This window comes from Ewingella sp. AOP9-I1-14, assembly GCF_052375995.1.
GTDB lineage: Bacteria > Pseudomonadota > Gammaproteobacteria > Enterobacterales > Enterobacteriaceae > Ewingella > Ewingella allii.
Map to the genome: position 1 here is coordinate 57,672 of NZ_JBQSVA010000006.1, position 112,047 is coordinate 169,718.

The following is a 112,047-nucleotide window of genomic DNA, read 5'->3' on the forward strand; positions in this document are numbered from 1 at the left end:
GGACGTTTTGGGATTTTGCCTGTGACAGGCTGGGGCAGTTACCGCAGATTCATACTTGATTTGAAGGCAGGAGGATCACCCCTTCTCCCAAAGCAGGAGAAGGGGTGAGAAGCATTAGGCCGATTTCTTAGCTTTCTGCTTGTGATGCTCAAGGATAGGCTTGAGGAAGCGCGCGGTGTGCGACTCTTTGCACTCCGCTACGGTTTCCGGCGTGCCGGAGACCAAAATCTCACCGCCGCCGCTGCCGCCTTCCGGGCCTAAATCGACAATCCAGTCCGCCGTTTTAATCACGTCCAGATTATGCTCGATAACCACGATGGTGTTGCCTTGGTCACGCAGCTGGTGCAATACCGCCAGCAACTGCTGAATATCCGCAAAGTGCAGACCGGTGGTCGGCTCATCCAGAATATACAGCGTCTGGCCGGTGCCGCGTTTCGACAGCTCACGCGCCAGTTTCACACGCTGGGCTTCACCGCCGGACAGCGTGGTCGCTGACTGGCCGAGGCAGATGTAAGTCAGGCCGACGTCCATCAGGGTTTGCAGCTTACGCGCCAGCGCAGGAACGGCGTCGAAGAAATCACGCGCTTCTTCGATAGTCATTTCCAGCACTTCGTGAATGCTCTTGCCCTTGTACTTAATTTCCAGCGTTTCGCGGTTATAGCGTTTGCCTTTGCACTGGTCGCACGGCACATAAATGTCCGGCAAGAAGTGCATTTCGACCTTAATCACGCCATCGCCCTGACAGGCTTCGCAGCGCCCGCCCTTGACGTTAAAGCTGAAACGCCCCGGATTGTAGCCGCGCGCGCGTGACTCAGGCACGCCGGCAAACAGCTCGCGAACCGGAGTGAAAATGCCGGTATAAGTGGCCGGGTTAGAGCGCGGAGTTCGGCCGATTGGGCTTTGGTCGATGTCGATCACTTTGTCGAAGTGCGCCAGACCGTCGATTTCACGATAAGGTGCCGCTTCGGCGATGGTCGCGCCGTTCAGCTCGCGCTGGGCCAGCGGGAACAGGGTGTCGTTAATCAGCGTCGATTTACCCGAGCCGGACACGCCGGTGATACAGGTAAACAGGCCCACCGGCAGCGTCAGGGTGACGTCTTTCAGGTTGTTGCCTTTGGCACCAGACAGCTTCAGCACTTTGGTGGGGTCGGCCGGGACGCGTTTCTCTGGCAGCGCGATTTCACGTTTGCCGCTGAGGAACTGGCCGGTCAGCGAGGCTTCCACCGCCATGATTTGATCCACCGAGCCTTCTGCCACCACTTCACCGCCGTGGACGCCAGCGCCCGGACCGATATCGATGACATAATCTGCGGCGCGGATCGCGTCTTCGTCGTGCTCGACCACAATCACCGTGTTTCCGAGGTCGCGCAGGTGGATCAGGGTTTCCAGCAGGCGTTCGTTATCGCGCTGATGCAGGCCGATTGACGGCTCATCCAGCACGTACATCACGCCCACCAGGCCAGCACCAATCTGGCTAGCCAGGCGGATACGCTGCGCCTCGCCGCCGGACAGGGTTTCTGCCGAGCGCGAGAGAGAGAGGTAGTTCAGCCCGACGTTGACCAAGAATTTCAGGCGGTCGCCAATCTCCTTCAACACTTTCTCAGCAATCTTGGCGCGCTGGCCGCTGAGTTTCATGTTTTGGAAGAATTCCATCGCATGACCAATGCTGAAATCAGAAATCTGCGGCAGCGTGGTCTCCTGCACAAACACGTGGCGCGCTTCTTCGCGCAGGCGGGTGCCTTTACAGGACGCACATGGGCGGTTGCTGATGTATTTGGATAACTCTTCGCGCACCGCGCTGGACTCCGTCTCTTTATAACGGCGCTCCATGTTGTGCAGCACGCCTTCAAACGGATGGCGACGAATCGAGGTGTCACCGCGATCGTTAATGTATTTAAACTCGATAGTGTCCTTGCCGGAGCCGTGCAGGATGGCGTGTTTTACGTCGCTGCTCAGCTCGCTATAAGGCGCTTCCACGTCGAATTTATAGTGCTCGCCCAAGGAGCGCAGCATCTGGAAGTAGTAGAAGTTGCGGCGATCCCAACCACGGATTGCGCCACCCGCCAGCGAAAGCTCTGGGTTTTGCACCACGCGTTCAGGGTCGAAGAACTGCTGTACGCCTAAGCCGTCACAGGTCTGGCAGGCACCGGCCGGGTTGTTGAACGAGAACATGCGCGGTTCCAGCTCGCTCATGCTGTAGCCACAAATCGGGCAAGCAAAGTTAGCGGAGAACAGCATCTCGTCGGCTTTCGGGTCATCCATGTCGGCGACCACGGCGGTACCGCCGGACAGCTCCAGCGCAGTTTCGAAAGATTCCGCCAGACGCTGGGCGATGTCTTCGCGCACTTTAAAGCGATCCACCACCACTTCAATGGTGTGCTTTTTCTGCAACTCCAGCTTCGGCGGATCGGACAGATCACAGACTTCGCCATCAATACGGGCGCGGATGTAACCCTGCGCCGCCAGATTTTCCAGCGTCTTGGTGTGCTCGCCTTTACGATCTTTGATGATGGTCGCCAGTAGCATCAGGCGCTGGCCTTCCGGCTGCGCCAGCACGTTGTCGACCATCTGGCTGACGGTCTGCGCTGACAGCGGCACATTGTGGTCCGGGCAGCGCGGCTCACCCACGCGGGCAAACAGCAGGCGCAGGTAGTCGTGGATTTCAGTGATGGTACCGACCGTCGAACGCGGGTTGTGCGACGTGGATTTCTGCTCAATCGAAATCGCCGGAGAAAGACCTTCGATATGGTCAACGTCCGGTTTTTCCATTAAGGATAAAAATTGGCGAGCATAGGCTGACAGCGACTCAACGTAACGACGCTGGCCTTCCGCATAGAGAGTATCAAACGCCAGTGAAGATTTGCCTGAACCCGATAAGCCGGTGACAACAATCAGTTTGTCGCGCGGGATAATCAGGTTGATATTCTTGAGATTATGGGTGCGTGCGCCCCGAACTTCGATCTTATCCATTCATCATTCCCGGATTAACGTGATAGCTCACCGTGCCGATGGCCGTCGCTCAATCTGTATCGCGGCGGTCAACGAATCGGGCACAGAGAAAGAACATAACGGGCAATTATGACACAAAATAAATCTCCTCGCACAAGAAAACCTGAATGTATATCCAGTATCCCATGTAACGATCGAGGGTTTCATAAACAAACTGGAATGAATCTTCCAAGGAATGACATCCTTGGTACGGACGCTACGTTTTATGGTTATAATGGCACAAAGTGAATTCCTCACCTTCAAACTGTGGTTTCAACCACGACATACATCATCAGGAGAATCCACATGGCCAGCAGAGGCGTAAACAAAGTCATTCTCGTCGGTAACTTGGGTCAAGACCCAGAAGTCCGCTACATGCCTAACGGCGGCGCCGTAGCCAATATCACTCTGGCGACATCTGAAAGCTGGCGCGACAAAGCGACCGGCGAGCAGAAAGAAAAAACTGAATGGCACCGCGTGGTGTTGTTCGGCAAGCTGGCTGAAGTGGCAGGCGAATACCTGAAAAAAGGCTCTCAGGTTTACATCGAGGGTGCACTGCAAACCCGTAAATGGACCGATCAGGCTGGCGTTGAAAAATACACCACCGAAGTGGTTGTTAACGTGGGCGGCACCATGCAGATGCTTGGCGGTCGTGCCGGCGGCGGCGCACCTGCAGGCGGCGGTCAGGCTTCTGGCGGCCAGAGCGGTTGGGGCCAGCCTCAGCAGCCACAAGGCGGCAACCAGTTCAGCGGCGGTCAGCAAGCTCGCCCAGCTGCGCAAAACAACGCGCCAGCCCAGAACAACGAACCACCAATGGATTTCGATGACGATATCCCGTTCTGATCCTTTGCCCTCAGCGGCAATATGACTCAGAAACTATGGTCCTTCAGCACTTGGGTCCATAAACAAAGAAGCCCCGAAAGGGGCTTTTTTGTTTTTTCGGCCATCCCCTCTATCCTTACCTTTTCACTCTTTAGCCCAGGAACAGCCCATGAATTCTACTCCTCGCTGGATTAACCCGCCGCAACAGTGGTCGGAGCAAGATGGCGTGCTGCGCGCCGTGACTGATGACACCACCGATTTTTGGAGCAATACCTGGTACGGCTTCAACCGTTTTAGCGGGCATGTTTATGGCTGGGACGTGGCAGAAGACTTCACCCTACAGGTGCGGGTGCGCAGTGATTTCACCACGCTGTACGATCAGGCGGGCATCATGGTGACTGCCGACGAGAGCCACTGGCTGAAGGCGGGCATCGAGTTCAACGACGGCCAACCGATGATTGGGAGCGTGCTGACCAATGAGAATTCTGATTGGGCGACGGGGATTTTTTCTGGCGATCCGCGAGATTTTTGGATGCGCGTCACCCTGACCGAAGGCTGCCTGCGGGTGCAATACTCCACGGATGGCCGGGTCTGGCCGCTGCTGCGTTTATGCCCATTCCCCGGCGCGAAAAGCATTCACGTTGGCCTGATGTGTTGTACGCCGCAGCGTGCCGGACTGGCAGTGGAATTCAGCGACATCAGCCTCACCAAAGCGTTGAAAAAAGAGCTGCACGACTTGTCGTAAATTCAGGTTGTAGACTTACAGCTCGAACTTCGCGCCTTGCACCACAATCTCTTCGAACTGCAAATGGTGCATGAATTCGCGCAGGATCAGCAGCGTGGCGGCGAAGTCATTGCCCTCGGGGATGCCTTCAAAGCTGGCCGGTCGGCCATTAATCACTAAGGCCAGACGATCAAAAGTGCGCTCCACGGCCTCCACCGACAGCGGCATCTGTTCATTTTCCGCCACCCCGGCCAGCCGCGCGATCGCACGAATGTCGTTATCACTGCTGCTCACTCGCGCCCCTGACGGGATGTCGTGGCGTACGCGCATCAGCTCGTCTTCCACCACCATAATGGCATTTTCCAGCTCGGCGGGCGTCGGCGGCGTATGGCGAAAATAGGCCAGCGATGTCAGCTCGGAACCCAGCGTTAGCGGCAAATGTAGGTCTTCGCGCCCGGCGGTGCGAACCGTGATGTCAGTCTGTTCAGGGCCAATATGCAGAAATACGCTAGATGTGGTCATCGCTCTTCATACTCCAATCGTTGATGATTCAACTTACTCCCGAACAGCAGGATTAGGCAATCCTTCCACAGTATCGGTCTATCGCTGATTTCTCTTCGCCACCTAACATGATTGTTCATTCACTGAGCGGCTTGGCCGCAGCGGAGTCATTCATGTCATCCCCAACGATAAAGCAGATCAACCAGATTTATATCAACGGCCAGTTTGTCACCCCGCACGGCAGCGAAGTGATGGACCTGATAAACCCGGTGACCGAGCAGATGGTCACGCAGGTGCGTCTGGCGGATGAAGTTGATACCCAGCGGGCGATTGCCGCCGCCAAAGCGGCTTATGTCAGCTACTCGCAGACCAGTAAAGCCCAGCGTATCCAATATTTGCAACAATTGCATGACGCCGTGCTGGCGCGGGCCGATGAGCTGGAAGCCGTGATGATCGCCGAATACGGCGGCGCAGGTTGGATGGCAAAAGGCACGGTAGCGCGCTCCTCCGGCGCTTTCCTGCAAACCATCAAGTTGTTGCAGGAGTATGATTTTGTTCGTTATGTCGGGCAGGCGAAAGTGGTAATGGAACCCATGGGCGTCGTCGGCCTGATCACGCCGTGGAACGCCAACTATGGCTTTATCACCAACAAAATGGCGACGGCTCTGGCGGCGGGAAGCACGGTGGTGATCAAGCCGAGCGAGCTGAGCGCGGCGCAGACGCAAATCATCACCGAATGCCTGCACGACGCCGGACTGCCGCCGGGCGTCTTCAATATCGTCACCGGGCGTGGCGACGTGGTCGGCGCAGAAATCACTCGCCACCCGGACATTGCCAAAATCTCCTTTACCGGTTCGACGCTGGTGGGTAAAACCATCGCGCGCGGCGCGGTGGACACCATGAAACGCGTCACGCTCGAGCTGGGCGGTAAGTCGGCCAACGTGATTCTGCAAGATGCCGATTTGGAAAAGGCGATTCCTTTGGCGTTGACCATTGGCACCATCAATAACGGGCAGGCCTGTCTGGCCGGGACTCGCCTGCTGGTGCCGCAGAGCCGTTTTGAAGAGGTGAAAGCGCAGATTAAACGCTCCATTGGTCAGCTTACCGTCGGCGACCCGGCCAAGAGCGATGTTTTCATCGGCCCATTAGTCACCGCCAAGCAGTATCAGCGCGTGCAAAACTACATTCGTCAGGGCGTGGCAGAAGGCGCAGTGCTGCTGTGCGGGGGCGAAGGGCGCCCAGAAGGGCTGGAGAGCGGCTATTTCGTCAAACCGACGGTGTTCGTCAACGTGACGCCTGAAATGACCATCGCCCGCGAAGAGATCTTTGGTCCGGTTATCTCAGTGCTGACCTACAATAACGTTGAAGAGGCCATCGCCATGGCTAATGACACGGTGTATGGCCTGCACGGCTACGTGAGTGGCCAGAACCTTGAGCAAGCGCGCTACGTGGCGTCGAAAATCGTCGCCGGGCGGGTGTTCATCAACGGTATGTACGACGTGCCCGATGCGCCGTTTGGCGGCTTCAAGCAGTCGGGCATGGGCCGAGAATTTGGCACCTATGGGCTAGAGGCGTATCTTGAGCCAAAGAGCATTGTTGATGACCAACCGCTAATAACGAGCAACGCATAATGAATCGACAGCCAGAGAGTCCGCCAACAAGCCGTTCACATCTCGAGGATTCGCCGACGCTGCACAAGCTGCGTCAGCGGGTAACGGCCTGCTATGCCGGTCTCGACGCCAGTGAAGTGACGCTGCAAACCGCGCTGCCCTGGCTGTCTTTCATTCGCTACGCCGAGCCGACCGACATGAAGAAGGGCATGCTGGAACCCGCGGTGTGCATGGTGTTACAGGGTGGAAAGCGCGTGCTGATCGGCCAGGAAGTGACGGATTACGGTGCGGGCAGCTACGTGCTGGCCGCCATCGATATGCTGATTGCCGGGCAAGTGGCGCGGGCGACGCAGGATGAGCCTTACCTTGGCGTACGCATTGACCTGAATATCCCGGAAATGGCCGACCTGCTGATCGACATGAAAGTCGCGCCGCCCACAGGGCAAGGCAGCAGCGTGGCGGCCTACGTGGCGCATTCTGACGAGCAGTTACAGGACGCTTTTTTACGGCTGATTAGCATGCTCGACAACCCGCAGGAGCTGCAGGCATTGGGCGGACTGGTGAAAAAGGAGATCTTCTACCGGCTGATCACTAACCCAAAATGCGATGCGTTTTACCACCACCTGCTTTCCTATTATCAGGGCAAAGGGGTGAGCGACGCGGTGATATGGATTAAACAGAACTTCACCAAACCGCTGCGCATGGAGGAGTTAGCCAAGCTGGTGGGCATGAGCGTCTCCAACCTGCATCATCGCTTCAAGGCGCTAACGGCCATGAGTCCGCTGCAATATCAAAAGCAAATTCGCCTGCTGGAAGCGCGACGTTTACTGTTGGCGGGGGACCTCGACGCCGCCACGGCGGCTTTTCAGGTCGGTTATGAAAGCCCTTCGCAATTTAACCGTGAGTATCGCCGCTCTTTTGGCGCGCCGCCGTTGCAGGACATTGAACAGCTCAGGCTGGTCAGCATGGTGCTGTAACACTTACTGATTCCTGGCCGCAAACTCCTTCACCATCCAGTCAATAAACACCCGCACTCTTGGCGACAGCTGGCGGTTGCGCGGGTAAAGCAGGGAAACTTGCATCGAACCAGGGGGGAACTGCGGCAAAATCTGCACCAACGCGCCGCTTTGCAAATCCTCGGTTAAACCATATTTTGGCACCTGAATAATCCCCAGCCCGCGTCTGGCCGCTTCTTTCATGCTCTCTGCGCCGGTCACCGAAAGCGTGGTGGGTAGGGTCACAGAATGCACTTTCCCCTCGACGTTGAACACCAGTGGCAATAAGCCGCCGGTGGCGGTCGAGCGATAGCCAATCATCTGATGTCCCTGAAGATCTTCCAGCGTTTTTGGCGTGCCGACGCGCTGCAAATAATCAGGGCTGGCGCAGGTTATCTCTTCAAGCTGCCCCAGCGATCGCGCCACCATATCGCTGTCTTTTAGCTCCCCGGCGCGGATCACGCAGTCGATGCCTTCGCGTACCAAATCCACCAAGCGATCCCCTTCGCTCAGCACCATTTCTATGTCGGGATAGCGCGCCAGAAACTCCGGCAGGCCCGGCAGGACGAAGTAGCGCGCCATGGTGCCGTGCACGTCTACCCGCAAAATCCCCTTGGGCCGTGCTCCGGCAAAAGCCATCTCGGCCTCCTCGACGTCAGCTAAAATCCGCAAACAGCGCTGATAATAAGCTTCACCATCCAGCGTCGCGCTGACGTGGCGAGTGGTGCGCTGCAACAGCCGGACATTCAGCCGCTGCTCCAGCTGTTTGATGGCGTCGGTGACGGTTGAACGTTTTAAATCCAGATCCTGCGCTGCCTGGGTAAAACTGCGCAGTTCTACCACGCGGGTGAACAGCCGCATGCTGTCGAGTTTATCCACCTTTGGCTCTCTTTATTGTTCGAATTATTCGGATAGTGTTAACGAATATTAGGTAATTATTCGAAAAGTTCAATGGACTACTCTCTGTTCAACGGTAAGCAACGCTGCTGACTAATTAATCAATGACGAGGAAGAGAACATGACAACCACAGCTCAAAACAAAGTGGCTTTAGTAACGGGCGCGTCACGGGGTATCGGCGCGGCGATTGCAGAACGTTTGGCGAAAGAGGGTTTCACCGTGATTGTGAACTACTCCCGTGGTGCTGAAACCGCTGACGCGTTGGTGCAGAGAATCGAACAGGCGGGTGGCCGCGCAGTGAGCGCACAGGCAGACGTGAGTGACTCTGCGGCTGTGGCAAAAATGTTTGCCAGCGCCGAGCAGGCTTTCGGCGGCATCGACGTGTTGGTCAATAACGCGGGCGTAATGCCGCTGTCGAGCATTGCTGATACTGACGATGCCACCTTCGACAGCCTGATTGATATCAACCTGAAAGGCACCTTCAACACCCTGCGCGAAGCGGCGAAAGGCATGCGTAACGGCGGCCGAATCATTAACTTCTCTTCAAGCGTGGTGGGCCTCTACCAGCCAACGTACGGCGTCTATGCTGCCACCAAGGCGGCGGTGGAAGCCATGAGCCGGGTGTTAACCAAAGAGCTGCGAGGGCGCCAAATCACCGTCAACTCGGTAGCTCCAGGCCCAACGGCCACTGACCTGTTCTTCAACGGTAAGTCAGAGCAACTGATTGAAACCATTTCAAAAGTGGCTCCTCTGGAACGCCTCGGCCAGCCAGAAGATATCGCCGCCGTGGTAGCCTTCTTGGCTGGTCCTGATGGTGCATGGATCAATGGCCAGACGTTGCGCGCTAATGGCGGCATCATCTAAATCCCCGTCATACTTCAAGTTGTGGGGGGGGGGGGTTGGCTGCGCTTGCTCACCCCGGTCACATGGATGACCGCACCGAGCTGTTCCGCCGTATTGGGTTGGAAGATTTGTTGAAGCCTGTGATGTAAGAGCGTTTATTGCAGAATTTTATCTGAAGGCAGATCTGATATTTAAATGATAAAGCCCGTCACTGCATAGTCAGCGGCGGGCTTTATTGCGTATACTCTTTGTAGATACATTGATGAAGGAATATACGATGCGAACACAAGCTACATTACAGAAATGGGGTAACAGCATTGCGCTCAGGCTGTCAGGAAATTTGAAGTCGATTCCACAGTTTGAAGAAGGGGATGTCGTAGACGTCGAAATTACGGAAGAGGGTTTGCATATTCGTAAAGCCGAGAAGAAAAACGTGACGGAAGCAGATTTACTGATGGGATTGAGTGCCTACACCGCCCATGCGGATGAATTGGTAGAACCTAAGGACAGGGAGTTAGATTTTTGATTTATATACCCAAACGCGGAGATATTTGCTGGCTGGATTTTGAGCCGACGAAAGGCAAAGAAATAGGGAAGTACCGTCCAGCCCTTATCCTCTCTCATGAAACTTACAGCACCGTCACTGGCTTGGTGATATGTACACCGATCAGCAGCAGTATTCGGGGAGCGCCGACGGAAGTATTGGTCAATAACCTTGAAACTCCTAGTGTTGTCGCCACCACGTTAATTCACACACTTGATTGGCGGCAGCGTAAGGCCAAGTTTATTGTCCGAGCTGAACCTCAGCTTTTTGATGATGTACTTGCCAGAATCATTCCGCTGATTGGTGGAGAAAGTCTATTGGCCTGATCCCTCAGGCCAACCCGATTTAACTCAATGCTTTATCCGTTTTACGCCATCCGCTGAACCAGTTAGGTTTGGCGAACATCACGAAATTCCCCAGCAGGATCATGCCGAGCCCAATCACTGCGTTAACGTGCCACTGATAGCCTTCGCCGAAAGTAGAGACAGTTAGCGCCACCAGTGGGAACAGCAGGGTGCTGTAAGCCGCTTGGCTGGCCCCGATACGCCCGACCAGGCTGAAATAGATGCCGAACGCCACTACCGAGCCGAACACGGCGAGGTAAATCAGTGAGCCGATATACTGCGGCGTCAGGTCGATGGCGAAGGATTCACCCTGCGACAGGGCCAGCGCGCCAATCACTGCGGTGCCATAAAACATCGCGTAAGTGTTGGTGGAGAACACGTCCAGCCCGCGATTTTTGTGGCGGGTGCTGATCATATTGCCCAGCGAGAAACCGTAGGTGCCGAGCAGGCTCAGGCCAATGCCTTTGAGTAATTCTGGCGCGATATGGGACGCGGAAAGGTCGTGCCAGAACAGGGTCACAATGCCCGCCAGACCGAGGATAGAAGCGGGGATCAGCGTTGGCGCGAGCTTTTGGCGGAAGAACAGCATGCCGTTAAAGGCATTGAACAGCACTGACATGGAGAAAATCACCGATTCCAGCCCGGTGCTGATATAGGCCGCAGCATGGTAGAAGCAGTAGAAGTTGAAGCTGAACACGCAGCAGCCCTGCACCATGCAAAACAGGTGGTCGCGCAGCGGCAGGCGGCGCAGGCGGCGGGTTGCCAGCATGACAATCAGCATCAGGATGGCGGCCAGCAGGAAACGATAAAAAATAGAAACTGACGCAGGAACATCACCTTGCTGAAGATAAATAGCAAACCACGTCGTGCCCCAGACCAAAATAATCGAAATATATAACAGCGCGTTCATGTTCAATCCCCGGTATAGAAAGGCGGAATTCTGCGGCATTTGCCGCGACCGCGCTTGCACCGGGCTGCTGGGGTTTGCATATTCTTGCGCTTTTTTTCAGGGTGAAAGCTCAAAAACTGGCCTCCGCACCCGCCAAACCGTTACACTTAGCGCTCTCATTTATTCCAACGGTGCGCACCATGGGCAAGGTTTATCAGGCGTTCGAAACGCTCAGGAAGCATCATGCTGTCCTGCACGACAGCGTGGAGTTAGGCTCTGGTATTAAGCTCGCCGCCTGGTCGAACAAGAATGACTGCGTCACGCAGGAGAATCCTGACCACCATACGCTGAGCCTCTACGTGGCGGATGGCTATGAAACCTACCATAAAACGCGCTCCGGCTGGCGGAACGGCGGTGGCCCGGATCGCTTTTGCATCATGCCCAAAAATAATGTGTCGAGTTGGGACGTGCGCGACGATCTCTCCTTCGTGCATCTGTATTGCAGTGATGAGCATCTGCTGCATTTGGTCGAGCAGACGTGGGAACGCACACCGGCGAGCATTCAATTGGAAGAGCGAACTTTTGCCGAAGACCCGCAAATCACGCTGCTCTATCGCCAGTTTTTGCTCAGTGGCCAGTGGCAGGAGCGTAGCAACCACCTGATGCTCAGCAGTGCCTCCACGCTGCTGATGGCCCATCTGGTGAAGAACTACACCCAGCTGCAATGGGCCTTGCCGACGGTGCGCGGCGGGCTGGCGCCTGCGGTGCTTAACCGGGTGAAAGAGTATATTCACGCTAATCTTTCCCAGTCACTGCTCTTGGCCGAGCTGGCGGCCTTGGCGGAGCTGAGCGAATTCCACTTTGCCCGCATGTTTAAACAGAGCATGGGCATGGCGCCCCATCAGTATGTGATGAATGCGCGGCTGATTCAGGGCGAAAACTTACTGCGCGGCAGCGCGCTGGACGTCACGGCGATTGCGCTGGAGTGCGGCTTCAGCTCGACCAGCCATTTTAGTAATCGTTTCAAAGCTATGCGCGGCATCACGCCGACCGAACTTCGCCAGCAAATCTTGCGCTAAAAAGTCCATTCCCTCCTTGTGTATTTCAGTGTTAGCTTATGATTTAGTGAAATTTAATGAGCCAACCCCATGCTGACTTCTGCCCCCGTTTTAGAAACTGAGCGCCTTGTCCTGCGCGGCCACCGCGTGGAAGATTTTGATGCCATTGCCGAGCAGTGGGCCAACCCCGACGTGGTGAAGTATATCGGCGGCACGCCGTCCAGCCGCGAGGCCAGTTGGAGCCGCTTATTGCGTTATCCGGGCCACTGGCAGATGCTGGGCTTTGGCTATTGGGCCGTTTGTCTGCGTGACGGCACCTATGTTGGCGAAGTCGGTATTGCGGATTATCAGCGCGATATCACCCCCTCGCTGGAGGGGTTAGCGGAAATGGGCTGGGTGATCTCCCCGGCTTTCCACGGCAAAGGCTATGCGCTGGAAGCCGCGCAGAAAGTGCTGGAGTGGGCCGACACCCACCTCGACCGCCAGCTCTGCTGTATCATCGATCCTGAACATATTGCTTCGATTCGCCTCGCCGAGAAGTGTGGCTTTGTGGCGGAAACCGACACCGAATATTACGGCAGCCCGACCCGCATTTTTAAACGTGCGGGGCCGCGTTTTTAACTCTTTTTATGGGTCACCTGATCCACATTGATGTTCACATTGTCTGCTGTCTATCAGGAGGTATCGTGTTGAAATTATTGGGTAAGGCATCATCTATCAATGTCCGCAAAGTGCTGTGGACCGGTCATGAGCTAGGGCTGGATTATTTACGCGAGGACTATGGCAGCGGATTTCAGTCCACCGAAACCCCTGAGTTCAAAGCATTAAATCCCAATGCCATGGTGCCGGTGCTGATCGACGGCGATTTTGTGCTGTGGGAATCCAACGTGATTTGCCGCTATCTGGCGGCGCGCGAAGGGCGTGAGGATCTGCTTTCGGCAGATATAAAAACCCGCGCCCTGGCCGAGCAGTGGATGGACTGGCAGGCGGGCGAGTTGAATAACTCTTGGCGCTACGCCTTCCCGGCGCTGGCGCGTAATAGCGCGCAGCATCAGGACCCGGCGTTAATTGAAGCCGGAGTGAGTAACTGGAATCGGCATATGCAGATTTTGGAAGCGCAGCTACAAAAAAGCGGTGACTACGTGCTGGGAGACAGCTTCACGCTGGCGGATATTCCGCTGGGCCTGTCGGTAAACCGCTGGGCGATGACCCCGATGGCCCGCCCGGCGCTACCTGCGGTGGAGGCTTACTACGAAAGATTGAACCAGCGCGAAGGTTTCCGGCTGTTTGGTCGCAACGGAATGCCGTAAGCGAAAAATTTGTCGCTAAAAGCCCGCAATAAAAAAATCCCGCGCAAAAATACAACGCGGGATTTTTATTTTCAGCGGTTTATCTGAAGGCTTATTTAAAATCAACCATCATCAGTTCGGAGATGGTTTGACCGTGCGTGGAGCTAACGCACTTATCGATATAGTTTTTAAATGGCATAGGTTTTGGCAGGCCCATGTCCATTACACGACGGTTATCGAATTTGACGTTTAATTCGGCGAAGCTGCCATATAATTTAATGGCGCGTAAAATAATCTTATCATTGCACGGGCCAAGAATATCTTTGAACTGCTTGCGAATACCAATGAAGTCTTGATAAGTCGTTTGTTTGTATTCATTAACGGCCGCTGGCGTATTGCTGGCTTTGGCGACACAAATATCTATTTCATGGAAAGGCGTGGACATATCGCCGGATGAAATATGATAGAAATCGTGCTGAATATCGCTATTCAGGCAGAGATTGACCAATACCATGGCGCAATAATCCACCGGGATAACGTCAATTCTATCGTCCAACGTACAGGGGAATTTCTTCAGTTTTAGCGCCATCAGGAACACCCAGAAAATACTGCTGGATGGGCGACAACCAAACTGAGTGTGGCCGACGATAATTGACGGGCGCGCCACGACGAAGGGCATATCCGGACACTCTTGGCGGATCAGATTTTCAATCGCACGCTTGGACGCCGTGTACTGCACCAGATCTTCGTTATGGGCGTTGTCGGGCATATCTTCATAGAAGATACTGTCTTTGTCTGGCATGGAGGCCATGGCGGTGCCGACGTGGACAAAGCGTTGCAGGCTTTTTACCTGTGCCATACGTTTAGCAAAAGCCAGTGAGCCATCAACGTTCACTTTCCACAGCACCGGATTATTACCAAAGGATGCAATGGCGGCGCAGTTGATCACGTGAGTAATGTCATCAAGGCGCGGATCGTTAATAAAACCTTCAGGTTCGCCGAGGTCGCCAATCAAAATAGAGTCTTCGGTGATAACGGAAAGCTGTTGTTCGGTTAAATCGAATTTTTGCAGATTACTAATAATACGTTTACGGCCAGCCAGATTATCGTCAGCCCTGACTAATAAAAGTAATTGAAGGTTATCCATAGCGACGTGACGAATAATATGTTCAACCACTGCGCCACCCACGAAACCTGATGCGCCGGTAATTAAAATATTTGGCATGACTGTTACCTATAACGAGAAAGTTCCGGCACAGTACCACTCTCATACTAAACGATATGTATACCAACGCGGGTGATAAATAAACGATAGTTAAACGAAGTGCGGGGGTAAATAATGGGGTTTATCATTCCCAATATATTTTTGATATTAATTTACACGCATTTTTACAGATGGAAATAATGAATGTTTATTAATGCTTAATAAATAGCAGGGTGGGGTAAATAAACAAACCCTTCCAGCTTATCTTTTCTGTCAGGTTCTTTGATGAGCGCATTGCCCTTAGCTGACATAAGCATCAGTTTGTGCAGGAAGTGTTCACTAAGATAAACTGACGGAAATCCCCCGTCGTAGTCAGGTGTTGTTTGCGGCGGAGTGTTACAGTATGCATTACGAAATGGGGGAAGTGAGCCGCAGGCCGCTCTCTCATCAAAGTTCACGAAGGGAATATTGCGCTGGTGATTCCCTCGCGCGAGTAAATAAGGTACAAGGCTGCATGAAAATCCCAAATAGAATCCAACCTCTGGTGGATGACGGCCTGATAGACGATGTGGTCCGTCGACTGAAAAGCGGCAAAGAAGCCGACGTTTACACTGTACTTTGCGGTGAAGAGATCCGTTGCGCCAAGGTTTACAAGGAAGCCACCCAGCGTAGTTTTAAGCAGGCGGTGCAGTATCAGGAAGGGCGTAAGGTTCGCAACAGCCGCAGTGCGCGTGCGATGCAAAAAGGCTCGAAGTTCGGTCGCAAGCAGCAGGAAGAAACCTGGCAGACCGCCGAAGTTGACGCGCTTTTCCGCCTCGCTAACGCCGGGGTGCGCGTGCCACAGCCTTACATCTGTCTCGACGGCGTGCTGCTGATGGAGCTGATCACCGATGCCGAAGGGCTGGTGGCGCCGCGCCTGAGTGACGTGATGCTTACGCCAGAAGAGGCGGTGGCTGACCACGACACCATGATCCGCAATATCGTGCGCATGCTCTGTGCCGGTATCGTTCACGGCGACTTGTCAGAGTTCAACGTGCTGATGGACGCCAACGGGCCGGTGATTATCGACTTACCGCAGGCCGTCGACGCCTCGGCCAACAACCACGCCGAATCTATGTTCGAGCGCGACGTGAATAACATGCGCAGCTACTACGGGCAGTTCGCGCCGCAGTTGCTGGAGACGCGCTTCGCCAAAGAGATTTGGGCGCTGTATGAAGACGGCAAACTGACGCCGGAAAGCGTGCTGACGGGACACTTTGTGGAAGACACTTCGAAAGCCGATGTGGATTCTCTGCTGGATGAAATTATCGCCGCAGAAGATGAATATTACGATCGCCAGCGTGCGCTGAAGGAACGTGATTTCAACGATTGATCTAGCAAGATTGCAATAAGAAGGGCGCAAGCAGAGAACCCACTTCGCGCCCGACGACATCGCTTTGACCAAGCTTAAAACAGTTCCCCGGTTATTCCCGCATCACCGAGTCCCGCCCGCAAAAACCGGCATTCTGTAGCAGGTGCTGGCCTTGGTCAGACAGAATAAATTCCGCCAGCGGCTTGGCCTTCTCCGTACAGGTCGCCAGCGCGTAGTTGGCCCGCACGTTGTAATCCGCCGGAATGTTAAACACCCGCAGTTTATCGTTTTCACGCAGCAATCTGGCATAGCTGGTGTAGCCGATGAACAGGTCAGTCTGCCCGCTGCAAATCAGCCATTCTGACGCCAATTTGCCTTCTGGTACTACGGCACTGTTGGGGCCGCCAACCAGTCTTAGCGCTTTATTACGCAACCCCTCGCCAGAACCCGGATGGCGGCGCTCAATCTCTTCGAACATCTGCAAGGTGTAATCCCCCGACGGGTCGCTCTGCGGCGTCGAGGTGGCGAGGCGAAAACGAGAGTCGAGAAGCACGGTCAGCCAGTTCAGGCCGTCCAGCTCTGGCATATCACGCGCCACCAGACAGAGGCTGTTGCCGCAGAAGGTATTCACTTCCAGCGCGCGGCCCTGCTGCTGGATGGCCAGCGGATGAGCAGTGTTGGCGGAGGCGAAGAGATCGGCTTTCTCCCCCTGCTCAATGCGCTGGCGCAATAGCCCGGCGGGTCCAAATTCGGTTTTTACTTTCGTGCCGGTGGCTTCGGTAAAGGCTTGCGTCAGCTGCTCCCACACCAGACGCAGACTGCCCGCCGCCAACACGTTGATTGAATTTGCCATCTCTTATTCTCCTTTATTATTTTATCGCCTCACCGTGACGGCATCAGGGGCGAGGCTGGCTCCCTTTCTGCTCGGCTTGACTGACATAGCTCGTACGGTAGAAACGCTGATAATAGTCATCTGCCTGTTTCTGCATATTGATGTCGGTAAACTTTTGTGGATAAAGCTTTTTCGCCATCCACAGTTCGCCAATCGCCAGCGCTTCGGGCATCGGGTAACCCCAGGCTTTGGCGTACTCAGGCATCAAATACACGCGATGGTTCTTCACGGCGTCGATGGCCTGCCATTTCGGATCGTTATTAATTTGATCCACCACTTCCGGATAGCGATCTTGCACGAAGATCACCTGCGGATCCCACGCGATCACCTGTTCCAGCGCCACCTGCTTGAAGCCTTTCACCGTCGCGGCGGCGACATTCATCGCACCGGCATGGGCCATCATCAGCCCGGTATATTTGCCCGAGCCGTAGGTGGTTAATTCAGGATTGGCCATGTAAGTGCGTATACGCCTATCGGCAGGAATGTCTTTCAAACGCTGGCTAACAATCTGACGCTGAGAAAAAGTATAGTCGATCAATGCCGCGGCCTGTTTTTGGCGGTTCACAACTTCGCCAATCAGTCGGATGCCTTGCTTAAGCCCGTTATCGTAAGCCTGATCCTCATTGTCGAGGGTCGGATTGAGTTTTCCCGCCTGATCCTTGGCATCTTCGCGCAGGGAAATCGCCACCACTGCGATGCCGGTATGGCTAATCTGGTCAATCATCTCCTGCGGCGCGTAGTTGGTGACGAACACCACCTGCGGGTGCAGCGCCACTAGGCTTTCCAGATTCACACTGGTCAGGTCGCCGACCTGCGCCTTGCTATCAAGTGACGGGGCCAGACGCTCATAGCCATCGCCCAGCTGTTTTTTCCAGTTATTGAGCACGCCGACGATGTCGTCCGTGGCATCAAGCTGCACCAGCAGGTTGAGCGTCTGGTGTTGCAACACGACGACGCGATACGACTTTATCGGGAATCGTCACCTGACGGCCTAACTGGTCGGTAATCTGGCGGGAAGCCCATGATGAAAGTGGTGCAAAGCTCAGCGCAAGGCCAAGCAGCAAAATTGAACGGAAAGCGCGCAAGTTATGATCCTCTGGTTCGTTGTGAAATGGATTATATAACGGAGCGGCTTAACAAAATATGACCAAAAGTGGGGAGATGAAACAGAAAGAGCAGAGCAACGGAAAGCAAAAAAAATCTAGCAACGCGCAGAGGGCCAGAGGCGCTATATTGGTAAGTCTTTCGACACTCATCGGAGAACCTATGTTAATCATTGCGTCGGTTGACCCTTCTACGACGGGATTTGATGCTCTCTGCGCCGAAAGTCAGCGCGAGGGGCAACGCATGCTGGTGCGCCTGCGCGACAACTGGCGCTCTGGCGCCAACCGTTTTGCCCTAAAGGGGGAGATGCTCAACGGGGCATTTTTATTGCAGCAGGGCAGCGATGAGCGCCAACTGGTGGGCATCTGCGGGCGCAATATCGACCCCTTTGCCAACTCGCCGCGCATTGGCCGGGTGCGCCATCTGTTTGTGACCCGCGAGCTAAGGCGGCAGGGCGTCGGCCAGTTGCTGATGACTCACCTGCTGGCCGATGCGCCAGACTACTTCGACCTGCTCAATACTCACGCCCCGGAGAGCGCCCACGCCTTCTACCGCAGTTTGGGGTTTGTGCCGGTGACGGATGACCCTAATGTGACCCATCGTTTGACGCTCTAACGGCAGATTGTCATATTTTGTTCATCAATCAGAGGGCATGCTGTGGCCAATTTTATTTTTGCTCAAGCAAAACGGGATGAAATTCAGGGACAACGATGATTAACCAAGACATGTCACCACGTCTGGCCAAGGCCAGCCAGATTGCCGCGCAGGCCGCCGAGCTGGCGCTAAACTACTTCAACCGCCGGGATGAGATTCAGGTCAGTAGCAAAAAAGTGCAGGATTTTGTCTCACAGGCCGATGTCGCCGTGGAGCAATTTATCCGCGCGCAGCTGGCCGAGCATTTCCCGCAAGATGCCATTATTGGCGAAGAGCTTGGCGGCACGCTGACCGACGCGGCCTGCTGGGTTATCGATCCAATCGACGGCACCTCGAATTTCCTGCGCGGTTCGCCGCTGTGGGGCGTGTCGCTGGGGCTGGTGGAAGGCAAGAAGCCGGTGATTGGCGTGGTGGCGCTGCCGGTGCTCAATGAACAGTTTGCGGCACAAAGCGGCAAAGGCATCTTCCTCAACGGCGAGCCTTTTACCCGCGACAACCGTTTTGGCGACGTGCAGATCCTCTCCCTCGGCGACAGTTCCGACGACCGCCTCGATGACGCCGCCAACTTCTACCAAGGGCTGCGCGCCGCCGATTGGTCGGTGCAGTGTTATCGCTGCACCACCGTGGGCATGGTGTTTGCCGCCAAAGGGGTGATTGACGGCCATCTACAGCGCCGCACCACCCTGTGGGATATCGCCGGAGGCGCGGTGCTGTGCCAAGAGGCCGGGCTGGAAACCGTGGTCAACTTCGGCGATGAAGGTATTCGCGGGTTGTCGGTCGCCAGCGGCACGGCCAGCTTGATGAGCACGGTCAGAGGCCTGTGGGATTTAAAACCTCGTGATTGACATATTGACTGCATCAATAGATATTGAATTTCCATTCAAATAATAAGAATTTTTATTCAATTCCGGAGTTGATATGTCTTCACCTTTATTGCCTGTTGAACAGCAGTTTTATGCCTATAACGAGCACGACTTAGAAAAGTTCGTCGCCTGTTTCAGTGAAACTTTCAAAGGGTTCCGTATGCCTGCCACCGAGCCTTCGACCGTCGGCAAGCAGCAGTTACGTGAGTTTTATGCTAATCACCGCTTTAATAACCCGAAGCTGCGGGCTGAATTAATATCCCGTTCGGTGCTGGGCAATAAGGTGTTTGACCACGAACGCATTCACGGCATTAATGAGCAGCCCATCGAAAGCGTCGCGGTGTTTGAAATTGAAAATGGCCTGATTGAAACCGCGTGGTTCTACTTCGCGTAACGGCTTCTAAACCCGATGAAAAAAGGCGACTTTCGCAAGTCGCCAATAGTTCAGACACAGAGGTTGTTGAGAAATACAGCCAAATAACACCAAGCGCATTGCAGTAAACTAGCCCTTCACCCCGCCCGCCGTTAATCCTCCCACCAGCCAGCGTTGTGCAATCAGGAACACCGCCGTGATAGGTATCGCAGACAGAATTGCCGCCGCGGCAAAGTCGCCCCACAGGTAGTTTTGCGGGTTGAGATATTGCTGCATGCCGACCGCCAGCGTGTAGCTATTGACGTCGCGCAGCAGCAGAGACGCCACCGGCACTTCGGTGATCGCGGCGATAAACGACAGAATAAACACCACCGCCAGAATCGGCACCGACAGCGGCAACAGCACCAGCCGGAAAGCCTGCCAAGGCGTCGCGCCGTCGAGCGAGGCGGCTTCTTCCAGTGAATTATCAATGGTTTCGAAGTAACCCTTAATGGTCCAGACGTGCAGCGCGATGCCGCCCATATAGGCGAAAATCACCCCGCCGTGGGTATTCAACCCGAGGAAAGGCACATACTGGCCGAGGCGGTCGAACAGGGCGTAGAGCGCCACCAGAGAGAGCACCGCCGGGAACATTTGGAAAATCAGCATGCCTTTCAGCAGCGTGCTTTTACCGCGAAAGCGCATGCGCGCGAAGGCATAGGCGCAGGTGGTGGAGAGCGCCACAATGCCGATCGCGGTGATCACCGCAATCTTGATGGAGTTCCACAACCACAGCATCACCGGGAAGGGCGGCGGCGTGACGCTGCCGTCGCTGTTGGTTACCGCCATACCCAGCGCCAGCTTCCAGTGATCCCAGGATATTTGCTCAGGAATGATGCTGCCGGTGGCGAAGTTGCCGGGCCGTAGCGAAATCGCAAATACCATCAGCAGCGGGAACAAGATCAGCGCCACAAAGCACAGCAGCAACACGTGAGTGACCAGCAGCCGGAGTTTTTGCGACTTAGGTTTAACCATGGGCATTTGTCTCTCTCCTTGTCGACTAGTCGAATTTCATGCGGGAAGCTTTCAGGTTGATCAAAGCCAGCGCGCCTACTAACAGGAAAATCAGCGTGGCAATCGCCGCCGCCAGTCCGAAATCTTGGCCTCCGCCGCCCTCAAAGGCGATGCGATAGGTGTAGCTGACCAGCAGGTCGGTATGCCCGGCCGGGGTAGTGGTGCCAATCATGTTCGGGCCGCCGTTGGTCAACAGCTGGATCAGCACGAAGTTGTTAAAGTTAAAGGCAAAGCTCGCCAGCATCAGCGGTGCCAGCGGCTTGATAAGCAACGGGAAAGTGATGCGGAAGAAGTTCTGCATCGGCGTCGCGCCGTCCATCGCCGAGGCTTCATACAGGTCATCAGGAATGGCCTTCAGCAGCCCCATGCACAAAATCATAATGTAGGGATAACCCAGCCACGTATTGACGATAATAATCATCGTCTTGGCGGTCAGCGGGTCACTAAACCACGCCGGCTTGATGCCAAACAGACTGCTGAGCATCAGGTTGATTTCACCGAAGCTTTGGTTAAACAACCCTTTGAAAATCAAGATGGAAATAAAAGCCGGCACGGCATACGGCAGAATAAACAGCAGCCGATAAATGGCCTTGCCTTTCAGCTCCTCCCACTGCACCACGCAGGCCAGCACCATGCCCACGGCGGTGGTGAAAATCACCGTCAGCAGCGAGAAGATAATGGTCCAGACGAAGATAGACAGGAACGGCTTCTGGATGCCGTCGTCGTGCAGTACGCGCAGGAAGTTGGCCCAGCCGATATTCACCGTAAAGCCGGGACTGAGCTTCTCCGCCTGCCACTCGCCCTGGGAATTCACTGCCTGATAGAAGCCAGTTTGCATATTCGGACGATACACCACGCCGCTCTGCACGTTGGTCAGCTGTTTGCCATCTTCAGCGCGCTGGTACAGAGGCTGGCTGCCGGAAAACTGGCGCAGCGAGCTCATCTTCAGGCTTTCGCCACTAGGCAGTTTGGCGGTCAATTGCCCCAGCGCCTGACGGTTTTGGGTGACGACGCGCAGCCCGGCTTTTTCCCCCTCGGGCATGGCCTGCGGAGAGAGCGTTAAGGTTTGCTGCGTCGCCGGATTAAAAGCAAAGGGGGCGGACACTAATATTTCGCCACTGTCAGGCGAGGTCAGGGCCAAGCGCCACTGGTCGGCGTCGGCGGGGAATAAGGCGAACGGGTAGGCTTTATCAGCCTGAAACTGGCGGTCCATTAATACCGACTGCGCCCGTTCAAAGGTCAGTTGGTTGGTGCTGCTGTAGTTGGTGAAGGCGATGAAAATGGTACAAACTAGCGGGAACAGCACGAACAGCGACATACCGGCGAGGCCGGGATAAATATAGCGCCACGAGTAGGCGCGGCGGTTGGCATAAATATATAAGCCGACGCTGGAAAGCAGCAGCGTTAGCATGGCAAACAGCATCTCGCCCTGCGCGTACATCAGGACAATCAGGTAGCCGGTAAACAGGGCGAGCAGACTGACCACCAGCCATTTCACGCCACTGCCGATGCGCCCTTTTTTTCTGGCTGACATTCCGCTTTCTTGCATAGCACATCCCTTGTTACGCCGGGGCGAAGCTTCACCCCGGCGGGTTACGACTCACTTTAGCTCAGGCGTCAGATTACTTGGTGACGCGGGTTTCAGCTTCTTTCAGCGCTTGCTCGACGGTTTGACGACCATTGATAGCATTGATGATCGCGCTGCGTTCGGCATACCAGAAGTTACTCATCTGCGGGATATTCGGCATGATTTCGCCGGTTTTCGAGTTCGCCATGGTGGCGGCAATGCGCGGATCTTGCTCCAGTTTTTCCTGATAGGACTTCAGCGCCACGGCGCCCAGCGGCTTGTCTTTATTCACTGCCGCCAAGCCGTCATCGGTCAGCAGGTAGTTTTCCAGAAACTCTTTGGCCAGCTCTTTATTCGGGCTAGCGGCATTAATACCCGCGGTTAATACCCCGACGAACGGCTTCGACGGTTTGCCGTGGAAGGTTGGCAGCAGCGTCACGCCGTAGTTGATTTTACTTTTATCGATGTTTGACCATGCCCAAGGGCCATCAATGGTCATCGCGGTCTGGCCCTTGTTAAACGCGGCTTCGGCGATGGAGTAATCAGTGTCGGCATTAATATTTTTGTTCTTCACCATGTCGATGATGAATTGCAGGCCAGCCTGCGAACCCGCGTTATTCACGCCGGTGTCTTTGATGTTGTATTTGCCGTTTTCGTATTTGTACGCGTAACCGCCGTCGGCGGCGATAATTGGCCATGTGAAGTAGGGTTCTTGCAGGTTCCACATGATGGCGCTTTTGCCTTTGGCGCGCAGCTCTTTGTCCAGCGCGGGGATCTCTTCCCAAGTCTTCGGCGCCTGCTTGATGATGTCTTTATTGTAAATAAGCGACAGCGCTTCCACCGAAACCGGGTAGCCGATCAGCTTGCCATTGAAGGTGACCGCGTCCCAGGTAAACGGGAAGAGTTTATCTTTGAACGCCTGATCCGGGCTGATTTCCGCCAGCAAGCCGGACTGGGCGTAGCCGCCAAATCGGTCATGGGCCCAAAAGATAATGTCCGGGCCGTCGCCGGTGGCAGCCACCTGCGGATACTTCTCTTCCAGTTTGTCTGGGTGTTCAACCAGCACTTTGATGCCGGTGTCCTTCTCAAACTTCTTACCTACTTCGGCCAGGCCGTTATAGCCCTTGTCTCCGTTGATCCAGATGACCAACTTGCCTTCTTCGATTTTGGCAAACGCGGAGGACGACATGAAAAGCGTTGCCAGGGCAGATACTGCGAGAGTTCGTGTGACTGTCTTATTCATCATCTAATCCTTTAACGAGCGTAGAGAGGCGATTTTTATTCCGTCTAAAGGTGACGTTAATGTCGTAAAAGTCGGTTTGAGGTAGCCAGATAAGCTTGCCGGACCAGTGTCGGCGATAACTCAACATAGCTTCATCATCCCCCTCTCTACGCCCCCCTCTCTGGTTGTGTGATCCACTTAACACTGCCGCGCATTCTGTGGGGTATAACTCAAAACTATGGGTGGCAATTTGCCATCAAGATCACGAATTTGATCTTTAGTGTGAACTTTCAGCCGTTTGCGCAATAGCCTCATCCTCCTTCCTCCTCCCCCACGAAAATCTTTGTTACGGATGATTACGAAAAGGTATCGTTCCCGCACTCTGCCTGACATTCAGTTTCCTTGCTTACGCGGCAAATAAATGATTGACCGCGCGGTGAGCAGGAGACTCCAGCAAGTCTGTTCAGGAGTCGGCTATGGCGGGCGTATCACTTCGTAACCTCTACAAAGCCTTTGGCGACACGGTCATCTCAAAAGACGTGAATATTGAGATTGCCGAAGGTGAGTTCGTGGTTTTTGTCGGGCCGTCTGGCTGTGGCAAATCTACGCTGTTACGCATGATTGCGGGCCTGGAAGATATTACCTCCGGCGACTTGCTGATTGGCGAGAAACGCATGAACGACGTGCCGCCCGCCGAGCGTGGCATCGGCATGGTGTTTCAGTCCTACGCGCTCTACCCGCACCTCTCCGTGGCCGAAAACATGTCCTTCGGCCTGAAGCTGGCGGGCACCAAAAAAGCCGAAATTACCCAGCGGGTGAATCAGGTTTCAGAAGTGCTGCAACTGGCTCACCTGCTGGATCGCCGCCCGAAGGCGCTCTCCGGCGGCCAGCGTCAACGCGTCGCCATTGGCCGCACGCTGGTGGCCGAGCCGACGGTTTTCCTGCTCGATGAGCCGCTGTCGAACCTCGATGCCGCGCTGCGCGTCCAGATGCGTATTGAGATCTCCCGTCTGCATAAGCGTTTGAAACGCACCATGATTTACGTCACTCACGATCAGGTCGAAGCCATGACATTGGCCGACAAAATCGTGGTGCTCGACGCCGGTCGCGTGGCGCAAATCGGCAAGCCTCTGGCCCTGTACCACTATCCGGCAAATCGCTTTGTGGCCGGGTTTATTGGCTCGCCAAAAATGAATTTCCTGCCGGTGAAAGTCACCGGCGTTGAAGCCGAACGTGTGCAGATTGAACTGCCAGACCGCCAGCGCGTATGGCTGCCGGTTGAGGGCCAAGAGGTCACGGTCGGCAGCAATCTGTCTCTGGGGATCCGTCCTGAACACCTCTTACCGAGCGATATCGCAGAAGTGACGCTGTCCGGCGTGGTGCAGGTGGTCGAGCAGCTCGGCAACGAAACCCAGATTCACATCCAGATCCCGGCTATCCGTCAAAACCTGGTGTACCGCCAGAACGACGTGGTGTTGGTAGAAGAAGGTGCAACATTCGCAATAGGCTTGCCGCCTCATCGCTGTCACTTGTTCCGCGAGAACGGGACTGCGTGCCGACGGCTACACCCAGAGCCCGGCGTTTAAAGCACGCGATCCCCCTACAGGAGAACAATGATGATGACTTTGCGTAAATACTCTCTGCCGCTGGCAGTCGCGGCGGGTATTTTTTCTACACAAGCGATGGCAGTTGACTTCACTGGTTATGCGCGTTCGGGCATTGGCTGGACCGGCAGCGGCGGCGAGCAGCAGTGTTTTAAAGCGACCGGTGCTGACAGCAAATACCGTTTGGGTAACGAATGTGAAACCTATGCCGAGTTACGTCTTGGACAGGAAGTGTGGAAGGAAGGGGATAAGAGCTTCTACTTCAACAGCAACATCGGTTACGCCGTAGACCAGAGAAATGACTCCGAATCGACCAGCCCTGCCGTGCGTGAAGCTAACGTGCTGGGTAAAAACCTGATTGACTGGCTGCCGGGTTCTACTATCTGGGCCGGTAAGCGTTTCTACCAACGTCATGACGTCCACATGATTGACTTCTACTACTGGGATATCTCTGGTCCTGGTGCAGGTATCGAAGACATTGACTTGGGCTTTGGTAAGTTGTCTCTGGCAGCCACCCGTAACACCGAAAGCGGTGGTTCTTACGGCTACATCGCTGACCAGCGTAACGAAGTTCCAACCTCTAACGACGTGTTCGACGTGCGCGTAGCTGGCCTGAACACCAACCCAGGCGGCGTATTAGAGCTGGGTGTTGACTACGGCCGTGCTAACCCGCGTGACGGTTTCTCTCTGGCTGACGACGCCACTAAAGACGGCGTAATGCTGACTGCTGAACACACGCAGAGCATCTACAACGGCTACAACAAATTCGTCCTGCAATACGCCACCGACTCCATGACCGATCCGGGTACTAACGGGGCGAGCGGCCACTCCAGCGGCGGCAGCGTAAACAACAACGGCAACATGTGGCGCGTGCTCGACCACGGTGCCATCGACTTCAACGATACTTGGGGTCTGATGTATGTCGCGATGTACCAAGATGTTGATCGCGATAACAATAACGGTACAACCTGGTACACCGTGGGTGTGCGCCCGATGTATAAATGGACGCCAATCATGAGTACCTTGCTGGAAGTGGGCTACGACAACGTCAAATCCCAACGTACCAGCCAGAACAACGGCCAATACAAAGTCACCCTGGCGCAACAATGGCAGGCTGGCGACAGCATCTGGTCACGTCCGGCAATTCGTGTCTTCGCCACCTACGCCGACTGGAACGAAAAATGGGGCTACGACACCGACCGCGGTCTGAACAACGGTCTGGCCATGAGCGACACCAGCACCAATACTTTCAGCCGTGGTAAGGACAGTGAAGTTACGTTCGGCGCACAAATGGAAATCTGGTGGTAAAACCTTCGTCATCCTTCGCGCTGTGGCCGCGTTGGCTGCCCGCGCTCACCCCAGTCACGTAGTTGTCTACGCTCCTGGGGATGAGCTTGGTTGCCGCCTTGCCACAACACGAATGATTTAGAAGGTTCGGTGGCAGGGTTGGGCCACAAAAAACAAGATGTGCTGGCTGGCGATCCTTTCGCCAGCCTTCATGGTGATTCAAAAGGAAATAACGATGAAAAAGAATCTGCTGTCACTGTGTCTGTCATTGAGCCTGTTGTCGATGACCCCCGCAGGTGTTTATGCTGCGCAAACTGACACAGCGGTTGCGCCGGTGATCTCCGCTCAGACCTTACAGAAATTGTCGTGGACGCCACTGGTTCCTCCGGTGACGCAGGATGTGACGCTGTCGGCTTCTGGCGCACAAATCAATCAGGGTAATATTCAGGGCGCGGTAGGGGCATTTGCTGTTCCAGCTGACCGTGGATCTCTGGAAATTACCGTCACCAGCATCGCGACCGGCAAAACGGTGTATGTGCCGAACGTCTTAGTGCTGGACGAACAAATGCGCCCGGCGGCCTATTATCCGTCGAGCTACTTCCCGTATGAAAAACCGGGCATTGTCTCCAGCGATCGTCTGGAAGGCACTTTGAAACTGACGCCAGCGCTGGGTCAGAAACAGATTTACCTGTTGGTTTACACCACCAAGCAGGACCTGGCGACCACTACCCAGATGACCAATCCGGCCAAGGCCTATGCCGCTGGCGTGGGTAACGCCATCCCGGATATTCCAGACCCGATTGCTCGCCACACGCCAACCGGCACGCTGAGCATTAAAGTTCGCGCCGAGCAGAAGTCGGGCAACATCATGATTGGTCAGATTCTCGATAACGTGAATACCAGCACCAGCTCTGCGGCTCCGGCTCCAACGCCGATTATCGTTGGTCAGCAAGCTGCGCCAGCACCGGTTCGCACCGAACCTGCTGCACCAGCCAAAGCGGCCGAGCCGATGCTGTCTGATTCAGAAGCCTACTTTAACAATGCGATTAAGAAAGCGGTGAAAGCCGGTGATGTGGATAAAGCACTGAAACTGCTGGACGAAGCCGAGCGTCTGGGTTCGAAAACCGCCCGTAAAACTTTTATCGACAGCGTTAAGCATTAATCCCCGCTGCGCTTCAGCTCCTCCGTTTTGGGGGAGCTGAACATCCTTTCTCTTCCTCCTGCCATTTTGTTACTCTGTTGTTAATTTAGACAGCGGAGCAGGGCCATGGCGCCAAAAAACTGGGTCGATTTATCGAAAGATAAAGAGAGCGGCATCGAAACCATTCAGGCGCATTTTGAAGGCCACGCCTACGATCCGCATTGGCACGACAGCTATTTAATTGGCGTAACGCGGCAGGGCGTGCAGCAGTTCAGCTGCCGTCGGCAAAAACACCAAAGCCTGCCCGGCAAGGTCTTTATGCTCGAACCCGGCGAGATCCACGACGGCGACGCGGTGGCACCCGACGGTTTCACCTATCACATGCTCTACCTCGACCCGCAGTGGCTCAGTCGCGAACTGGCCTCGCGTCGGGAGGATTTCATTCCCGGCGGCGACCCCAGTTTTGAGCGCACTCTGGCACAGGATGTGCAACTGGCCCAGGCGGTTTCCAGCGCCTTCGACGCCTTGCACAGCAACGATCTGCGCATTGTTCGCGAGTCGACGCTGGATAGCATGCTCAATGCGCTGGGTGGGCATCTGACCTGGCGGCTGAAGGCCGACGGCGAGGGAAACGATGTCTCTCTGGCCCATCGCGCACGGGACTTCCTTCACGCCCATATGCAGGAAGATATTGGGCTGGATCAACTGGCCGCCGCCCTCGGCGAAAGCCGTTTCATCGTCACTCGCGCCTTTAAAGCCGCTTTCGGCTTGCCGCCTCACGCCTACCTGATTCAACTAAAATTGACCCGCGCCCGCCACTGGCTCGCCGCCGGGCACTCGCCGGTAAGAGTCGCCACCGACCTCGGTTTCGCCGACCAAAGCCACCTCGGCCGCTGGTTCCGCCGCGCATATCAGCTGACGCCAGCGCGTTATAGGCGGCTGTGCACAAATCTTCCAGATTGAGTTTTTCTGGCGGGCTATGCTCCGGTTTTCACTGTGCAAAATCGGAGTTTGTTTCTATGAATGCCCCTGTATCTCCTTTATCCCCATCTTCTTCACTACCGGAACGCTGCGTGGTGGTAATCAATAGTGAACTGAGTGCCGGACATGCCGCCAATGCCGCGGCGGTGCTGGCGTTGACTCTCGGCCAGCGCCATCCGGGGCTGGTGGGGGAGCCGCTGATTGATGCCGATGCGCGAGTGCATCCGGGGCTCATTCCGATTGGGATTAGCGTGCTGGTGGCGGATAGCCAAACCCTGTCGCAGCTGCACCAAACACTGCTCAACGATGATGAGATGGACGGAGTGATTTTCCCGGTCGAAGGCCAGCAAACCACCGACTACGCGGCATTTCGTCAGGCGGTCACTCAGGTGCCGACGGATTCGCTGCAACTGCTGGGCATCGCGCTGGCAGGTAACAAGAAAGTGGTAAGAAAACTCACCGGCAAGCTCGGCTTATTGGGCTGATTCTGTGAATTCAGTCACGCCAGTGGTCATTCTTTCAAGCATAAAACTATTTTTTCATTAAAATGAAATGACGGTTCAATAATTGAAAGGGATGAAGAAATGAAAATTGCACTGATGATGGAAAACAGTCAGGCCGCGAAAAATGCGTCGGTCCTGAAAGAGCTGAAAACCGTGGCGGACGAGAAGTCTTACTCGGTTTACAACGTCGGCATGAGCGACGAGCAGGATCATCACCTGACCTATATTCATCTCGGTATCATGGCCAGCATCTTGCTGAATGCCAAAGCGGTGGACTTTGTGGTCACCGGCTGCGGCACCGGGCAGGGCGCGCTGATGTCACTGAATATCCACCCTGGCGTGGCCTGCGGTTACTGTATCGACCCAGCGGATGCCTACCTGTTTGCCCAAATCAATAACGGTAACGCGCTGTCTCTGCCTTTCGCCAAAGGCTATGGCTGGGGCGCCGAGCTGAACGTGCGCTTTATTTTCGAGAAAGCCTTCTCGGGTGAAAGAGGTCAGGGCTACCCGGCTGATCGCAAAGAGCCTCAGGTGCGTAACGCTGGGATTCTCAATCAGGTCAAAGCCGCCGTGGTGAAAGAGAACTATCTCGACACCCTGCGCGCCATTGATAAAGATCTGGTGAAAACGGCGGTAAGCGGCCCGCGCTTCCAGAAATGCCTGTTTGAAAATGGGCAGAACAAAGAGATTGAAGATTTCGTTAGAATCCTGCTGGCGTAATTCCCCAGCCATGCCTCGCAACGCGCGCGGGCATGGCTGTCATATTGCTGTCATATCCGCTCTTTACTCTCCTGCTATTCGAAAAAAAACTCAGGAGCTCTCCCTTGCGTAAGTCCCTCGTCGCATTACTGTTTTTAACCCTTTCCGGCGCTGCATTTACTTCTCAGGCCGCTGAAGAAGCTAAGCCGTTTGTCACCAGCAAAGAGGTTGATCTGAGTAAATATCTGCCAGCTCCTCCGGCGGATGACTCGGCGCAAACCAAGGCTGAAATCAAAGAGCTGTTGGCGATTCAGGCCAGCCGTACGCCGGAGCAGGAGAAGGCGGCGATTGCCGACGCGCAGGAAAACGTCTGGCGCTTCGCCGATGTGATGGGCCCTGAATTCACCGCTGAAAAATTGCCAAAAGTGGCCGCGCTGTTTGACCGTGTCGTCGCGACGGAAGACGTGGTGGATGACTCCGCCAAGAAGTTCTTCAACCGTTCGCGCCCGTACATGGTGGATGAGCAGATCCACCCGCTGCTGAAAAAATCTAAGTCTGGATCATGGCCGTCCGGTCACTCCACCGTCGGCTATCTGATGGCGACCGTGCTGGCCGATATGGTGCCGGAAAAGCGCAACGAGCTGTTCACCCGTGCCGCAGGCTATGCGGAGAACCGCCTGGTTGCCGGTTTCCATTACCGTTCTGATACCGTCATGAGCCGCACCGGTGCTGCGCTGATCGCCCAGAAAATGGCCGAGCAGCCAGAGTTCCAGACTGAATTCGACGCAGCAAAAACCGAACTTCGCGCGAGCATGGGGCTGAAGTAACTTCCCCGATTCGTCCATAAAAAGCCGCTCCGCCGCCTCGAAAACGGCCGAGCGGCTTTTTTATTATTTCACTTTCCCTCTTTCACCTCTCGCCATGTATCCCCCGGCCATACAGATACACTGTGGTACAAAGCCGACTTTTTAGACCGAAATAATAGGATACAATCTGTTCATCCCCTCCTGATGCTAATGGACCTTTCCGTGGATCATATTGACCATATTCTGATCGTGGATGATGACCGCGATATTCGTGACCTTATCGCCGATTACCTGCAAAAAGCCGGGTTGCGCACCAGCGTGGCGGCCAACGGCAAGCAGATGCGCGCCTTGCTGGAAACCCAGCCGGTGGACCTGATTGTGCTGGATATCATGATGCCCGGTGACGACGGTTTGGTGCTGTGCCGCGAGCTGAGCAGCGGCAAGCATCGCACCATTCCAGTCCTGATGCTGACGGCCCGCCATGAAGAAACTGATCGGATTTTGGGATTGGAAATGGGCGCGGACGACTATTTGGTGAAGCCTTTTGTCGCCCGCGAGCTGCTGGCGCGCATCAAGGCGATTTTGCGCCGGGCGCGCATGTTGCCGCCGAATCTGCAAGTGACCGAAGCAGGGCGGTTGCTCTCCTTTGGCGTGTGGGATTTAGACACGTCGGCGCGCCATTTGGTGGATGCCGACGGCACTATTGTGGCGCTCAGCGGCGCGGAATATCGGCTGCTGCGGGTCTTTCTCGACCATCCCCAGCGGGTGCTAAACCGCGACCAACTGTTGAATCTGACTCAAGGCCGCGACGCCGAGTTGTTCGAGCGCTCAATCGATTTGCTGGTCAGCCGCCTGCGTCTGCGGCTCAACGATGACGCCCGCGAGCCGGCCTACATCAAAACCATGCGCAGCGAAGGCTACGTTTTCTCCATGCCAGTGGTGATCAAAGAGGCCCGCGAATGACCTGGTGGCCGCGCTCTCTGCTTTCCCGTCTGCTGATTATCGTGCTGCTCGGCCTGCTGCTGGCGAACGCCCTGACGCTGAGCTTATTGATGTATGAGCGCATTAGCAGCGCCCGCTCGGTGATGCTGGGTAATCTCGAATATGACGTGGCGACCAGCGTCGCTATTCTCGACCGGCTGCCCGCCGCCGAGCGCCCGGCCTGGCTGAGCATGCTCGGGCGCGGAAACTACCACTATTTGCTCAGCGCCGGTCAGTCCGGCGAATACCCGACGACGTGGCGTTCGCAGGATACCGCCGAGTCGCTGGAGCAGGCGCTGGGAGCCAATTATCACCTGTCGATCAATGCTATTCCGGGCAAGCATGAGCAGCTACAGGCGCACCTCACCCTGAAAGACGGCCAGCCGCTGACCATCGACATCACGCCGCGCCCGACGCCCATCGCCAACTGGCTGCCCTTTGTACTCTGCGTGCAGCTGGCCTTGTTGCTGATTTGTTCGTGGTTCGCCGTGCGTCAGGCGGTGCGGCCACTGACCGTGTTCACCAAGGCGATAGAGTCCCTCGACCCAACTTCGCTGTCAGCCAGCACCATGGCGGAGAGCGGGCCTGCCGAAGTGCGCTACGCCGCGCGGGCTTTTAACGCCATGCAGGCCAGAATCAAAGGCTATCTGAAGGAGCGGGCGCAAATTCTGGCGGCCATTTCTCACGATTTGCAGACGCCGATAACCCGCATGAAATTGCGTGCCGAAATGGCCGACCAGCCCGAGCTGCGCGACAAGCTGCTGTTAGATCTCGAGGAGATGACCCATCTGGTGCGCGAAGGGATTGCCTATGCCCGCGCGTCAGAAAATCTTGAAGAGAAGTTCAGCCGAATCGACCTCAATGCCTTTATCGATAGTCTGGTGTGCGACTATCTCGACGTGGGGAAAAACGTCGCTTTCATCCCCGCCTGGCAGCCCGTGGCGCTGGTGACTCACCCGCAGGCGCTGCGGCGTATTCTGACCAACCTAATTGATAACGCGCTGAAGTTTGCCGGCAGCGCCGAGCTGCGGCTCAGTCTGAGTGAGAGTGGGACGGCGGAGATCGTCATTGCCGACAATGGGCCGGGGATCCCGCCGGAGGAGCTGGAGTCCGTGTTGCAACCTTTCTATCGGGTCGAAAGCTCGCGCAATCGCGATACCGGCGGCACCGGGTTGGGTTTGGCTATCGCCCAGCAGTTGGTCAATCAGTTGAAGGGCAAGCTACAATTGGCCAATCGCCAGCCACAGGGTTTGCAGGTCATAATGCATCTCTCCCTAACTGAATAATTGTTTTCTTATGTATCAGCGCCGCCCGGCGCTATACAGAAAAACAAATCTCGCGTTAATTGAAACAGCCCACATACATTTATCCGTTTAAATAAGTCATCCGCCGAGACAAGGTCCGGCGGAAATAAACTTAACTTAATCGATATATTATGAGGCTTATTATGAAACTCTTCCGCACCGTTATTCTGCCACTCTCTTTGCTTATTACCGCCGCTGCCGCCACGCCTGCCTATGCCGCAAAAGAAGTCAATAATACACAGGGCTTGGTGAAAATTGGCACCGTTTCTGACAGCAGCAGTAATGCGCTTTCATTATCTGAATTAAATGAAAACCTCTCCATGAAAGCCGATAAAGCCGGAGCCAGCGCGTATCGCATTATCGCCGCCGGGGGGAATAACAGTTATTACGGCGTGGCCGAAATATACCGTTAATTGTGTATCTCATTATTTATTACGTCATCCAGATACATAGACATAAGAATCCGCTACCAGACCGAAACATGCCAGATACATAACAACTTTACTCTTGTTACGTCGGGAAAATCATCCCGCCTATGTCCCTTGGTCTGATATTTCAGGAGAAAATGATGAAGCCGCTACACAAAACGTTTTTGGCCATGACCGTCGCCGGTCTGATGACCGGCTTTTCCGCCCACGCGGAGCAGGTTCACACCATTGTTCTGGTCCACGGCGCTTTCGCCGACGGCACCGCCAGCTGGGAGCAGGTGATCCCTGTTCTACAGTCGCGCCATTACGAAATTATCACCGCGCAAATCCCGCTGACCTCGCTGAAAGAGGATGTCGAAGTGACCGAACGCGCTATTGCCCGCGCCAAGGGCGACGTGATTCTGGTCGGCCACTCGTGGGGCGGCACGGTCATCACCCAGGCCGGTAATAACCCACGCGTCAAAGCCTTAGTGTACATCAATGCCTTCGCGCCGTCCGCCGGGCAGTCCACCGCCGATCTGGTGAAAAGCTTCCCGGCACCTCCGGGCAGCGCAAAAATAGTGAAAGGGGCTGACGGCTTCCTCAGCCTGCCAGCCAGCGCCATCGCCAGTGACTTTGCACAGGACGCCACGCCCGAGGCGCAGAACATCGTGGGCATAACTCAGGTGCCAATCCGCGCCTCAAGCTTTGATGAAAAAGTCACTAAAGCCGCGTGGGAAACCAAGCCCAGCTGGTTCTTGGTCGGCAGCAAAGATCGGATGATCAACCCCGACTTGGAGCGCGCGATGGCGAAGAAAATCCACGCCCGCGTGACCGAGCTGCCGGTAAGCCACGTCCCGATGCTGTATGACCCAAAAAACGTCGCCCGCACCATTTTCAAAGCGGTGAATATCACTTCGGGTAACTAGCCCGTCGTCAGGGAGTTCTCATGTCAATTCTGATTGCTTATCTGGGCGGAATGCTCACTTTATTAAGCCCGTGCACGCTGCCGGTGATCCCGCTGTTATTTGCCGGAGCGGGCAGCAATAAACGCCATTTCGCCGCCCTGCTAATCGGCATGGTGCTGACCTTCACGCTGGTGGCTTTGCTGGCAACGGTAAGCAGCGAGTGGGTAGTGCATGCCAGCAAATATGGCCGCTGGCTGGCGCTGGGGTTATTGGCTATCACGGCACTTTCGCTTATCTCTGAGCGTTTTGCCCAGAAGATTGCGCAGCCCGCGGTGCGCCTTGGCTCCCTGCTTGATAGCCGCAGCCGCCAGCAGCGGGGCGTGACCAGCGCTCTGCTGGCCGGTGGGGCAGTCGGGTTGTTATGGGCACCCTGCGCGGGGCCGATTCTGGGGGCCATTCTCAGTACCACCATGCTCAACGGAGCCTCCGGGCAGAGTGGATTACTGCTGCTGGCCTACGGCAGCGGCTGCGCGACGATGCTGGCCGTGCTGTGGTTTTGCGGCGACAAACTCTTGGCCAAGCTGCGAGCTAAAATGGCGATCACCGTACGTTTTCGCCAGATGGCCGGGGTGATGATGTTGGCGTCGGTAGTGTTTATCGCTTCGGGGGCTACCAGCTTGCTGGATACCAATAGCGCCGTCGGCCAGCAGTTAGAGCAGCATCTGCTGACACTTAAGCCTTCGCCGGCCAAGAGAGTCGTTCTGCAACCCGTTGATATTCAGGCGCCGTCCAGCCAGATGCCGTCTCTCAACGGCGCTATAACCTGGCTGAACTCCCCGGCACTCACGCCAGAGCAGTTAAAAGGCAAAGTGGTGCTGATCGACTTCTGGACCTTCGACTGTATTAACTGCCAGCACAGTATTCCCCACGTTCGCGAGTGGGCGGAGAAATATCAATCTCAAGGTCTGGTGGTGATTGGCATTCACACCCCGGAATATCCGTGGGAAAAGAATATCGATGCCGTAAAACAAGCGCTGAATAAATGGAATATTAAGTACCCGGTCGCCGTTGATAATAATTACGCCATCTGGAGTGCCTTCGGTAATCAATATTGGCCTGCGCATTATTATTTCGATGCCAAAGGGCAATTACGTTACGAGAACTTCGGGGAGGGTAATTATCAACAGCAAGAAAAAGTCATTAATGCGTTATTGGCCGAAGCTAAGGCTTAATTTAATAAGGAGGTAATTTCACATTAGATAATCTCGCTGTGTTAATGCTGTGTCTGACATCATTTATTTAATTTAACTCTCAACTTTCTGGAGCTTTATATGAAACGTATTGCTATGTCCGCTATTGCCTTATCTCTGATCTCTTTTAGCGCTGCCTCTTTAGCTGCTGAAGCCACGGGCCCTAATTTAGAGCGCTGTTTTGGTGTCGCAAAAGCGGCAGATAACGACTGCAAGGCCGGGGCGGGCACCACCTGCGCCGGGACTTCCAAAATCGATTACCAGAAAGACGCCTACAAGATGGTTCCGCAAGGCACCTGCACCTCCATCCAGACGCCAAAAGGCCACGGTTCACTGACCGAAGGCTAAGCCAAGAGGGCCACCACCATGACGACAATAACTCAACTGGGTGCCGGGCTTGGGCTGAAGCCGGAGCATTACCAGCAGGCGCTTAACAGTCCGGCGGACGTTTGGTTTGAAGTCCACAGTGAAAATTATCTCATGGCCGGTGGCCCGCGCAGGGAGTGGCTGGAGGCGATTCGCCAGCAGCACGCGATCTCCCTGCACGGCGTTTCGCTCTCTTTGGCCGCCGACGCCCCGCCGGACGCCGCGCTGCTCTCTCGCCTAAAAGTGCTGGTGGACGAGGTTAAACCGGCCTTGGTTTCCGAGCATTTGGCGTGGTCGCAGTGGGACGGCGCTTACTACCCGGACCTGCTGCCGGTGCCGCGCACCTCGCAGGTGATGCGCCGGTTAATCGACAATATTGACCGGGTGCAGGACGCGCTGGGCAGGCAGATTTCGCTGGAGAACCCGACGCACTATCTGCATATGCCGGAGCACGAGTGGGATGACATCGCGTTTCTGCATGAAGTGAGCTGTACCACGGGGTGCGGGCTGCTGCTGGACATCAACAATGTGTGGCTCAGCGCCCACAACCTGAGTTTTGATCCCGGTGCGTGGCTCGACGGTTTTCCGGCAGACAGTGTTACCGAGATTCATCTGGCCGGATTCAGCAGCGACGAAGGCGGCAGCAGCTTGCTGATCGACAGCCACGACAGCCCGGTGTCCGACGACGTTTGGGCGCTTTATCAACGACTTATTCAGCGCATCGGCGCGCGCCCCACGCTGATTGAACGTGACGACAAACTGCCCGAGTTCGCCGTGTTATTGCAGGAGCAGCAGCGAGCACGAGGCATTCTTCACACCTACGGAGGCTGGCGATGAACGACGAACTGGCCCGATACCATCAGGCTTTTATCCGCGCCCTGTATGACGAGAACAGCGCCGAGCTGGCGCATTTACAGCAGCAGCCGGGTTTCTCAGTCTATCGCAACAGCGTGCTGAAAGGCTGCATCGACGCGCTTCAGGCCAATTTCCCCAGCGTCGCCAGCCTGACCGGTGAGCATTTCTTCCGCGAGATGGCGCGGCAGTACGCGCTGGTGGAGCCGCCACGGGAAGGGATGCTGATTCGCTACGGCGAGTTTTTCCCGGCATTTATTGCCACCTACCGGCCCGCCGCCGAACTGGGCTATCTGGCTGACGTGGCGCGGCTCGACTGGATTTGGCTGGAGGTGTTTTGCGCCAAAAAGACAGCGGCCTTGGAGGTACAGGCATTGGCCGGGTTGTCGCCAAAGTGGGTTGGCGAAAGGGTTTTAACTCTTCGCAGCGCGGTGCGCTGGCATTGGCACCCGAGCCTGCCGGTCTTCACCCTGTGGCATTTCAACCGTTACCAAACTGCGCCGCCGGAGAACATCCAGTGGCGCGGCGAGGGCGCGCTACTGGTGATGCGCCAACAGAGCATCGAGGCCGAGCCGATAAGCCGTGGCGGCGCGGCATTCCTCACCGCCTGCCGCGATGGCGCGAGCCTGAACGCGGCGAGCGAACGGGCATTACTTACAGAGCCGGCATTAGACATTGGCCCTTTTTTCACGCGCTTACTGCATCTCGGCGTTTTTGCCGCGATGGCGCATTAATTCGTAGAGGTAATAATGAAAACGACGGACATATCTTTGAATACGCAGACTTCTGCTGAGCAGGGCTTGCGCGGATTGTGGAATGCCACGTGGCGCGGCGTGCAGCGTCTGGTTAGCGACAACCTGCTGCTGCTGGTCGCCCGAGTGGGTATCGCAGCGGTGTTCTTCCTTTCTGGGCGCACCAAAGTGACGGGTTTAATGACCCTTAAGCCTTCGACCTATGAGCTGTTTAAAACCGAATACGCCTTGCCGCTGATCCCCTATGACATTGCCGCGCATCTGGCGACCTTCGCCGAGCACACCTTCCCGGTGCTGCTGGTCCTTGGCCTACTCTCCCGCTTCGCCGCCAGCGGCCTGCTGTTTATGACACTGATTATTGAGATCTTTGTCTATCCCGACGCATGGCCAACCCACCTGATTTGGGGCGGATTGCTGCTGATGGTTGTCTCGCGCGGAGCAGGGAAGTGGTCGCTGGATCGGGCGTTAGGATTGGTGTGAGGCAGGAGTCAAAGCCAGTTTTGGGGCTGGCTTTGACTTAAACAATGACCAAGCTTACCAGGCGAGTTTCTCTTTGCTGGCTTTCTCGTTTTGGTCATACATCATTTTGATGGTGGTGTAGTTACACATATCCACAGGACCTTTGCAGTAATCTTTGATCACTTTATCCATGATCTTTTTGTCTTTCGCTTCAGTCAGCGCTTTGAAATCAGACAGGTTTTTCTTCTCCATCATGCGCAGCATAGAGTCCTGACACATATCCAACTGCCCGTCGCAATATTCCTTCTTCACTCTCGCCTGAATGTACTCAATGACCTCTTTCTTCTGCGCTTCTGAACCATCGAATTTCATCGGGTTCACGAAAGCGGCGCTAGCCATAAATGTGCATGTCATCAGAGCAAAGCCCAGAATTTTTTTCATCAGAATGTCCCTTTACGTTATACGAATCATTTAGCGCGCGAATGGTAACATTTTCTAATGGGTGGATCATTTATGTTACTTCTATAGGATAAGGTTTAAGAATCACCATCTGATGTACGGTATTTAGAGGGATCTATGCAAAAACAGACGACGACACTACTGCCGCCATTGGATCTTCTGACGCCTCCTCCAGCCGGTCACACTCAAGTTGATGATTCGGAGCAAGTAGTAATAGCCAGAATGATTGAATCTTTCTTGGCGGAGCATAATGTCGAAGCCCAAGTTTGTGGTTTTTCTCAAGGCCCGGTTTTCACCCTTTTCGAATTACATTTGGCTGCTGGCATTTCGGTCAATCGGGTTACGGTTTTACAGGATGATTTAACGCGTAGGCTTTCAGCAGAGAGCCTGCGAGTCCTGCGTTCTATTCCCGGTAAGCCATATATTGGAATAGAACTTCGCAATAAATACCGGCAGGCCGTGTATTTGCGGGAGGTTTTAGATAGTTCCGAGTTTATTGAAAATGCTGCACCTTTGGCTGTCGCCTTGGGCCAAAATAGTCTCGGCCAACCCGTGATTACCGACCTTACAACTATGCCGCATTTATTGATTGGAGGGATGACGGGGGCGGGGAAATCGGTATTTCTAGATAGTCTGATAATGAGTCTGTTATATAAGCATACGCTGGAGACGCTGCGCTTTATTTTGGTTGACTCGAAGATGCTGGATTTATCCTTCTATGAAGGAATTCCCCATTTGCTCACCAGCGTTATCAGCGATATGCGTTACGCCACTGATGCATTGCGTTGGTGTCATAGTGAGATGGATCGTCGCTACAAACTTATGGCAGCGCTTGGTGTTCGCAACCTCGCGGATTATAACCTGCGTATCGAGCATGCTGACGCTCTAGCTCGGCCCATTCCCGATCCCTACTGGCTACCACATAGTGATAAACCTCAGCCATACCTAGCTAAAGAGCCTTATATTGTCGTTGTCGTGGATAATTTTTCTGAGCTAACAGCAGCGAATGATGAATCTGCGAACGGTCTTCTCGACTCGTTGGTTCGCAAAGCCTCTATCGCCGGTATTCATCTCATTTTAGTGAATACATTGCCTTCGGCAGCGGTAATGGCGAGTTCGATTAAAGCGAATATACCTTCACGCATTGCGCTGACTGTAAGAAGCCGGGGCGATTCGAACAGTATATTAGATCAAGGCGGCGCAGAGCTTTTATTAGGTTCGGGTGATTTACTCTATATCCCTTTTAATACCTCAACACCTATGCGAATACATGGTGCATATGTGAGAGAACAAGATATACATGCTGTTGTTCAATATTGGAAAGCTTGTGGCAGGCCAGCATATATAAATGCTTTAGGAAGGGATAACTCAGGAACTGTTTTTGAAATAGATGGCGATGAGGAGCTTGATCCCTTATTCGATCAGGCTGTTGCATTTGTTATCGAACAAAGAAGGGCGTCTATTTCAGGTGTGCAGCGGCAATTTCGTATAGGTTATAACCGAGCTGCTCGAATAATAGAGCAAATGGAGATGCAGGGGATTGTTAGCACATCTGGACATAACGGTAACCGAGAAGTGTTAGCGCCACTGAGTGATAACTGATATATACACACAATACACACCAATAAATTGCCTTTAGTGTGTGTTATGTGTATGATTTTTTCATCAGGTCACGAAAGGGAGGAAGGGTGAAAAGTTCGGAACTGATAAAAAAGTTAGAAGCAAATGGTTGGACACTTGAACGCATCAATGGAAGTCACCACCAGTTCAAGCACCCTGATTTTGCAGTACTGATAACAGTTCCGCATCCTCGTAAAGACATAAAGCTCGGGACACTTAGGCAAATTATGAAGGATGCGAAACTTAAGTCATCGGGGAGGCGCTCGCAAGGGCGCTCCTTTTCGCACAGGAGAAATACGATGTTCTATGCAGCTTATATACATGCAGATCCAGACGGTTCAGCTAGCGGGTCATTTCCTGATGTGCCCGGTTGCTACTTCGCTGGAGATACGCTGGAAGAAGCGGCGCAGGATGCAAAGTCAGCGCTTGAGGCCCATTTTGAATTTTTGGCTGATGATGGCAAGGCCATACCAGAAAGCACTGGCTTAACCAATAAGGCAATGAGCGCCGATCCGGAGTTCAACGAAAACTATCAGGGCGGCGCTTGGATCTTCGTTGAAGTCGATGTGACTAAGTTCATGGGGAAAAGTGAGCGTATAAACGTGACGCTGCCTCACTTGCTCATCAACAGAATCGACAATTTCGTCAGTCAACATCCAGCGTATGCGAGTCGCAGTAACTTTTTGGCGAAAGCGGCGCTCAAAGCATTAAGTGAAACTAAGTAACTCTTCCTGATTCTTTAAAAGCCTCAGCAACCGCTGGGGCTTTTTAATTTAGAAATAAAAAGCCACCCGACAAGGTGGCTTAAATATTTGAATTTAAATCGAATTTGGTGGCCCCTACTGGACTTGAACCAGTGACCAAGCGATTATGAGTATCAACTGAATGCTAGTAAAAACAATTATTTATGTTATTAAACAATGATATGCATTGACAGTAATTGCCTCATTTTGCTGTGAAGCACCGATTGTATCGCCACTTTATCGCCAATGGTTTCTACATTTTATTGAGGTGATGCACTTCAGTTCGACCTTTAAGAAGCGGACATACTTAATACTGCTCTATGATCAATAGTCAGATAAAGGTGATATTAGGCAACATTCAATATTACAATTAACAAACCCAAATCGGGTATATGGTAAAAATTAAGCATGCTGGTTTGAAATTTTTGTTGGTGATTTAAATTTTTTAGAAAAGGCCACCGTTAGCAGGTGGCCTATGATTATTAAATAATGTAATTGTTATTATTATCAGTATTATACTTAATTTACGGCGAAAAGGTGTAGCATTTCAGATGCTTTTTCTTTAGGCATGAAATGTGAATAGTAATCTCTCAACATATCTGCTTCTCCATCATCTTCATCACCAACCAAAGCCCAATTTAGAGATTCTTTTTTGCTTAGTTTTTCAAAATCATGGATTAACATTATATCACGTAGGAAACCATAAATATTATTAAACGGAGAAAACTTTTTACTAACTTCTGCATAATTTTCAGGTATAGAATCAGCAATGATCTTAAAGTCATTAAAACCACAGTGCTCCAATTCATCAATGATGTCTTTCGTGGTGTCTCCCCCCCAGTCTTTCACGGGAGTTAATTTCAAACCGATTTTTGTGCTTATTTCCTGAACAAATTTATAGAGGTTTATTGAATTTATTTCCTGGGGGAATAATTGGTCTAAATCATTATCCTTAATTGATTCTTTGTACTCTTCAATAGAGTTTACTATTTCTGAAAAACCTTCGTCAGCTATTTCAAGCATGCCCGAAAAGAGGTTTATTTTTCTTTGTATCTGAAGTGGTAAATTAGCACCAAGCTTATAGTTTCTATCATGTGTTAGTTCAGCCCAAGCATGCTGTAACATTGTTCTAACCTGAATTTCACAGTTCAAACCGGAAATGAATTCATATTCTTCAAGTGCGTTTCTTTTTTCACCAATGTCACATACATAGTGTACAGATCTATATCCAATTTTATCTGATGAAAGCCGGCCTTCATTGTTCATGCTGTTTTTATCATCGATATGAAGAGTGGATTTTATAATGTCACTCACTTTGGCTATATCTGATTCAAGATAGAGTATAACTCTCACTCCTGATATATCCGTTAATTCTTCAATAGGGTTTTTGTATTGTTTACGACCGACCTTTTCCAAAATTCCTTCTTTACTTTTAGTTCTATAGCTTACTGAAAGGTATTCTATTTTATTTTGCTGCAAAAGATTTTCAATTATGAAGGCAATATGCTTGCCCAAAAGTTCAAACCTAGGTAGGTTGTTGTTTATCCATGAATCGAAATGACTTTCTTTCATCTTTATTTCCACCTTTATTTACAAATGTTAAATCTCTTGATGTTTATACTCTTTTTTCTTTAGCAGAGGCTAGCTCTAAACTTAGTTTACGGCAACATAAAAAGAACAAACTTTAATCTTTTTGTAAAAAAATATCGCTCAACATTTAATTGGTTTTTTGGTGTGACCTGCTTTATCACAATCTGGCAAACGTTCGTACCTCACTCTTAGCCGACTATGAAATTTAGACGTACATGTTTTAGAACGTTGTGACATCAGGAGTTCGTTAAAGGATTAAGCCTTAATGCTTCTTCAAGATGTTCCGGGGCAAAGTGAGAGTACCGCATGGTCATTTTAATATCAGTATGACCAAGCACTCTTTGCAGAACCAATATATTCCCACCATTCATCATAAAGTGGGAGGCGAAAGTGTGACGCAGGACGTGTGTCAGCTGACCGGTGGGCAACTCAATATCGGTACGTTCTAGTGCGGAGCGAAAAGCACCGTAGCATTTTTTGAACAACCTCCCTTTTTTAACTTCTGGAAAAGAGTCATGAAGTGCTTCACTGATTGGAATGGTTCTATTTTTTCGGCCTTTGGTCTTTATGTAGGTTACCTTGTATTTTGTGACCTGACTTTTATTCAGTTCCTCAGCCTCTGACCAGCGTGCGCCGGTTGATAGACATAATTTAACGATGCTAACGAGATCATTATTATTTTCTCTGCCGCATTCATCCAATAGCTGCCCGATCTGCTCTTTCGTGAGAAAGTCCATTCCACTTTCTTCTGTGCGGAAGGGGCGCAAGTTCTTAATCGGTTATCGCCTTTCCATTCTCCTAGGCGACCAAGCTCATTAAATACAGCCCATAAAATATGCCAGTTCAAGATTAATGGTTCGAGGCGCTACTTTCTTCACTCTATTGGACTGAGATTAATCCCTCGAAAGGCGTTTTTCGCGATAGCGTGAGAACATCTAGGCATCAAATTCCCTAGCTAAAGGTTGCCCCATGCATTCATAAGCGTGAGTCATGGCATCCTGACGCAGTTCGCCATCTTTTAAGGTTATGCCGTGAGCTGAATACCTGGCTCTTATCAGTTCCAGCAACGTTCGGTTAGCGAGTTTTTCATCGCCACTCAAAAAAGAAAATAAAAAGGCCACTCTGTTAAAAGTGGCCTAAATCACTGATTTATAATCTAAAATTTGGTGGCCCCTACTGGACTTGAACCAGTGACCAAGCGATTATGAGAACCATGCCCCCCCTATATAAAACAATGAGTTACCTTCTACATCAATCACTTAGGTGTTGAATATTGTTGAATATTACTGAGGGTTTGAGTCCTGAGGGGGCACAAAGGGGACAGATTCGAACTCTAAGGGATTTAGCCTAATAGCCTCTTCAAGATGATCGGGCGCGAAGTGAGCATAGCGCATTGTCATCTTAATATCTGTGTGCCCAAGTATCCGTTGAAGCACCAAAATGTTGCCACCGTTCATCATGAAGTGACTGGCGAAAGTGTGCCTTAACACATGGGATAATTGCCCATCTGGTAATTCTATTTCAGCTCGTTTTATGGCTGTTCTAAACGCTGAGTAGCATGATGCAAAAAGAGCGCCGCCAGCTTTGGGCAAAGATTCATATACTGCCTTGCTAATCGGCACTGACCTGTTGCGGTTGCCTTTAGTCTTTGTGTAGGTGATTCGATATTTTGTCACCTGAGCGCCGCGCAATGTTTCAGCTTCTTTCCATCTCGCGCCAGTTGCTAAACAAACGCGAGCTACATCATATAGGGATTCATTTCTGCTATTTTTGCATTCAAGAAGTAGCCTGCCGATCTGCTCTTGTGTCAGATAGGCCATCTCACTTTCTTCTGTTTTAAAGGCTCGCATTGTTGCAAGTGGGTTTTCAAACTTCCAATGGCCTAATCGTTTTAATTCATTGAAGAGGGCGCGAAAGTAAGATAGTTCTAAATTCACCGTTCTGGGGGTGACTTTATCCACTCTGGTGGTTCGAGAGAACTCGCCGGATAAGCGGCGCTTTCGATAGCTTGAAAATATCGTTGCATTGAATTCTTTTGCACTGGGCTTGCCCATACTTTCATAAGCGAATTCCATTGTGCTTTGACGTCGATCGCCATCATCTAACGTAATACCGTGTGCGTCATACCAAAGCGTAACCAGCTCAAGAAGGGTTCGGCGATCCTCTTTGCCATCTATCCATGGCTTATTATCTAGATTTTCGAGAGTGTGGTTTTGGTAGGCTAGCGCTTCCCCTTTTGTAGAAAAGGTTTTTCGAATGCGTTTGCTGGCCTTTCCCTTTGGCTTGCCTTCTGGATAAAAATCTAACAGCCACTTGCCGTCTGTTTGCTTTTTAATACTCATGGTTAACCGTTGCTACAAGTAATGACCACGCGCCCGATGATTTCAATATCGTTAATCGAACAATCAAATGCCATACCTACACCGCTAACTCTTACCTTTTGAATTGGTATGCGAGTTAAAGTGCGCACGCTGACCTTACCCTCAATATTTACAATCCACTGCCCGTCATAAACATCCGCAAATTTTCGGTCTGCAATGTGTTGCAGTTTTTCATCAATTACACAAATTGGGTCTGTTGGCAGAGGAACGCCCGGAAGAAACATCACTTTGTCGAACATTAGATAGCCCGATTCATAAAGCTGCCCGTCTACCAGTTTGGCGCGGGGGAACTTCATTACATCTAGCTTTCCATCGTCATATTTTTTGCCGGTGCCGAATGTCAACCATTCAAGAGTAACGCCGGTTTCTAGTGCGCACTGAGCCACTATATCTGCGGGGAATATGTTCCGTTTGTATCTTGCTGAAAGGCTGCTCGCAGCCATGGATAGGTGTTCGGCGAGTTGCAATTTTGTCATGAAGCCATACGCCTCAACCACTCGATCTAAAACAATTGTGCTGCTATCAGGAAATGTAAATTTTCGAGTATTTGTCATTTTTAGTTGATAATTCGTTTAACACGAATTAACCTTGGCTCTGTTGGTTAGATAAACACGAATATTGCTGAATATTGTTGAATATCGCTGAGTTCAATTAACAATGGAGTTTGCCTCATGCGCCCTAACATTACAATTACGATCCCTATTCCCTATATGCCTCTTGAAGAGTATTGCCGCGTCACTGGAATGACTATGGGCACGGCTCGCGACATGGTTAGAGACGGACGATTACCAATCAAACCGAAGTCAGATAAAGCCCGTGGCTTAGTTGAAGTGAACATGGCCGCGCTTACAGTTCGCGCTTTAAGCGAATGCAATATTGCGCTTCAAGCGTAAATCAGCTTAGTGATTCGGGAAAAGATAACCATGTTTGATTATCAGACCTCCATACATCCCTGCTTTGATACGGCGTGTCGCCGGTTCTCATTGGCGCACAATCTGACTGAGATTGCCGGTGTTGTGGGCATCACCGCCCAGGTTTTACGGAACAAGCTGAATCCAATGCAGCCACACCGCTTAACCATTGTGGAGCTGATCACCATCACGGATTACACCGATGATTCAACGCTACTTGACGGCTTGCTGGCTCAGCTTAAGTGTTTGCCAGCCGTGCCGGTGAACGAAGCGAAGCCAGACAACTTACCCACTCATGCACTGAGTGCAACGGCCGCAATCGGCGCTATCGCCGGTGAAGCCCTATCAACTGCGCCTATGACGCAGACACGTAGAAACGCCATTTTAGACCGAGCCAACCAGGCGATCCGCGATCTGTCTTTGCTCGTTGTGTCAGTTGAATCGCGTTTCCACACCGCCCCAGCATTAACCAGCGCAATGGATGTATTAGGTGCGTTTGGTGTGATGCCTGGTCTGAACTGAGGTGATCCGATGCAAGTATTCACACGATTTTTAGTAAAGCAGTCGCCGTCTCTCCAGCTGCCAAGTTATGGCCATGGCTGGTTAGAGTTACCAAACGGTCAGCGCTGGCAGCCCGCCGCCAGCAAAGTGCAGTTTCTAAGTGGCCGCAATGAGCCAGCCGTTAAACCAAAGCGCCGCCCTTGGTGGTTTCGCCTGATGGGCTTAAGGGGGTTAGCGTGGAAACACCAACACCTAAATGGATAGCACAGGCCCGCAAGATGATTTCTGGCTGTGACAGTCGAGTACAGCACTACTGGAACAATTTAGATGAAGAGGGGCGGCGTTATCTCTGCTTCCTCGCCGGACTTAAGCAGCGCCATATCGAATGTGATTGGGCTGATTTGAGTGAAGGGGAAAAGGTTTCTTTGTGGGGCGCGGTCTTAAAGGTAAGGCAGTTGCAGCAGGATACGCGCTTCTTTACCCCGGAAGATTTTAAAGGCGCGGGGGCTTGCAGAGTGGCACCGCGAGAAGTTGAACAAGACGTTAATAATTCAATGCACTGAGGACAGTATGAAAATGATTATGGTTGAGAAAGCAGGGCTTAAGGAAGACTTCATCGCCTGGAACGTTGCACCTAGTTATGCCTCTATGTTCTTGGAAAAGTGCCAAGACGTTGACGGAATGGTGGCGCTGTCGCCTTACATGTTTAACGATTCGATGCACCTTGATAATCCGCACCAGCTGTTTGCAGTCAATTGCGCTTTCTGGTGTCGCGTTTATCGCGAGGCTGAAAGCAGCAAAGAACAGAATGAGGCTCTTGCCTCCATCCGGGCAACGTACTACATGGCCAACTCTCTTGGACAAGGCTCTATCACTGTATTGATCACACGTTGGTGGGATGCTGCCAAACCTTTGCATGGGCTGCATTCGTTGAATGTCTCGCCTGTTGCCCGTCAAAAAACTGCACTTACTCACATTCACTAAGTAACCCACAGCTAAGAATTCCCACGGCTCCCCATAGGTGGCCGGGGTTTCTTGCTGCCTAAATTTGGAGTTTTGCCATGCAAATGAAACGTTGTGACCGCAATCAACTGCCAGCCCTTTGGAGTGGTTTTGATGCCGCCGCACCTGGTAACGACCAAATCGTCACATTGATTAAGGGCGCACGTGCTGAGGCCATGGCCGATGCAGCTGTGAAATATTCCGGCCATCTTGATCGCCTGGCCACGCATGTTGCCAATGAGGGCTTAAGTGCTTCTGAGATTGTGGAGCTTATGCGCCAGGAGTCAGAGCAACTGGGCCGCGCTGGCCGTGGGGCTGCAATATGAAAACCGTTTTGAAATGGGCCGGTTCAAAGGTTCGCATTATCGAAAAGCTTAAGCGCCACCTGCCCGCTGGCCAGCGCCTGGTTGAGCCGTTCGCCGGTTCCTGCGCAGTGATGATGAATACCGATTATGACAAATATCTCATTGCAGATATTAATCCCGATCTGATTTATCTCTACAAGGCCATATCGCTAGACGTTGAGCAGTTTATTGCAGATGCAAAGCGTTACTTTGAGGTGGGTAATAGCGCGGAGACATACTACAACCTTCGCGCAGATTTCAACGTTTGTGCCGATTGGTATTGGCGCGGCGTGTTGTTTCTGTATCTAAATCGTCACTGCTATAACGGCCTGTGCCGTTACAACCAATCTGGCGGCTTTAACGTGCCTTTTGGAAAGTACAAAGCGCCGTATTTTCCAGAGGCAGAAATCCGCGCTTTCGCCGAGAAAGCCAAAAAAGCAACGTTCGTTTGTTGTTCCTACTCCGAAGCATTGGCCATGGTTCGTCCCGGCGATGTGGTGTATTGCGATCCGCCGTACCTGCCAGCAAGTAAAAGCGCCGATTTCTCTTCTTACCACTCAGGGCCATTCGGGATGTCGGAGCATCTATATCTCAAGACCATTCTGCGTCGTCTGGCCGAAAGGAGTTATCCGGTTGTCGTTTCTAACAGCGACACCCCCAAATCCCGCGCCCTTTTCTGTGAGTTCAATTTAACCAGCATTACCGCCCCGCGCTCAATTGGCGCAGCGGCAGACAGCATTAAATCCGCGCCTGAAATCATCGCCAAGCTGGTGCCGGCCAACCCGGAGTATTTACCGCCAGCGCCTAACGTTGATGGGCCTTTGGTTGAAGGGATGCTAGCCCGTGAAGAGGAAACAACCTATGAGTAATCGAATGAATTATATAAATAAGTTTTTAGCGAAACGCGGTGAAAGATACATAGAAAACAAGGGGGAAGGTTTTGACGTTACAAGCTATGTGGAGAAGTACCTAGCTAAGAAAGAAATCAGGGGATAGACCCCTGATAGTTTAGAAAACAAACAAGCTATCGTACTTTTGAGGGTTCATTTCGTCGGCATAAATATCGGTCAAACCTAGTTCAGCGATAGGCTGAACAAGACCAAGATATGATGACAAACCATAAGTGGTTATCACCCGATAGATTTCGCCCTCTTCATTTTGAATAGCGACAACCATTGCGCCGCCCCCAAATTCTTCAGATTCCACCTCAGTGGCTATTTCGCTAATTTTTGCGTCGAGTTTGGAAGGGCTAACACCTTCAATGTATTTGTTTTTCATCATATCTCCTTATGTGAAGGTCCATATTAATGGCAGAAAGCATCAATGACAATTTGCACCTTAGCGAGCCTGGTTCTCACCACGCCGTGGATCGCTTTCGCAGGGAGCAGTTTGCCCCTGGTGCGCCGGATGAAATCAGTCTGACCGAGCGTCAGTTATGGCACCAAAACAGCCTTGATCATGATTGGCGTGCTGAGTATCTGGCAGGAATGCCAGATTTCTTGGCGCGCTATTTTGGCGATCGTTATTCCAAGTTATTGGAGGTTGGCCCAACGGGCCGCCGCCGTGCCAATACGTTTTTACGCACTACGGTGGGTAAGAGCGTATTGCCACGTCTGCGCAAGGTCTGCGCTCAATATACCACCTCATACCAGGCGGCCGGTGTTACACCGTTCCCGTTTGTTGCCGATCTCGAAAAACTGCCAACCTTTGGCCGTGACGAATTGCGCAACCTCGCTCATAGCATCGCCAATTTTATGGGCGAATCCTTCGCAGACTTTATTAATCTGGCTTTCCCAAATGAAGCCGCAAGCGAAAAAGACATGAAGCGCCGCACCTTGGCGACGTTTACGCACTTGGGAAGACTCACTAAACAGGCTGGCATAAACCCACCATACTGGCAGCAATTCACTGCAGGGTATTCCTTCACGCCGCGTCATGCCGAATCTGGCTTGTTGCGCATGATGGCCCCTGAATGGTGGCGCGGGAAGTTGAAACGCAGCCGTGACCTACAACGTGAGCACATGGCCATCGCCGTTGGCCAGGTGCAAAAGGCGGCATCTGCCTACGTGAGCCGTTCCACAATGGGTGAATGGGTAGAGCAAAAGAAACGTAACCGCGAGTTTTTCAAATCCTTCGAGTTAGAGAACCAGGAAACCGGTGATCGTGTTTCACTGGCCGATATGGTTAACGGCAGCAACGCCAACCCGGCGATCCGTCGCTGCGAACTGATGGTTCGTATGCGTGGGTTTGAAGACCTGGCCACAGAAATGGGGCTGGTAGGTGATTTCTACACCGTAACCGCGCCGTCTAAATACCACGCGGTGCACAGCGGCGGCGGGTTCGTTTCTCAGTGGAACGCCGCCAGTCCGCGACAAACTCAAAAATACCTTTGCGGCGTATGGGCTAAAGCCCGTGCGGCGTTTTCGCGCGCTGGAATTAGCGTGTTTGGTTTCCGCGTTGTTGAGCCGCACCACGATGGGACGCCGCACTGGCATATGCTGCTGTTTATGCGCCCGTCAGATGTTGATCAGGTGCGCGATATTCTTTGTCTATATGCCCGCCTTGAAGATTCCGAAGAACTGCAATCCGCCAAGGCGCTTAAGGCGCGTTTTTTCGCTGATCCTATCGACCCGGAGAAGGGCAGTGCGACGGGCTACATTGCCAAGTACATTTCTAAAAACATCGATGGTTACGCCATGGATGGCGAGGTAGATGATGAAACCGGCGAAAACATGAAGGACATGGCCAAAGCTGTTTCAGCCTGGGCCAGCCGTTGGCGTATTCGTCAGTTTCAGCAAATCGGCGGTGCGCCGGTCACCGTTTGGCGCGAGTTGCGCCGCCTGGGAGACAAAACTCTGGAACATAAATTAATGGATGCCGTGCTGGCCAGCGCCGACGTGGGCGACTGGGCGGCATACACCCAGGCCCAGGGCGGCCCATTGGTAAAGCGCTGCGATCTGATCGTGCGTCTTATGTATGAAATCACTGAGTGCGGTAACGAGTACGCAGAAGACGTGCAGCGCGTACAGGGAATTTATTCCCCGCTCCTTGGTAGTGGTTCCGAAGTAGAAACGCGCCTGGTTAAGTGGGCGATTGTTCCGAAGTTGGCAGCCAGCGAAGCGGCTGCTGCTGTTCCTGGCGGCCCCGCCGCCCCTTGGAGTTCTGTCAATAACTGTACTCAAAGTACGATCACCAAGCTTAAAAAGGGCATTGGTATTCAACACCAGGATGGCGATCAGATGGCCAAAGCGCTACTGAGGGGCAATATCGTGCGCCTAGATGATGAAACCGAGATGATTTTGCGTGATGGGGAGGTGAGATTGCGGCCACGGCGGAGCTACTGCCGTTCCTGCGGGGACTTAATGACGCCTGAAACATCTTCTTTTGATGATGAGGGGCTTTGCTGCGGCTGTGATGAACAGGAGGTGCGCAAGCCTTGCGCTTCCGAGTTGGATATACATAAAACTTTCATGGCATTAGGAATTTAGTAGGTATTGAAACTTGTAAATGCGTGCTCAATCCACTTTCATAATTGCTAACAATCTTGTACTGTACATGCATACAGTTGTTTGATGGTTAGGAGGTAGCCATGCGAGATCCGTTTTACGATGTAATTGCAGTACAAAGAATAGAATTGGTCACAAGATTGGTGCTGATGGGGCGATGCGAGCCAGCTGACAGGGATTTGGCGCTTGATTGGGTTTCTGAGTTGTCTGCGGATTTATTGGAACAGCTGCGGGCAACAGATAAACAAAACCCCCAAAGTGGGGGCAGTGATTCAGGCTTGTTGCAGTAGGGCCAAAAGCATTTGTTTGTCATCGCTTTTTAGCGAGCTAACCAACCCTTTCAGTAAACTGTCCTGGGATTTGGCGCTGGGGCTGATGGTGTGGCCAAAAGTCATATTCATCACGAATGTGTGGCCGCACTCATAATCTGAACAGGCGCAATAGATGTCAGAAATATCGCGATGTTTGCGCGCCGTTTTTTTAATTACCGCATTAGCCCCGCATTCACGGCACACTACTTTCATTACGCGCATATTGATTGCTCCGGGGGAATAATAACCCGGATAGTTTAGCTTTTTGCGCCTCATTTATCATCACCGCTTTCATCTTCAAACGCGAAATTCAAATGTAAATGTTGTGGGATATCGGGATCGCTATTCACGGCATTCATAATCATGCGTTGTAACGGGATAACCTCATCTTTTCGGTACGTGGCGCGGGACTTCTCCGGGTCGGGAAGCCCGCCCGTGTTTACTGGGATAATTCCCGCCAGACCAGCCGGGAAGCGATGTGCGTTAAGAACGTCCTGGGCGCTGATGTTCTTCACGTTGTTAAATTCATCGTTCGCGCCAATATCCCCCACCGGAATAAACTGAATAGCCTTTTCCGTGCCGCCTGGAATATTTACAAAAATGGTGGAGAAATTGCCGATCCCTTTCGAACCTTCCAGCTGGTCAGAAATTTCTTCCTCAACCTCATCGCTCATATTGGGGTCATTGGTGTAAATAATGCCGCCCGTGTGCGCCCCGTTGTGATAATAGCGGCGGCGGAAAATAGTCGCCTCGCTGTTTAATAAAGCTGAGTGGATGCCGCTGATATAGTCCGGTAGGCCATAAACTTGCTGCTGCGGGTCATACTGCTTTAAAAAAATCACGTCTTCCGGTTCGTAAACCAGTGGTTCCCCGTCCTGCAAAATGACAAATTCCCCTGTTTTACGCACGCGTAAATAAAGTGATGGTAGAGGGCTGAGTGCAACAACATCGCCCCAGCCGTTACGAATTTTCACGATCCCCAGGTCACCAAGTGAAAGAAAATCAAATACGCCGCCGCGCAGCTGCTCATGTGTTAGGCCGCCTCCTAAATAGTCGGCGGCAACCATATTATGGCGGGCGTAAATCACGCCGCCGTGCTGGCTGTTTAAGTTGGTAAGTTGTACCAGGGCGAGGCGGTCAATAGGCTGCGTGTAATGGTCAAACTCATTGTCATACCAAATATCTTTGTAGTTGGTGCCGGTGGTTAAAATTGGCTCCGGCTTACCCAGCGTGATAATGCTCATTTTCTTGCTGCTGGCTTCGCTTCCTGGCGATGTAGCCTGAACCTTGGTGGGCTGAAGCTTTTTTTTGCGCTTGCTCATGCTGCCTGTTTCCTTACTTTCCAATTAGATTTACGTTTGTGCTCAAAGTTGATCGGCTCATTGATAACGGCGTGCGCGATAGCCCAAAAGGCATCGGCGTGGCCCGTTTCCGCGCTGCGATCTGCTTTAAATGTCATGGCGTTGCCGCTGGCCGTCGCCGTTCGACGGATAGCCAGAAAAGACGCGGGGATTTCCTTGTTGTCTTTGTTCCATTGCAGGCGCTTGGCTCCAATCACATCAATCATTTTCAGTACCAGGCGCGTTTTGGTTTCCATGCCGTAGTGAATGGCCACCGCTTCACGTAGCGCAAAATGCTCAATCAGTTCAAATACGCCGCGCCCGATGCCGGTCACGTCAACGCCGATGTAAGCCATGTTGTATTGGCCAAACAGCTTTTTGATCTGCGCAGCCTGATAGCTAAAATTCATTCCTTTCCAGTGCAGAACGCGCAGCACGCGAAATACTTCTACGGCGTGAATGGGTGGGGCCACAATGACGAAAGTTGACGTGTCCCCGGAGCGAGCCGGGTCGAAGCCGCCCCACACTTCACGGCTACCGAATGGCCGTTCTGCCGTTTCGTCGTGATCGTCCCAATCCTCAACATCAACGCCGCAGCGCTCCAGCTCGCTAAAGCTAAAAACGCTGTCCTGGCTGTCCACGAACACGCACATGTAAAGCATGTTGAACGTGTCGCGGTTGTAGCGATTGCGCAGTTTGTCGATGCTGGCCAGATTAAAGCCGCCCGCAACGGCATCCTCCAATGTAATGACGTAGCGCCATTGCCCGTCTGGACAGCTGCGGCCGCCGTCGCGCATTTCATCAAAGGTAGGGAACTGAACGGCCGTCCTGTTTTTGTCGCCGCGCTTCCATTCTTCCCCCGTCCAGAACGGGTAAGCCTGGTGTGTTTTGGCGCTCGGTGTTGAAAAGTACGTGGTGCGCCAGTGGTCGTGTGTGGCCATGGCGCTGGCCACCTCGTTTAATGCGGCGAAGTTAGGCACCCAAAAATATTCATCGCAGTACAAATGCCCGCTATAGGATTGCGCGGTGTTTTTGTTGGTAGACAGAAAACGCAGCTCTGCGCCGTTGCTTAAGCGGATCGGGTTCCCGGTTAGCGCTACGCCGAAATACTGCTCGGCGATATTCACGATGTAAGAGCGGAAGACTTCGGCCTGGGCTTTGGATGCAGACAAGAAAATTTGAGGCTTGCCGGTTAACACGGCATCTTCAAACGCTTCAAACGCAAAATACCAGGTAGCCCCAATCTGGCGGCTTTTGAGGATGTTGCGGATCTGCTTGGCAATGTTTAGGCGTAAATGCTTCTGGTAGCCGAATAAATGTTCCTCTGCAAAAGCATCAAAATCATCTTTCGTTAGGCCAGAGATATCATTTTTCTTATTCTTGCGTTTCTTTTTAGGTTCGCCGTTGTCGGTTTGTTCGTGGTGCTCACCCTGATAATCAGGCTTTGAAGCGGCCAGCTTCTCTTTATGCTTATTCGATTGCGCCCGCAGCTTTACGGCGTGAGAAATAAGGGTGTCCATTTCCTTTATTTCCAGCTCTGTTTTAGCGTCACGCCCAACTAATAATTGATAGCGGCGCTCAATGGCTTCTTCTGTTGATTCGTGGCTAAGTAAATCAGCCCAATTCCATTTTGTCGCCCAATAGTAAATGATGCGCGCATTCGGCAAGTTTAAATCTTTGGCGATCTCTTTCGGCGTGGCGCGTTTTAAATAAAGCGAACGCGCAACGCCGATTAATTCTTCTGAGTAATAAGCCACTTTTATTAGTCCCTTAATGTCTACTGGCGTCGTCTGGTGTCTACTGAGGTCAATTATGCGGTGGGTAATTCTTTATTTCGTTAACTTAATATCGGGTTTGATTCGTCTAATAGCTATATCCGAATTTATCTTGCTGCGGGCCTGAAAATAATTAGCGATACTGCAATCCACGGAAACAAGGAGATGAATTCCGTATGTCAGGTTCTCATTTAATGACGGAATGGCTTTGCATCGCAACCGAAGGGGAAACAGTTGATAAGCGTTATTTAACGCGGCAAATGTTAATCGACGCGGCGGAAACCTATGACCCGAAATTATATACAGCCCTCCTGTGGCCTGAGCATGGGCGCACTGAAAATGTGGGGGAAGTGCTCGATGTTATGGCTGACGAAGGGGGCGACGGTCTGGTCAGACTTTACGCTCGCTTGTGTCCATCGGTTGAGCTGATTTACGCCAACCATAATGGAAAGCTTATTTTTACCTCCGTTGAATTAACGCCAGATGGCGACTTTCGCGGAACAGGGCGTTACTACCTGGAAGGGTTGGGCGTCACGGATGAACCCGCAAGCGTTGGCACAACGCGGATGCGATTTAATAAGCGCAAGCATAATTATCTTATTGGTAAAAGTGTTCCGCTTAAATTTAATAAAGTTAAGGAAATTAAGATGGCAGGGAACGGTAAAGCTAAAAGCTCATGGCGCAAAATCTTTAGCATCGAAGATGAAACCCCAGGCGATGATACTCCGCAGGGTGACGACAAATTACAAACGCTAGCGGAAGCGTTGGCGGCGTTGGAAACTCGCGTGTCAGCGCTTGAAACCAAAACGGATGAAACTGATTCAACCGTTGATGATATTCAAAGCGATGTTGAAACAGTGAAAGAAGTAGTTGATACGGAAGAATTCGCACGCCTTCGCGATCACTTGCCGAAAATCGTTAATAACTTTAGCAAGCTGGACAAGCGTATTACCGAATTGCCAAAAAATAACCCGAAAGGCGGGCGTAAACCTTTTAACCACTTATAAGCCTTTATAAGTGATTCACCAGGGAACCTATTAACCGCAATTGCGATTAAGGATGATTGAACAATGAATTTAAATGCAAAGGCGCGTGGCTTTTTAAAGCAATTCGCGGCGGGCCTGGCGTCGGCCTACGGTCTGGATGCTGGCGAGGAATCTAATTATTTCTCACTGACTGATCCGAAAGAAACCCAGCTGCGCGATGCGTTGCTGGAAAGTTCCGACTTTCTGAACTGGATCACCGTGGCAGACGTTGACCAGCTGTCTGGCCAGGTTGTCAGCGTGGGCGCTTCTGGTCTGCACACCGGCCGTAGCGAAGAAGGGCGTTTCCGCCGTAATGTCGGCGTGTCCGGCAACGAATACAAGTTGGTAGAAACCGACTCTTGCGCCGCGCTGCGCTGGGACTTGCTGTCTATCTGGGCGAACGCCGGTTCTGAGGAAGAATTCTTCCAGCGCGTTACCGACTTCACCACGCAATCTTTTGCGCTGGATATGCTGCGTATCGGTTTTAACGGTAAGAGCATTGCGAAATCCACGGATTACAAAGAGAACCCGAACGGCGAAGACGTCAACATCGGTTGGCATGAAATCGTGCGTAATTGGGAAGGTGGTAAGCAAATCCTGACCGATGCGGTCACGCTGGATCAGCACGGTGACTACAAGTCATTGGATGCCATGGCGTCAGATTTGATTAACGCCAAGATTCCGCAGCAATTCCGCAATGACCCGCGCCTGGTGGTGTTGGTCGGTGCCGACCTGGTGGCGGCGGAACAGTATCGCCTTTACCAAGCTGCTGATCGCCCATCGGAAAAAATCGCGGCGCAGATGCTGCAAGATTCGATTGCGGGCCGCCGCGCCATTATCCCGCCATTTATGCCGGGTAAACGCATGGTGGTGACGACGCTGAGTAACTTACACATTTACACCCAGCGCAACACTCGCCAGCGCAAGGCGGAGTTTGTCGAAGACCGCAAGCAGTACGAAAACAAGTATTTGCGTAATGAAGGTTACGCGGTTGAGTACCCGGATTTGTACGCGGCGATCGATGAAAGCGCGGTGACGATTGGCACCGTGGCCGAACCAGCTGAAAAAGTAGGGGAATAACCATGATGTCACCCGCGCAACGCCATTCGGCACGGATTGCCGCAGAGGCCAAGCTTAAGCAGCATCGGGCGCTGGATAGCTCGGAAAGCATGCACGTTATGGCCGCCGCCTTACAAAAGGACGTTGAGGCGTTGCACGGGCTGACACTGGCCCAAAAGGTGGCCATTAAGCGCGATCAGTATTTGCCGCGCTGGATGCCCACGGTTGAAAAGTACCTGGCCAGCGGCGAGGTACAGCGCAACCCGGTTTTAGCCTGGTGCGTGATTTGGCTCTTTGACGTGGGCGACTTTGACGCCGCCCTGGATTTGGTGGATATCGCCATCGAACAGGGGCAGGAAACCCCGGACGACCTGAAAAGCAACTTTGTCACCTTCACGGCTGACACGGTGCTGGCCTGGGCGGAGGGGATGGCCAAGGAGGGCCAGCCGATTGAACCGTATTTCTCCCGCACGTTTGCCAACGTGACCGAAAAGTGGGAGCTGTACGAGGTCATTCGCGCCAAGTGGTTCAAGTTCGCCGGTATGCGCCAGTTGTTTGACGGCGAAGGCATTCCACGCCCCACGGTAACGGAAGATGTGGCGCTGCTGAAACAGGTTGATGGATTACTGGCCCAGGCGCACAAGCTGCATAGCGCGTGCGGGGTTGGCACCATGAGAAATCAAATTGCTGCCCGAATCCGGGCGCTTGAAAAGAAAACAGAGGCTAAACAGTGAAAAAAATTTAAGTACGAATTATCCACGCCGGTTGAGATTTTGATCAGCGGCGAAGCTGGCCACGTCAAAGCGCGTGCGGAGTACGTCACCAATGCTAATGCGTATTTGGTGCATTACAAAGCCGCCGATGGCCGCGCCGTAGATAACTGGTTTGATGAAAGCGAGATCCAAACCGTACCGCATCACTGAGCTGCAAGGGCTGAGGCCCAAAGTTATTTCGTGCCGGGTATGTATGCCCGGACGTTGTAAAGACTACCGCAAGCCGGGGCGGGCGCGAGGGAGGTAATGCCTATGGGCTATGTGCTTTGGATCTCGGTCAGCCCGCTTCTCTTTTCGGGGAAATTTTATGTTCAGTGGAACACCGATTGAATACGACGATGAACCGCTGAAAAACGATGGTTTTTGGCCGGATTTGAACCTGCAAGAGTTTCAGGAGCAGCGAAGTATTCCGGCTGATATTGATAGCGGAACGGTGGCCACGGCGCTGCTGACCGCAGCCGGTGAAGTTAACGATTTGCTGGCATCAATCAGGGATGACTACCAGGCCAAGGGGATTGGCCAGGCAAGTGAAGCACCAGGCATAAGCATGATGGACGGGAATCTGTTATGCGCCCGCTATAAGCGTGCGGTTTATGCCCGCGCTAAGGCGGATTTATTGGGGGAGTTTGCCAGCATCGGACGCCGGGAGACTCACCCAGGGCAGGAGAGCGAGGAAACCCGCAATAGCCTGCTGGCCGAGGGTTCAATTGCTATTCGAGCCATCAAGGGAAAACGACGCGTGGGAGTGCGCAAAATATGAGCCAGTTGGATGAGCTGACCGCTTTCATCAATGCGAACATGCCAAAGCGCACTTTCACCGGTGCCGGGTTCGCCAGTTTCATGGATGAAATGAAATTTATCCCGGCGCAAAGGGATTTGGGGCTAGACCAGTACCGCCTGGCCATCATCCGTTATGACGCGGCGCTGACGTGGGACAGATTCCCCTACCGGGCGTATGACCCGCGCAACCTGGCCGCGCTGCTGATGGTATGGCTTAACCAGTCCGATCGGGAGCTTTATGACGAGGTGGGCATTGATGTGGAATTGCCCGATTTCGACATAGACGTGATCGATGATGAAACGGCGGTGCTGGCCATTTCGGTGCCGATGGTTGAAGCGCTGACGATGGTCAAAGACGAGCAAGGCAATATCCCCATGGATGGGGAAATGTGGCGACTGGCTGACCCACAAATCTGGCTGGCCAGCGAGGCGACAGTCTACGGCGTGGATAGTCACGGCGCACACATCGGGGACGGTGAGAAGTGATAAGGGGGCAGTTAGACCCCGCCCAGGTAAAGGCGCTACGCAAACAGCTAAACGCCCTGGAGCTAACGCCGCAGAAACGCCAGCGGCTGTTATGGCGATTGGCCAAATACGGCTTAATGCCAGCGGCCAAGCGCAACGTGCGGAACCAGGAAGGGCCGGACGGGCAGAAATGGCAGGGACGCCAAACCAAGCGCAAGGGCAAGATGCTGCGCAATATGCCAAAGCTGCTTCATATCCGAGATATGCCCCAAATCGACGGGGTGCGGGTGTACCTAAGCGGCGGCGGTTATCGCAACGGCAAAAAATCCGTGGCAGCGGGAACGGTGGGTTACGGCCAACAAAACGGCATGAGCGTGACTGTGAACCGCCGCCAGGTAGAGAAAAAGAGCCGGGTAGAAAGCCTACCGGCCAGCGTTCGTCAGGCCAAGCGGCTGCGCACGCTGGGGTACAAGGTACGAAAGGGCAAGCGGTGGCGTAAACCAGCGCTAAAGGAAATTCAGGAAAGCATGACGATGGCCAAGGCGGGCCTGTTAATTAGGGTTCTTTCTGGCAAGGCTGCGAAAGCCTCCTGGTCAGTTGATGTGCCAGCGCGTCCCTTCCTGGGTATCTCGCAAGAGGATTTCAACAAAGCGTTAGCGCGTCAATTGCAGGGCATTGGCTACGGCGCAGGATAAGAGGGAACGGCATGACATGGCCAACGGTTGGAGTTAACCAGGTTAACCAGCTACAGGGTGAAACCAAAGAGATTGAGCGTGCAGTCTTGTACGTGGGGACGGGGAAAATCAACGCGGGTAAAACGCTGCCGGTGAATACCCAAACGGATTTTGACACCTTACTGGGCGCGGCTGACAGCGTGCTGAAAAGCGATCTGAACGCGGCCATGCTGAACGCGGGCCAAAACTGGAGTGGTTTTGTTCACGTTTTGGCAGAGGACGCCGAGCCAGGGGATTGGGTTGACGCGGTGCTAGAAGCGCAGCGCGTGGCGTCGGTTGAGGGCGTGGTGTTATCGCTAACCGTCAGCGATAAGAAATCCATCAACGACGCGGCAAGCCTACGCGCCAAGCTGCTGGCGACGTTTGGCCGGTGGTGCTGGTTCATTCTGGCAGTAGAAGGCCCGCAGGATAAAGAACCCTGGGCGGATTACCTGGTGCGCATGGCAACGCTACAGGCACAAATTGCCGCGCCGTCCGTGCAGCTGGTGCCGCGCCTGTTTGGCAATGAGCCGGGCGTGTTGGCGGGCCGCTTGTGCAGCCGCGCCGTTACCGTGGCCGATAGTCCGGCGCGTGTGCAGACCGGCGCACTTCTGGCGATGGGTAGCGATGAATTGCCGGTTGATGGCAATGGCGCGGTGCTGGAGTTGGCCACGCTGCAAGCCTTGCAGGAAAAGCGTTTTAGCGTGCCGATGTGGTACCCGGACTATGACGGGTTTTATTGGTCAGATGGCCGCACGCTGGACGCCGAGGGCGGGGATTACCAGGCTATCGAGGCGCTGCGCGTAGTCGATAAAGTGGCGCGGCGCGTTCGCCTCCAGGCGATTGCCAAGATTGCCGACCGTTCGCTAAACAGCACGCCAAGCAGCATCGCCGCGCACCAGGGCTATTTTGCCAAGGCACTGCGCCAAATGGCTAAGGCGTCGGAAATCAACGGGATCACCTTCCCTGGCGAAGTGATGAAGCCGCAGGATGGCGACGTGACGATCACCTGGAAGTCACCCACTCAGGTGGAGATTTATATTGTGGTGCGCACTTACGAATGCCCGAAAGGCATCACCGTAAGCCTGTTACTGGACGCTGGCGCAGCAGGGAGCAAATAACCCATGAAACGTATTTCAGGACAATCCACCGATGTGCGTATCGATGGCGACTTGATCCACATCGAAAAGGTGAATTTAGATATCACCGACAACACGGCGGCCGCGCAAACTCAGGGTGTGCCTGATGGCTACGTGTCCGGGGACGTGGCGGCCGAGGGTGAAATTGAAATCACCACCAAAGTGCTGCAACAGCTGACCGGCATTGCTCGCCGTGCGGGTTCCTGGCGCGGTATCGAGCCGGTTGATTTGCTGTTTTACGCCAAGGCCGGTGGCGAAGAAATGAAGTTCGAGGCGTTCGGCTGCAAGCTGGTACTGAGTAACCTGCTTGATAACGATCCGAAGGGTGGCAGCGTGCTAACGCACAAAATTAAGTATTTCGTCACCAGCCCGGACTTTGTACACATCAACGGCGTGCCGTATCTGGAATCAGAAGATACCCGCAACTTGATTGGATAAGGGATTGCAGGGATGCAAGAGCATGAAAAGGGGCTATTAAGCCTGATGATTATCGGGGCGCTCATTGCCCTGGGTAAAGCACTGAGCAGTGGTGAGCATATTACGCCCTCGCTGTTTATCGGCCGCATTATTTTAGGTTCGGCGGTATCAGTGGCGGCGGCGGCCATCCTGATTTGGATACCCGACATTAACCCGCTTGCGCTGAGTGGCGCGGGGGCCGCGCTGGGGATTGCGGGCTATCAGGTTGTTGAGGTGTGGATCAGGCGCAAGGGAAATGGCGTGTTATCAGGAAAAGGAAGCCCAAAATGACATTGAGCGAAAAACAACAGCTTTTTACGCAGCTGATTGCCCAGCTGATTGACTGGGCGGGGCAGCGCGGTTATCGCCTTACCTTTGGCGAAGCCTACCGCACGCCGGAACAGGCGGCACTGAATGCCAAAAGCGGGGCGGGTATCAGCAACAGCTTACACACGCAGCGCCTGGCGGTGGATTTTAATCTGTTTATCAACGGCAGGTACCAGGATAAAAGCGAGGCTTATTTACCTTTAGGTGAATATTGGGAGTCGCTGGGCGGCACCTGGGGCGGGCGCTTTAAATCCCGCCCGGATGGCAACCATTTTAGCCTGGAACATAACGGGGTGAAGTGATGGCCAAGCACCTGGCCATGATTGGTCTGGCTATTCTGGCCGTGTTTGGGGCCGGGTGGAAAGTGGGCGATTGGTATCGCGACAGTCTGGATTTGGTGATTGACCGCGCCGCTACGGCGGCCGGTGATAAGGCCAGAAGCGAGAGCCAGAAAATTGCCAGCCAGTCAGGCAGAGATTTAGAAATAAAACTGCAAGGGTTAAAGGATGCGTGGCCAGCCGAAATTAGAGCGGAACTGGTTAACCCGGTATTTGATAACGGTTGTCTTTCTTACGATTTTGTCAGGATGTACAACACCGCCGCCGAAAATGCCGAGCGAACCTTATCAAGAAAACCTGTTAACAAAATGCCCGGAAACAATACCGCGCCTTAATGGCGTATTGGGTAAAGACGTTGCCGCCGTGCTGTTAAAAATAACGCCGCAATATGCGGAGTGTGCCGCACGGCATAATCAATTAATTGACGAAATAAACCAGCGAAGGAAATTAAACCAATGAGCAAAGTAAATACTATTGAATTAACCGTAAACGGCCAGGCGTTAATTTTTGAGCCAAACACGACCGCCTACAACAAATTCATTAACGAAATGTCGATGGATAATAAGCTGGCTCCGGCTAATAACTACCTGCGCCGCATTGTGGCTACAGACAGTAAAGCCGCGCTGGATGAAATTCTGGATATTCCAGGCTCTGCCTTGCAGCTGGCGGCCGCAGTTAATGATAAATACGCGCCTAAGCTGGAAATTGAACTAAAAAACTAACGGCGCGGGTTAGCGCCATCGAAAATAATGGCTTGGAGCAATACCTTATTTTGCGCCGCCATTATCTCCCCCACGAAAATGACGATATGGAAAACCTAGCGCGTGCCGTTTGGCTGGACAATCGTCATTGGGAATATCAACGCATTGCCATTGCAAATGGCATTGCCCTGGCTTTTAAAGGCGACTAATGGCGGATTTAGATTTTACGCTGAGTTTAATTGACCGAATCACCGGCCCCTTAAAACAGGCCAAGACGTCGGTTAATGACTTTGCGCAAGAAAGCCAGGCCGCCTTTGGAAAGTTGGCCATTGGCGTGGGGGCGCTGTGGGGCGTAGGGGCATCGGTCAAGGCGGCATTAGATCCGGCTATCCAGATGTTTGACGCCATGCAAGAGGCCAGTGCGCGCGGCGTAGGTGATAACCCGCTTGCCAAGATTTCAGACGACGCCTTTAAATTCAGCGTGCGCTATGGGGAGTCGGCAGTAGCATTTGTGCAATCGTCGGCGGATATCAATGCGGCGGTGGCCGGGCTGACCGAGGGCGAATTACCCCGCGTCACCTTTGTTGCCAACACCGTGGCCAAGGCGCTGAAAGGAACGGCCGCAGAGGCCGCCGAATTCATGGGCCAAATGTTTACCCAGTTCGACGGCTACGCGGCCGAGGTGGGCAAAGTCCAGTTTGCTGAGGAACTGGCCGGAAAAATGGCCTATGTCAAAAAGCAATTTGGCACCGACATGGCCACCATTAAAGACCTGATGGAAGGTGCGCGGGGCGTCGGGACAAACTACGGCGTCGGGCTGGATGAACAGCTGGCCGTGTTGGGTGAGCTGCAACGCTCGTTAGGCACCGAGGCCAGCGGCTCTTATGAGGGCTTCTTAAGCGGAGCGCAGGAAGGGGCCAAAAAGCTTGGGTTAAGCTTCCAGGACGCCCAGGGGAAAATGCTGTCCATGCCCGCCATGCTGGAGAAGCTCCAGGGCAAATACGGCAAGAGCATCGATGGCAACCTGAAAGCCCAGGCGGAGCTTAACGCCGCCTTTGGTGATAGCTCTGCGGTGATTAAACAGCTGTATGGCAACGTGGATTCACTCCAGCGCAATATCACCGAGCTGGGCAGCAATGACGGCATGAAGCGGGCCACGGAAATGGCCGAGAAAATGACGCGGCCGTGGGACAGGCTAACGTCTATCTGGTTTGCCATGCGTGCCGCCATCGGCTCTACGCTGCTGCCGGTGCTCTATCCGTTAGTGAATAAGATTGCGGATGGCGGTGAGAAGTTAACGCGCTGGATGCGCCTATTCCCCAACATCGCCCGCGTGATCGGCTATGCCGCGCTGGCCATGCTGAGTTTTGCGGCCGTGGGGGCGCTGGCCAATATCGTCATGGGCGTGCATGGCTTCATTATGCTGGGTATTACCCGCTTACTGGGGCCAATGGCCAAGTTGTTTGGCCTTAATCGCCTGGCTATGGCGGCGGGTAGCGGCGTGGCCAAGATGTTTAGCAGCACCCTGAAATTTTTACGCGGGGCATTGCTGGCCGCCAGCATGGCCGCCCGCGCCGGTTCGGTGTCATTCCTGATGATGATCGCCCCGATTGCCCTGGTTGTGGGCGCGATTGCGGCGGTAGTCATTGCGGTGATTAAGTTCTGGCAGCCAATCAAAGCCTTTGTGAAAGGCTTCATTAGCGGGTTTGGCGAGGCGTCCGGGGCGCTCACTCCATTTAAACCGATGTTTGGCGCAATCGCCAACGCCATTGGCTGGGTGTGGGACGGTATCAAAACGCTGATCGGCTGGTTTGGTGATCTGCTCTCGCCGGTGAAAATGACCGAAGACCAGTTAACCAGCGTCACCGGAGCTGGTGAAACCTTTGGGCGGATTGTGGCGAACGCCATCGACTTTATTCTCATTCCGCTGGGCCTGGTCAAACGCGCCATTGAAACGCTGGTTGATGTATTTGCCATCGTGGGGCGCGGCTGGATTGATGTGATTAAGGTGTTTGATATTAATTCGCCGGTTGAGTCGTTTAAGAAAATTGCCGGAATTATTGGCAACGTATTTTCAAAATTATGGGACACGCTCAAGGAATCATTTACCGGGACGTATAACTGGATTGTCGAAAAGCTGAATAAATTACCCGGTGTAAATATTGAGCTTAAGCAAATGCCAAGCGAATTGCCAAAAGGCACCGAGCCGCCAGGCTATACCAGTATTGCCAATAAAATGCCTGATGCGAATATGCAGAAAGTATTGCCGCCAAACTATGCCGATTTGGAAAGTAAAATTCCAGAAGCGCAAATGCGTAAAGCGGCACCGCCGCCACCCGTGGCGTTAGAAAACAATATGTCTACGGGCGGCATAGTGAAAGGCGTGGATCGGGGTGGGTTAAGTAAACAGATTAATACGTCTGCAAAAACGACCGTTGATAACAGTAAAAGAATCGACACCGTGAATATTCATCCGGCCAAAGGAATGACACCGGCCGAGCTAATGGAATGGCAGGAATTAGGCGCATGACGGAACCGCTCTATATTGACCTATTAATTACCGGGCGCAATTTCACGCTAAACGCAGGAAATGAGCCGGTACTTTGTAATAACAGAATCAGCATTGGCCAGGATATTGTCCACGCCATTATTGAAAGCGGGTTAACCACGGAATTAGTGGCAGAGCGAAGCCCCACGCTTCGCGCTGACGTGATTTTGCAGTTAACGCTACTCATTGAAAGCGATGAACGGATTGTTCCGGGAACGGTGAACATCACCGAAGAGTCGTTAAAAAGGCTTTGGGTAGAGGCGCAAACCTACGATTTTGGCAAGGTGGAGGCGGGTGTAGATTATGAATAATAAGCCAACGATTGATTTTGAAAAGGTGCTGAGTGACAGCGGGATGCCGACCACCAAAGAGGCGATCCGCGATGAATTCAATGCCATCGTAGACGCCGAAGGGATGATAACCAATACGTCGAAAATGTCCCCGTTCTGGAAGCTGGTGACGGCGATTGTCACCACGCCGGTGCTTTGGATAAAAGACGTGTTAGCCAACACGGTGCTGGCCAACATGTTTCTGGCCACGGCCAGCGGGCCAATGCTGCGTATGCTGGCCTGGGGCGTCAATCTGGTGGCCAAGCCTGCCAGCTATACCAAAGGAGTGATCCGCTTTATCAAAGAGGATGCCAAACAGGCCGTGACGGTACCCGCCGGAACCATTATCCAGACCGAGCGTATTAACGGCGTGGTTTATGCGCTGGAGGTGGACGCAGACACCACGCTGGCGGCGGGGCTGGCCAGTGGCCTGGTGCCGGTGACGGCTACCGAGGCGGGCGGGGCGTTTAACCTGGCACCGGGTTATTACCGTATTTTGCCCGTTGCCGTTGCGGGCATTAGCCAGGCCGTAAACCAAGATGATTGGCTGCTGACGCCTGGCGCAGACGAGGAATCTGATGATGACCTGCGCGAGCGCTGCCGCAATCAGTTCAACCTGGTTGGCAACTATCACACCGACGCAGTGTATCGCAGCATGATAGCGGCCGTGGTAGGTCTGAGCGTAGAGCGCATTTTCTTTAAGCATGACGCGCCGCGCGGGCCGGGAACGGCCAATGCTTACCTGCTGCTTGATAGCGGGGTGACTTCCCAGCCGTTCATTGATGCGGTGAATGATTACATCAACACCAAGGGCCACCACGGCCACGGCGATGACATGCAGTGCATGTCGATGCCAGAAACCCGGCATAACCTGACGGTGACGCTGTTTGTGACCAACCGCGACAACATGACGGCGGAACAGCAAGCGGCGCTGGCCAGCAACGCGGGAAACATGATCCGCTGTGCGTTTCGTGAAAATAGCGAGTTTGATGTGAAAAAGACCTGGCCCTATTCGCGTTTCTCTTTTTCTAACCTGGGCCGGGAGCTGCACAGGGCGTTTGATGATGTGGATTCAATCACCTTCTCGCTGACCGATATTGTCAGTGAGCTGACGGTGCCGCGCCTGGCTTCCCTGACGGTGGAGATTAAAGATGCCTAGTTTTGCCGCCAAATTAAAAAGCCAGGCGTTGCCGTCATGGATGAGCGAGGGCGAGCCAGCCGCGCTATTGCGTGCAAGCCGCACGTTTTGGCTGCGGGTGTATGACTGGGTTAATTGGCCGCTGCGCCAGTTCGACCCGCTGACCTGCGCCGAGTCGCTGCTCAAGCTATTGGCCTATGACCGGGACATAACGCGGTTTAACGGTGAGCCGCTGGCGCTATTTCGCAAGCGCGTGGCCTACGCCTTTATCAACGCCAGCGAGGCGGGTTCCGTTGCGGGATTTATCGCGATTTTTGCCCGGTTAGGGATTGGCTACGTTGAGTTGTTAGAGCGCCAGCCGGGCATTGATTGGGATGTGATTATTGTTCGCGTCACCGATAGCCAGATCGCCGGAAACAGCGATTTGTTGCTGGAAATCATTAAGAAATACGGCCGCACCTGCCGCCGCTACCAGTTTGAAGTCATGACCGCACTGGGCGTGCAGCTTCATGCCGGATGGTATCAGGGCGAATATATTTGCTACGCCGCCACGTTAGGCGACACCACCACGGACAGCAGCGCAACGTTTAGCGCACGTTTATAAGGAAATAGACATGTCTCAAGCAGTTATCACGAAAGCCTTTGTTGAGTGGAAGGCCCGCCAGGCTATCGATAATCAGCCGATTGTGTTGGATGAGTTCATTTTTGCCAACGTGCCAGGGCTGGATGTTAGCAAGCCTATCGACAACGCCGAGGGATTGCCGAGCGCCGAGCACATTGTGCACCGCCAGGCAGTGAGCAAGGCGGGCGCGGTTAACGCCGGTTCGGTGGTCTATTCCGTGACGATGGGCGCGGACGTGGGCGATTTTAGTTTTAACTGGATCGGGCTGGCCAACAAAGCCACCGGCGTGCTGGCCATGATTATTCACGCCCCAACGCAGCAGAAAATCAAAAACGATAATGGCCAACAGGGAAACGTCCTGGTGCGCTCCATGCTGATGGAATACAGCGGGGCGCAGGCGGCTACCAATATCACCACCCCCGCCGAAACCTGGCAGATTGATTTTACCGCCCGCCTGGCGGGTATGGATGAGGCGGAGCGCCTGGCCAGTAAGGATATTTACGGCGCCGCGGCCTTTTTCGATACCGGTTTTTTGGTGGCTAAGGCGGGCCAGCAATTCTACGTTACCCAGGGCGTGGGTTACGTCGGCGGGTTGCGTGCGGCGTTGGCCAGTAATGAAAATATCACGGTAGGCGTGAAGCCGGTCAAGGTATGGGTGGACGTGTGCTATCAGGGAACGCTGACCAGTGCTTACCAGACGGTGATTAAATTTACCCTGGCAGACACGCTGCAAAATTACGTCAGCAATGGCATTGCCCACTACGTGTTTGCCCTGGCCAGCATCGACGCGGCGGGCAATATCACCGACCTGCGCCCGAAAGGCTCGCTGAGCGAACAGGCCGGGAACAGCGCATTTGTGCGTAAAGATAAAAACTTTACGGATATTGCCAATCCGCAAGCGGCCTTAGATACCCTTGGCGGCGTGCCTAAAGAGCGGAAAGTAAACAACAAGGCGCTAAATCAGGACATTGCCTTAACGCCGGGTGACGTAGGGGCGTTGCCTTCTGGCGGCACGGCGGTGGCGGCCAACAAGTTGGCCACGGCGCGAAAAATTGCTGGTGTGGATTTTGACGGAACGCAGGATATCAGCCTTAAACCGGCTGATGTTGGCGCGTTACCGGTTGATGGTACGGCGAAGGCGGCCAACAAATTAGCCACGTCGCGAAAAATTGCCGGTGTGGATTTTGACGGCACGAAGGACATTAGCATTACAGCGGCTAATGTGGGTGCTCTACCCACTGCGGGTGGTGATGTTGAGTACGTGAACGGCGCTCGTCATTTTGCGAGTAAGCCCGGCGTATGGGAGGGGGCCGGTGGATTTGCCGCTCAATATGAAAACGGCTCTGCCCCGTTCATGGTGCCTCTCTTCAGCGCGGGAAAAGGATTTAGTCAGTACCACCCCATTGTGAAGGGCATTGCTCAGACTAAAGATTTTGGCTATGGGGCGGCGGTCAGCTTCGGCGTTCTAACATCTGGAAACGCCGAATTTCCAGTTGCAGTGATTAGCGTAACTATGGATAGCCGAGCCGGGCAGGTATGGTCATTCAATCCCGTCGACGGCTCTTTTTACAGTCCGGGTGATATAAACACGGGAAAAAACATTTCAGCCGGTGGCGGTGTTCATGCTGGAGGGGATATTACCTCGGGGGGGAATATCATTTCGGGGTCTGGTGCGGCGATGTATGAACGCAATGCAAGTGGTCTGGCTCTTGTATACAGCCCTAACAACCCACAACCCCTTCCTCACGATTTATCCATCGCAGGCAATATCAGTTCGAGCGAGGGCGGGATTTATGAACGGGGTCAGCGTGTTTACAGCCCTAACTATCGACCGCAGCCCTCTGACGTCAATGCAATAGCGCGGGACACATGCAGTTACGCCGGTTTTGCAGGTGGCAACCCACAATCGCCCTACATGCGGAACTCAAACAACGATGAGGTTGTGGCTCTTGCTCGCTATGACTGGGTTAACACCCGCGTTGAAGATGTCCTCAGATGGGCCACGCAGAATTTTGTTACGAGTATTACGCGTGGGGCGCAGGCTTCTATGGTGATGGATGGGTGGCTTGTAGAGGCACCGGCCGGGTGCGTGCTCACCGGTGGCAACGGCAACGAAGGGAGCCAAATTGGTTATGCATTATATCGGCCTTTACAGATGTACCGTAACGGCGGCTGGGTAACAATCGACGGATAAAAATATGAAATTAATAAACCTACAGCGTTACACGCCGGATGAACTTTTTAACGGTGCCGGCATTCAATACTTTAAAGATGAAAGCGGTAAGGATTGGTTTAAATCCTTACCTAAATTCACCCGTAAATATAGCCTGGCAATTGAGAACGACTCCGGGGTTATTCGCAGTATTAGCGAAGATGCATCACGCCTTTACCCTGTCGGCCTGACCGTGGTCGATATTGATGCATTGCCTGATGGGTGTGATATCAGCGGCGCGTGGCGCTGGTCTGGCGGTAAAATCTACGCCGTCGCACCGGATTATGCCGCCCTGGCCGCGCAGAATAAAAACGCTCTGTTGGCGGCGGCAAACCAGGCAATAAGCACGTTAAGCGATGCTGTTGATTTGGATATCGCGACTGACGAAGAAAAGCGCCTGTTTAACGAGTGGCGTAAGTATCGGGTTTTACTCAGCCGTGTAGAAACCAAGTCATCACCGGGTATTACATGGCCGGAGGTGCCGCAGTAATGTGGCGTAAAGCGACGTTAAGTATTGGCCAGAACATGGCCGCCCTGGCGTGCTCTGTTTTGCCGGTGCATCCGTGGGTTTATGGCGTTGGCCAGGAGGCTGGCGAGGGAAGTTATTTAAGCCCGAAAAACGCCACGCATTACCTGGCCAGCAAGCTGACCGGCGACGATGGCGAGATTGCCGCAGTGGTGTTTATGGTCTGCGCTACATCCCAGGCGGAATTCATGAATAACCTGGCGGCATTTTCATCCGTCCTGCCTTTGCCGGTATTTTCCCAGGTGGCACGCCGGGCGCAGGAAGCGGCAACGCTCGCCATTACAAAAATGCAGATCCCCGGCAAGTTGGCGGGCGGATTGCCGCCAGCGGTGCCGTTATCCACCGCCACTAACCGTTTGGCCATGAATGCGCAACGTATCGCTGAGGCTAAGGCAGAGGCGGCCACCGGTGCGAGCGTTGGCGGCCTGATCTCCGCGCTATCAGATTTTGCCAAAGCCCGGAGCACGGCACTGAACGGCATCGGCCAGGCTTTAGCAGACTTGCAGGGCAAAGCGGCCCCGGCGTGGGTGTTTAGCGCTAAGGGAACCCCGGCGTTTATCGCCAGCGAGATGCAAAAAAATATTCCACAGCAGGACGCTATTTTTACCCTGGCCACGCTCTTTACTGGCCCGGATTTATCGCCATTGGAGGGCATGATAAATGACGATCACCACGCTCGCGCTAAACGGTGAGGCCATCGCGCTGCTGGCCATGAAAGTGACGCCAACGCTGCAATTTCAGGAAAAAGACCAGTCCGGCCAGTCCTCGAGCACGAACAACGCCGAGCAGGGCATCAAAGCCAAGGAGCTGCGCATTTCCGGCATCATTCCTTTTCGTAAAGCCAATATTTTGAAGCGCATTTTTGAGCTGGCCGAAGCCAAAGACGCCAGCGGGAAGTTACAAACATACCGTGTGGCCAATCTGGCGGCCCAGGCGGTTAACTTCCGGGAGGGTACATTTTCCGGCGCGGTGGACGCACCGCCGCAGGATGGAAAAATGGCCTGGTTGGTGACGTTTACCCTGCGCGAAAAAGGCAGCGTGGCCGAGAAGCGCGAAGCCCGCGCCGGTGGCAAAACGGCGACAACCAAGCAGGGCGGAAAAGGGGGCAGCGGCGGAACGGCGGCAGCCGAGGGTGACGAAAAGCTAAGTTGGTTTGAAAGCAAAGTGCTGAAGCCAATCAATAGCGCATTGGGGCCAGAATGAAACCGGTAAAAAGACTCTACTTATCCAACACCGCCGCGCACCTGGTTGACGTCAATCTTGCGCTGGAATTAAGCGCGTGCGGCCGGGGATTTATCACGGCGCAAACCGATCAGGATTTTACGGGTAAATTGGTGCGCCTGGACGTGGGTTATCCTGAATTGGTGCTGCGCTGGTTCACCGGTTACGTGGAGCGCTCGCAACCTGCGGATAACGGCTATCAGCGCCTTTTTGTGCGCGAGCTGGTCGGCGTCTTCGAGCGCAATTGGCCATGTTCGTTCCAGCATCCTACGCTGCGCGACGTGGCTAAGTGGCTGACTGATGAAAGCGGGCTGGAATTTACCGTTCCCGCGGCCAGTTATGCCGATAAGCCGATCCCCCATTTCACGCACAGCGGCACCGGCTATCAGCTATTGGCCAGCCTGGGCCGGGCGTTTTCCATCACAGACTACGTGTGGTATCAGCTGCCCGATGGCGGCGTGTTTGTTGGTAGCGCGGCCGATGCGCTTTTTGCCGGTAAGCCGGTGGAGATCCCCAGCGAATTTAGCCAGGGCGCGGCGGCGGGTAACACCATGACCGTGCCGGTTATTCAGTCCCTGCGCCCAGGCGTTGAGGTGAACGGGCAGCGCGTCACCACGGTGAGACTGCATAACGATGATATGGCGCTCACCTGGACGCCGCGCAATAAGGCCACCGGTCACGCGCTACAGAAAACGCCAATTCAGCGCCAAATTGAAGGGGCTTTTCCTGAGCTGGCCAGTGGTCTGCATTTGCCGAAAATGGCCCGCGTCGAAGCCCACAGCGAGCCGGTGAGAAATGGCAATATTGCCGATCCGTATCGCCCACGCTATGCCGTCGATTTGCAGCTGCTAGACGCAGATGGCAAGCCGGTGCAGGGAACGCCGGTTTACCCGGCCGTGCCACTGCCGTTGCCGATGGCGGGCGGTGAATCCGGCATGTTCCAGTTTCCACCGGTTGGCACGTTGGTAGAGGTGGGTTTCACGGATGGCCGCCCGGATAAGCCTTTTGTGCGCCAAACCATGGCCCAGGGCAACAGCTTGCCAGCGGTCAGGCCGGGGGAGCAGTTGCAACAGCAGCGGGATGGGGTATCCCAACGCGTGACGGTTGCGGGCGACTGGGAGCGCCAGACAGACCAGACAATTAGCGAATCATCCATGCGCCGAGTGATCCAGGCAGACGATGAAAGCCGCACGCTGGTAGCCAGGGAAACCACCATTCAGGCCACGGACAAAACAACGGTGTTAGGCACGCATAGGCTGATGGCCGGTGCAGTGCAACACATCGCCGAGGGGGATTACAGCCTGGCCACCCAGGCCAACTTTGTGGCCAGCATCAAGGGCAACGCCACCACGGACGTGATCGGGAATAGCAGCGTCAACGTGGTGGGCCAGCTGGTTGAGAAGGTCGGCAAATTGCGCAGCAGCGTGGCGGCCGTTCGTCAGGAACTCATCGCGCCGGTGGTTTGGGTAGGTAGCCAAAGCATCAACGTGTGCCAGCTAATGATTGAAACGCTGGACGTAGTGAAGCAGCTGGCAGAGCTGACCGCCGCCCATACGCACCAGGATACCGGCGCACCGTTAAACGCAACGGCCATTAGAGGCACCGGCACCACGGCCAACGGACTGACCACGAAATATAAACCTGTCATTGGCTAGCATCCCACCCCGCCAAATAAGGCCCGCCGCGTGCGGGCTTTTTTACGCCCGTCATTTACCAGCCTAGAACGGCCACCACGCGCCGCGCCTTTCAAAACGCAACCCGTATCACCTAAAAACGATCAAGCCGACCTGATGCAACGGGGGCGGGGGTATGGTGACGAAACAAAGCAAGACATGACGAAAATTGCACTACACCGCACCCGCCTGCGCTTTTTGTGTCAGTTATTTTTTTCAGTTTCATTTTTCTACAAACCATAGCGCCAGCCCGCGCCACGCCTGGGGCTTTGCACGCAATCCCAAACTGAAAAGATTGAAAAGGATTTCATTGTTTTTCAGTTTGGACGATCTAAAGAGGATCGAAAGAAAATCATAAGATGCTGTAAATAAAGAGAATAATTTGCTTTTTTTCATTCGAGACGATCAGCTTAACGATCAAATTGAAGTGAGCGCCAGACGCTGCGAGGCCAGGAACGGCAAGGTCTGCGGGGGAATTGCATAGGATTTGTAAAACTGAAATCCCTGAAATTGATTTACTGTATGCATGTACAGTATTCTATTTTGAGTGGTGCAATTGTGGCCAGACAAAAAGTAGAGGTGTTTATGCGTTCATTACAGATTTGTGGCGTGATGATTTATTTCATGGCGAGAGGGGAACGGCTGACCAAGCAGCAGGTGTTTGGCAACCAGGGCAACCCTGTTTATGCAATCTGGCCAGTTGGCAAAAAATGGTGTGCTTCGATTCACACTGGGAAGGAATGGAAATCCCTAACCTTTGTTCCCGCTAAAACCGAATGGGGCGCATATGATCGCGTTATGGAGCACTTCTATACGCACCACTAGTCATTTTAATGCCGGTGTAAAGAGGGGTTTGAGAGGGGGGCAAAAAAAAGTGGGGGGACAAAAAGGGGACAGTGGCGCTAAAAACAAAAAAGGCCACTTGGTTAAAAGTGGCCTAATGTACTGAATTTAAAGCTAAAATTTGGTGGCCCCTACTGGACTTGAACCAGTGACCAAGCGATTATGAGTCGCGTGCTCTAACCAACTGAGCTAAGGGGCCGTAGGGCGGGATTATACGGTAAGTTGCTGTTACAGGTCTACTGGTGTTCTGTTTGTATGCGCGTTTTATGTGCAATTGTAGACTGTTGTCATTGTTGCGTTTTTTTGCGATAACTCGGGTAAATACGTCTTAGGGACACATTATGATTACCGATATTATTGCCGAGGATTTGCGCGTGGTTTTCTGTGGGATCAACCCCGGCCTTTCGACTGCGCATCACGGTTTCCATTTCGCTAACTCTAATAATCGCTTTTGGAAAGTTATCCATCAGGCGGGGTTCACCGAGCGTTTGCTGAAGCCGGAAGAGGAGCAGCACCTGCTGGACACGCGGTGTGGCATCACCATGCTGGTTGAGCGCCCGACAGTGGAGGCTACCGAGCTGGTGCGCGATGAGCTGCGCGAGGGCGGGGCGGCGCTGACGGCTAAGATTGAGCGCTATCAGCCGCGTGCTCTGGCCGTGCTGGGTAAGCAGGCGTTCAGTAAGGCGTTTGGCATCAGCAAAGTGAGCTGGGGGCGTCAGGCGTTAAACATCGGTAACACGGAAGTCTGGGTGTTGCCGAACCCAAGCGGGTTGAATCGCGCGACGCTGGATGAGCTGACGGCGTCTTACCGCGAGCTGTATGACGCGCTAAACGCGTAACAGATTGAGCTGGCTGAAAAGCAAAAGCCCCGCGACGGCATCACCATCGCGGGGCTTTTTAATGACGTTTAATCTAACGATTAGTCGTCGAGGAAGCTGCGCAGCACTTCAGAACGGCTTGGGTGACGCAGTTTGCGCAGAGCCTTAGCTTCGATCTGACGGATACGTTCGCGGGTAACGTCGAACTGTTTACCCACTTCTTCCAGCGTGTGGTCGGTGTTCATATCGATACCGAAACGCATGCGTAGCACTTTAGCTTCACGCGCGGTCAGACCGGCCAGAACGTCGTGCGTTGCAGAACGCAGGCTTTCTGAGGTTGCCGAATCCAGTGGCAGCTCGAGGGTGGTATCCTCGATGAAATCACCCAGATGCGAATCTTCATCGTCGCCGATTGGCGTTTCCATGGAGATAGGCTCTTTAGCGATTTTCAGCACTTTACGGATTTTGTCTTCCGGCATCAGCATACGTTCAGCCAACTCTTCCGGCGTCGGCTCGCGGCCCATCTCTTGCAGCATCTGGCGTGAAATACGGTTGAGTTTGTTGATAGTCTCAATCATATGCACCGGAATACGGATGGTACGCGCCTGGTCGGCGATGGAGCGGGTGATAGCCTGACGGATCCACCAGGTCGCATAAGTTGAGAACTTATAACCACGGCGATATTCAAACTTATCAACGGCTTTCATCAGGCCGATGTTACCTTCCTGAATCAGATCAAGGAACTGCAGACCACGGTTGGTGTATTTCTTGGCGATAGAAATAACCAGACGTAAGTTTGCTTCAACCATCTCTTTCTTCGCACGACGCGCTTTCGCTTCGCCGATGGACATACGACGGTTGATATCTTTAACCTGCTCGATGGTCAGGCCGGTTTCTTCTTCGATTTGACGCAGTTTCATCAGACCGCGTTGCACTTCTTCGGTCACTTCTTTCAGCTTCTCAGACCATGGTTTGCCCATAGCCAGAGCGGCATCAAACCAGGTTTGGCTGGTTTCGTTGCCGGCGAACAGGTTGACGAAGTTTTTCTTCGGCATTTTGCACTGTTCAACACAGACTTTCATGATGAAACGTTCCTGAGCACGGACGCGATCCATCATGGAACGCATGCTGTTAACCAGGAAGTCGAACTGTTTTGGTACTAAACGGAACTGTTTGAAGACGTCGGACAGTTTCAGAATTTCTTCTGCGGCGCTTTTGTGATTACGGCCGTTTTTCTTGATGACAGCACGCGTGGCTTCGTGCTGCTCACGCAGCTCGGTGAACTTCTGGCGCGCCAGTTCTGGGTCGATGCTGTTGTCGTCTTCAGCGTCGTCGTCTTCATCTTCGTCTTCGTCGTCGTCGTTTTGCTCTTCAGTCGTCAGTTCAGAACCAACGTGAGTGGCTGTCGGCGCGATCTCTTCTTCTGCGTTCGGATCAACGAAACCGGTGATCAGATCAGACAGACGCGCTTCGCCCGCTTCAACGCGATCGTACTGTTCAAGCAGGTAAGTGATGGCTTCTGGGTATTCGGCAACGGAGCACTGGACCTGGTTGATACCGTCTTCGATACGCTTAGCGATGTCGATTTCGCCTTCACGGGTCAACAGTTCAACGGTACCCATTTCACGCATGTACATGCGCACGGGGTCAGTGGTACGTCCAATTTCAGATTCAACGCTGGAAAGCACCTGAGCAGCAGCTTCGGCTGCATCTTCGTCAGTATCAGGACGGTTTTCGGCCAGCATTAAGTCATCGGCGTCAGGAGCTTCTTCAAGAACCTGGATGCCCATGTCGTTAATCATCTGGATGATGTCTTCGATCTGGTCGGAGTCGACGATATCTTCCGGCAGATGGTCATTGACCTCAGCATAGGTCAGATAGCCTTGCTCCTTACCACGGGTGACAAGTAGCTTAAGCTGTGACTGCGGGTTTTGCTCCATAAGACGGTATCCACACTTCAGAGTATTTGGGTTGGTGTTGGTCAGCGAAACCGCCAACAATAACGTTTACCCGTTAGGGTATCGGGGCGTTTACTTGTTGCCGCGGCCCGCGATGGCGGCATCGTGCGGGACTCTGTCCCACTATATATCGGCACTTAAGCCGTTCAATTTTTCCTCGCTAAAACCTGATTTAACGAGCTAACTTCGGCACGTTCTTCCGGGCTGAGCCCGTGGGTTCTGGCTTTAGCGATTAATTCTTCAAGCCGCTGCTCTAAGATCGAGTCATAGAGGCTGGCCAGCGTGGCGCGAAACTCTTCTTCGACCATATCCTCAACGATCATATGGTTCCATGTAGCCAGAGTTTCAAGCTGCTGGTAGAACTTATTGTCTCGGTACAACTCAAGCAACTGGCCGGTAGTCAGGCCCGGCTGGGCTAAGCAAGTGGTTACTAACTCGCTAAACAGATCCAGTCCCGGTTGCTTCGCTCGCTCCAATCCTTGCAACGAGGGTATAAGTGTAGCCAGTTGTGGATTTTGTACCAGTAACCCTATAAGTATACGCATGGTTGTGCGTTTTAGCTGGGGCGCCTGATAGGTATTGCCACTGTCGACCTGCTTAGGAACCAGTTTTTCGAGCTGGCTGTCGTCCAAAATACCGAGCTTATTGCCTAGCTGCTGGCGCAAATACATGCGCAGCGTCTCGCCGGGTACTTGGCGAATCAAAGGTAGCGCCAGCATGCTCAATTTGGTGCGCCCGTCGGGGCTGCTCAAATCGACCTGCGGCATCAGCGATTCAAACAAGAAGGTTGAGAGCGGCAGCGCCTGCTCCATCCGTTGTTCGAAGGCTTCTTTACCTTCTTTACGCACCAGCGTGTCTGGATCTTCGCCGTCGGGTAAAAACATAAAGCGTAACTGGCGGCCGTCGCTCAAGTAGGGCAGCGCTGTTTCTAACGCACGCCATGCTGCTTCGCGACCGGCTCTGTCGCCGTCATAGCAACACACCACGTTATCTGTGGCGCGGAACATCAGCTGAATGTGGTCGGCGGTGGTCGAGGTGCCCAAGGATGCAACGGCATAATCGATGCCAAACTGCGCCAGCGCCACGACGTCCATATAACCTTCGACAACCAATAAGCGTAAAGGTGTCGGATGTTTCAGCTGTGCTTCATAAAGGCCATACAACTGGCGGCCTTTATGGAAAATCTCGGTTTCGGGGGAGTTCAGATATTTTGGCGTACCCTCGCCTAATACCCTGCCACCAAACGCAATAACCCGGCCGCGCTTATCGCGGATGGGGAACATGACGCGTTCGCGAAAACGGTCATAACTGCGTCCGTTGTCATTGGTGACCAACATACCCGCATCAATTAATGAGGCTTTGTCATCGGCATTTTTGCCAAAACGCTTGAAGGCGTTGTCCCAGCCAGGAGGCGCGAAACCTATGGCAAAATGAGCGATAACATCTTCACTTAATCCGCGCTGAGAAAGGTATTCTCTGGCAGGTGCGCCAACGGGTTGTTTAAGTGATTGCTGATAGAAGTCGGCAAGCGGCTCCATCAACTGGTAGAGGCTCTGACGCTGATGGCGCTCCATCTGGCTTGGACCGGTGCCCGCTTCATACGGCACTTCCAAACCCTGCATTGTCGCCAATTCCTCGATACTTTCGACAAACTCAAGCCTGTCGTAGTTCATCAGGAAGTCGACGGCGTTGCCGTGGGCTCCACAGCCGAAACAGTGATAAAACTGCTTATCGCCGTTTACGGTAAATGAGGGTGTTTTCTCATGGTGGAAAGGGCAGCACGCGTGGTAATTCTTACCCTGTTTCTTCAGCTTTACGCGAGCATCGATAAGGTCCACGATGTCGACACGAGCCAGTAAGTCATTGATAAATACGCGTGGAATTCTCCCAGCCATAAGCCCCTTACTCACTAGCCTATAAACGAGAACAAGCCGCGCATTCCTTTCGGAAAGCACGGCATGCGTATGCAACTACTCATCGATCTGTGTGCTTTTGCGAGAGCAAATACACGGTGGGGTTGCCCCCGAAGATTAATACAGACGAGTGCGGCGTGCGTTTTCGCGAGCCAGTTTCTTGGCGTGGCGTTTTACTGCAGATGCTTTAGCGCGTTTACGTTCGGTAGTCGGTTTTTCATAGAACTCACGACGACGAACTTCTGCCAGAACACCCGCTTTTTCGCAGGAACGTTTGAAGCGACGCAGAGCTACGTCGAACGGCTCGTTTTCACGTACTTTAATTACAGGCATGTGCCTCTCACCTCGATAAAATCGGTTTGTTTGCTGGTTTGTACCAGCACATTTCAAAATGGTGCGGAATTTTACTCCAACTTGCGCTGCGTTGTAAAGCATAACGGCAAATTGAAGCAGCGCCTCCCAACCCATCTATTTCCAAAAGTGCGCTCGCTTTTGCGTCGGCCGGCGATTATATACCAATCAACTTAAATTGCTCGACATTAATTGGCAAAAGCAGTGGATTTGCTTCTGAGAAACAGCCCTGACGCGGCGTTGTGTGCTAAACTGCGCGCCGCGAGTTAGCCCGAGAATAAGATGGAAAACGTGATGCGAGTACTTGGTATAGAAACGTCCTGCGATGAAACCGGCATCGCTATCTATGACAGCGAAGCGGGCTTGTTAGCCAACCAATTGTATAGTCAGGTAAAACTGCATGCTGACTACGGCGGCGTGGTGCCTGAACTGGCGTCGCGTGACCACGTGCGCAAAACGATTCCTCTCATTCAGGAAGCTTTGAAAGAAGCCGGGCTGACGGCCAAAGACATCGACGGCGTGGCTTATACCGCGGGTCCGGGTCTGGTTGGCGCGCTATTAGTGGGTGCCACCATTGGCCGCTCTCTGGCCTTTGCCTGGGATGTTCCAGCCGTGCCGGTTCACCATATGGAAGGGCATCTGCTGGCACCTATGCTGGAAGACAACCCGCCAGATTTCCCGTTTGTTGCTTTGCTGGTTTCCGGCGGCCACACTCAATTAATTAGCGTCACCGGCATTGGTAAGTACGAGTTGCTGGGTGAGTCTATTGATGATGCCGCTGGCGAAGCATTCGATAAGACCGCGAAATTGCTGGGTCTGGACTACCCCGGTGGCCCGATGCTGTCGAAGATGGCGCAGCAGGGGACTGAAGGGCGCTTTACTTTCCCGCGCCCGATGACCGACCGTCCGGGGCTGGATTTTAGCTTCTCAGGTTTGAAGACCTTTGCAGCGAACACCGTGCGCGCTAATGATGACTCGCCACAAACTCACGCTGATATTGCACGGGCATTCGAAGATGCCGTGGTGGATACGCTGGCAATCAAATGCAAGCGCGCGCTGGATCACACCGGCTTCAAACGCCTGGTTATGGCAGGCGGCGTAAGTGCTAACCGCACGCTGCGCGCCAAGTTGGGCGAGATGATGACCAAGCGTGGTGGTGAAGTGTTTTACGCACGTCCTGAATTCTGTACCGATAACGGCGCGATGATTGCTTATGCTGGCATGGTGCGTTTGCAAACTGGCGCGACGCAGGATCTGAGCGTGTCTGTGCGCCCGCGCTGGCCTTTGGCTGAGTTGCCGCCAGTCTGAATGGGGCTGCGGCTGTGTTGCTGCGGCGGCTCGAAATGCTCACATACTTATGTATGCTGCGCTTTCTCCCCTTCTTGCGCCTTGCCTCGCAGCCATTCAGTCAGGCTCTGATTTGAATGGCTGCGGCAATAAAAAAACGACCTCTTGAGGTCGTTTTTTTTGTGTCTAAAATCTGAGTTTATTTGTCGTTTTCAGCGTTCTTTGCCGCTTCTTGCGCGGCTTTTTTAGCTGCACGTTTCTGCTTCAACTTATCCCAGATTTTGCCCTCTTGCCCTCGCCACAGGCGCTGGATGTTGTCGTGGTGACGCAAAAGAATCAGGCAGGAGAGCATGGCGACAGGGAAGGTGAACTGTGGCTTGAACCACCAGACATAGAAAGGAGCAATCAGCGCGCTGACGATAGCACCTAATGACGAGTAGCCGCTCAGCAGGACGGTGAGCAGCCAGGTGCCGGCCATCAAGCCCGTAAGGTCAAAGCCGATGGGCGCGATAGCACCGAAGGCTGTCGCTACGCCTTTGCCACCCTGAAAACGGAAAAAGACCGGATAGATGTGACCGAGACAGGCGGCGATGGCGGTAATGCCAAGATAAACCGGGGAGACGTCGAGGCGGTAAGCCAGCCAAACTGGCAGCATGCCTTTTAACACGTCGAAGATGAGCACCGACGCGGCGGCGGCGCGGCCACCAATTCGCAAGACGTTAGTGGCCCCCGGATTGCCGGAACCCTGTGTGCGTGGATCGGGTAATCCCGCTACCCGACAGACCAGAATTGCACTGGAAATCGAGCCGCAGAGATAGGCGAAAATAATCATGCCAAGCGCGGTAGCACTCATAACGCAGTTCCGTCTAATAGGGGTCGTTTTAATCGCAACATCCATGGATAATACGCATTTTCCGCCGGAAGTGGTATCCGGCTGACCCAAAAACAGAGAAACGCGTGATGGATATCGTATTTATTGAGCAACTGAATGTAATCACCACCATTGGCGCTTATGACTGGGAACAGACCATTAAGCAGAAGCTAGTGTTCGATATCGAAATGGCATGGGACAACCGTCAGGCCGCTGCCAGCGACGATGTTAATGACTGCCTGAGCTACGCCGATGTAAGCGAAGCCGTCATTCAGCACGTTTCAACGCAGAATTTCGCGCTGGTCGAGCGCGTCGCGGAAGAGGTCGCCAGCCTATTATTATCTCGCTTCAACTCGCCGTGGGTACGCATTAAGCTAAGCAAGCCGGGCGCTGTGGCGGAAGCGACTAACGTTGGGGTGATTATTGAACGCGGCGTGCGCGGCTAAATTTCTAATTTAAATATTGCTGCCTGCAACTCATCGCGCGAATTTTTGTCATAAAAAAGCGCTAGAAATAAGGCGATTAAAGACATTCTTTTTTTCAGCGATATCCGTTTCGATGTCGCTACTTCTCCCTCTGTAATAAGTTGGATACTAAATGGTTGTTGAAAGTCATTCATTGCTGGTCGCAGCAATTTTGGGTGTTGTCGAAGGGTTAACAGAATTTTTACCGGTCTCTTCAACCGGACATATGATCATCGTCGGCAACCTATTAGGTTTTACCGGCGATACAGCAAAGTCATTTGAAGTCATTATCCAGCTTGGCTCGATCATGGCGGTGGTCGTGATGTTCTGGCGCCGACTGTTCGGCATGATTGGGATTCATTTTGGCAAGCCGCCTGTGCACGAAGGAACAGGAACAGGGCGACTCAATCTGGGCCACATTGTACTGGGCATGCTGCCCGCCACGGCCATTGGGTTGATTTTCCACTCGCAGATTAAAGCCCTGTTTGAGCCGAAAAACGTTATCTATGCATTGGTGGTCGGCGGGGTGTGGCTGATAGCCGCAGAGCTGCTCAAGCCGAAGAAGCCGCGTGCCGAAGGCGTGGATGATATGACTTACCGTCAGGCGCTGATGATTGGTGTTTGCCAGTGCTTAGCGCTATGGCCGGGGTTCTCGCGTTCTGGCGCGACCATTGGCGGCGGGATGCTGAGTGGGGTGAGCCGCTATGCGGCCTCGGAGTTCTCTTTCCTGCTGGCCGTGCCGATGATGCTGGGCGCTACCGTGCTGGACCTCTATAAGAGCTACACCTTCCTGAGCATGGCAGATTTGCCAATGTTCGCCACGGGCTTTGTGGTGGCCTTCTTGGTGGCGTTAATCGCGATCAAAACCTTCCTGTCGGTGATCAAACGCTTCTCGTTTATTCCCTTCGCCATCTACCGTTTTGTGGTGGCTTTCGTGGCATACACTGTTTTTATCGCCTAAAAAATCCGTTTTTCTGGTGTAGAAATGCAAACCGCAGGAACATGAGTCCTGCGGTTTTTTACTTTAAATGAGGAAATTATTCGGCGGGATCTTGCAGCGCTTTCCAGTCGGCGATGGCGCGAATACGTTGTTTCTTCAACTCTTCTTTGATTGCCAACCCTTCTAAACCTGAATTTACGATGTCTTTAATCGACACGGTGAGTGCTGCGGCATAGGCTTGGCGCAGGTAATCGCCCTGTGGATAAGGGTTCTGCTCGAAACCGGTTCGCCCGCGAGCATCAGCCTCGCTGGTGAAAATCATCTGCTCGAGCCGCTGTGGCTTGCGCCAAACATCAATAGTGTCGAACAGTTTTAGAATCGTTTCTGGACGCAATTTATTGACCGTGTGGATCAGGTCATGGAATTCAGCGACCAGCTTCGCCAGATCGCGAATATGGGTTGGCACTCGGAGCCGCTGGCAAAGATTTTCCACCAGTTTAACGCCCGCCGGGCCGTGGCCGTGGTGATGCGGCCAGTATTCCGGATTGGTCAGCCCTTTGCCCAAGTCATGGCAGAGTGCGGAGAAGCGAATATCAACATCCGGCGTCAGCTCTGCGGCAATTTTCAGGGTCATCAGGGTATGAATGCCGGTATCGATTTCCGGATGCCATTTCTCCGGTGCGGGCACGCCAAACAGCGCGTCAACCTCCGGGAACAGTACCTTCAGCGCGCCACAGTCACGCAGCACTTGGAAGAAAACTTGCGGATCCTGCGTTTGCAGCGCCTTTTCGGTCTCTTTCCACACGCGCTCGGCCGTCAGGGCTTCAAGCTCGCCGGAATCCGCCATTTGCTGCATCAGTTGCTGGGTTTCTGGCGCGACGCTGAAACCAAGATGAGCAAAGCGCGCGGCAAACCGCGCCACGCGCAACACGCGCAGCGGGTCTTCACCAAAGGCATCAGAAACGTGGCGCAGCAGGCGATTTTCGATATCGCGCTGGCCGTGGTAAGGGTCGAAGAGTTCACCTTCGGCACTTTTGGCGATGGCGTTGATGGTCAGGTCGCGACGCATCAAGTCCTGCTCTAATGTGACATCTGGCGCGGCGTAACAGGTAAAACCGTTATAACCGCTGCCAGATTTTCTTTCCGTGCGAGCCAGCGCGTATTCATCATGAGTCACCGGGTGCAAGAACACGGGAAAGTCCTTGCCAACCTGCTGATATCCTTCAGCAAGCATATATTCCGGCGTGGCGCCAACCACTACCCAGTCGTGCTCGGTAACCGGCAGATTTAACAAACTGTCTCGGACTGCGCCGCCGACCAGATAGATTTCCATTATGTAACTCAGCTCATCCAGCGATCATTTTTCTTACGGCGAGGCACCAGATGCGGCAGGATTAAGCCCAACAGCAAGCCAACACCGGCGACACCGCCGCCATACATGAACCATTGTAAAATGATAGTACGCTGTTTGTCGTCAAGCTGAACATTTACCGCGCTCACTTTCTTCTGCGCCACAATCAGCTGATTTTTCAGGTCCTGATTCTCTTTCTTCAGGCCATTAATGATGCCATCGCTCGACGAAACTTTTTGCTGCATTTCAGCCGTGCGCTGGTTCCAGCTGGAATCAATGTTGGTCAGCTTGTCAGTCAGGGTTTTCACCTGCTGCTCTAAATCAGGAACGCGGGTGCGGATGCTTGGCACATTGCTCAACTGGTCCAGAGGGATCCAGGCGGTTTTACCTTTAGAGTCAATGATTTCGCCGTATTTTGTGCTGTCGTTAACGCTGCGCAGGGTGACTTCGTCACCGGCATTCAGGGTGCCAACGATACGATATTGATTACCCGGACCACTGTGGATATAAGTGATCAGATCGTCGGAAATGTAGCGCTTTTCATCGGCGTGAGCGCCCCAAGTGATGCTTAAACTAAGCAAAGCGAGACCAATTAGGCGGAGTTTCTGCATTATTTCATCGTTTCTTTGTGAATTTATGGAACGCGATGTAGGAACCGACGTTATGAGGGTTTGATACTAAGGGCAACAGTTTGACTACGCAACGTATAAACAGGAATGGGAACTATCTTACTATCCCGTTGCATGCGGCTTGCGGCCAGACCCTGTGTTAGAATTGCGACTTATCGCTAACTCCTTTTGTCGGCTTTATGACAGCCTTTTGACATCCAGAACTCGGTGTGAAGATCACTATGACCGTAGAAATAGAATTAAAGTTTATCGCCACTGCCGCGGCTATCGCTGAATTACCGGAGCAATTGGCGCAATTTTCCAGCCAACACTCTGCGCCACAGAAGCTGACCAACATCTATTACGAAACCGCTGATAACTGGATGCGCAGCCACGATATGGGCCTGCGTATTCGCGGTTTTGACGACCAATATGAGATGACCATCAAAACCGCCGGTAGCGTGGTAGGGGGCTTGCACCAGCGCCCGGAATACAATGTTGAGCTGAAGAAGCCGACCTTGAAACTCAGCGCTTTCCCGAAGGAAATCTGGCCAGAAGGCTGCAAAGTCGCTGCGCTACAGAAGGCGCTGCTGCCGCTGTTTTCCACCAATTTTATGCGCGAGAAGTGGGTGATCACTTACCAGCAAAGCGAGATTGAGCTTGGTTTGGATCAGGGTGAAGTGGTGGCCGGAGAGCTTTCCGAGCCTTTAGCTGAAATTGAGCTGGAGCTGAAAAGCGGCAACACTGCTGACCTGCTGGCGCTCGCCGCGTTGATTGGTCAAAACGGCGGGCTGCGTCAGGGCGGCTTGAGCAAGGCTGCCCGTGGTTATCACTTGGCGAAAGGCAATCCGGCGCGCGAACTGCGCCCGCTGCCCGTATTCAAGGCCGCGCCGAAAGCCACGGTGGAGCAGGCGATGGAGGGCATTTTGGCTCTCGCGCTGGACCAGTGGCAGTATCACGAAGAGCTGTGGGTGCGCGGTGATAAGGCCGTGCGCCTGAGCGTGCTGCAAGCAGTTGAAGCCGTGCGTCAGGCGTTGGTGCTGTTCGGCGGGCTGATCCCACGTAAAGCCTCAACTGAGCTGCGCGCCTTGCTAACCGACTTACTGCCAGCGCTGGAGCAAAAGGGCGCCGACGCCCAGTCCGTGTGTTACAGCCCGGCCTACTTGAAATGTAAGTTAGCACTCACTTCGTGGCTGACAACTCAGCAGTGGAAACCTTTCATTGATGAGAAAGCGCAGAAGAAGCTTGATGGCTCCTTCAAACGCTTTGCAGACATCATGCTGGGCCGTACCGCCGCGGATTTGAAAGAGGCATTTGGCCAGCCGCTGGACGAAGATGGCTTCCGCGACCAGCTGGCTCGCCTAAAGCGCCAGATTATCTCTTTCCACATGTTAGCGGGCGCTTACTCACCTGAGGAGTACAACCCTTACATTAATGGCTGGCTTGAGTTGCAGCAGGCGATTATCCAGCAGCAGCATGCGTGGGAAGATTCTGCCCGCCAACACGCCGTGATGATGGACGCCTTCTGGCTCAACGGCAAAGTCAAATAACAAGCCGCGTTTTGGTTTATGGTGAAGTTTAATTGAACAAGTGGCCTGAGTCTGACTCAGGCTTTTTTGCGAAAGGAACCTGATCTCATGTTGCCACTCCCCTCTGTTTTGCAAAGTCAGGCTGATAACTTCGTTATTCGTTGTCAGGAGCACGCCGCGCCTTTACCAGAGCTTGATGAAAGCACGCTGGCGGTGGCCGCGAGCAGTGATTTTATCAGTGAAAACCTGCTGGCATTTCCAGACTGGTGGCATGAGATTGTGCAGCATCCGCCGCACGCGCAGGAGTGGCAAAGCTATCGCGGCTGGCTAGCCGAGGCGCTGGCCCAGGTCAGTGATGAAGCCGGGCTGATGAAGGCGCTGCGCCTATTCCGCAAACGCATTTTGACCCGCATTGCCTGGTCACAGGCCATGCTCACCAGCCAGTGCGAAGAGACGCTGCATCAGCTCAGCGAGTTAGCTGAAACCCTGATTGTCAGCGCCCGCGAATGGCTGTACGACGCCTGCTGCCGCGAGTTTGGTACGCCCATGAATGCCGACGGAGTGCCGCAAAAGTTGTTAATTCTCGGTATGGGCAAGCTGGGCGGCGGCGAGCTGAACTTCTCCTCAGACATCGACCTGATTTTTGCCTATCCCGAGAATGGCCAAACCAAAGGCGGCCGTCGCGAGCTGGATAACGCGCAGTTCTTCACCCGCCTTGGTCAGCGGCTGATTAAAGCCTTGGATCAGCCAACCATTGATGGTTTTGTCTATCGCGTGGATATGCGCCTGCGGCCGTTTGGCGACAGCGGCCCGCTGGTGATGAGCTTCCCGGCGTTGGAAGACTATTATCAGGAGCAGGGCCGCGACTGGGAACGCTACGCGATGGTCAAGGCGCGGTTGATGGGCGGCGCGGAGGACAGCAGCAGTCAGGAACTACGCAAGATGCTGATGCCGTTCGTTTTTCGCCGCTATATCGACTTCAGCGTGATTCAATCTCTGCGCAATATGAAAGGCATGATTGCCCGCGAAGTGCGTCGCCGTGGCTTGAAAGACAACATCAAGCTGGGCGCGGGCGGTATTCGCGAAATCGAGTTTATCGCGCAAGTCTTCCAACTGATCCGCGGCGGCCGCGAACCCTCTTTGCAGCAGCGCTCTTTATTACCGACGCTGCAAGCCGTGCAAGAGCTGGAGCTGCTGCCCGCCGTGCAGGTGTCGCAGCTGCGTGAAAGCTACCTGTTCCTGCGTCGGTTGGAGAATCTGTTGCAGGCGATTGCTGATGAACAGACCCAAACCCTGCCATCCGACGATCTCAATCAGGCACGTCTGGCATGGGGGATGGACTTCCCTAACTGGCCAACCCTGCTGGACGCCTTGAACGCCCACATGCTGGCGGTACGCGCCGTGTTTGATGATTTGATTGGTGATGACACGCCGGACATTGGCGAAGATCCGCAGCACGCCGAGTTCAGCAGCCTGTGGATTGACGCCCTTGAGCACGACGATATTGCCCATCTGGTGCCGCAACTCGCGCCGGAAGCTCAGGGGCAGCTGTTGCGGCAAATCGCCGAGTTCCGCCGTGACGTGGATAAGCGCACCATCGGGCCGCGCGGCCGTGACCAGTTGGATCAGCTGATGCCGAACCTGCTGGCCCAGGTGTGTGGCTATAAAAATGCCGATATCACACTGCAACGCCTGACCCTGCTGCTGCTCAATATTGTTACGCGCACCACTTATATTGAACTGCTGGTTGAGTATCCGGGGGCGCTGAAGCAGCTGGTGCGCCTGTGCGCGGCATCGCCGATGGTCGCCAACCAGCTGGCCCGCCACCCAATTTTGCTCGACGAGCTGCTCGACCCGCGCACTCTTTACCAGCCGATTGCGCCAGACGCCTATCGCGACGAGCTGCGCCAGTATCTGCTGCGCGTGCCCGCCGATGACGAAGAGCAGCAGCTGGAAGCGCTGCGCCAGTTTAAGCAGGCCCAGCACCTGCGCATCGCCGCCGGGGATATCTCGGGCGCGCTGCCGGTGATGAAGGTCAGCGACCATTTGACCTATCTGGCCGAGGCGATCCTTGAAGCCGTTATCCAGCAAGCCTGGGAGCAGATGGTGACGCGCTATGGTGAACCTTCGCACCTGCGCAGCCGGGAAGGGCGCGGTTTTGCCGTGGTGGGTTATGGCAAGTTGGGGGGCTGGGAGCTGGGCTATAGCTCGGATCTGGATTTGGTTTTCCTGCTCGACTGCGCGCCGGACGTCATGACCGAAGGGGAGCGCAGCATTGATGGCCGCCAGTTCTACCTGCGGCTGGCCCAGCGCATTATGCATTTGTTCAGCACCCGCACTTCGTCCGGCATCCTGTATGAAGTGGATGCGCGCCTGCGGCCGTCCGGCGCGGCGGGGATGCTGGTCAGCACCATTGAAGCCTTTGCTGATTATCAGCAAAACGAAGCCTGGACCTGGGAGCATCAGGCGCTGGTTCGCGCCCGCGTGGTCTACGGCGACCCGCAGCTGACTCGTCAATTTAATACCACGCGCCGTGAGATTCTGTGCCGCCAGCGTGATGCCGACACTTTGCGCAAAGAAGTGCGCGAGATGCGCGAGAAGATGCATGCCCATTTGGGCAGCAAAAAAGGTCATACCTTCGACCTGAAAGCCGATCCGGGCGGTATCACGGACATTGAATTCATCGCACAATATCTGGTGTTGCGCTTTGCCCACGATGAGCCGGGTCTGACCAAGTGGTCTGATAACGTGCGTATTTTCGAGCTGATGGCGCAATACGATATTATGCCGGAGGATGAGGCGCGCCGGCTGAAACACGCCTATGTCACGCTGCGCGACGAGATTCATCATCTGGCTTTACAGGAACATAGTGGCAAAGTCGCTGTCGATAGCTTTATGACTGAACGCGAGCAGATTTTGGCGAGCTGGCAAGGCTGGCTCAGTTAATCGCCGCGTCCAAGCTTTTTTTCGCGGTATGAGCGCTTGTGATATTATCCGGCGCACTATTTTTATGTCAGGTTGTATCTGTTTTTGGAGCAAGGGATGAAAGTGACTTTACCTGATTTTCACCGTGCCGGCGTACTGGTCGTGGGCGACGTCATGTTGGACCGCTATTGGTATGGTCCGACTAACCGTATTTCACCAGAAGCGCCGGTGCCGGTCGTGAAAGTCACCACCATCGAGGAGCGTCCTGGCGGCGCTGCTAACGTGGCGATGAACATTGCGTCACTCGGCGCGGGATCTCGTTTGATTGGTCTGACGGGCATCGATGATGCAGCGCGTGCTCTGAATCAGCATTTGGACAACGTTAACGTTCATTGTGATTTCGTGGCGTTAGCAACTCACCCGACAATTACCAAGCTGCGCGTGCTGTCTCGCAACCAGCAGCTGATCCGCCTCGATTTCGAAGAAGGTTTTGACGGTGTTGATCTCCATCCTATGCTGGAGAAGATCGAACAAGCGTTGCCAAAAACCGGCGCGCTGGTGCTGTCAGATTATGCCAAAGGCGCGCTGAAAGACGTACAGCCGATGATCCAATTGGCAAAAAAGGCCGGTGTTCCGGTGCTTATCGATCCAAAAGGATCGGATTTCGAGCGTTATCGCGGCGCGACCTTGCTGACGCCAAACCTGTCCGAGTTCGAAGCCGTGGTTGGCCGTTGCAAAGACGAAGCAGAAATCGTCCAGCGCGGCATGAAGCTGGTGTCTGACTTCGAGCTGTCAGCCCTGCTGGTGACCCGTTCCGAGCACGGGATGACCCTGCTGCAACCGGGCAAAGAGCCGCTGCACCTGCCGACTCAGGCTCAGGAAGTGTATGACGTGACCGGTGCCGGCGACACGGTTATCGGCGTTCTGGCCGCCGCTTTGGCTGCTGGCAACTCGCTGGAAGAGTCCTGCTTCTTGGCCAACGCCGCCGCAGGCGTAGTGGTCGGCAAGCTGGGTACTTCCACGGTTTCTCCGGTCGAGCTGGAAGATGCGATTGGCGGGCGTTCAGAAGTGGGCTTTGGCGTGATGACCGAAGCCGGGCTGAAAGAGGCCGTGGCGCTGGCTCGCCAGCGTGGTGAAAAAGTGGTGATGACTAACGGCATTTTCGACATTTTGCACGCGGGTCATGTTTCTTATTTAGCCAATGCGCGCAAGCTCGGGGATCGCCTGATTGTGGCGGTGAACAGCGATGCGTCCACCAAGCGTCTGAAAGGCGAAACTCGCCCGGTCAATGCTCTGCAAAATCGCATGATCGTGCTCGGCGCGCTGGGTGCGGTTGACTGGGTGGTGGCTTTTGAAGAAGATACCCCGCAGCGCCTGATCGCCGAAATTCTGCCTGATTTACTGGTAAAAGGCGGCGATTACAAGCCGGAGCAGATCGCGGGCAGCAAAGAAGTTTGGGCTAACGGCGGTGAAGTTCGCGTGTTGAACTTCGAAGATGGCTTATCGACAACGGGCATCATCAACCAGATTAAAAGCCAAGACTAGCTGTCGCTAATTTCTGCCGACAGACAATAAAAAACCACGCCTTTGAGCGTGGTTTTTTATGCATGACAGCCGCCGGGAATTAGGCTTCTGGCTTCTGCTCGGTAGCTAATTTGGCTTCCAGCTCGGTTAGGCGCTGCTCGAGAGCAACTAGTTTCTCGCGGGTGCGCAGTAGAACCTGAGTCTGCACGTCGAACTCTTCGCGATTAACCAAATCCATACGGCTAAATTGCGCCTGCAATACCTGACGAATTTTCTTTTCAGCATCTTCACCAAACTCACGGATACCCTTCGGCATTGACTCGTGAACCTGACGAGCGATTTGTTCAATTTTTTTCGGGTCGATCATGGTTTTTCCCTTGTCTCGAATAAGCAGCTTTGTACTAGTGTAATCCTAGATACTCTTTCTATAAACCTTCGCGATGGCATTATTCGGCTATTCGACACATTGCCGAGACCTTTTATTGGCGTTATAGTTGACCTGCTTATTCTCAGGGCGGGGTGAAAGTCCCCACCGGCGGTAAACCACATCTTTTTTGGCGGAACGCATTTCTGCCATAGTGGGAGCCCGCGAGCGCTCAAACTTTGCAGTTTGAGGTCAGCAGATCCGGTTAGATCCCGGAGCCGACGGTTATAGTCCGGATGGGAGAGAGTAACGGTTCAAGCCAGGCAAAAAATTGCCTGCTGCGTTATTTTTTCACACTGTCGCACGGCATTGCTGGGCTACAGTGAACTCCTCAAGACGCCCTGATTCTGGTAATCCATGTATATTACATACAGTTTATGAGGTTATTTTTACCATGAATCAGACCCTACTTTCCGAATTTGGTACACCAAATCAACGCGTTGAGCAGGCTCTTGAAGCCCTGCGCAATGGCCGTGGTGTGATGGTGCTGGATGACGAAGATCGTGAAAACGAAGGCGATTTAATTTTTGCCGCTGAAAACATGACCGTTGAGCAGATGGCGTTGACCATTCGCCATGGCAGCGGGATTGTCTGTCTCACCATGACCGAAGAGAGCCGCAAAAAGCTCGATTTACCCATGATGGTTGAGACCAACTCCAGCGCGTACCAAACGCCATTCACCGTCACCATCGAAGCGGCCGAAGGCGTCACTACCGGTGTTTCTGCCGCTGACCGCATCACCACCATTCGCACCGCCATCAAAGACGGCGCTAAGCCTTCTGACCTGAACCGCCCAGGGCATATCTTCCCTCTGCGCGCGCAGGCGGGCGGCGTGCTGACTCGCGGTGGCCACACTGAAGCCTCTATCGACTTGGTCAAACTGGCCGGTCTGAAGCCTTTCGGCGTGCTGTGCGAACTGACCAATGATGATGGCAGCATGGCGCACGCGCCAGAAGCGATTGTCTTCGCCAAGAAACACGATATGCCGGTACTGACCATTGAAGACTTAGTGGCTTACCGTCAGGCGCAGACTCAGAAAGCCAGCTAACTGAACTCACTCCTGAATCTTAAAGGCCGCAGATGCGGCCTTTTTTATCTCTAAAGCACTATTCCGGCATTGCAAAGACGAAATTGATAGATAGCTCGCTAAGTGAATTAACCCCCTTCCTGCCGCGTCAAAAAGCCCATAACGCTGATTCAATTTTTTTGAACAACTTCATCACGGTTATCCGGCTGTAAGCAAATAAGAAAGAGAGTACCGTATTTCCATCGTGCAGAATTGCTTCTGCCACTCATTCACTCTGAGCTAAGGAAAACGTTATGACTTCCCCTCGTATGCCAGCACTGTTTTTAGGCCACGGTAGCCCGATGAACGTGCTTGAAGACAATGAATTTACCCGCGCATGGCAAACGCTGGGCGAGACATTACCGCGCCCGAAAGCCATCGTTGCCGTCTCTGCCCACTGGTTCACTCGTGGCACGGCCGTGACCGCAATGGAGCACCCGCGCACCATTCACGATTTCGGCAACTTCCCGCAGGCGCTGTTTGATCAGCGTTACCCGGCCCCCGGCTCGCCCGAGCTGGCGAAAAAGCTGCAAGAGCTGCTTAAGCCGATTGACGTGATTGCGGACACCGGCGAGTGGGGCTTCGACCACGGGACATGGGGCGTGCTGATCAAAGCTTACCCAGAGGCGGATATTCCGGTGGTGCAGCTGAGCATCGACGGCACCAAGCCGGCGGAATATCACTATCAGATTGGTAGAAAGCTGGCGGCGCTGCGTGATGAAGGCATTATGATCGTGGCGAGCGGCAATGTGGTTCACAACCTGCGCCTAATGAAGCGCGACGGGGAGGGCGATAATTACCCGTGGGCCACTGCTTTCAATGAATATGTGAAAGAGAACCTGCGCTGGAAGGGTGAAGACAGCCAGCATCCGCTGGTAAATTTCTCTCAGCATGAGGGAGCCGCGCTCTCTAACCCGTCTATCGAACACTATCTGCCGCTGCTGTATGTGTTGGGCAGTTGGGACGGCGTCGAGCCGATGTCTACCCCGACCGATGGCATCGTGATGAGCTCGTTGAGCATGCTTTCGGTGCAGGTGGGTTAATCTTTTAGAGATAAAAAAACGGGGAGTGAATTGAATTCGCTCCCCGCTTCGTTTATTGGCTAGATCGTGACTGTTAGCCGACGATCACGTGCGGATAGAAGCGAGAGAGATCTTGTGTGATCAGCTCTTTGTCTTCGCGCAGACCAATGCCGCAAGGCTGATCGTTCACCAACCAGCTGCCAATTAGCGTGTAGCTATCGCCAAATTTAGGCAGGTGGTGGAACTGCTGGTGGATCATCCCTTCCTGACCATATGGGCCATCGACGCTGGCCACTTCTTGACCTTTTTCGATGATGCGGATATTGGCACCTTCGCGAGAGAACAGCGGCTTAATCACGTAATGGTCCATCTCTGCGTGCTCTTCTTCCGCGAAGAAGGCAGGCAGCAGATTAGGGTGATTCGGGAACATCTTCCACAGCATGGGCAGCAAGGCTTTGTTGGAGAGAATGGCTTTCCACGCTGGCTCCAGCCAACGCACGCCCGCATCTTCCAACTTGGTTGAGAAGATCTCGCGGAACATAAACTCCCACGGATAGAGCTTGAACAGGTTGCTGATCACCTGATCCTGCGGATCGGTAAACTGCCCGCGTTCGCCTAAGCCGATCTCTTCGATAAACAGAAATTCGCTGGCTAGTTCGGCTTCTAATGCGCAATCTTGCAAGTACTGCACGGTACCGCGATCTTCCTCGGTATCCTGACAGCAGGCGAAGTGCAGCAAAGAAAAACCGTGCTGGTTTTTCAGCTCGGCAAAACGCTCAATCAGCTTTTCCTGCATGCTGTTGTACTGGTCGGCATCCTGCGGCAGCTTACCTGCGGCAATTTGCTCTTCGAGCCACAGCCATTGGAAGAATGCGGCTTCATACAGCGAAGTTGGCGTATCCGCGTTGTTTTCCAACAGCTTAGGCGGGTTAACCCCGTCGTAGGCCAAGTCCAGTCGTGAATAGAGCGAAGGCTGTTGGGTGCGCCACGAGCTTCGGACAAATTCCCAGCAGTGCTTCGGGATCTGGAATTGCGCCATCAGCGCGTCGTCCGCAACCACCTTTTCCACCACTTTTAAACACATCTGATGAATGTCGGCGGTGGCGTCTTCGATCTCTTCGATCTGCGCTAAGGTGAATTCGTAATAGGCGTCTTCACACCAGTACGGCTCGCCATACATGGTGTGAAAATTGAAGCCAAACTCTGTGGCTTTTTCTCGCCAGTCTGGACGCTCGGCAATCGGTAAACGTTTCATCTGGGACTCTTAGCCGCCCATGCTGCGTGATGGTGAACGCGTGGTCGACGCGGAACTGCGCTGCATGGTGTTTTGCTTAGCGACGCTTTCGCCGAAGCCGCCACGGGTTACGGTAGAAGTGGTCGCTGGCTTAGGCGCCATCGCGGTTTTCGGCACATTCATCGTGCGTCCACCTGCAGTGGCAGGGCCGTAGCTTTTGCCCGTTGCATCAACGAACTTGCCACCCGCCGGGCTGGCAGGGTTTTTCGAGGTGAAGAGAGGCTGTTGGGCAAAGCCCGCGCCGCCACCCATCATACGGCCCATCATGTAACCGGCCATCAGAGGCATCCAGAAGCTGCCGCTCTGCTGTGGTTGAGCCGCCATGCCTGCCTGAGCTGGAGTTTGAGTACATTGGCCTTCGCCGAACTCTGCCACGCACTCTTCACGACTAGCGTATTTTGGCGCGGTTTTCTCAGCTTCTTTCTTGGCCGCGTCATACGCCGCAGTACATTGCGCGCTGTTCGACGGGTTGGCTTTTGAGCAATCGTCCGCATTTTGGTAAAGCGAGACGGTTTCATCGGTTTTTTCGCAAGCGGAGAGCATAAAGACAGCGCTGACTGCTAATGCGACAGGTGCGATACGGTAGCTACGCCAGGATTTCCGGAAGGTAGCCAGATTGATGTTTTGTGTCCGTTTCATCGAATTATCCCATGTATAGGGCTTTTTCGCCCCTTTCCCAGTAGTGCGTAAGAATAGGGTAAAGACGGTTAATGTTAAAGCAGTCAGGGGCAATTGTTACGAGACTTTACGAAAGGCTGTGACCCAGACAAAAAAAAGCGGCCTTTTTAGGCCGCTTATCGCAAAAGTAGGTTATTCCCTTTAAAACCAGATTAATTCTGGAAAGGATTCCCACTCTTCTTGGTCGTCGATGTGCTGCTACCTGAGTTAGCCGAAGTGCGGTTAACCACTGGGGAGCTAACCTGCTCTGCCCGAACCTGTGTAGCGGCCGGAGCAGCAGGAGTCTGGCTGCCGTTATAACCATCAGCGGAGGCATCTTGCTGTGGGTTTTCTGGCGCCACGGCTTCCGGCGTCGTTGGGATAGCTTTACCCAGGGTGCCGTTCAGCGCCAGCAGGTCATTCTCATTCAACGTACCTAACGCAGACTTAATGTTCAGCTGGTTAATCAGGTAGGTATAACGCGCAGAAGAGAGCTGTTGCTTGGCGTTGTACAGCGTGGTGGTGGCATCCAACACGTCAACGATAGTACGGGTACCCACTTGGTAGCCGGCTTCCATCGCGTCTAAGGAGCTTTGTGCAGAAACAACGGCTTGTTTGTAAGCGTTGATGCTACTGATTGACGCAGAAATGTTGTTGAAGGAAGAACGCACGGTCTGAACCACTGAACGATGCGCGCTTTCCAACTGCTCACTTGCGCCAACAAAGTTGTATTGCGCTTGTTTCACCTGAGAAGTCACCGAGCCGCCGCTATACAGTGGCAGGGAGAAGCTCAGGCCAATTTTGTTCTGGCCCGCATCGGAATCTCGGGTGCTGGCAGATTCACCGGTGTTAGAACCGTTGTATTTGGTGTTGCTCACGCCAGTTGACGCGGTCAAATCGATAGTTGGCATGTGACCGGTTTGGGCGGAACGGATTTGCTCACGCGCCAAGTCCTGAGACAGACGGGCAGACAGCAGGCTCAGGTTGCGGTTCTCCGCTTCTTTCAGCAGGCCGGCGACCGGCTGTGGGCGCTGGGTGTTGAAATTGTTGATATTCAGAGAAGAGAGCTGCGGATAATAAACGCCGGTAACCTGACGCAGAGATTCCAGCGCGTTATCGAGGTTATTACGGGCAGTCACTTCGTTCGCCAACACGGTGTCGTATTGTGAACGGGCGTTTTGCACGTCGGTAATTGCCACCAGGCCCACGTTAAAACGTTGCGAGGTTTGGTCTAACTGACGGTAAATCGCTTGTTTCTGTGCTTCGGTATAAGACAGAGAGTCAATCGCGCTCAACACGTTGAAATAGGCTGTCGCCGAATCCAGGATCAGTTTCTGCTGATCAACCTGGAAGGAAACGTCCTGAATACCGGCTGCTTTTTCTTGCAGGGTCAGGGCACGCCATTTCGACATGTCAAAAATAGTCTGGGTCAATTGCAGAGACGCGCTGGTCTGGTTGCTGTTAACGCCATTCGCATCACGGTAGCCGTTGGTATAGTTATAATCCGCACCCAATCCGAGTTGCGGTAATAAAGGACTGCGAGCTTCGTTAATTTTTTCGAATGCAGCATCACGATCGGCTGCGGACTTGCGCAGATCCGGGTTACTTTCCCTGGCTTGCTGGTAGACCTGCATCAGGTTTTCAGCCTGGCTCATCGCGCTGAAGCCGCCCAGGCTCAGTCCGATTAGAAGGGGGAGCAGTTTCTTCATTTGCATTCCTTGTTGTGCAGCAATGTTGTTATGGTGACGCTGTCAAAATACCAATAGACGCGGATTCTAGCAGAGACTGGCAGAAGGACTGAGTGGCTTTACGTGCCTTCTCAGCCAAAGTGGTACAAATCTACCACAAACGTGCCTGATTATTATTAGCGCAATTTCATCAAATTGACCTCAAATGACGATAATTTGTCAGCAAAAGGTAATAAGGAAACAGCATTATGTCCCAAACGAAGGGTTCACCCGTTACTTTCGGCAAAGATGATGTAGAAATTATTGCACGTGAGACGCGATATAAAGGTTTTTTTTCAATCATTGCTTATCGATTCCGCCATCGTTTATTTAGCGGTGAAATGAGTGATGAAGTGGTTCGCGAAGTTTTTGAGCGTGGGCACGCCGCCGTCTTATTGCCCTATGATCCACAACGTGATGAAGTGGTGCTGATTGAACAGATTCGTATCCCAGCCATTGATTCCAGTGATACCCCTTGGCTTCTGGAGATGGTCGCCGGTATCATTGAGCCCGGCGAATCGGTCGAAGATGTCGCCCGGCGCGAAGCGCTGGAAGAAGCTAATATTGTTGTCGGTCGCTGCAAACCCGCGCTGAGTTACCTCGCGAGCCCGGGTGGAACCAGCGAACGGTTGTCGATTTTGGTCGGCGAAGTTGATGCGACAACAGCACAGGGAATTCACGGCCTTGCAGCCGAAAATGAGGACATCCGCGTGCATGTGGTAAGTCGTGAACAGGCTTATCGCTGGGTGGAGGAAGGAGTAATCGACAATGCGGCGTCAGTGATTGCACTTCAATGGCTGGCCCTGCACCATGAATCCCTGCGAAAAGAGTGGTCCAACTAATGATTAAGCGCTATACCCCTGATTTTCCTGAAATGATGAGATTGTGTGAAACCAATTTCGCACAACTACGTCGTTTGATGCCGCGTAATGATGAAGTGGGCGAAACGGCGACTTATCAGGTAAGTAGCGCAACCTACCGTCTGACCATTACTGAGTCTACGCGTTACACCACGCTGGTTGAAATCGAACAGACCGCCCCGGCGGTGAGCTACTGGAGCTTACCTTCGCTAACCGTGCGTCTTTACCACGACGCGATGGTTGCGGAAGTGTGTTCGACCCAGCAGATCTTTCGCTTCAAAGCACGCTATGATTATCCTAATAAAAAGTTGCATCAGCGTGACGAAAAGCATCAAATTAACCAGTTCCTTGCGGACTGGTTGCGTTATTGCCTTGCGCATGGAGCGATGGCCGTTCCGGTTTGTTAGACAGACTTCAATTACAAAGGATACGACTTGGAAAGCCTGTTTACACTGCCTTTGGTTAATGGGGCCAAAGTCAGAATTCTGCAAATTACCGATACCCATCTTTTCGCCGGTGAGAATGAAACGTTGCTGGGAGTGAATACTTTCCGCAGCTATCGCGCCGTGCTGGACGCCATAAAGGCGCAGAACCGTGGCATCGACATTATTGCCGCCACGGGCGATTTGGCACAGGATCAATCCCTGGATGCCTATCATCACTTTGCGCGCGGGATTAATGAGCTGTCCGCCCCCTGCGTCTGGCTGCCGGGAAACCATGATTTCCAGCCAGCCATGGTCGACGCCCTGCGCGAAGAGGGCATTCACCCGTCGAAACAGCTTCTTTTGGGGGATGACTGGCAGGTCATTCTGCTCGATACCCAAGTCTTTGGCGTCCCCCATGGCCATCTCAGCGAGTATCAGTTGGAGTGGATGGAGCGCTGCTTGCAGCAATATCCAGAGCGTTTCACGCTGATTATGCTGCACCATCACCCGCTGCCGTCAGGCTGCACGTGGCTGGATCAACACAGCCTGCGCAATGCCCATATGCTGGCGGACGTGTTGGCGAATTATCCCAAGGCCAATACCTTGTTGTGCGGCCATATTCACCAAGAGTTGGATCTCGATTGGCACGGCAAACGGCTGTACGCCACGCCTTCGACCTGCGTACAGTTCAAGCCTCACTGCACCAATTTCACCATTGATACCGCCGCGCCGGGCTGGCGCTACCTTGACCTCTACCCAGACGGCCGGGTGGAAACGCAGGTCATGCGCATTGAAAGCGATGAGTTCCGACCGGATAGTGATTCGGACGGCTACGAATGAGTACCTTACTCTACCTGCACGGTTTCAACAGTTCTCCCAACTCGGCAAAAGCGACCTTATTGAAAGATTGGCTGGCGGTCCAGCATCCGCACATTGAGATGGTGGTGCCGCAGTTATCCCCTTTCCCGGCAGAAGCGGCGGAAGAACTGGAGTCGCTGGTGATGCAAAAAGCTGGGCGCAAGCTGGGCATCGTAGGGTCTTCTCTCGGCGGCTATTACGCCACGTGGCTTTCGCAGTGCTTCACCGTGCCCGCAGTGGTGGTTAACCCCGCCGTGCGGCCTTTTGAGCTGCTTGTCGACTACCTTGGGCAGAATCAGAACCCCTACACCGGGCAGCAATATGTGTTAGAGTCACGCCACGTTTACGACCTGAAAGTGATGCAGGTTGAACCGCTGGAGTCCCCGGATTTACTCTGGCTGCTCCAGCAAATGGGTGATGAAACCCTCGATTACCGTCAGGCCGTGGCCTATTACACTGCGTGTCGGCAAACGGTCGAACCTGAGGGAAATCATAGTTTTGTCGGCTTCGAACGCTATTTTTCGCCGATTGTTGATTTCCTGGGGCTGGCTTCAGACTAACCTTTCAGAGCGAAGTATCTTCTGGTTTTTCCTGAGTCGCCGCCCGTGGGCATCTGCCCAGCGCACGCATTTGTACTTTTTTATACTATCGTTAGCCCACGTTAGCCCACCAACCTATGAGCCACGAATATTCAACGATGAGCCAATCAACTTATAACGCGGATTCCATAGAGGTCCTCAGCGGTCTTGAACCGGTGCGTCGTCGTCCCGGCATGTACACCGACACCACCCGCCCGAACCATCTGGGTCAGGAAGTCATCGATAACAGCGTCGATGAAGCATTAGCCGGCCATGCGCGCCGAATCGAAGTGATCCTCCATGCGGATCAATCTCTTGAAGTTATTGACGACGGGCGCGGTATGCCTGTGGACATTCACCCGGAAGAGGGTGTGCCTGCCGTTGAGCTGATTTTCTGTCGCTTGCACGCGGGTGGCAAATTCTCCAACAAAAACTACCAGTTCTCCGGCGGCCTTCACGGCGTGGGGATCTCCGTGGTCAACGCCTTGTCGACGCGTGTCGAAGTGGCGGTGAAACGCGGTGGTGAAGTCTATGAAATGGCGTTTGAGAACGGCGACAAAGTGCAGGATCTGCACGTCACCGGCACCTGCGGTAAACGCAACACTGGCACCAGCGTGCATTTCTGGCCGGACGTTAGCTTCTTTGACAGCCCGCGTTTTTCCGTTAGCCGCCTCAGCCATTTATTAAAAGCCAAAGCCGTGCTCTGCCCGGGCGTTGAGATCTTGTTCAAAGATAAAGTGAACAATACCGAGCAGCGCTGGTGCTATGAAGATGGCTTGACCGACTACCTGATGGAAGCCGTAAACGGCCTGATCACCCTGCCTGAAAAGGCTTTTGTGGGGGCTTTTGCCGGTGATGTGGAAGCCGTTGACTGGGCGCTGCTGTGGCTGCCTGAAGGTGGAGAACTGCTGACGGAAAGCTACGTCAACCTAATCCCAACCATGCAGGGCGGTACCCACGTCAATGGTCTGCGTCAGGGCTTGCTCGACGCCATGCGCGAGTTCTGCGAATTCCGCAATATTCTGCCGCGCGGCGTCAAGCTGTCGGCGGAAGATATCTGGGAGCGCTGTGCCTACGTGCTCTCGGTGAAAATGCAGGACCCGCAGTTTGCCGGCCAGACCAAAGAGCGTCTCTCTTCTCGCCAGTGCGCGGCTTTCGTCTCGGGCGTGGTGAAAGATGCCTTTAGCCTGTGGCTGAACCAGAACGTGCAGGCCGCCGAGCAGCTGGCCGAACTCTGTATTTCCAGCGCCCAGCGCCGTCTGCGCGCCGCCAAGAAAGTGGTGCGTAAGAAACTGACCAGCGGCCCCGCGCTGCCGGGCAAGTTGGCCGACTGTACTTCGCAGGATCTGAACATGACCGAACTCTTCCTGGTGGAAGGGGACTCGGCAGGCGGATCCGCCAAGCAGGCGCGCGATCGCGAATATCAGGCGATCATGCCGCTGAAGGGTAAGATCCTGAATACGTGGGAAGTCTCTTCCGACGAAGTGCTGGCTTCGCAAGAAGTTCACGACATTTCGGTGGCGATCGGCATCGATCCGGATAGCGAAGATTTGACCCAGCTGCGCTACGGCAAAGTCTGTATCCTCGCGGATGCTGACTCCGACGGCCTGCACATCGCCACGCTGCTGTGCGCGCTGTTTGTCCGCCACTTCCGCTCGCTGGTGCGCGGCGGCCACGTCTATGTGGCCATGCCGCCTCTCTACCGTATCGACTTGGGCAAAGAAGTGTTCTACGCCCTCGACGAGCAGGAGAAAGAGGGTGTGCTGGAGCAGCTGAAGCGTAAGAAGGGCAAGCCGAACGTCCAGCGCTTCAAAGGTCTGGGTGAGATGAACCCGCTGCAACTGCGCGAAACCACGCTCGACCCTAACACGCGCCGTCTGGTGCAGTTGACCATCGACGAAGAAAATGTCGATCAAACCCTGCGCATGATGGACATGCTGCTGGCCAAGAAGCGTTCAGAAGACCGTCGCAACTGGTTGCAGGAAAAAGGCGATACCGCAGAATTAGACGTTTAATTTCAGCGTCGCCATAAAAAAACGCCGGGGCTTTGCCGCTCCGGCGTTTTTGTTTCAATCTATCGGCGATGCTGCTAAAAGTAGCAGCTAGCGCCAGCCGGTGATCAGGCTTTTTCGATGATGTTGATCACCACATCTTGCACGTCAGCCTTGATGTTTTCGCGGTGCGCGTTCATGTGCGCAGCCTGCTGGTGTGCTTCGAGGTGCGCGAGGCTTTCCCACTCTTCCACCATAAAAACAGAATCTGGTGCGCTTTTGCGCCACGGGATCTGGCCGCTGAAATCAGTGAAAGGATCGTAGCGGTGACAACCCTCTTCGGCCAGCACGCTTGGCAGCAGGGCGTTGATCTTTTCCAGAACCGCGTCGCGGCGGCCCGGTTTCATGATGATTTCAGCAATAACAGTGATCATAACAACCTCTTGTTTGAAACCTGACAGGCTTCTCAATGAACCTCTAAACTATGCGCGACCAAACACATTTTCAAGGTGTGCGCGATATGCAGCGAAATAACCGTCGATATCAGGCTGTTTGATCACGTCATTACAGATAAAGGTCGGCAGGCCGTGCATCCCCAAGAACTGGTTAGCTTTGTGCTGTGCCAGATACACGCCGTCAACGCCCACGCCGTGGAAGAACTGCTCTTTATCTTCGAAAGCTTCCAGCGGAGCATTCCAGGTCAGGGAAAGCATGTAGCTCTTACCTTGCAGCAGGCCGCCTGAGCCGTATTTCTGCGATGCGTCTGAACGGGTGCGGCCATCGCTGGCGTACAGCTTGCCGTGGCCTTCGGTGAAGATCTCATCGACGTATTTTTTCAGCGTCCACGGCATACCCATCCACCAGCCCGGCTGCTGATAAATCACGGTATCGGCCCACAGGTAGTTCTCAATCTCGGTCGGGATGTCATAACCGTCTTCCAACGTGGTCACGCGCACGTTGTGTCCGGCTTCGGTCAGGACGGAGTGGCCGAGTTTGGTCAGGCTAATGTTCAATGCGCCTTTTGAGTGGGCAAAGGTTTTACCTGCGTTAATAATCAAAATGTTGCTCATAGGGAGTGCCTCGTTGGTAAACTGTTGTCCAACAGTTTACTGAAGCATTGGCCTGAAAAAAATGTGCGCTAGAGCACAAGACTATGGACTAAAATGCAATAAACCTTCGCTGAATCGCCTGATTTTATCATTTAATGCCCTTTTGCAGCTCGGCCAGACGTTAAGCCTTCGGCGCGCAGGTTTTGTAATTCTGCCGATAAAGAGAGTGGCTGTGACAGCCATGCGCCGGATGATGTACTATCGCCAACATTATTGCCTCGTGGCACGCCCGCGAGCGTAAGCTTTCTAAATAGAGAAACCATCACGCCACGGTTTTGAGGATGAAACATAATGAGCGAAATAACTCATGACGGGACAGAGCGCCTAGCTCTGCACACGTTTACTGAGAACGCCTATCTCAACTATTCCATGTACGTGATCATGGACCGCGCGCTGCCGTTTATCGGTGACGGCCTCAAGCCGGTTCAGCGCCGTATCATTTATGCGATGTCCGAACTTGGCCTGAATAACAACGCGAAATTCAAGAAATCGGCACGTACCGTCGGTGACGTATTAGGTAAATATCACCCGCACGGTGACAGCGCTTGTTATGAAGCGATGGTGCTGATGGCGCAGCCGTTCTCTTACCGCTACCCGCTGGTGGATGGTCAGGGGAACTGGGGTGCGCCGGATGATCCTAAGTCCTTCGCCGCCATGCGTTATACCGAATCTCGTCTGTCGAAATACGCCGATGTTCTGCTGCGCGAGCTCGGTCAGGGCACCGTGGATTACGTGCCGAACTTCGACGGCACCATGCAAGAGCCAAAAACCTTGCCTGCACGCCTGCCGAATATCCTGCTCAACGGCACCACGGGGATTGCCGTGGGCATGGCGACGGATATTCCGCCGCACAACATCCGCGAAGTGGCCGCCGCTGCCGTCGCCCTGCTGGAAAAGCCGGGCAGCTCGCTGGAAGATTTGCTGGAGTTCGTGCAGGGGCCTGACTTCCCAACCGAAGCCGAAATCATTACGCCGCGTAACGAAATTCGTAAGATTTACGAGTCCGGCAAAGGCTCGGTGCGCATGCGCGCCGTGTGGAATAAAGAAGACGGCAGCGCGGTGATCACCGCCTTGCCGCATCAGGTTTCTGGCGCGAAAGTGCTGGAGCAGATCGCCAACCAAATGCGCAACAAAAAGCTGCCAATGGTTGAAGATTTGCGTGACGAATCTGACCACGAGAATCCGACGCGTCTGGTAATCGTGCCGCGCTCCAACCGTGTGGATCTGGATCAGGTGATGAATCACCTGTTCGCCACCACCGATCTGGAACGCAGCTATCGCATCAACATGAACATGATTGGCCTCGACAACCGTCCTTCGGTGAAAGGGCTGGTTGAGATCCTGCGCGAATGGCTGGACTACCGCCGCGAAACGGTGCGTCGCCGCCTGAACTATCGCCTCGATAAAGTGCTCAAGCGTCTGCATATCCTTGAAGGTTTGCTGATTGCCTTCCTCAATATCGACGAAGTCATTCATATCATTCGTACCGAAGATGAGCCGAAGCCGGTGCTGATGGCGCGTTTTGAGCTGAGTGAGACGCAGGCAGAAGCCATTCTCGAGTTGAAATTGCGCCACTTGGCGAAACTCGAAGAGATGAAGATTCGCGGCGAGCAGGACGAACTGGCGAAAGAGCGCGATCAGCTGCAAGCGTTGTTGGGTTCTGAGCGCAAGCTGAGCACTTTGATTCGTAAAGAGATTCAGGCCGACGCCGAAGCCTATGGCGACGACCGCCGCTCGCCAATTACCGAGCGCGAAGAAGCCAAAGCCATGAGCGAGCACGACTTCGTGCCTTCTGAGCCTGTGACTATCGTCCTGTCCGAAATGGGCTGGGTGCGCAGTGCGAAAGGCCATGATATCGACGCCAGCGGGCTAAGCTACAAAGCGGGGGACAGCTTCCGCGCCGCCGCCAAAGGTAAGAGTAACCAGCCGGTGGTGTTTATCGACTCCACCGGGCGCAGTTATGCGCTGGACCCAACCACGCTGCCATCGGCGCGCGGGCAGGGCGAGCCATTAACCGGCAAGCTGACACCGCCACCGGGTGCTACTATTGAACAAGTGTTGATGGCCGCTGACGACCAGAAACTGTTGATGGCTTCGGACGCGGGCTACGGCTTCGTTTGTACCTTCAATGATCTGGTGGCGCGTAACCGCGCCGGTAAAGCGATGATCACCTTGCCGGACAACGCTAAGGCGCTGCCGCCAATCGAACTGCACGGCGAAGACGACATGTTGCTGTCTATCACCGCTGCCGGTCGTATGCTGCTGTTCCCGGTTGCCGACCTGCCGCAGTTGTCGAAGGGCAAAGGTAATAAAATTGTTTCAATTCCTGCGGCGCAGGCGGCGTCGGGCGAAGATAAACTGGTGTGGTTGCTGGTGTTAGCGCCTCAAACTTCGCTAACCTTGTATGTCGGTAAGCGTAAATTGACCCTGCGTCCGGAAGAGCTACAGAAATTCCGTGCAGAACGTGGCCGTAAAGGAACCCTGTTGCCGCGCGGCTTGCAGCGCATAGACCGTGTCGAAGTGGATTCCCCGGTAGTAAAATCATCAGGTAACAGCGAAGAGTAATTCGCTGAAGCCGAGAGTAAATGCTGAATTATTCAGGGCACCTTTGTGCCCTGAATGCTTTACAAAACTCCGCGAATTTGAAGTTGTTGCCTAGCGCAAAAATTTTACAAATGTATCAACAAAACCGTTGTGTCATGCTGGCTGAGGCCTGAGAATAGCCCGGCGCAGAGGGAAGGGAGCCGCAAGACGTCTTGCCTGCTTCGGCTGTATGCTTAAGAGGATGTTATGTTATTTATTTTGCGTCTGATCATCGTCGTTCTTTATTCAATTCTGCTAAGTATTTTGGGTTGTATCTACTGCCTGTTTAGCCCGCGAAATCCAAAACACGTGGCGACATTTGGTCATATGTTCGGGCGCCTGGCCCCGGTGCTGGGTATTACCGTTGAAAAACGTATCCCAGCCGAAGCGGCGCATTATGGTAAATGCATTTATATTGCTAACCACCAGAACAACTTCGACATGGTGACTGCCTCAAGCGTGGTGCAGCCGCGTACAGTGACCGTGGGTAAAAAGAGTCTGGTGTGGATCCCGTTCTTCGGCCAACTATACTGGCTGACGGGCAACTTGTTGATTGACCGTGATAACCGCGCCAAAGCGCACGGCACCATCTCGCAGGTGGTTAATCACATCAACAAGAAGAACATTTCGATTTGGATGTTCCCGGAAGGGACCCGCAGCCGCGGTCGTGGCCTGATGCCATTCAAAACCGGCGCTTTCCACGCGGCGATTTCAGCCGGCGTGCCTATCGTGCCCATTTGTGTTTCCAACACCAGCAATAAAATTAAATTAAACCGTTGGTCAAACGGTCTGGTGATTGTCGAGATGCTGCCGCCGGTGGACACCTCCCAGTACGGCAAAGAGCGTCTGCGCGACCTGTCTAACCACTGCCATCAGATCATGGCGGATAAAATTGCCGAGCTGGATGCTGAAGTTGCCCAGCGTGAAGCCGCGGCAAAAGCCAAAAAGTAAACCTTTTCCGCCTGCCGCCAATGAAGGTAGCAGGCGATTTACACAGCTTTGATTTTGTTTTCATGGAGAAGATATGTCACTCAGTCGTCGCTCATTCCTGCAAGCAACCGGCGTGGCTTTAGCCGCGGGCGCGTTGCCACTGAGGGCAAATGCGAATGGACCGCAGCCTGTTTTACCCGTTCCACCGCTTATCGAATCCCGTCGTGGCCAGCCGCTGTTTCTGACCATGCAAGCTGCGCACTGGTCATTCCTTGGCGGCAATAAGGCACCCGTTTGGGGCTTTAACGGCATGTACCTTGGGCCGACGGTGCGCGTCTACAACGGCGACGACGTCAAACTTATCTACAGCAACCGCCTGTCTGAATCTGTCTCAATGACCGTCAGCGGCTTGCAGGTACCCGGCACCCTGAGCGGCGGTGCGGCGCGCATGATTTCGCCCAACGTCGACTGGTCCCCGGTGCTGCCCATTCGTCAGGCCGCTGCCACCTGCTGGTATCACGCCAACACGCCAAATCGCATGGCGCCGCACGTCTATAACGGGCTGGCGGGCATGTGGCTGGTGGAAGATGAATTCAGCAAAAACCTGCCGTTGCCGAACCACTACGGCGTGGACGATTTCCCGATTATCATTCAAGACAAGCGTCTGGATAACTTCGGCGTGCCGCAGTACGACATGCCTTCTTCCGGCGGCTTTATTGGCGACACCATGCTGGTTAACGGCGTGCAAAGCCCCTATGTCGAAGTGTCACGCGGCTGGGTGCGCCTGCGCCTGCTCAACGCGTCCAATGCCCGTCGTTATGAGTTGAGCATGACCGACAACCGCGCGTTCCACGTGATTGGCTCGGACCTCGGTTTCCTGCCGGCGCCGGTCACCGTCCAGCGGCTGTCGCTGGCACCGGGCGAGCGCCGCGAAGTGCTGATCGATATGTCGCAGGGCGACGAAGTGTCCATCACCGCCGGTGAAGCGGCGAGCGTGATGCAGCGTCTTCGCGGCCTGTTCGAGCCGTCAAGCATTCTGGTTTCCACCCTCGTGCTAACCTTAAAACCGACCGGCCTGCTGCCGCTGGTCACTGATAATCTGCCAATGCGCTTGCTGGCGGACCAGATCCTTGGCGGCAGCGTGGCGCGCACCCGTGAATTCCGTCTGGGCGACAGCCAGCCGGGCATTAATGGTTCCATCTGGGACATCAACCGTATTGATACCACCGTGCAGCAAGGCTCGTGGGAGCGCTGGAATATCCATGCTGACCTGCCGCAGTCCTTTACCGTGCAGGGCGTCTCCTTCCTGGTGAAAAGCGTCAACGGCGCCGCGCCGCTGATTGAAGATGCCGGTTTCAAAGACACGGTGTGGGTGGATGGCGACGTGGAACTGCTGGTGTACTTCAATCAGGCGTCGTTCGAGCACTTCCCGTTCCTGTACCAGAGCGGCACGCTGGAGATGGCGGATCGCGGGTCGACCGGGCAAATGCTCGCAACGCCGTCGATGTAGCTTCACAGATTAATGGACATAAAAAAACCCGCCTCGGCGGGTTTTTGCTTTTGAACACGGCTCAGTTACATGGTGTCAGGGTCCGGGCCTAAGCGTTTGTTCAGATCCAACTTGGCGATCTCCGCCAGTTCTTCTCTTTCCAGTTTGAAATCAAATACGTCGAAGTTTTCATGGATGCGTTTAGGCGTTACTGACTTAGGAATCACAATCAAACCATTGTCGAGGTGCCAGCGGATCACCACTTGCGCCGGGGTTTTCTCGTATTTCTCAGCCAGTTTCTGGATCAGCGCCTGATCGAATACCCCTTCGCCACCCTGAGCCAGCGGGCTCCAGGATTCCGTCGCGATATTATGGGTGGCATTCCACGCGTGAAGCTGGCGCTGTTGCAGCATAGGGTGCAGCTCAATCTGGTTCACCACCGGGAAGATGCCGGTTTCGTCTTTCAGCTTTTGCAGGTGGGGAATGTTGAAGTTACACACGCCGACGCTTTTCGCCAGACCCTGCTCTTTCAGCTTAAGGATCTGCTTCCAGGCTTCGACATAGTTACCTTCGTCCGGCTTCGGCCAGTGGATCAAATAGAGATCGACATAGTCCAGACGCAGCTTCTTCAGGCTCTCCTCGAGGGCTTTCTCAGCATGCAGCTGATCGTCATTCCACAGTTTGGTGGTGATGAACAGCTCTTCGCGCGGCACCTTAATGCCACTCAGTGCTTCGCCGACGCCTTCCTCGTTTTTATAAATGGCAGCAGTATCAATGTGGCGGTAGCCGGCATTGATGGCCGTCGTCACAGCATTGCTTGCCTCTTCGTTACTGGCTTTCCATACGCCGAGTCCGAGCTGCGGCATCTTGTTGCCATCGTGAAGCTTGATGTTGGGTTGCGTTGCCATGAGTTTCTCCTTTACGGGTTTAACTAAGTTAGCTAATTACTTTGACTGCAGTTTTTATCATGCGTTCATATCTAGAATGACTCGGTAGCGCGCCTTGCCATCCTCCAAGTGCTTCACAGCATCATTGATTTTGCTGATAGGGAAGTGCTCGACCTGCGGGGTGATCTGATGACGGGCGCAGAACGCGAGCATATCCGCCAGACGTGACGGGGAGCCGGTGGGTGAACCGGAAATTTCGGCCTGTTTGCTGATGAGCGCCATAACGTGCACCGGCACGGCTTCAGGCACGACGCCAACAAAGTGCAGACGGCCTTTCGGTGCGAGAGTGGCGATAATGGCATCCCAATCCAGCGAGGCATTGGCGGTGACCATAATGAAGTCCAGCTGACCGGCGATCTTCTTCAAATCCGCCTGGTCGCGGGTGGCAATAACGCGGTGCGCGCCGAGGGAAAGGGCTTCATCGCGCTTGGCCGTTGATGAGGTAAATGCCGTCACTTCGCAGCCCCACGCGTTGAGGAAGCGCACCGCCATATGGCCCAAACCGCCGATGCCGATCACCCCCACGCGATGGGTTGGCAGCACGCCAAATTGCAGTAACGGGTTGAAAACGGTAATACCGCCGCAGAACAGCGGACCGGCGCTGGTGACCTCTACGCCTTCTGGCAGGGGGATAGCCCACGCCCAGTGACTGCGAATTTTATCGGCAAAGCCGCCGTGATGGCCGATGATGGTCGCTTCGACATCGTGGCACAGATGCTGGTCGCCCGAAATACAGGGATGGCAGTGCATACAGCTGCCGCGATTCCAGCCTACGCCGACCGTTTGCCCGACTTTCAACCCTTTATTGCGCGCGTGGTCACCCAATTTGGTGATTTTCCCCACCACTTCGTGTCCCGGAACAAAGGGGTATTGCGTGATCCCCCAGTCATTATTCAACATCGACAGATCAGAGTGGCACACGCCACAGTAATCAATGGCGACTTCAATCTCTTCATCACCGATAGGGCCAGCGTCGAAAGCAAACTTCTCCAGTGGGCTGCCTGCACTGGCGGTGGCCCAGGCATTAAAGGTATTTTCTGCGGCTTTAGATCCGGACATAACTCTCTCCAATCCTGTGATTTACTCATAAAGCCTAGCAGCTAACCTTGGTTCTGCTGGTTTCAGATGTGACTAAGTGATGCCCATTTCTGCCTAAGACTTGCCTGTTTCTACTGGCGACTGTAGAAAGCCGCGCGCGCGTGGCAGAATTAATGCCGGATCATTGAAAGTGAGGAAGGTCAGAATGGAATATGTTGAGCGTCTTTGCTCGAATCTGGCGGCACAGGTTGCGCGGATGAGTAGCGATAAGTTTCTCCACCATTCGACAGTGCCGCAGGTCACGCTGATGTATGCCGAAAAGCATCATCCGCGTACGCCCGTGCTCTACAACCCCGGAATAGTGATTCTGTTTCAGGGCAGCAAGGTTGGCTATCTGGGCAAGCGCACTTTCTCCTATGACCCGAAAAATTACCTGATGCTCACGGTGCCCTTGCCCTTTGAATGCGAAACCTTCGCCAGCGCCGAGCAGCCGATGGCCGGGATCCAGATCAGTATCAATACCGTGATGCTGCAAGATTTACTGATGGATATGGAAGAGGCGGGCTTTTCCGGGCAGAAGGATCAATCCTCGGGTATCAGCTCGGGCGTGCTGGATGAAGACATTCTTTGCGCCGCCGAGCGCCTGCTGGATTCGATGGAAAAGCCGCTGCGCGCCAAGGTGCTTGGCCCGCAGATCATCCGCGAAATCCTGTTCATGGTGCTGACTAGTGACAATGGCGGGGCGCTACAGGCCTTGGTGAACCGTCATACGCACTTCAGCCAGATCTCCAAAGCCTTGCGCCGCATTGAAACGCAATATGCGGAGAACCTGAGCGTGGAGCTGCTGGCCAGCGAAGTAAACATGAGCGTGTCGGCCTTCCACCATAATTTCAAAGCCGTCACCAGCACCTCGCCGCTGCAATATCTGAAAACCTATAGGTTACACAAGGCACGGATGATGATGATGTATGACGGTTTGAAGGCCAGCGCCGCGGCCCTGCGCGTGGGGTATGAGAGTGCTTCGCAGTTTAGCCGGGAATTTAAACGCTACTTTGGCGTGACGCCGAGTGATGAAATTGCTCGTGCGCGGGAGAATAATGCCCTGCCGCTGGCCGGGACGCTCGCCGGTTAAAGCTGGCGACAGGCGACTTGCTATAAATACTGCGACAGATAAAAAGAAACCCGCTACTCGGCGGGTTTAGTTTTTGTGGAGCAGGCGGCGATGCGGCATTTGCGTTTCTTCCATATCACCAGCAGCCCGCCGACCAAGCCAATCACCAGCAACAGCACGGGTAAAATCATCAGCCCGGCCATCACCTGATCCTCGTGGCGTTTAACCAGCGGGATTTGGCTCAGGGCGTACCCCAAAGTGACCAAGGCTCCCACCCACAACAGCGCGCTTAGCCAGTTAAACAGCTGGAAGCGGGCATTACTCAGACCTGAAATACCGGCCATGGTAGGCAGCAGGGTGCGGACAAACGCCAGAAAGCGACCCACCAGCAGCGCGGTTAAACCGTGCTGGATAAACATCTGATGCGCCCGCTGGTGATAGTGCGTGGGGAGTTGCAGCAGCCAGCCGCGCACCACTTTGGTGTGGCCGAGCCAGCGCCCCTGAAGGTAACTCAGCCAGCAGCCAAGACTTGCCGCCACTACCAGAATAATCAGAGTAGGGACAAAACTCATCACGCCACGGGCAATCAGCGCGCCGGTCAGCAGCAGCAGGCTGTCCCCCGGCAGAAATGAAGCTGGGAGCAGACCATTTTCCAGAAACAGAGTGATAAATAATACGGCGTACACCACCCAAAGAACCTTCGGATCGGCGAGAACGCTAAAGTCATGCTGCCAGAGTGCATGAAGGATATCGATAAGTACTGCCATAGTCTGTCCTGTCAGAGTGCTGAAAAACGACAACGTGGCTAGTGTAACGCAGATCCGTACCCCGTGGGTTGATCTGTCATAGTCAGAAAGCACCCAAAACCGTGCCTTCTGTAACAATCCTTATACTGAAGTGGCAATGCGTGCGAAACCGGCGTCCAGATCTTCAATCAGATCTTCGACGTTCTCCAGCCCGATGTGCAAGCGCACCAGCGTGCCGGTGAAATCCACGGTTTCCGCCGGGCGAATGGCTTGAATCTCTTCTGGCTGATTAGCCAAAATCAGTGATTCAAAGCCGCCCCACGAGTAGGCCATGCTGAAATGCGCGAAGTTGTCGAGATAGTCCGCCAGCTGTTGGCCGTTCAGGCGATCTTTCAGCACGAAGGAGAACAGGCCGCAGCTGCCGGTGAAATCTCGCTTCCAGAACTCATGGCCCTTACTGCCCGGCAGCGCAGGGTGATTGACCACCGCCACTTCAGGACGTTCGCTCAGCCACTGCGCCACGCGAATGCTGCTCTCTTCATGCTGGCGTAGGCGGATTCCCAGCGTGCGCAGGCCGCGGCTGGCGACATAGGCGGTGTCGGCATCCACCATTTGGCCCATCAGATAAGAGTGCTCGCGAAGCTGCTCCCAGCAGCGCTCGTTGGCCACGGCGGTGCCGATCATCGCGTCGGAGTGGCCGATGATGTACTTGGTGCCCGCCTGAATGGAAATATCGATGTCGAAATCCAGTGCTTTAAACAGAATGCCCGCCGCCCAGGTGTTGTCGATCATGATGATCACCTCCGGCGACACGGCGCGAACCGCGCGCACCATCGCGGGCAGGTCCGGCATCTCCATGGTGATCGAGCCGGGTGCTTCGAGGAACACTACTTTGGTGTTTGGCTGCATCAGGGAGCCAAGGTTTTCGCCGATATCCGCCGGAAAATAGGTGGTGCTGACGCCAAGCTTGCGCAGCACTTTTTCGGCGAAGTCTTGGGTCGGCTCATAGGCCGAGCTGGCCACCAGAATGTGGTCGCCGGTGGAGACAAACGACAGGATGGCGTTGCTGACCGCCGCCGCGCCACAAGGGTAGAGCACGCAGCCCGCGCCGCCTTCCAGCTCGACCATGGCTTGCTGGAATGAGAAGTGAGTCAGGGTGCCGCGACGGCCATAAAACAGCTCGCCGTTGGCGCG

At 53.7% G+C, this 112,047-nt stretch carries 116 protein-coding genes, 1 tRNA gene, 3 pseudogenes and 1 riboswitch (2 of these 121 running past the window's edge); of the genes and pseudogenes, 84 read left to right on the forward strand and 36 right to left on the reverse strand.

Annotated elements, in window-relative coordinates:
• Positions 1-59, forward strand: partial view of a LysR family transcriptional regulator gene (locus ACT3RT_RS16345; RefSeq protein WP_496203339.1) — the final stretch only. The gene continues 838 nt to the left of window position 1, outside the view; the window shows 59 of its 897 coding nt (coding positions 839-897); its start codon lies beyond the left edge, outside the window; its stop codon occupies positions 57-59.
• Between the two features lie 55 nt (positions 60-114).
• Here ACT3RT_RS16345 and uvrA read toward each other — a convergent pair whose 3' ends face one another.
• Positions 115-2,970, reverse strand: coding sequence for an excinuclease ABC subunit UvrA (gene uvrA / locus ACT3RT_RS16350; RefSeq protein WP_353503499.1), 2,856 nt, complete (start codon positions 2,968-2,970; stop codon positions 115-117).
• Positions 2,971-3,294: 324 nt separating this feature from the next.
• On the opposite strand from uvrA, the gene ssb1 reads away from it, so the two are divergent.
• Positions 3,295-3,831: a single-stranded DNA-binding protein SSB1 gene (gene ssb1, locus ACT3RT_RS16355; RefSeq protein WP_353503498.1), complete on the forward strand. Its 537-nt coding sequence runs from the start codon at positions 3,295-3,297 to the stop codon at positions 3,829-3,831.
• A 148-nt stretch (positions 3,832-3,979) separates the two neighbouring features.
• On the forward strand, positions 3,980-4,555 hold the full coding sequence (locus ACT3RT_RS16360; RefSeq protein ID WP_353503496.1) for a DUF1349 domain-containing protein: 576 nt from the start codon (positions 3,980-3,982) through the stop codon (positions 4,553-4,555).
• Positions 4,556-4,570: 15 nt separating this feature from the next.
• Here the strand turns inward: ACT3RT_RS16360 and ACT3RT_RS16365 are convergent, their stop codons facing one another.
• Positions 4,571-5,056: a hypothetical protein gene (locus ACT3RT_RS16365; RefSeq protein ID WP_353503495.1), complete on the reverse strand. Its 486-nt coding sequence runs from the start codon at positions 5,054-5,056 to the stop codon at positions 4,571-4,573.
• Positions 5,057-5,208: 152 nt separating this feature from the next.
• On the opposite strand from ACT3RT_RS16365, the gene ACT3RT_RS16370 reads away from it, so the two are divergent.
• Both ACT3RT_RS16370 and ACT3RT_RS16375 read left to right on the forward strand, forming a co-directional pair.
• Complete coding sequence (locus tag ACT3RT_RS16370) at positions 5,209-6,666, forward strand: aldehyde dehydrogenase family protein (RefSeq protein WP_496203340.1); 1,458 nt, start codon at positions 5,209-5,211, stop codon at positions 6,664-6,666.
• Entirely contained in the window at positions 6,666-7,622 is a 957-nt protein-coding gene (locus ACT3RT_RS16375; RefSeq protein WP_496203341.1) for an AraC family transcriptional regulator, read from the forward strand. The genes ACT3RT_RS16370 and ACT3RT_RS16375 overlap by 1 nt, the downstream gene beginning before the upstream one ends.
• A gap of 3 nt (positions 7,623-7,625) precedes the next feature.
• Here the strand turns inward: ACT3RT_RS16375 and ACT3RT_RS16380 are convergent, their stop codons facing one another.
• Positions 7,626-8,519: a LysR family transcriptional regulator gene (locus ACT3RT_RS16380; RefSeq protein WP_353503492.1), complete on the reverse strand. Its 894-nt coding sequence runs from the start codon at positions 8,517-8,519 to the stop codon at positions 7,626-7,628.
• A gap of 139 nt (positions 8,520-8,658) precedes the next feature.
• Between ACT3RT_RS16380 and ACT3RT_RS16385 the strand changes: the two genes are divergently transcribed.
• From ACT3RT_RS16385 to ACT3RT_RS16395, 3 genes are all read left to right on the forward strand, one after another.
• Positions 8,659-9,402 (forward strand): SDR family oxidoreductase, encoded by a 744-nt coding sequence (locus tag ACT3RT_RS16385; RefSeq protein ID WP_485902313.1) that lies wholly within the window; start codon positions 8,659-8,661, stop codon positions 9,400-9,402.
• A gap of 256 nt (positions 9,403-9,658) precedes the next feature.
• On the forward strand, positions 9,659-9,907 hold the full coding sequence (locus ACT3RT_RS16390) for an AbrB/MazE/SpoVT family DNA-binding domain-containing protein (RefSeq protein ID WP_353503490.1): 249 nt from the start codon (positions 9,659-9,661) through the stop codon (positions 9,905-9,907).
• Positions 9,907-10,251: a type II toxin-antitoxin system PemK/MazF family toxin gene (locus ACT3RT_RS16395; protein WP_324254481.1), complete on the forward strand. Its 345-nt coding sequence runs from the start codon at positions 9,907-9,909 to the stop codon at positions 10,249-10,251. The genes ACT3RT_RS16390 and ACT3RT_RS16395 overlap by 1 nt, the downstream gene beginning before the upstream one ends.
• Before the next feature lie 19 nt (positions 10,252-10,270).
• On the opposite strand, the gene ACT3RT_RS16400 is transcribed toward ACT3RT_RS16395, so the two are convergent.
• Positions 10,271-11,179: a DMT family transporter gene (locus tag ACT3RT_RS16400; RefSeq protein ID WP_353503489.1), complete on the reverse strand. Its 909-nt coding sequence runs from the start codon at positions 11,177-11,179 to the stop codon at positions 10,271-10,273.
• A 179-nt stretch (positions 11,180-11,358) separates the two neighbouring features.
• Here ACT3RT_RS16400 and ACT3RT_RS16405 point away from each other — a divergent pair, with 179 nt between their 5' ends.
• The 3 genes from ACT3RT_RS16405 to ACT3RT_RS16415 all read left to right on the forward strand — a co-directional run bounded on the left by ACT3RT_RS16405 (position 11,359) and on the right by ACT3RT_RS16415 (position 13,526).
• Positions 11,359-12,237 carry a helix-turn-helix transcriptional regulator gene (locus ACT3RT_RS16405; RefSeq protein WP_485902316.1) on the forward strand — a complete coding sequence of 293 codons (879 nt, stop codon included), beginning with the start codon at positions 11,359-11,361 and terminating at the stop codon, positions 12,235-12,237.
• 69 nt (positions 12,238-12,306) lie between these two features.
• Positions 12,307-12,837 (forward strand): GNAT family N-acetyltransferase, encoded by a 531-nt coding sequence (locus ACT3RT_RS16410; protein WP_485902318.1) that lies wholly within the window; start codon positions 12,307-12,309, stop codon positions 12,835-12,837.
• A gap of 65 nt (positions 12,838-12,902) precedes the next feature.
• Positions 12,903-13,526: a glutathione S-transferase family protein gene (locus tag ACT3RT_RS16415; protein WP_485902320.1), complete on the forward strand. Its 624-nt coding sequence runs from the start codon at positions 12,903-12,905 to the stop codon at positions 13,524-13,526.
• Positions 13,527-13,617: 91 nt separating this feature from the next.
• Here the strand turns inward: ACT3RT_RS16415 and ACT3RT_RS16420 are convergent, their stop codons facing one another.
• A complete protein-coding gene (locus tag ACT3RT_RS16420) occupies positions 13,618-14,730 on the reverse strand; it encodes an SDR family oxidoreductase (protein ID WP_353503485.1) in 1,113 nt (370 codons plus the stop codon).
• 493 nt (positions 14,731-15,223) lie between these two features.
• Here ACT3RT_RS16420 and ACT3RT_RS16425 point away from each other — a divergent pair, with 493 nt between their 5' ends.
• Positions 15,224-16,081: a PA4780 family RIO1-like protein kinase gene (locus ACT3RT_RS16425; protein WP_353503484.1), complete on the forward strand. Its 858-nt coding sequence runs from the start codon at positions 15,224-15,226 to the stop codon at positions 16,079-16,081.
• 91 nt (positions 16,082-16,172) lie between these two features.
• Here the strand turns inward: ACT3RT_RS16425 and ACT3RT_RS16430 are convergent, their stop codons facing one another.
• Positions 16,173-16,913 (reverse strand): molybdate ABC transporter substrate-binding protein, encoded by a 741-nt coding sequence (locus ACT3RT_RS16430; RefSeq protein WP_496203342.1) that lies wholly within the window; start codon positions 16,911-16,913, stop codon positions 16,173-16,175.
• Positions 16,914-16,956: 43 nt separating this feature from the next.
• Positions 16,957-18,037 (reverse strand): annotated as a pseudogene (locus ACT3RT_RS16435) (ABC transporter substrate-binding protein).
• A gap of 181 nt (positions 18,038-18,218) precedes the next feature.
• On the opposite strand from ACT3RT_RS16435, the gene ACT3RT_RS16440 reads away from it, so the two are divergent.
• The 3 genes from ACT3RT_RS16440 (at position 18,219) to ACT3RT_RS16450 (ending at position 19,967) form a co-directional block, all read left to right on the forward strand.
• Entirely contained in the window at positions 18,219-18,671 is a 453-nt protein-coding gene (locus tag ACT3RT_RS16440; protein ID WP_353503481.1) for a GNAT family N-acetyltransferase, read from the forward strand.
• A gap of 95 nt (positions 18,672-18,766) precedes the next feature.
• Positions 18,767-19,555: an inositol monophosphatase family protein gene (locus tag ACT3RT_RS16445; protein ID WP_485902327.1), complete on the forward strand. Its 789-nt coding sequence runs from the start codon at positions 18,767-18,769 to the stop codon at positions 19,553-19,555.
• A gap of 73 nt (positions 19,556-19,628) precedes the next feature.
• On the forward strand, positions 19,629-19,967 hold the full coding sequence (locus ACT3RT_RS16450; RefSeq protein WP_185689159.1) for a nuclear transport factor 2 family protein: 339 nt from the start codon (positions 19,629-19,631) through the stop codon (positions 19,965-19,967).
• A 108-nt stretch (positions 19,968-20,075) separates the two neighbouring features.
• Here ACT3RT_RS16450 and malG read toward each other — a convergent pair whose 3' ends face one another.
• The 3 genes from malG to malE form a co-directional block, all read right to left on the reverse strand.
• Positions 20,076-20,966 (reverse strand): maltose ABC transporter permease MalG, encoded by an 891-nt coding sequence (gene malG / locus ACT3RT_RS16455; RefSeq protein ID WP_034793391.1) that lies wholly within the window; start codon positions 20,964-20,966, stop codon positions 20,076-20,078.
• 19 nt (positions 20,967-20,985) lie between these two features.
• Complete coding sequence (malF, locus tag ACT3RT_RS16460; RefSeq protein WP_485902330.1) at positions 20,986-22,548, reverse strand: maltose ABC transporter permease MalF; 1,563 nt, start codon at positions 22,546-22,548, stop codon at positions 20,986-20,988.
• Between the two features lie 73 nt (positions 22,549-22,621).
• Positions 22,622-23,812 (reverse strand): maltose/maltodextrin ABC transporter substrate-binding protein MalE, encoded by a 1,191-nt coding sequence (gene malE, locus ACT3RT_RS16465; protein WP_485902332.1) that lies wholly within the window; start codon positions 23,810-23,812, stop codon positions 22,622-22,624.
• 452 nt (positions 23,813-24,264) lie between these two features.
• Here malE and malK point away from each other — a divergent pair, with 452 nt between their 5' ends.
• The 16 genes from malK to ACT3RT_RS16545 all read left to right on the forward strand — a co-directional run bounded on the left by malK (position 24,265) and on the right by ACT3RT_RS16545 (position 38,109).
• Complete coding sequence (gene malK, locus ACT3RT_RS16470; RefSeq protein WP_496203343.1) at positions 24,265-25,374, forward strand: maltose/maltodextrin ABC transporter ATP-binding protein MalK; 1,110 nt, start codon at positions 24,265-24,267, stop codon at positions 25,372-25,374.
• A gap of 30 nt (positions 25,375-25,404) precedes the next feature.
• Complete coding sequence (locus ACT3RT_RS16475) at positions 25,405-26,700, forward strand: maltoporin (RefSeq protein ID WP_353504033.1); 1,296 nt, start codon at positions 25,405-25,407, stop codon at positions 26,698-26,700.
• A 214-nt stretch (positions 26,701-26,914) separates the two neighbouring features.
• Positions 26,915-27,841, forward strand: a complete 927-nt coding sequence (gene malM, locus ACT3RT_RS16480; RefSeq protein ID WP_496203344.1) for a maltose operon protein MalM — start codon at positions 26,915-26,917, stop codon at positions 27,839-27,841.
• 105 nt (positions 27,842-27,946) lie between these two features.
• A complete protein-coding gene (locus ACT3RT_RS16485; protein WP_496203345.1) occupies positions 27,947-28,783 on the forward strand; it encodes an AraC family ligand binding domain-containing protein in 837 nt (278 codons plus the stop codon).
• Between the two features lie 56 nt (positions 28,784-28,839).
• Positions 28,840-29,286 (forward strand): DUF2000 domain-containing protein, encoded by a 447-nt coding sequence (locus ACT3RT_RS16490; protein ID WP_353503476.1) that lies wholly within the window; start codon positions 28,840-28,842, stop codon positions 29,284-29,286.
• A 99-nt stretch (positions 29,287-29,385) separates the two neighbouring features.
• Positions 29,386-30,024 carry an RpiB/LacA/LacB family sugar-phosphate isomerase gene (locus ACT3RT_RS16495; RefSeq protein WP_485902337.1) on the forward strand — a complete coding sequence of 213 codons (639 nt, stop codon included), beginning with the start codon at positions 29,386-29,388 and terminating at the stop codon, positions 30,022-30,024.
• Positions 30,025-30,128: 104 nt separating this feature from the next.
• Positions 30,129-30,830 (forward strand): acid phosphatase, encoded by a 702-nt coding sequence (locus ACT3RT_RS16500; RefSeq protein ID WP_353503475.1) that lies wholly within the window; start codon positions 30,129-30,131, stop codon positions 30,828-30,830.
• 201 nt (positions 30,831-31,031) lie between these two features.
• A complete protein-coding gene (locus ACT3RT_RS16505) occupies positions 31,032-31,772 on the forward strand; it encodes a response regulator (protein WP_353503474.1) in 741 nt (246 codons plus the stop codon).
• A complete protein-coding gene (locus ACT3RT_RS16510; RefSeq protein ID WP_496203346.1) occupies positions 31,769-33,076 on the forward strand; it encodes an ATP-binding protein in 1,308 nt (435 codons plus the stop codon). Before ACT3RT_RS16505 ends, ACT3RT_RS16510 begins: the two co-directional genes overlap by 4 nt.
• Before the next feature lie 161 nt (positions 33,077-33,237).
• Complete coding sequence (locus tag ACT3RT_RS16515; RefSeq protein WP_353503472.1) at positions 33,238-33,507, forward strand: YdgH/BhsA/McbA family protein; 270 nt, start codon at positions 33,238-33,240, stop codon at positions 33,505-33,507.
• 155 nt (positions 33,508-33,662) lie between these two features.
• Entirely contained in the window at positions 33,663-34,430 is a 768-nt protein-coding gene (locus ACT3RT_RS16520) for an alpha/beta fold hydrolase (RefSeq protein WP_353504032.1), read from the forward strand.
• Between the two features lie 20 nt (positions 34,431-34,450).
• Positions 34,451-35,641 carry a cytochrome c biogenesis protein DipZ gene (locus tag ACT3RT_RS16525; RefSeq protein WP_496203347.1) on the forward strand — a complete coding sequence of 397 codons (1,191 nt, stop codon included), beginning with the start codon at positions 34,451-34,453 and terminating at the stop codon, positions 35,639-35,641.
• A gap of 99 nt (positions 35,642-35,740) precedes the next feature.
• Positions 35,741-36,007, forward strand: a complete 267-nt coding sequence (locus ACT3RT_RS16530) for a BufA1 family periplasmic bufferin-type metallophore (protein WP_034793372.1) — start codon at positions 35,741-35,743, stop codon at positions 36,005-36,007.
• An 18-nt stretch (positions 36,008-36,025) separates the two neighbouring features.
• Positions 36,026-36,862, forward strand: coding sequence for an MNIO family bufferin maturase (gene bufB / locus ACT3RT_RS16535; protein WP_496203348.1), 837 nt, complete (start codon positions 36,026-36,028; stop codon positions 36,860-36,862).
• Positions 36,859-37,611 (forward strand): HvfC/BufC family peptide modification chaperone, encoded by a 753-nt coding sequence (locus ACT3RT_RS16540; RefSeq protein WP_496200098.1) that lies wholly within the window; start codon positions 36,859-36,861, stop codon positions 37,609-37,611. Before bufB ends, ACT3RT_RS16540 begins: the two co-directional genes overlap by 4 nt.
• Positions 37,612-37,647: 36 nt before the next feature.
• Complete coding sequence (locus tag ACT3RT_RS16545; RefSeq protein ID WP_496203349.1) at positions 37,648-38,109, forward strand: DoxX family protein; 462 nt, start codon at positions 37,648-37,650, stop codon at positions 38,107-38,109.
• A 54-nt stretch (positions 38,110-38,163) separates the two neighbouring features.
• On the opposite strand, the gene ACT3RT_RS16550 is transcribed toward ACT3RT_RS16545, so the two are convergent.
• Positions 38,164-38,529, reverse strand: coding sequence for a hypothetical protein (locus tag ACT3RT_RS16550; RefSeq protein WP_353503467.1), 366 nt, complete (start codon positions 38,527-38,529; stop codon positions 38,164-38,166).
• 135 nt (positions 38,530-38,664) lie between these two features.
• Here ACT3RT_RS16550 and ACT3RT_RS16555 point away from each other — a divergent pair, with 135 nt between their 5' ends.
• The 3 genes and pseudogenes from ACT3RT_RS16555 to ACT3RT_RS16565 all read left to right on the forward strand — a co-directional run bounded on the left by ACT3RT_RS16555 (position 38,665) and on the right by ACT3RT_RS16565 (position 40,892).
• On the forward strand, positions 38,665-40,149 hold the full coding sequence (locus ACT3RT_RS16555; RefSeq protein ID WP_496203350.1) for a DNA translocase FtsK: 1,485 nt from the start codon (positions 38,665-38,667) through the stop codon (positions 40,147-40,149).
• 86 nt (positions 40,150-40,235) lie between these two features.
• A pseudogene (locus tag ACT3RT_RS16560) lies at positions 40,236-40,412 on the forward strand (type II toxin-antitoxin system HicA family toxin); the annotation flags it as partial.
• A complete protein-coding gene (locus tag ACT3RT_RS16565) occupies positions 40,395-40,892 on the forward strand; it encodes a type II toxin-antitoxin system HicB family antitoxin (RefSeq protein ID WP_496203416.1) in 498 nt (165 codons plus the stop codon). The pseudogene ACT3RT_RS16560 and the gene ACT3RT_RS16565, both read left to right, overlap by 18 nt.
• 537 nt (positions 40,893-41,429) lie before the next feature.
• Here ACT3RT_RS16565 and ACT3RT_RS16570 read toward each other — a convergent pair.
• From ACT3RT_RS16570 to ACT3RT_RS16585, 4 genes and pseudogenes are all read right to left on the reverse strand, one after another.
• Positions 41,430-42,482: a GTP pyrophosphokinase gene (locus tag ACT3RT_RS16570; protein WP_496203351.1), complete on the reverse strand. Its 1,053-nt coding sequence runs from the start codon at positions 42,480-42,482 to the stop codon at positions 41,430-41,432.
• A 254-nt stretch (positions 42,483-42,736) separates the two neighbouring features.
• A pseudogene (locus tag ACT3RT_RS16575) lies at positions 42,737-43,591 on the reverse strand (phage integrase); the annotation flags it as partial.
• Positions 43,592-43,783: 192 nt separating this feature from the next.
• Positions 43,784-44,842, reverse strand: coding sequence for a phage integrase (locus tag ACT3RT_RS16580; RefSeq protein ID WP_496203352.1), 1,059 nt, complete (start codon positions 44,840-44,842; stop codon positions 43,784-43,786).
• A gap of 2 nt (positions 44,843-44,844) precedes the next feature.
• On the reverse strand, positions 44,845-45,435 hold the full coding sequence (locus tag ACT3RT_RS16585; protein ID WP_496203353.1) for a phage repressor protein CI: 591 nt from the start codon (positions 45,433-45,435) through the stop codon (positions 44,845-44,847).
• Between the two features lie 117 nt (positions 45,436-45,552).
• Between ACT3RT_RS16585 and ACT3RT_RS16590 the strand changes: the two genes are divergently transcribed.
• The 7 genes from ACT3RT_RS16590 to ACT3RT_RS16620 all read left to right on the forward strand — a co-directional run bounded on the left by ACT3RT_RS16590 (position 45,553) and on the right by ACT3RT_RS16620 (position 48,508).
• Positions 45,553-45,774: a regulator gene (locus ACT3RT_RS16590; RefSeq protein WP_496203354.1), complete on the forward strand. Its 222-nt coding sequence runs from the start codon at positions 45,553-45,555 to the stop codon at positions 45,772-45,774.
• 30 nt (positions 45,775-45,804) lie between these two features.
• The gene (locus ACT3RT_RS16595) at positions 45,805-46,314 is read left to right on the forward strand and encodes a phage regulatory CII family protein (protein ID WP_496203355.1); all 510 of its coding nucleotides are present in this window, start codon (positions 45,805-45,807) and stop codon (positions 46,312-46,314) included.
• A 9-nt stretch (positions 46,315-46,323) separates the two neighbouring features.
• Positions 46,324-46,557: a phage filamentation protein Fil family protein gene (locus tag ACT3RT_RS16600; RefSeq protein ID WP_496203356.1), complete on the forward strand. Its 234-nt coding sequence runs from the start codon at positions 46,324-46,326 to the stop codon at positions 46,555-46,557.
• Positions 46,530-46,856, forward strand: a complete 327-nt coding sequence (locus ACT3RT_RS16605) for a hypothetical protein (protein ID WP_128124404.1) — start codon at positions 46,530-46,532, stop codon at positions 46,854-46,856. Before ACT3RT_RS16600 ends, ACT3RT_RS16605 begins: the two co-directional genes overlap by 28 nt.
• A gap of 7 nt (positions 46,857-46,863) precedes the next feature.
• A complete protein-coding gene (locus ACT3RT_RS16610; protein ID WP_496201006.1) occupies positions 46,864-47,277 on the forward strand; it encodes a hypothetical protein in 414 nt (137 codons plus the stop codon).
• Between the two features lie 77 nt (positions 47,278-47,354).
• A complete protein-coding gene (locus tag ACT3RT_RS16615) occupies positions 47,355-47,621 on the forward strand; it encodes a DUF2732 family protein (RefSeq protein WP_496203357.1) in 267 nt (88 codons plus the stop codon).
• The gene (locus tag ACT3RT_RS16620; protein WP_496203358.1) at positions 47,618-48,508 is read left to right on the forward strand and encodes a Dam family site-specific DNA-(adenine-N6)-methyltransferase; all 891 of its coding nucleotides are present in this window, start codon (positions 47,618-47,620) and stop codon (positions 48,506-48,508) included. Before ACT3RT_RS16615 ends, ACT3RT_RS16620 begins: the two co-directional genes overlap by 4 nt.
• Positions 48,509-48,647: 139 nt before the next feature.
• Here the strand turns inward: ACT3RT_RS16620 and ACT3RT_RS16625 are convergent, their stop codons facing one another.
• Positions 48,648-48,920, reverse strand: coding sequence for a hypothetical protein (locus tag ACT3RT_RS16625; RefSeq protein WP_496203359.1), 273 nt, complete (start codon positions 48,918-48,920; stop codon positions 48,648-48,650).
• Positions 48,921-48,946: 26 nt separating this feature from the next.
• Here ACT3RT_RS16625 and ACT3RT_RS16630 point away from each other — a divergent pair, with 26 nt between their 5' ends.
• Positions 48,947-51,127, forward strand: coding sequence for a replication endonuclease (locus ACT3RT_RS16630; RefSeq protein WP_496203360.1), 2,181 nt, complete (start codon positions 48,947-48,949; stop codon positions 51,125-51,127).
• A gap of 290 nt (positions 51,128-51,417) precedes the next feature.
• Here ACT3RT_RS16630 and ACT3RT_RS16635 read toward each other — a convergent pair whose 3' ends face one another.
• Genes ACT3RT_RS16635 through ACT3RT_RS16645 form a run of 3 tightly spaced genes read right to left on the reverse strand, consistent with a single transcriptional unit; the run spans position 51,418 to position 54,553 of the window.
• Entirely contained in the window at positions 51,418-51,732 is a 315-nt protein-coding gene (locus tag ACT3RT_RS16635) for an Ogr/Delta-like zinc finger protein (protein WP_128124408.1), read from the reverse strand.
• Entirely contained in the window at positions 51,729-52,778 is a 1,050-nt protein-coding gene (locus ACT3RT_RS16640; RefSeq protein WP_496203361.1) for a phage portal protein, read from the reverse strand. The genes ACT3RT_RS16635 and ACT3RT_RS16640 overlap by 4 nt, the downstream gene beginning before the upstream one ends.
• Positions 52,775-54,553, reverse strand: a complete 1,779-nt coding sequence (locus ACT3RT_RS16645; protein WP_496203362.1) for a terminase large subunit domain-containing protein — start codon at positions 54,551-54,553, stop codon at positions 52,775-52,777. Before ACT3RT_RS16645 ends, ACT3RT_RS16640 begins: the two co-directional genes overlap by 4 nt.
• Before the next feature lie 194 nt (positions 54,554-54,747).
• On the opposite strand from ACT3RT_RS16645, the gene ACT3RT_RS16650 reads away from it, so the two are divergent.
• From ACT3RT_RS16650 to ACT3RT_RS16765, 24 genes are all read left to right on the forward strand, one after another.
• Positions 54,748-55,578, forward strand: a complete 831-nt coding sequence (locus tag ACT3RT_RS16650) for a GPO family capsid scaffolding protein (protein WP_496201136.1) — start codon at positions 54,748-54,750, stop codon at positions 55,576-55,578.
• 63 nt (positions 55,579-55,641) lie between these two features.
• On the forward strand, positions 55,642-56,676 hold the full coding sequence (locus ACT3RT_RS16655) for a phage major capsid protein, P2 family (protein WP_496203363.1): 1,035 nt from the start codon (positions 55,642-55,644) through the stop codon (positions 56,674-56,676).
• Positions 56,677-56,678: 2 nt separating this feature from the next.
• Positions 56,679-57,389, forward strand: coding sequence for a phage terminase small subunit (gene gpM, locus ACT3RT_RS16660; protein ID WP_496203364.1), 711 nt, complete (start codon positions 56,679-56,681; stop codon positions 57,387-57,389).
• A gap of 39 nt (positions 57,390-57,428) precedes the next feature.
• Positions 57,429-57,578, forward strand: a complete 150-nt coding sequence (locus tag ACT3RT_RS16665; protein ID WP_496203365.1) for a hypothetical protein — start codon at positions 57,429-57,431, stop codon at positions 57,576-57,578.
• Between the two features lie 157 nt (positions 57,579-57,735).
• Positions 57,736-58,188 (forward strand): head completion/stabilization protein, encoded by a 453-nt coding sequence (locus tag ACT3RT_RS16670; protein ID WP_128124414.1) that lies wholly within the window; start codon positions 57,736-57,738, stop codon positions 58,186-58,188.
• Positions 58,185-58,694, forward strand: a complete 510-nt coding sequence (locus tag ACT3RT_RS16675) for a phage tail protein (RefSeq protein WP_496203366.1) — start codon at positions 58,185-58,187, stop codon at positions 58,692-58,694. The genes ACT3RT_RS16670 and ACT3RT_RS16675 overlap by 4 nt, the downstream gene beginning before the upstream one ends.
• Entirely contained in the window at positions 58,691-59,368 is a 678-nt protein-coding gene (locus ACT3RT_RS16680) for a phage virion morphogenesis family protein (RefSeq protein WP_128124416.1), read from the forward strand. Before ACT3RT_RS16675 ends, ACT3RT_RS16680 begins: the two co-directional genes overlap by 4 nt.
• An 11-nt stretch (positions 59,369-59,379) precedes the next feature.
• Positions 59,380-60,507 carry a DUF2586 domain-containing protein gene (locus ACT3RT_RS16685; RefSeq protein WP_496203367.1) on the forward strand — a complete coding sequence of 376 codons (1,128 nt, stop codon included), beginning with the start codon at positions 59,380-59,382 and terminating at the stop codon, positions 60,505-60,507.
• A gap of 3 nt (positions 60,508-60,510) precedes the next feature.
• Positions 60,511-60,963 (forward strand): phage protein, encoded by a 453-nt coding sequence (locus ACT3RT_RS16690; protein ID WP_128124418.1) that lies wholly within the window; start codon positions 60,511-60,513, stop codon positions 60,961-60,963.
• A 12-nt stretch (positions 60,964-60,975) separates the two neighbouring features.
• Entirely contained in the window at positions 60,976-61,272 is a 297-nt protein-coding gene (locus tag ACT3RT_RS16695) for a phage holin family protein (protein WP_396130837.1), read from the forward strand.
• The gene (locus tag ACT3RT_RS16700; RefSeq protein ID WP_496203368.1) at positions 61,269-61,610 is read left to right on the forward strand and encodes a M15 family metallopeptidase; all 342 of its coding nucleotides are present in this window, start codon (positions 61,269-61,271) and stop codon (positions 61,608-61,610) included. The genes ACT3RT_RS16695 and ACT3RT_RS16700 overlap by 4 nt, the downstream gene beginning before the upstream one ends.
• Entirely contained in the window at positions 61,610-61,981 is a 372-nt protein-coding gene (locus ACT3RT_RS16705; protein ID WP_496203369.1) for a hypothetical protein, read from the forward strand. The genes ACT3RT_RS16700 and ACT3RT_RS16705 overlap by 1 nt, the downstream gene beginning before the upstream one ends.
• A gap of 120 nt (positions 61,982-62,101) precedes the next feature.
• Positions 62,102-62,368: a putative phage tail assembly chaperone gene (locus ACT3RT_RS16710; protein ID WP_496203370.1), complete on the forward strand. Its 267-nt coding sequence runs from the start codon at positions 62,102-62,104 to the stop codon at positions 62,366-62,368.
• Positions 62,369-62,418: 50 nt separating this feature from the next.
• Positions 62,419-62,556: a DUF6890 family protein gene (locus tag ACT3RT_RS16715; RefSeq protein WP_419471239.1), complete on the forward strand. Its 138-nt coding sequence runs from the start codon at positions 62,419-62,421 to the stop codon at positions 62,554-62,556.
• Complete coding sequence (locus ACT3RT_RS16720; RefSeq protein ID WP_496203371.1) at positions 62,556-64,877, forward strand: phage tail tape measure protein; 2,322 nt, start codon at positions 62,556-62,558, stop codon at positions 64,875-64,877. Before ACT3RT_RS16715 ends, ACT3RT_RS16720 begins: the two co-directional genes overlap by 1 nt.
• Positions 64,874-65,206, forward strand: coding sequence for a DUF2590 family protein (locus ACT3RT_RS16725; RefSeq protein WP_496201144.1), 333 nt, complete (start codon positions 64,874-64,876; stop codon positions 65,204-65,206). Before ACT3RT_RS16720 ends, ACT3RT_RS16725 begins: the two co-directional genes overlap by 4 nt.
• On the forward strand, positions 65,199-66,383 hold the full coding sequence (locus ACT3RT_RS16730; protein ID WP_496203372.1) for a baseplate J/gp47 family protein: 1,185 nt from the start codon (positions 65,199-65,201) through the stop codon (positions 66,381-66,383). The genes ACT3RT_RS16725 and ACT3RT_RS16730 overlap by 8 nt, the downstream gene beginning before the upstream one ends.
• Positions 66,376-66,966 (forward strand): hypothetical protein, encoded by a 591-nt coding sequence (locus ACT3RT_RS16735; protein WP_496203373.1) that lies wholly within the window; start codon positions 66,376-66,378, stop codon positions 66,964-66,966. The genes ACT3RT_RS16730 and ACT3RT_RS16735 overlap by 8 nt, the downstream gene beginning before the upstream one ends.
• A 10-nt stretch (positions 66,967-66,976) precedes the next feature.
• The gene (locus ACT3RT_RS16740) at positions 66,977-69,178 is read left to right on the forward strand and encodes a phage tail-collar fiber domain-containing protein (RefSeq protein WP_496203374.1); all 2,202 of its coding nucleotides are present in this window, start codon (positions 66,977-66,979) and stop codon (positions 69,176-69,178) included.
• Positions 69,179-69,182: 4 nt separating this feature from the next.
• The gene (locus ACT3RT_RS16745) at positions 69,183-69,686 is read left to right on the forward strand and encodes a tail fiber assembly protein (RefSeq protein ID WP_496203375.1); all 504 of its coding nucleotides are present in this window, start codon (positions 69,183-69,185) and stop codon (positions 69,684-69,686) included.
• The gene (locus tag ACT3RT_RS16750) at positions 69,686-70,414 is read left to right on the forward strand and encodes a hypothetical protein (RefSeq protein WP_496203376.1); all 729 of its coding nucleotides are present in this window, start codon (positions 69,686-69,688) and stop codon (positions 70,412-70,414) included. The genes ACT3RT_RS16745 and ACT3RT_RS16750 overlap by 1 nt, the downstream gene beginning before the upstream one ends.
• On the forward strand, positions 70,383-70,925 hold the full coding sequence (locus ACT3RT_RS16755) for a baseplate complex protein (protein WP_396130824.1): 543 nt from the start codon (positions 70,383-70,385) through the stop codon (positions 70,923-70,925). Before ACT3RT_RS16750 ends, ACT3RT_RS16755 begins: the two co-directional genes overlap by 32 nt.
• Positions 70,922-72,598 carry a hypothetical protein gene (locus ACT3RT_RS16760; protein WP_496203377.1) on the forward strand — a complete coding sequence of 559 codons (1,677 nt, stop codon included), beginning with the start codon at positions 70,922-70,924 and terminating at the stop codon, positions 72,596-72,598. Before ACT3RT_RS16755 ends, ACT3RT_RS16760 begins: the two co-directional genes overlap by 4 nt.
• 603 nt (positions 72,599-73,201) lie before the next feature.
• On the forward strand, positions 73,202-73,441 hold the full coding sequence (locus tag ACT3RT_RS16765; RefSeq protein WP_496203378.1) for a hypothetical protein: 240 nt from the start codon (positions 73,202-73,204) through the stop codon (positions 73,439-73,441).
• A 140-nt stretch (positions 73,442-73,581) separates the two neighbouring features.
• Here the strand turns inward: ACT3RT_RS16765 and ACT3RT_RS16770 are convergent.
• Positions 73,582-73,658, reverse strand: a tRNA-Ile gene (locus tag ACT3RT_RS16770).
• A gap of 142 nt (positions 73,659-73,800) precedes the next feature.
• On the opposite strand from ACT3RT_RS16770, the gene mug reads away from it, so the two are divergent.
• Positions 73,801-74,298, forward strand: coding sequence for a G/U mismatch-specific DNA glycosylase (gene mug / locus ACT3RT_RS16775; protein ID WP_496200102.1), 498 nt, complete (start codon positions 73,801-73,803; stop codon positions 74,296-74,298).
• Positions 74,299-74,378: 80 nt separating this feature from the next.
• Here the strand turns inward: mug and rpoD are convergent, their stop codons facing one another.
• The 3 genes from rpoD to rpsU all read right to left on the reverse strand — a co-directional run bounded on the left by rpoD (position 74,379) and on the right by rpsU (position 78,481).
• Positions 74,379-76,217 (reverse strand): RNA polymerase sigma factor RpoD, encoded by a 1,839-nt coding sequence (gene rpoD, locus ACT3RT_RS16780; RefSeq protein WP_353503460.1) that lies wholly within the window; start codon positions 76,215-76,217, stop codon positions 74,379-74,381.
• A 164-nt stretch (positions 76,218-76,381) separates the two neighbouring features.
• Complete coding sequence (dnaG, locus tag ACT3RT_RS16785; protein ID WP_353503459.1) at positions 76,382-78,130, reverse strand: DNA primase; 1,749 nt, start codon at positions 78,128-78,130, stop codon at positions 76,382-76,384.
• Between the two features lie 135 nt (positions 78,131-78,265).
• Positions 78,266-78,481, reverse strand: coding sequence for a 30S ribosomal protein S21 (gene rpsU, locus ACT3RT_RS16790; RefSeq protein ID WP_001144069.1), 216 nt, complete (start codon positions 78,479-78,481; stop codon positions 78,266-78,268).
• Between the two features lie 312 nt (positions 78,482-78,793).
• On the opposite strand from rpsU, the gene tsaD reads away from it, so the two are divergent.
• Positions 78,794-79,807 (forward strand): tRNA (adenosine(37)-N6)-threonylcarbamoyltransferase complex transferase subunit TsaD, encoded by a 1,014-nt coding sequence (gene tsaD, locus ACT3RT_RS16795; RefSeq protein ID WP_396131302.1) that lies wholly within the window; start codon positions 78,794-78,796, stop codon positions 79,805-79,807.
• Positions 79,808-79,985: 178 nt separating this feature from the next.
• On the opposite strand, the gene plsY is transcribed toward tsaD, so the two are convergent.
• Complete coding sequence (gene plsY, locus ACT3RT_RS16800) at positions 79,986-80,639, reverse strand: glycerol-3-phosphate 1-O-acyltransferase PlsY (RefSeq protein WP_485902415.1); 654 nt, start codon at positions 80,637-80,639, stop codon at positions 79,986-79,988.
• A gap of 107 nt (positions 80,640-80,746) precedes the next feature.
• On the opposite strand from plsY, the gene folB reads away from it, so the two are divergent.
• Together folB and bacA are read left to right on the forward strand one after the other, a co-directional pair.
• The gene (gene folB / locus ACT3RT_RS16805) at positions 80,747-81,103 is read left to right on the forward strand and encodes a bifunctional dihydroneopterin aldolase/7,8-dihydroneopterin epimerase (RefSeq protein ID WP_353503456.1); all 357 of its coding nucleotides are present in this window, start codon (positions 80,747-80,749) and stop codon (positions 81,101-81,103) included.
• A gap of 151 nt (positions 81,104-81,254) precedes the next feature.
• Positions 81,255-82,082 carry an undecaprenyl-diphosphate phosphatase gene (bacA, locus tag ACT3RT_RS16810; RefSeq protein ID WP_496203379.1) on the forward strand — a complete coding sequence of 276 codons (828 nt, stop codon included), beginning with the start codon at positions 81,255-81,257 and terminating at the stop codon, positions 82,080-82,082.
• Between the two features lie 76 nt (positions 82,083-82,158).
• Here the strand turns inward: bacA and ACT3RT_RS16815 are convergent, their stop codons facing one another.
• Positions 82,159-83,394, reverse strand: a complete 1,236-nt coding sequence (locus tag ACT3RT_RS16815) for a multifunctional CCA addition/repair protein (RefSeq protein ID WP_396131307.1) — start codon at positions 83,392-83,394, stop codon at positions 82,159-82,161.
• A gap of 8 nt (positions 83,395-83,402) precedes the next feature.
• Positions 83,403-84,023: a TIGR04211 family SH3 domain-containing protein gene (locus ACT3RT_RS16820; RefSeq protein WP_185689177.1), complete on the reverse strand. Its 621-nt coding sequence runs from the start codon at positions 84,021-84,023 to the stop codon at positions 83,403-83,405.
• 239 nt (positions 84,024-84,262) lie between these two features.
• Here ACT3RT_RS16820 and ACT3RT_RS16825 point away from each other — a divergent pair, with 239 nt between their 5' ends.
• The 3 genes from ACT3RT_RS16825 (at position 84,263) to hldE (ending at position 90,019) form a co-directional block, all read left to right on the forward strand.
• Positions 84,263-85,570 (forward strand): CYTH domain-containing protein, encoded by a 1,308-nt coding sequence (locus ACT3RT_RS16825; RefSeq protein ID WP_496203380.1) that lies wholly within the window; start codon positions 84,263-84,265, stop codon positions 85,568-85,570.
• Positions 85,571-85,657: 87 nt separating this feature from the next.
• Positions 85,658-88,495, forward strand: coding sequence for a bifunctional [glutamate--ammonia ligase]-adenylyl-L-tyrosine phosphorylase/[glutamate--ammonia-ligase] adenylyltransferase (glnE, locus tag ACT3RT_RS16830; RefSeq protein ID WP_396131309.1), 2,838 nt, complete (start codon positions 85,658-85,660; stop codon positions 88,493-88,495).
• A gap of 96 nt (positions 88,496-88,591) precedes the next feature.
• Positions 88,592-90,019: a bifunctional D-glycero-beta-D-manno-heptose-7-phosphate kinase/D-glycero-beta-D-manno-heptose 1-phosphate adenylyltransferase HldE gene (gene hldE / locus ACT3RT_RS16835; RefSeq protein WP_353503451.1), complete on the forward strand. Its 1,428-nt coding sequence runs from the start codon at positions 88,592-88,594 to the stop codon at positions 90,017-90,019.
• Positions 90,020-90,098: 79 nt separating this feature from the next.
• Here the strand turns inward: hldE and ubiK are convergent, their stop codons facing one another.
• The gene (gene ubiK, locus ACT3RT_RS16840; protein ID WP_034793327.1) at positions 90,099-90,365 is read right to left on the reverse strand and encodes a ubiquinone biosynthesis accessory factor UbiK; all 267 of its coding nucleotides are present in this window, start codon (positions 90,363-90,365) and stop codon (positions 90,099-90,101) included.
• A gap of 134 nt (positions 90,366-90,499) precedes the next feature.
• Positions 90,500-90,674: riboswitch (FMN riboswitch) on the forward strand.
• A 142-nt stretch (positions 90,675-90,816) separates the two neighbouring features.
• Between ubiK and ribB the strand changes: the two genes are divergently transcribed.
• Both ribB and ygiD read left to right on the forward strand, forming a co-directional pair.
• On the forward strand, positions 90,817-91,470 hold the full coding sequence (gene ribB, locus ACT3RT_RS16845) for a 3,4-dihydroxy-2-butanone-4-phosphate synthase (RefSeq protein ID WP_496203381.1): 654 nt from the start codon (positions 90,817-90,819) through the stop codon (positions 91,468-91,470).
• Between the two features lie 272 nt (positions 91,471-91,742).
• A complete protein-coding gene (ygiD, locus tag ACT3RT_RS16850; RefSeq protein WP_353503449.1) occupies positions 91,743-92,531 on the forward strand; it encodes a 4,5-DOPA-extradiol-dioxygenase in 789 nt (262 codons plus the stop codon).
• Positions 92,532-92,604: 73 nt separating this feature from the next.
• On the opposite strand, the gene ACT3RT_RS16855 is transcribed toward ygiD, so the two are convergent.
• From ACT3RT_RS16855 to tolC, 3 genes are all read right to left on the reverse strand, one after another.
• A complete protein-coding gene (locus ACT3RT_RS16855; protein ID WP_496203382.1) occupies positions 92,605-93,765 on the reverse strand; it encodes a glutathionylspermidine synthase family protein in 1,161 nt (386 codons plus the stop codon).
• 9 nt (positions 93,766-93,774) lie between these two features.
• Positions 93,775-94,443: a DUF1190 family protein gene (locus ACT3RT_RS16860; protein WP_396131312.1), complete on the reverse strand. Its 669-nt coding sequence runs from the start codon at positions 94,441-94,443 to the stop codon at positions 93,775-93,777.
• Positions 94,444-94,634: 191 nt separating this feature from the next.
• Positions 94,635-96,170: an outer membrane channel protein TolC gene (gene tolC / locus ACT3RT_RS16865; RefSeq protein ID WP_496200107.1), complete on the reverse strand. Its 1,536-nt coding sequence runs from the start codon at positions 96,168-96,170 to the stop codon at positions 94,635-94,637.
• Positions 96,171-96,397: 227 nt separating this feature from the next.
• Between tolC and nudF the strand changes: the two genes are divergently transcribed.
• The 5 genes from nudF (at position 96,398) to parE (ending at position 100,924) form a co-directional block, all read left to right on the forward strand.
• On the forward strand, positions 96,398-97,030 hold the full coding sequence (gene nudF / locus ACT3RT_RS16870; RefSeq protein ID WP_353503445.1) for an ADP-ribose diphosphatase: 633 nt from the start codon (positions 96,398-96,400) through the stop codon (positions 97,028-97,030).
• Positions 97,030-97,455 (forward strand): DUF1249 family protein, encoded by a 426-nt coding sequence (locus tag ACT3RT_RS16875; RefSeq protein WP_353503444.1) that lies wholly within the window; start codon positions 97,030-97,032, stop codon positions 97,453-97,455. The genes nudF and ACT3RT_RS16875 overlap by 1 nt, the downstream gene beginning before the upstream one ends.
• Positions 97,456-97,482: 27 nt before the next feature.
• Positions 97,483-98,313, forward strand: coding sequence for a 3',5'-cyclic-AMP phosphodiesterase (gene cpdA, locus ACT3RT_RS16880; RefSeq protein WP_353503443.1), 831 nt, complete (start codon positions 97,483-97,485; stop codon positions 98,311-98,313).
• Positions 98,310-98,891: an esterase YqiA gene (gene yqiA, locus ACT3RT_RS16885; protein WP_353503442.1), complete on the forward strand. Its 582-nt coding sequence runs from the start codon at positions 98,310-98,312 to the stop codon at positions 98,889-98,891. Before cpdA ends, yqiA begins: the two co-directional genes overlap by 4 nt.
• A 137-nt stretch (positions 98,892-99,028) precedes the next feature.
• The gene (gene parE / locus ACT3RT_RS16890; RefSeq protein WP_353503441.1) at positions 99,029-100,924 is read left to right on the forward strand and encodes a DNA topoisomerase IV subunit B; all 1,896 of its coding nucleotides are present in this window, start codon (positions 99,029-99,031) and stop codon (positions 100,922-100,924) included.
• A 104-nt stretch (positions 100,925-101,028) separates the two neighbouring features.
• On the opposite strand, the gene ACT3RT_RS16895 is transcribed toward parE, so the two are convergent.
• Complete coding sequence (locus tag ACT3RT_RS16895) at positions 101,029-101,334, reverse strand: putative quinol monooxygenase (RefSeq protein ID WP_353503440.1); 306 nt, start codon at positions 101,332-101,334, stop codon at positions 101,029-101,031.
• Positions 101,335-101,382: 48 nt separating this feature from the next.
• Entirely contained in the window at positions 101,383-101,970 is a 588-nt protein-coding gene (locus ACT3RT_RS16900; RefSeq protein WP_396131316.1) for an NAD(P)H-dependent oxidoreductase, read from the reverse strand.
• A gap of 330 nt (positions 101,971-102,300) precedes the next feature.
• Here ACT3RT_RS16900 and parC point away from each other — a divergent pair, with 330 nt between their 5' ends.
• The 3 genes from parC (at position 102,301) to ftsP (ending at position 107,032) form a co-directional block, all read left to right on the forward strand.
• The gene (gene parC / locus ACT3RT_RS16905) at positions 102,301-104,574 is read left to right on the forward strand and encodes a DNA topoisomerase IV subunit A (protein ID WP_353503439.1); all 2,274 of its coding nucleotides are present in this window, start codon (positions 102,301-102,303) and stop codon (positions 104,572-104,574) included.
• Positions 104,575-104,799: 225 nt separating this feature from the next.
• Positions 104,800-105,543, forward strand: coding sequence for a 1-acylglycerol-3-phosphate O-acyltransferase (locus tag ACT3RT_RS16910; protein WP_353503438.1), 744 nt, complete (start codon positions 104,800-104,802; stop codon positions 105,541-105,543).
• A gap of 73 nt (positions 105,544-105,616) precedes the next feature.
• The gene (ftsP, locus tag ACT3RT_RS16915; protein ID WP_485902431.1) at positions 105,617-107,032 is read left to right on the forward strand and encodes a cell division protein FtsP; all 1,416 of its coding nucleotides are present in this window, start codon (positions 105,617-105,619) and stop codon (positions 107,030-107,032) included.
• A 65-nt stretch (positions 107,033-107,097) separates the two neighbouring features.
• On the opposite strand, the gene dkgA is transcribed toward ftsP, so the two are convergent.
• Both dkgA and ahr read right to left on the reverse strand, forming a co-directional pair.
• Complete coding sequence (gene dkgA / locus ACT3RT_RS16920; RefSeq protein ID WP_185689188.1) at positions 107,098-107,919, reverse strand: 2,5-didehydrogluconate reductase DkgA; 822 nt, start codon at positions 107,917-107,919, stop codon at positions 107,098-107,100.
• Between the two features lie 57 nt (positions 107,920-107,976).
• Positions 107,977-109,017 carry an NADPH-dependent aldehyde reductase Ahr gene (gene ahr, locus ACT3RT_RS16925; RefSeq protein WP_496203383.1) on the reverse strand — a complete coding sequence of 347 codons (1,041 nt, stop codon included), beginning with the start codon at positions 109,015-109,017 and terminating at the stop codon, positions 107,977-107,979.
• Between the two features lie 184 nt (positions 109,018-109,201).
• Between ahr and ACT3RT_RS16930 the strand changes: the two genes are divergently transcribed.
• The gene (locus ACT3RT_RS16930; RefSeq protein WP_353503435.1) at positions 109,202-110,128 is read left to right on the forward strand and encodes an AraC family transcriptional regulator; all 927 of its coding nucleotides are present in this window, start codon (positions 109,202-109,204) and stop codon (positions 110,126-110,128) included.
• Between the two features lie 53 nt (positions 110,129-110,181).
• On the opposite strand, the gene ACT3RT_RS16935 is transcribed toward ACT3RT_RS16930, so the two are convergent.
• Both ACT3RT_RS16935 and metC read right to left on the reverse strand, forming a co-directional pair.
• Entirely contained in the window at positions 110,182-110,874 is a 693-nt protein-coding gene (locus ACT3RT_RS16935; protein ID WP_353503434.1) for a DedA family protein, read from the reverse strand.
• 120 nt (positions 110,875-110,994) lie between these two features.
• Positions 110,995-112,047, reverse strand: partial view of a cystathionine beta-lyase gene (gene metC / locus ACT3RT_RS16940; protein ID WP_485902434.1) — the 3' portion only. The gene runs 162 nt beyond the window's last position; the window shows 1,053 of its 1,215 coding nt (coding positions 163-1,215); its start codon lies beyond the right edge, outside the window; the stop codon is at positions 110,995-110,997.

Coding starts and splice junctions, on each gene's coding strand:
- uvrA (WP_353503499.1), bottom strand. CDS start 2,970: ATGGATAAGATCGAAGTTCGGGGCGCACGCACCCATAATCTCAAGAAT.
- ssb1 (WP_353503498.1), top strand. CDS start 3,295: ATGGCCAGCAGAGGCGTAAACAAAGTCATTCTCGTCGGTAACTTGGGT.
- ACT3RT_RS16360 (WP_353503496.1), top strand. CDS start 3,980: ATGAATTCTACTCCTCGCTGGATTAACCCGCCGCAACAGTGGTCGGAG.
- ACT3RT_RS16365 (WP_353503495.1), bottom strand. CDS start 5,056: ATGACCACATCTAGCGTATTTCTGCATATTGGCCCTGAACAGACTGAC.
- ACT3RT_RS16370 (WP_496203340.1), top strand. CDS start 5,209: ATGTCATCCCCAACGATAAAGCAGATCAACCAGATTTATATCAACGGC.
- ACT3RT_RS16375 (WP_496203341.1), top strand. CDS start 6,666: ATGAATCGACAGCCAGAGAGTCCGCCAACAAGCCGTTCACATCTCGAG.
- ACT3RT_RS16385 (WP_485902313.1), top strand. CDS start 8,659: ATGACAACCACAGCTCAAAACAAAGTGGCTTTAGTAACGGGCGCGTCA.
- ACT3RT_RS16390 (WP_353503490.1), top strand. CDS start 9,659: ATGCGAACACAAGCTACATTACAGAAATGGGGTAACAGCATTGCGCTC.
- ACT3RT_RS16400 (WP_353503489.1), bottom strand. CDS start 11,179: ATGAACGCGCTGTTATATATTTCGATTATTTTGGTCTGGGGCACGACG.
- ACT3RT_RS16405 (WP_485902316.1), top strand. CDS start 11,359: ATGGGCAAGGTTTATCAGGCGTTCGAAACGCTCAGGAAGCATCATGCT.
- ACT3RT_RS16410 (WP_485902318.1), top strand. CDS start 12,307: ATGCTGACTTCTGCCCCCGTTTTAGAAACTGAGCGCCTTGTCCTGCGC.
- ACT3RT_RS16420 (WP_353503485.1), bottom strand. CDS start 14,730: ATGCCAAATATTTTAATTACCGGCGCATCAGGTTTCGTGGGTGGCGCA.
- ACT3RT_RS16425 (WP_353503484.1), top strand. CDS start 15,224: ATGAAAATCCCAAATAGAATCCAACCTCTGGTGGATGACGGCCTGATA.
- ACT3RT_RS16430 (WP_496203342.1), bottom strand. CDS start 16,913: ATGGCAAATTCAATCAACGTGTTGGCGGCGGGCAGTCTGCGTCTGGTG.
- ACT3RT_RS16440 (WP_353503481.1), top strand. CDS start 18,219: ATGTTAATCATTGCGTCGGTTGACCCTTCTACGACGGGATTTGATGCT.
- ACT3RT_RS16445 (WP_485902327.1), top strand. CDS start 18,767: ATGATTAACCAAGACATGTCACCACGTCTGGCCAAGGCCAGCCAGATT.
- ACT3RT_RS16450 (WP_185689159.1), top strand. CDS start 19,629: ATGTCTTCACCTTTATTGCCTGTTGAACAGCAGTTTTATGCCTATAAC.
- malG (WP_034793391.1), bottom strand. CDS start 20,966: ATGCCCATGGTTAAACCTAAGTCGCAAAAACTCCGGCTGCTGGTCACT.
- malF (WP_485902330.1), bottom strand. CDS start 22,548: ATGCAAGAAAGCGGAATGTCAGCCAGAAAAAAAGGGCGCATCGGCAGT.
- malE (WP_485902332.1), bottom strand. CDS start 23,812: ATGATGAATAAGACAGTCACACGAACTCTCGCAGTATCTGCCCTGGCA.
- malK (WP_496203343.1), top strand. CDS start 24,265: ATGGCGGGCGTATCACTTCGTAACCTCTACAAAGCCTTTGGCGACACG.
- ACT3RT_RS16475 (WP_353504033.1), top strand. CDS start 25,405: ATGATGACTTTGCGTAAATACTCTCTGCCGCTGGCAGTCGCGGCGGGT.
- malM (WP_496203344.1), top strand. CDS start 26,915: ATGAAAAAGAATCTGCTGTCACTGTGTCTGTCATTGAGCCTGTTGTCG.
- ACT3RT_RS16485 (WP_496203345.1), top strand. CDS start 27,947: ATGGCGCCAAAAAACTGGGTCGATTTATCGAAAGATAAAGAGAGCGGC.
- ACT3RT_RS16490 (WP_353503476.1), top strand. CDS start 28,840: ATGAATGCCCCTGTATCTCCTTTATCCCCATCTTCTTCACTACCGGAA.
- ACT3RT_RS16495 (WP_485902337.1), top strand. CDS start 29,386: ATGAAAATTGCACTGATGATGGAAAACAGTCAGGCCGCGAAAAATGCG.
- ACT3RT_RS16510 (WP_496203346.1), top strand. CDS start 31,769: ATGACCTGGTGGCCGCGCTCTCTGCTTTCCCGTCTGCTGATTATCGTG.
- ACT3RT_RS16515 (WP_353503472.1), top strand. CDS start 33,238: ATGAAACTCTTCCGCACCGTTATTCTGCCACTCTCTTTGCTTATTACC.
- ACT3RT_RS16520 (WP_353504032.1), top strand. CDS start 33,663: ATGAAGCCGCTACACAAAACGTTTTTGGCCATGACCGTCGCCGGTCTG.
- ACT3RT_RS16525 (WP_496203347.1), top strand. CDS start 34,451: ATGTCAATTCTGATTGCTTATCTGGGCGGAATGCTCACTTTATTAAGC.
- ACT3RT_RS16530 (WP_034793372.1), top strand. CDS start 35,741: ATGAAACGTATTGCTATGTCCGCTATTGCCTTATCTCTGATCTCTTTT.
- bufB (WP_496203348.1), top strand. CDS start 36,026: ATGACGACAATAACTCAACTGGGTGCCGGGCTTGGGCTGAAGCCGGAG.
- ACT3RT_RS16540 (WP_496200098.1), top strand. CDS start 36,859: ATGAACGACGAACTGGCCCGATACCATCAGGCTTTTATCCGCGCCCTG.
- ACT3RT_RS16550 (WP_353503467.1), bottom strand. CDS start 38,529: ATGAAAAAAATTCTGGGCTTTGCTCTGATGACATGCACATTTATGGCT.
- ACT3RT_RS16555 (WP_496203350.1), top strand. CDS start 38,665: ATGCAAAAACAGACGACGACACTACTGCCGCCATTGGATCTTCTGACG.
- ACT3RT_RS16565 (WP_496203416.1), top strand. CDS start 40,395: ATGAAGGATGCGAAACTTAAGTCATCGGGGAGGCGCTCGCAAGGGCGC.
- ACT3RT_RS16570 (WP_496203351.1), bottom strand. CDS start 42,482: ATGAAAGAAAGTCATTTCGATTCATGGATAAACAACAACCTACCTAGG.
- ACT3RT_RS16580 (WP_496203352.1), bottom strand. CDS start 44,842: ATGAGTATTAAAAAGCAAACAGACGGCAAGTGGCTGTTAGATTTTTAT.
- ACT3RT_RS16585 (WP_496203353.1), bottom strand. CDS start 45,435: ATGACAAATACTCGAAAATTTACATTTCCTGATAGCAGCACAATTGTT.
- ACT3RT_RS16590 (WP_496203354.1), top strand. CDS start 45,553: ATGCGCCCTAACATTACAATTACGATCCCTATTCCCTATATGCCTCTT.
- ACT3RT_RS16595 (WP_496203355.1), top strand. CDS start 45,805: ATGTTTGATTATCAGACCTCCATACATCCCTGCTTTGATACGGCGTGT.
- ACT3RT_RS16600 (WP_496203356.1), top strand. CDS start 46,324: ATGCAAGTATTCACACGATTTTTAGTAAAGCAGTCGCCGTCTCTCCAG.
- ACT3RT_RS16610 (WP_496201006.1), top strand. CDS start 46,864: ATGAAAATGATTATGGTTGAGAAAGCAGGGCTTAAGGAAGACTTCATC.
- ACT3RT_RS16615 (WP_496203357.1), top strand. CDS start 47,355: ATGCAAATGAAACGTTGTGACCGCAATCAACTGCCAGCCCTTTGGAGT.
- ACT3RT_RS16620 (WP_496203358.1), top strand. CDS start 47,618: ATGAAAACCGTTTTGAAATGGGCCGGTTCAAAGGTTCGCATTATCGAA.
- ACT3RT_RS16625 (WP_496203359.1), bottom strand. CDS start 48,920: ATGATGAAAAACAAATACATTGAAGGTGTTAGCCCTTCCAAACTCGAC.
- ACT3RT_RS16630 (WP_496203360.1), top strand. CDS start 48,947: ATGGCAGAAAGCATCAATGACAATTTGCACCTTAGCGAGCCTGGTTCT.
- ACT3RT_RS16635 (WP_128124408.1), bottom strand. CDS start 51,732: ATGAGGCGCAAAAAGCTAAACTATCCGGGTTATTATTCCCCCGGAGCA.
- ACT3RT_RS16640 (WP_496203361.1), bottom strand. CDS start 52,778: ATGAGCAAGCGCAAAAAAAAGCTTCAGCCCACCAAGGTTCAGGCTACA.
- ACT3RT_RS16650 (WP_496201136.1), top strand. CDS start 54,748: ATGTCAGGTTCTCATTTAATGACGGAATGGCTTTGCATCGCAACCGAA.
- ACT3RT_RS16655 (WP_496203363.1), top strand. CDS start 55,642: ATGAATTTAAATGCAAAGGCGCGTGGCTTTTTAAAGCAATTCGCGGCG.
- gpM (WP_496203364.1), top strand. CDS start 56,679: ATGATGTCACCCGCGCAACGCCATTCGGCACGGATTGCCGCAGAGGCC.
- ACT3RT_RS16670 (WP_128124414.1), top strand. CDS start 57,736: ATGTTCAGTGGAACACCGATTGAATACGACGATGAACCGCTGAAAAAC.
- ACT3RT_RS16675 (WP_496203366.1), top strand. CDS start 58,185: ATGAGCCAGTTGGATGAGCTGACCGCTTTCATCAATGCGAACATGCCA.
- ACT3RT_RS16685 (WP_496203367.1), top strand. CDS start 59,380: ATGACATGGCCAACGGTTGGAGTTAACCAGGTTAACCAGCTACAGGGT.
- ACT3RT_RS16690 (WP_128124418.1), top strand. CDS start 60,511: ATGAAACGTATTTCAGGACAATCCACCGATGTGCGTATCGATGGCGAC.
- ACT3RT_RS16695 (WP_396130837.1), top strand. CDS start 60,976: ATGCAAGAGCATGAAAAGGGGCTATTAAGCCTGATGATTATCGGGGCG.
- ACT3RT_RS16700 (WP_496203368.1), top strand. CDS start 61,269: ATGACATTGAGCGAAAAACAACAGCTTTTTACGCAGCTGATTGCCCAG.
- ACT3RT_RS16705 (WP_496203369.1), top strand. CDS start 61,610: ATGGCCAAGCACCTGGCCATGATTGGTCTGGCTATTCTGGCCGTGTTT.
- ACT3RT_RS16710 (WP_496203370.1), top strand. CDS start 62,102: ATGAGCAAAGTAAATACTATTGAATTAACCGTAAACGGCCAGGCGTTA.
- ACT3RT_RS16720 (WP_496203371.1), top strand. CDS start 62,556: ATGGCGGATTTAGATTTTACGCTGAGTTTAATTGACCGAATCACCGGC.
- ACT3RT_RS16725 (WP_496201144.1), top strand. CDS start 64,874: ATGACGGAACCGCTCTATATTGACCTATTAATTACCGGGCGCAATTTC.
- ACT3RT_RS16730 (WP_496203372.1), top strand. CDS start 65,199: ATGAATAATAAGCCAACGATTGATTTTGAAAAGGTGCTGAGTGACAGC.
- ACT3RT_RS16735 (WP_496203373.1), top strand. CDS start 66,376: ATGCCTAGTTTTGCCGCCAAATTAAAAAGCCAGGCGTTGCCGTCATGG.
- ACT3RT_RS16740 (WP_496203374.1), top strand. CDS start 66,977: ATGTCTCAAGCAGTTATCACGAAAGCCTTTGTTGAGTGGAAGGCCCGC.
- ACT3RT_RS16745 (WP_496203375.1), top strand. CDS start 69,183: ATGAAATTAATAAACCTACAGCGTTACACGCCGGATGAACTTTTTAAC.
- ACT3RT_RS16750 (WP_496203376.1), top strand. CDS start 69,686: ATGTGGCGTAAAGCGACGTTAAGTATTGGCCAGAACATGGCCGCCCTG.
- ACT3RT_RS16755 (WP_396130824.1), top strand. CDS start 70,383: ATGACGATCACCACGCTCGCGCTAAACGGTGAGGCCATCGCGCTGCTG.
- ACT3RT_RS16760 (WP_496203377.1), top strand. CDS start 70,922: ATGAAACCGGTAAAAAGACTCTACTTATCCAACACCGCCGCGCACCTG.
- ACT3RT_RS16765 (WP_496203378.1), top strand. CDS start 73,202: ATGCGTTCATTACAGATTTGTGGCGTGATGATTTATTTCATGGCGAGA.
- mug (WP_496200102.1), top strand. CDS start 73,801: ATGATTACCGATATTATTGCCGAGGATTTGCGCGTGGTTTTCTGTGGG.
- rpoD (WP_353503460.1), bottom strand. CDS start 76,217: ATGGAGCAAAACCCGCAGTCACAGCTTAAGCTACTTGTCACCCGTGGT.
- dnaG (WP_353503459.1), bottom strand. CDS start 78,130: ATGGCTGGGAGAATTCCACGCGTATTTATCAATGACTTACTGGCTCGT.
- rpsU (WP_001144069.1), bottom strand. CDS start 78,481: ATGCCTGTAATTAAAGTACGTGAAAACGAGCCGTTCGACGTAGCTCTG.
- tsaD (WP_396131302.1), top strand. CDS start 78,794: ATGCGAGTACTTGGTATAGAAACGTCCTGCGATGAAACCGGCATCGCT.
- plsY (WP_485902415.1), bottom strand. CDS start 80,639: ATGAGTGCTACCGCGCTTGGCATGATTATTTTCGCCTATCTCTGCGGC.
- folB (WP_353503456.1), top strand. CDS start 80,747: ATGGATATCGTATTTATTGAGCAACTGAATGTAATCACCACCATTGGC.
- bacA (WP_496203379.1), top strand. CDS start 81,255: ATGGTTGTTGAAAGTCATTCATTGCTGGTCGCAGCAATTTTGGGTGTT.
- ACT3RT_RS16815 (WP_396131307.1), bottom strand. CDS start 83,394: ATGGAAATCTATCTGGTCGGCGGCGCAGTCCGAGACAGTTTGTTAAAT.
- ACT3RT_RS16820 (WP_185689177.1), bottom strand. CDS start 84,023: ATGCAGAAACTCCGCCTAATTGGTCTCGCTTTGCTTAGTTTAAGCATC.
- ACT3RT_RS16825 (WP_496203380.1), top strand. CDS start 84,263: ATGACCGTAGAAATAGAATTAAAGTTTATCGCCACTGCCGCGGCTATC.
- glnE (WP_396131309.1), top strand. CDS start 85,658: ATGTTGCCACTCCCCTCTGTTTTGCAAAGTCAGGCTGATAACTTCGTT.
- hldE (WP_353503451.1), top strand. CDS start 88,592: ATGAAAGTGACTTTACCTGATTTTCACCGTGCCGGCGTACTGGTCGTG.
- ubiK (WP_034793327.1), bottom strand. CDS start 90,365: ATGATCGACCCGAAAAAAATTGAACAAATCGCTCGTCAGGTTCACGAG.
- ribB (WP_496203381.1), top strand. CDS start 90,817: ATGAATCAGACCCTACTTTCCGAATTTGGTACACCAAATCAACGCGTT.
- ygiD (WP_353503449.1), top strand. CDS start 91,743: ATGACTTCCCCTCGTATGCCAGCACTGTTTTTAGGCCACGGTAGCCCG.
- ACT3RT_RS16855 (WP_496203382.1), bottom strand. CDS start 93,765: ATGAAACGTTTACCGATTGCCGAGCGTCCAGACTGGCGAGAAAAAGCC.
- ACT3RT_RS16860 (WP_396131312.1), bottom strand. CDS start 94,443: ATGAAACGGACACAAAACATCAATCTGGCTACCTTCCGGAAATCCTGG.
- tolC (WP_496200107.1), bottom strand. CDS start 96,170: ATGAAGAAACTGCTCCCCCTTCTAATCGGACTGAGCCTGGGCGGCTTC.
- nudF (WP_353503445.1), top strand. CDS start 96,398: ATGTCCCAAACGAAGGGTTCACCCGTTACTTTCGGCAAAGATGATGTA.
- ACT3RT_RS16875 (WP_353503444.1), top strand. CDS start 97,030: ATGATTAAGCGCTATACCCCTGATTTTCCTGAAATGATGAGATTGTGT.
- yqiA (WP_353503442.1), top strand. CDS start 98,310: ATGAGTACCTTACTCTACCTGCACGGTTTCAACAGTTCTCCCAACTCG.
- parE (WP_353503441.1), top strand. CDS start 99,029: ATGAGCCAATCAACTTATAACGCGGATTCCATAGAGGTCCTCAGCGGT.
- ACT3RT_RS16895 (WP_353503440.1), bottom strand. CDS start 101,334: ATGATCACTGTTATTGCTGAAATCATCATGAAACCGGGCCGCCGCGAC.
- ACT3RT_RS16900 (WP_396131316.1), bottom strand. CDS start 101,970: ATGAGCAACATTTTGATTATTAACGCAGGTAAAACCTTTGCCCACTCA.
- parC (WP_353503439.1), top strand. CDS start 102,301: ATGAGCGAAATAACTCATGACGGGACAGAGCGCCTAGCTCTGCACACG.
- ACT3RT_RS16910 (WP_353503438.1), top strand. CDS start 104,800: ATGTTATTTATTTTGCGTCTGATCATCGTCGTTCTTTATTCAATTCTG.
- ftsP (WP_485902431.1), top strand. CDS start 105,617: ATGTCACTCAGTCGTCGCTCATTCCTGCAAGCAACCGGCGTGGCTTTA.
- dkgA (WP_185689188.1), bottom strand. CDS start 107,919: ATGGCAACGCAACCCAACATCAAGCTTCACGATGGCAACAAGATGCCG.
- ahr (WP_496203383.1), bottom strand. CDS start 109,017: ATGTCCGGATCTAAAGCCGCAGAAAATACCTTTAATGCCTGGGCCACC.
- ACT3RT_RS16930 (WP_353503435.1), top strand. CDS start 109,202: ATGGAATATGTTGAGCGTCTTTGCTCGAATCTGGCGGCACAGGTTGCG.
- ACT3RT_RS16935 (WP_353503434.1), bottom strand. CDS start 110,874: ATGGCAGTACTTATCGATATCCTTCATGCACTCTGGCAGCATGACTTT.